Genomic DNA, 107,562 nt, shown 5'->3' with positions numbered 1-107,562 from the left:
TATTTTGTTCCCCGGGGGGGCGCCCCCCCCCCGTGGCCCGTCTGTCCACCCCCCCCCCCCCCCCCCCCCCCCCCCCCCCCCCCCCCCCCCCCAGGAGACCCCCGTGACGCGCGGATTCGATGTCGTGGAGACCTGTATCGCCGACCTGCGCGCGGCGCTGGAGAAGGGCGAGACGACTGCGGTCGGACTGCTCGACGCCTACCTCGCGCGGATCGAGGCGTACGACCGGCCCGGCACGGCCACCGCCCTGAACGCGGTGGTCGTGATGAACCCGCGCGCCCGGGCGGAGGCCGCGGCCTCCGACGCCCGCCGCGCGCGCGGCGAGACGCTGGGGCCGCTGGACGGCATCCCGTACACCGCCAAGGACAGCTACCTCGCCGAGGGGCTCACGGCCGCGTCCGGCTCCCCCGCCTTCGAGCACCTCGTGGCCCGGCGCGACGCCTTCGCCGTCGAGCGGCTGCGCGCGGGCGGCGCGGTCCTCATCGGCCTGACCAACATGCCGCCGATGGCGAACGGCGGGATGCAGCGCGGCGTGTACGGCCGCGCGGAGAGCCCGTACAGCGCCGACTGGCTCACCAGCGCCTACGGTTCCGGCTCCTCCAACGGCTCCGGCACGGCGACGGCGGCGTCCTTCGGCGCGTTCGGCCTCGGCGAGGAGACCTGGTCCTCGGGCCGCGCCCCCGCCTCGAACAACGCGCTGTGCGCCTACACCCCCAGCCGCGGCGTGATCTCGGTCCGCGGCAACTGGCCGCTCGTGCCGACCATGGACGTCGTGGTCCCGCACACCCGCACCATGGCCGACCTGCTCGAACTGCTCGACGTCATCGTCGCCGACGACCCGGAGACCCGCGGGGACCTGTGGCGCGCGCAGCCGTGGGTGGCGCTGCCCCCGGCGTCGCGGGTGCGCCCCGCCTCCTACCCGGCCCTCGCGCCCGCCGACGCCGGGGCCGCGTCCGCCGTGCTCGCCGGCAAGCGCGTCGGCGTGCCCCGGATGTACGTCAACGCCGACCCGGACGCCGGGACGAACCCCGACGGAGGCATCGGTGGCCAGACGGGGCAGCGCGTCGACACCCGCCCCTCGGTGATCGCCCTGTGGGAAGCGGCCCGCCGCGACCTGGAGGCCGCCGGGGCCGAGGTGGTCGAGGTCGACTTCCCCGTGGTCACCAACTACGAATCCGACCGCCCCGGAGCGCCCTCGCTGCTCACCCGCGGCCTCGTCGGCCGCGCGTACCTGACCTTCGAGATCGAGGACCTGTCCGCCTGGGCCTGGGACGACTTCCTGCGGGCCAACGGCGACCCGGCGCTGTCCAGCCTGGCCGACGTCGACGGGGACCGCATCTGGCCCCGGCGGGAGGGCGAACTGCCCGACCGGTACGAGGGCTTCGACGACACGATCGGCGAGTACCCCCGCTTCGTGCGCGAGCGCCCGTACGCCTCCCTCGCCGACATGCCGCTCCTGGAGGAGGGGCTGCGCGGCCTGGAGGAGACGCGCCGCGTCGACCTGGAGCTGTGGATGGACGGGCTGGGCCTGGACGCGGTGGTCTTCCCCGCGGTCGCCGACGTCGGCCCCGCCGACATGGACGTCAACGCGGCGTCCGCCGACCTCGGCTGGCGCAACGGCGTCTGGGTCGCCAACGGCAACCTGGTCCCCCGCCACCTCGGCATCCCGACCGTGACCGTGCCCATGGGCACCATGACGGACACGGACATGCCCGTCGGACTGACCTTCGCGGGCCGCGCCTACGACGACAACGCCCTGCTGTCCCTCGCGGCGGCCTTCGAGAAGACCGGCAACCGCCGCACGGCACCGCCGCGCACGCCGCGCCTGCCGGCGGAGTGATCCGACCCACCGCCGGGCGCGGCATCCGGCCGCGCCCGCTCCGAGCCGGACCGGGTGGCCGGCCTCAGTGGTCCCGTCGCTCGGCGGTCCTGCGGGGGTCGTCCGCCAGGATCCGGGCGGCGAGCCGGCGGGCCTGTTCCTCGGGCGGGTGGTCGGGGGTGGTGAGGAGTGCGTACGTGTACGCCTCCGGGGGCTCGCCGGGGCCCCGGGTCCGGTGGAAGTCGACGTCGACGCCCTCCGGGTACGCGAGCTCCTCGGGGACGCCGGGCTCCGCGCGGCGGGGCGAGACGTCCGTGAGGACGCAGCCCCAGCGCGCGAACCAGCCGCTGTCCGCGAGGATCCCGCCGAGGAGACGGGCGACGGTGTCCACCGGCTCCTCCCAGCCGCGGTCCGCCGCCGCCCGGGCGAGTTCGGCCTCGTACCGGGCGGCGTCGAAGCGGTGGGGCGGCGGTACGGCGAGGGTGCCGCCGGTGTTCTCCCAGGAGTCCCAGATCACCAGGTCGCCCTCGCGGCGCACGGTGACGTACAGGGCCCCGCAGCAGCCGGCCGTGCAGGTCGGCTCGGCGATCGCGACCCTGCGGGGCTCCTCCGTGGCCGTCAGCGGCCAGGTCCCGGCCGGCCCCGTCCAGTACCGGCGGCTGGGCGCCCTGCCGTCCGGGCAGGCCTCCCCCAGGACGTCCGCGCCGTCGATCAGGGGCCGCACCTCGGCCCACGGGTCCGCCGTCCAGTCGTCCGGGATCCGGTGCCGCAGGGTCAGGGTGTGGAGCACCACCGGGTCGTCGTCGGTCATGCGTACATGATCGGCCAGTTCGGTACGGGCGCCCAAGCCGTTTCCGGGCGGGAGAGCCCCCGCGTGCGCGGACCCCCGTACCGCGCACGCGGGGCGTATCGGGAGTGGTCAGCAGTGGGGCACGTAGTTCTGGATGCGGCCCGTGGTCAGGTAGTAGTCGCTGACGTAGCGGTAGCCGGAGGCCGTGTAGAGGCCGGCCCAGATGTTGTAGTTGTTGACGGAGGTCCCGGTGGTCCAGCAGTCGACCTCGACCTTGGTGCCGTTGGCCAGGGTCCACAGGGTGGTGGAGGTCGTGCTCGGCCGGCTGTGGACCTTCAGGCCGCTGGGCGCCTTCTGCACGTAGGCGCACCAGGCCCTGGGGTCGCTGCCGGAGGAGCCGCAGCGGAAGGCGTCGGCGGAGGCGCCCGGCGCGAGGGCGAGGCCCGCGGCGAAGAGCGCGGCGGTGGCGGCCGCGACGACGGACGCGGGCTTCCTGTGCTGACGGAACATGTGATCCCCCTCGGACATGTGCTCTCTCGGACACGTGCTTTCTCGGACCGCACCGGTTCCGGCCGCGTGCGGCCCGGTCCCGGTGCCTCGCGAGTCGGTCGTGGACAGGGAAGACGTTAGGGTCCGGCCGCCTCCGCGCGCGTCCCACGGTGAGTTGATCCCGGGTAAACCTGTGCGGTACTCCGCCGGGAGCCCGGACACGGGCCGCTCCGGCCGCTCCGGCCGCTCGGCTCCGGGTGATCCGCGTCACAGGGCGCCGGAGGTGTCACAGGAACCGGTCGGGCGGTGTCTTGAGGACGAGCCCCCCGGAAGGGGCGGCCCCCTTGAACGGAGGAGACACCATGACCGGGAACACCGAAGTGGTCGTGATCGGCGGCGGGTACGCCGGTGTCATGGCGGCCAATCGTCTGACGCGGCGCGACGACGTGGCGGTGACGCTGGTCAACCCGCGCCCGTCGTTCGTCCACCGGGTCCGGCTGCACCAGCTGGCGGGCGGGACCGGCGAGGCGGTCGTCGGCTACCCGGAGGTGCTGGGCGCACGCGTCCGGCTGGTGGTCGGCAGCGCCGTGCGGATCGACACGGCCGGGCGCCGCGTGGAGCTGGCCGGCGGCGGCACGGTCGGCTACGACCGCCTGGTCTACGCGGTGGGCAGCGGAAGCGCCGACCCGGACGTGCCCGGAGCCGCGCGGTTCGCCCTGCCGCTCGCCTCCCTGGAGGAGGCCGAGCGGCTGCGGCCGGCGCTCGGCGCCGCGCCCGCGACGGCCCCGGTGACGGTCGTCGGGGCCGGTCCGACCGGCATCGAGACCGCCGCCGAGCTGGCGGAGACCGGGCGTGCCGTGACCCTGGTCTGCGGCGGCGTGCTCGGCCCGTACCTGCACCCCCGGGGCCGGCGTGCGGTCGCCCGGCGGCTGGACCGGCTCGGGGTGACCGTGCTCGACGGCTCCGGCACGCGGGTGGCGGAGGTGACCCGCGAGGCCGTACGGCTCGCCGACGGGCGCGGGCTGCCGAGCGCGGTGACGATCTGGACGGCCGGGTTCGGCGTGCCGGACCTGGCCGCGCGCAGCGGGCTGAGCACCGACGCGCTGGGCCGGCTGCTCACGGACGAGACGCTGACCAGCGTGGACGACGAGCGGATCGTCGCGGCCGGGGACTCGGCGGCGCCCTCGGGCCTGCCGCTGCGGATGAGCTGCCAGGCCGCGATCCCGCTGGGCGCGCGGGCCGCCGACACGGTGCTCGCCCGGATCGCGGGGGAACGGCCCGAGCCCCTGCGCGAGTCCTTCGCGGGCCAGTGCGTCAGCCTCGGGCGGCGGGAGGGCATCTTCCAGTTCGCCCGCCGCGACGTCGCCGTCCCGTTCCACGTCGACGGGCGCGCCGGCGCGAAGCTCAAGGAGAAGGTGTGCGCGGGCATCGTCGGGCATCTGGCGGGCGAGGCCGGCGCCCCCGGTTCGTACCGTCTGCACCGCGTCCCCGGGGACACGCGGCGCCGGCGGCTGGCGGAGGCGCGTCGTACGGGAGAGGCTCTTGCCCCGGACCCCACCGGCGCCGCCGACGCCACGAGCACCGCGAGCGCCACGAGCACCCCGACCGCCGACCGCCCGCCCCGGTCCTGAGGGAGCCGACGTGAAGCAGCCCGAGACGGGAGAACCCCGCGTGAACGAGCCCGGAGCCGACCGGAGCGGCACCGACCTGAGCGGCACCGATCGAACCAGTACCGGTACCGGTACCGGCCGGCACGGTGGCGGCCCCGCCACCGACGTCTTCGTCGCCCACCGCAACCTGCTCTTCACCGTCGCCTACGAGATGCTCGGCTCGGCGGCCGACGCCGAGGACGTCCTCCAGGAGACCTGGCTGCGCTGGATCGAGGTCGACCTGGAGGAGGTGCGCGACCGGCGCGCCTACCTGGTCCGGATCACGACCCGGCAGGCGCTCAACCGGCTGCGCGCGGCGAGCCGCCGCCGGGAGGCGTACGTCGGCCCGTGGCTGCCCGAGCCGCTGCTGACCGCGCCGGACGTGGCCGAGGACGTCGAGCTCGCCGAGAGCGTGTCGATGGCGATGATGCTCGTCCTCGAAACGCTGTCGCCGACCGAACGCGCCGTCTTCGTGCTGCGCGAGGCCTTCGGCGTCGGGTACGACGAGATCGCGGCCGCCGTCGGCAAGAGCCCCGCCGCCGTCCGCCAGATCGCGCACCGCGCCCGCCGGCACGTCGACGCCCGCCGCCCCCGCCGGGTGGTCCCCCCGTCCGAGGCGAGGGCGGCCCTGGAGTCGTTCCGGAACGCCGTCGAGGGCAGGGACCTCCAGGGGCTCCTCGACGTGCTCGCCCCCGACGTCGTCCTGGTGAGCGACGGCGGCGGTGTGAAGCGGGCCGCGGTGCGGCCGGTCGTCGGGGCCGGGAAGGTGGCCCGCTTCTACCTCGGCGGCTCCGCGAAGGCCGGGTTCGCGATCACCTGCGAGCCCACGGCCGTCAACGGCGGCCCGGCGCTCGCCGTGTACCTGGACGGCGCGTTCGACGGCGTCATGGCGCTCCGGGTCGTGGACGGCCGCGTCACCGGCCTCTATTACGTCCGCAACCCCGAGAAGCTGACCCGCGTCACGGCGGAGACCCCCCTCACCCTGCGGTGAGCCCGTCCCCCGGCAGGGGACCTCAGCGGACGGGACGGTTCAGCCGCACCTTGACGAGGGTGGTCTCCACGCCGCTGTCGACCAGCCGGCCGTTCGCGTCGAAGGCGCCGGGGCCGTCCGTCATGCCGAAGTCGTTGTCGTTGAGCAGGACGAGGGTGGAGGAGCCCTCGACGGCGACGCCCTCGATCTTGCCGGGGACGCCCTTCACCGTGTTGAGGTCGATGACGAGGTCCTTCCGGAGGACCGGCACGCGCGCCGACGCCGGGTCGTCGAGCTGCTCCAGGGCGGGCCGGGTGGCGGGGTCGTCCCAGGCCGAGCCCAGGATGTCGGCGGAGCGGCGGAGGCGGACCTCGTAGAGGCGGGCGGCCTTGTCGGTGCGCTCCTGGACCAGGAGGCGGTCGCCGCCGAGCGCGACGAGCGCGGACAGCTTCAGCTCGGAGGTCTTGGTCTGGCCGGGCTCGACGGTGCCGACCGGGTCGAAGCGGTAGGCGTACTCGGCGGTGACGCGGTTCTGGCGCGGGGAGAAGCGCAGCAGCCGGGTGGTGCGGGACTCCTTGCCCGCGGCCTCGTCGGGGTTGAGCAGCGGGCTCTGGAGGCCGAGGACGAGGTCGCCGCCGGGGAGCAGTGCGAGGCCCTCGAAGCCGCGGTTGATCTTGCGCTTGAGGAAGATCGCGGGCAGTGACTCGACCACCGGGTAGTCGGCGCCGGTCAGGTTCAGGCCCTTCGGCACGTGGCGGGCGAGGACCCGGCCCTTCGCGGAGACGTGGACGAGGGACGGCCCGTACTCGTCCACCAGCCAGAAGCCGCCGTCCCGGTCCCGCACGATGCCCTCGGTGTCCAGGCCGTTCGGGTCGTACGGGAGGGGGGTGGAGGCGTCGTACGTGTAGGGGGCCTCGTCGCGGCCGGGCTGGTTGGACAGGCCGGTCACGGGGGCGCCGCGGGAGGTGGTGACCGGGAGCGTCTCCAGGACCTGGATGCGGCCGCCGACGACGCGGATCTTCACGATGGCCGGGTCGAAGCCGGGCACGGGGAAGGTGCGGCGCTTGTCCTTGCCGATCTCGATCTGGCCGTTGGGGCCGCGGTCGGTGACGGTCCAGTACTCGCCGCGCCGCTCCGCCGGGAACAGGTCGCTGCCGATGCCGCCCAGGTCGATGTCCCGGTCGTCCGCGACGCTGCCCGGGATCACGGCGTTGCTGAAGGCGGCCAGCGGGAGGTCGGGCAGGGTCGCGGTGGAGACGACGCGGCCGGCGGGGCCGCCGTGGCCGCGGTGCGCCGACGCCCCGTCCGCCGTCCCCCCGACCACCGTGAGGGCGAGCGCGGCGGACAACGGCAGGACCACGGCGGCGGGCCGGCGGCGCAGGAGGCGCGGAATCATCTGGGTGAACTCCCTTGGAGCACGTGGGCCTTCGGACGCGCGAAGGACGGAGGGGCGGGGGACGGCGGCCCCATGGTCTGTTTCCGGCCACAACGCGGAGCGACGCGTACGCGGCGCCGGGGCGATCCCTGGGTGAACGCGCGGCACCGCCCCGCACACCGAAGCGAAAGCGTGTTCGAAATCCCTCTCCGTGCGAGAGGATCCCCCCATGCCGATCACTCCCCGCGCCCTCAACCGCTCCACCCTCGCCCGGCAGTTGCTCCTCGCCCGCGAGCCCGTCGGCGTCGAGGACGCCGTGCGGCGGGTGGTGGCCCTCCAGGCGCAGCGGCCGGGTTCGCCGTACGTGGCGCTGTGGAACCGGATCGCGGGCTTCGACCCCGCGCGGTTCGACGAGGCCCTGAACGGGTTCCGGGTGGTCCGGTCGACGCTGATGCGGCTCACCCTCCATCAGGTGCACGCCGACGACTACCGGGCCTTCCGGGAGGCCATGGAGCCGACGCTGCGCGGCGGGCGGCTCCACGACCCCCGGTTCAGGGCCGCCGGGTTCACGGCCGCCGACGCCGACGCGCTCCTGCCCGGCCTGCTCGCCCACGCCTCGGAGCCCCGCACCGGGGCCGAGCTGCGGGAGCTGGTCGAGCGGGGCCGGGAAGGGCCGGTGGCGCCCGTGGTCTGGCGGATGGTCCGGCAGTACGCGCCGCTGTGGCACGCGCCGGAGGGCCCGCCGTGGGCGTTCGGGAGCGCGCAGTCCTTCGTCACCGCGTCCGAACGGCCCGCGCTCGCCGACCCGGAGGCGTCCGCCACCGGTCTGGCCGTACTGCTCCGGCGTTATCTGGAGGGGTTCGGTCCGGCCTCCGACGCGGACATGGCCCAGTTCACGACGGCGCCCCGCCGCCTGGTCCGCGAGGCCGTACGCGTACTGCTGGAGGAGGGAACCGAGCGGCTGGAGGGGGCCGACGGGACGGTGCTGTACGACGTCCCGGGCGCGCCGCTCCCCGACGGGGAGGCCCCGGCCCCGCCGCGCCTCCTCGGCATGTGGGACAGCGTCCTCCTCGCGTATGCGGACCGCTCCCGGATCATCCCGCCCGCGTACCGCAAGCTGGTGATCCGGGTGAACGGCGACACGCTGCCGACGCTCCTCGTCGACGGGTACGTCGCCGGGGTCTGGCGGCCCGTCGACGGCGGGATCGAGGCCACGGCCTTCCACCCGCTGCCCGCCGGGGCCTGGGAGGGGCTGGCCGCCGAGGCCGCGGCGCTCGGCGGCCTCCTCGCCGCCCGGGATCCGCTGGTCTACCGCCGCTACGACCACTGGTGGGCCAAGGGCTTCCCGGCGGCCGGGACGCGGGTGCTGCCCGCGGGGTGACGGGCGGTCCGGTCAGCCCTTCGCCGCCACCAGCTCCCGCAGCGCCACGTTGAGCGCGAGGACGTTGACGCGCGGCTCGCCCAGGAAGCCGAGGGCGCGGGGCTCGGTGCGGGCGGCGACGAGCTCCGCGACGGCGGCGACGGGCAGGCCGTTGCGCCGCGCGACCCGGTGGACCTGGAGCCGGGCGTACTCCGGGGAGATGTGCGGGTCCAGGCCGGAGCCGGAGGAGGTGACGGCGTCGGGAGGCACGTCCGCGGGCCGCACCTCGTACGAGGGGGTGGAGTTGTCCGCGACCACGGCCGCCTTCGCCTCCCGCACCCAGCGGATCAGGTCCTCGTTGTCGCCCGAGCGGTTCGTCGCGCCGGACAGGACCAGGGAGTAGCGGGTGTTGACGGAGTTGACGCCCAGGCCGTTCGAGGGGCGGGGCTGGAACCAGCGCAGGTCGGGGGCCGGGGCCCGCCCGCCGTCCTCCGCCGGCAGGTCGTAGCGCTGTCCGACGAGCGAGGAGCCGACGACCCGGCCGCTGCCGTCCCGCACCTCGGAGCCGTTCGCCCGCCCGGGGAAGGCCAGTTGGGCGACGGCGGTGACGGCGAGCGGGTAGAGGACGCCGCACACCAGGGTGAGGACGAGGAGGGCGCGCAGGCCCGCCCGGAACAGGCGTCCGGTCCTCCTGACGGAGTTGTTCATGATCAGTACGCCTTCCGCGTCAACGCAGGCCGGGGAGGAGGGACAGGAGCAGGTCGATGAGCTTGATGCCGGCGAACGGGGCGACCAGGCCGCCGAGTCCGTAGACCGCGAGGTTGCGCCGGAGCATCGCGTCGGCGCCGGCCGGCCGGTAGCGCACGCCCCGCAGGGCGAGCGGGACCAGGGCGACGATGACCAGGGCGTTGAAGATCACGGCGGAGAGGATCGCGGACTCGGGCGAGGCCAGGCCCATGACGTTGAGCCGGTCCAGGCCCGGGTAGGCCGCCGCGAACAGCGCGGGGATGATCGCGAAGTACTTCGCCACGTCGTTGGCGATCGAGAAGGTCGTCAGGGCGCCCCGGGTGATCAGGAGCTGCTTGCCGATCGCGACGATCTCGATGAGCTTGGTGGGGTCGGAGTCGAGGTCGACCATGTTGCCGGCCTCCTTCGCGGCCGACGTGCCGGTGTTCATGGCGACGCCGACGTCCGCCTGGGCGAGGGCCGGGGCGTCGTTCGTCCCGTCGCCGGTCATCGCGACCAGTTTCCCGCCCGCCTGCTCCCGCCGGATGAGGGCGAGCTTGTCCTCGGGGGTGGCCTCGGCGAGGAAGTCGTCGATCCCGGCCTCCTCCGCGACGGCCTCCGCGGTCAGCGGGTTGTCGCCGGTGACCATGACCGTACGGATGCCCATGCGGCGCAGTTCGGCGAACCGTTCCCGCATCCCCTCCTTGACGACGTCCTTCAGGTGGACGACGCCCAGGACGCGGGCGCCCCCGCCGTCCTCCACGGCCACGAGCAGCGGGGTGCCGCCGGCCCGGGCGATCCCGTCCGCGAGCTCCCGCGCGTCCCCGGCGACCCGGCCGCCGCGCTCCTCCACCCAGGCCGCGACCGCGCCGCTCGCGCCCTTGCGGATCCTGCGGCCGCCGGCGTCCACGCCGGACATGCGGCTCCGGGCGGTGAAGGCGACCCACTCGGCGTCGGCCGGGGCGTCCGGGAAGGGGGCGGCGCCCGCCTCCGCGAGGTCCACGATCGAGCGCCCCTCGGGCGTCTCGTCGGCGAGCGAGGAGAGCCGGGCGGCCCCGGCGAGCTCGGCCTCGGTGACGCCCGCCACCGGCACGAACGCGCCGGCCCGCCGGTTGCCGAGGGTGATCGTGCCCGTCTTGTCCAGGAGCAGGGTGCCGACGTCGCCCGCGGCCTCGACGGCGCGGCCGGACATCGCGAGGACGTTCCGCCGGACCAGCCGGTCCATGCCCGCGATGCCGATCGCGGAGAGCAGCGCGCCGATCGTCGTCGGGATCAGGCAGACGAGCAGGGCCGTCAGGACGATCAGGGAGGTCTGCCCGTCGGCGCCCGCGTAGACCGCGAAGGGCTTGAGGGTGACGACGGCGAGCAGGAAGACGACCGTGAGGGAGGCGAGCAGGACGTTCAGGGCGACCTCGTTGGGGGTCTTCCTGCGGTCGGCCCCCTCGACCAGGCCGATCATCCGGTCGATGAAGGTGTCGCCGGGCTTCGCGGTGATCCTGACGACGATCCGGTCGGAGAGCACCTTCGTGCCGCCGGTCACGGCGCAGCGGTCGCCGCCCGACTCGCGGACGACCGGCGCGGACTCGCCCGTGATCGCGGACTCGTCCACGGAGGCGACCCCCTCGACGACGTCGCCGTCGCCGGGTATGACGTCGCCGGCCTCGCAGACCACCAGGTCGCCGACGCGCAGTGCGGTGCCGGGCACCGGCTCCTCCCCGATCCCGGCGGACCCGCCGGTCCCTGCGGACCCGCCGGTCCCGGTGACCCGGCGGGCGACCGTGCCGGTCCTGGCCCTGCGCAGGGTGTCCGCCTGGGCCTTGCCCCGGCCCTCCGCGACCGCCTCCGCCAGGTTGGCGAAGAGCGTGGTGAGCCACAGCCAGGCGCTGATCGCCCAGCCGAACAGGTCGCCGGGGTCGGTGAGCGCGAGCCCGGTGGTGAGCACGGAGCCGACCCACACCACGAACATGACGGGGGACTTGACCATGGCCCGGGGGTCGAGCTTCCGGAGCGCGTCCGGGAGGGCGGCGGCCAGCTGCCCCGGGTCGAAGAGGCCTCCGCCGGCGCGGCCGGACCGGGTGTCCGGGCGCTGGTCCCCGGGGGCGCCGGCCCGTGGGGGCCGGGCGGGTGCGGTGGTGCTCATGCGGCGAGCCCTTCGGCGAGCGGTCCCAGCGCGAGGGCCGGGAAGTGGGTGAGTCCGGCGACGATCGCGACCGTGCCGAGGAGGAGGCCGCCGAACAGCGGCTTGTCGGTGCGCAGGGTGCCCGCGGTGCGGGGCACGGGCGTCTGCCCGGCGAGCGAGCCGGCCAGGGCGAGGACGAACACCATCGGCAGGAAGCGGCCGAGGAGCATCACGACGCCGAGCGTGGTGTTGAACCACGGGGTGTCGGCGTTCAGGCCGGCGAACGCGGAGCCGTTGTTGTTGGCGGCCGAGGTGTACGCGTAGAGGACCTCGGAGAAGCCGTGCGCGCCGGAGTGGGTCATCGAATCGGCCGTGGCGGGCAGGGCCAGCGCGACGGCGGTGAACCCCAGGGCGAGCGCCGGGGTGACCAGGAGGTAGCAGGCGGCGTGCGTGATCTCGCGGACGCCGATCCGCCGGCCCAGGTACTCGGGGGTGCGGCCGACCATCAGGCCGGCGACGAACACCGCGATCACGGCCATGATCAGCATTCCGTACAGGCCGGAGCCGACGCCGCCGGGCGCGAGTTCGCCCAGTTGCATCCCGAGCAGGGTGATCCCGCCGCCGAAGCCGGTGTACGAGGAGTGGAAGGAGTTCACGGCGCCGGTCGAGGTCAGCGTGGTCGCCACCGCGAAGAGCGCCGAGCCGCCGATCCCGAAGCGGATCTCCTTGCCCTCGGTGGCGCCTCCGGCGAGGTCGAAGGCGGGGCCGTGGGGGGCGTGTTCGGTCCACAGCATCAGGGCGGTGAAGCCGGCCCAGATCGCGGCCATCGCGCCGAGGATCGCGTACCCCTGCCGGAGGGAGCCGGCCATCCGGCCGAAGGTCCGGGTCAGGGAGAAGGGGACGAGCAGGATCAGATAGACCTGGAAGAGGTTGGAGAAGGCGTTCGGGTTCTCGAAGGGGTGGGCGGAGTTGGCGTTGAAGTAGCCGCCGCCGTTGGTGCCGAGGACCTTGACGGCCTCCTGGGAGGCGACCGCGCCGCCGTTCCACTGCTGGGTGCCGCCCGTGAACCGCCCCACCTCGTGGATGCCGGAGAGGTTCTGGATCGTGCCGCACGCGACCAGGACGACGGCGGCGACGACGGAGAGCGGCAGCAGGATCCGGACCGTGCCCCGGACCAGGTCGGCCCAGAAGTTGCCCAGTTCACCGGTACGGGATCCGGTGCGGGATCCGGTGAAGCCGCGGACGAGGGCGACCGCCACCGCCATGCCGACCGCCGCCGACACGAAGTTCTGCACGGCGAGGCCGCCGGTCTGCACGACGTGGCCCATGGCCTGTTCGCCGTAGTACGACTGCCAGTTGGTGTTGGTCACGAACGAGACGGCGGTGTTGAACGCCTGGTCCGGGTCGATCGACGCGAAGCCGAGCGAGCCCGGGAGGACGCCCTGCGCCCGCTGGAGCAGATAGAGGAGGAGGACGCCGGCGGCGGAGAAGGCGAGGACGCAGCGCAGGTAGGCGGGCCACCGCATCCGCGTGTCGGGGTCGGCGCCGATCGCCCGGTAGATCCACCGCTCGGGGGCGAGGTGCCGCTCCGAGGAGTAGACGCGGGCCATGTGGTCGCCCAGCGGGCGGTGGGAGAGGCCGAGGGCGACGGCCAGGGCCAGGAACTGGAGGGATGCCGCGAGGACGGGGCTCATTCTTCTCTCGCCTCAGAACCGGTCGGGCTTGACGAGGGCGAGGACGAGATAGCCCAGGAGGCCGGCGGCCACCAGGAGCCCGACGACGTTCTCGGTGCTCACTGCTTGGCCACCCCCCTGGCGACGAGGGCCACCAGCGCGAAGAGCGCGATCGTGGTGGCGACGAAGGCCGCGTCGGCCATCGTGGACTCCCGGATGGAGAGGGTCCCGGCTGCGGGAGCGGGACGGAGCTTTTCGGACGAGACGAGGAAACCCCCTCCCGGACCGCCCGCCGCCTTCCGTTGACGCTCCCCTGACGTCGCGGACGTCCTTCTTGACGCTTCCCGTACGTCTCCTGACGCGCTCCTGACGCCCGGGCCCCCGCCGTCACGGACCCATTGCCAGGCGCCCGGACGTGCGCATATCTTCGAGGCCACACCTACGGACCGGGATGCTCGTCAGTCCCGGGGCGGTCCGCCGTTCACGGGCCGGACGGCGGGGAGCGGACCCTCGGGACGACGGGGACGCTGGACGCCGGGCGTACGGGATATCCGTATCCACGTACCCGCGGGAGCTGAGCAGCACATGAGCAAGCACGTCCTGGCACAGAACCAGTACGGCAAGGCCGAGAACCGGATCGTCACCGTGACCCGCAAGGGCGACGACGGGGCCTGGCACGAGATCCGCGACCTGAACGTGTCGGTGGCGCTGCGCGGCGAGTACCGCGACGTGCACCTGACCGGCGACAACGCCAACTGCCTGCCGACCGACACCACCAAGAACACGGTCTACGCCTTCGCCAAGGAGCACGGCGTCGCCTCCCCCGAGGCCTTCGCGATCCGCCTCGCCCGGCACTTCGTGACCTCGCAGCCGGTCGTCCACGAGGCGCAGATCCGGGTCGAGGAGTTCGCCTGGGAGCGGATTCCGGTCCCGACGCGCAAGGAGCAGCACTCCTTCGTCCGCAAGGGCCAGGAGGTCCGCACCGCGCAGGTCACGTACTCGGAGGCCACCGGCCTCCAGGTCCAGTCGGGCCTGAAGGAGCTGACCGTGATGAACTCGACCAACTCCGAGTTCCACGGCTTCATCAAGGACGAGTACACGACGCTCCAGGAGGCGTACGACCGGATCCTGGCCACCAAGGTCACCGCCCGCTGGGCGCACTCGGCCACGGCGGCGGCGGACCCGGAGCACGACTGGGACCGCTCGTACGGAAAGGTGCGCCGGCACCTCCTTGAGGCCTTCGCGGAGACGTACAGCTACTCCCTCCAGCAGACCCTGCACGCGATGGCGGACCGGGTCCTGGACCACGTCCCCACGGTCAACGAGGTGCGGCTCAACCTGCCGAACAAGCACCACTTCCTGGTGGACCTGGAGCCGTTCGGCCTGAAGAACGAGAACGAGGTGTACTTCGCGGCCGACCGGATGTACGGCCTCATCGAGGGCACCGTCCACCGGCAGGGCGTCCGGCCGGTGATCGCGACGAGCGACTGGATCACCGCCTAGGGCCGGAGCGGGACCGTCCGAGGCGAGGCGCACGGGCCCGGTTCCCGGCCTGGGGCATTAACCGGCCCGGCCCGTGCCGCCTCGCTCTGCGATGGTCCGGCCACGCAGGGCGACGGGTCAAAGCACGGACGGTGAGTCTGTCAGATCCCCGCGGGGCGTTCCGGAGGGCCGCGCGGGGGTCCGCCGGGGGTCGTGGAGAGGGCCGTGACCTGCGCGGAAGCGGGGGGAGGTGGTCCGGCCACCATCAGGCGGCCGATTCGGGTGCCGGGTACACCTCGTCCCCGGGGGCGGTCACGGGCGACGGTGGTGGTGCAGCGGGAAGGAGCTGCGCACCCCTTCGGGCAGGAGTCTCGTGAGTACATCCGTCGCAACCAAGCGCAGGGCCACCACCGGGGCCGTCGCCCCGGCCGTCCCCCTGGGCGCCGCCAGGTCCGCCGGCGCGGCCGGTACGCGCGAGAACGTCTACGCCGAGCTGTGTGCCGCGCTCTTCTCCGGCTTCGCCCGCCGCGACCAGCGCCTGAAGGCCGAGCAGTACCTGCACGGCCTGCTCACCGCGCAGGGCCGCAAGTCGATCCGCAACATCGCCGCGCAGATCGGCGGCCCGGCGGCCGAGCAGAGCCTGCACCACTTCGTCTCCAGCTCCACCTGGGACTGGCAGCCCATGCGGGCGGCGCTCGGCCGCCACCTGGAGCGGAACGGCTGCCCGCAGGCCTGGGTGGTGCGGCCCATGCCGATCCCGAAGGCCGGGGAGCACTCCGTGGGCGTGGACCGGCGCTTCGACCCGGAGCGCGGTCAGGTCTTCCACGGCCAGCAGGCCTTCGGCGTGTGGTTCGCGGGCGAGGACCTGAGCGTCCCGGTCAACTGGCGTCTCTTCCTGCCGGACCCCTGGGTGAACGACCGCACGCGGCGCGACCGCGCGGAGGTCCCCGACGAGGCCGGCGAGGAGACCCTGGAGGAGTGCGCGGTCGCGGCCGCGCTCGACACCGCCCGCTGGTCCGACGTCACCCGCAAGCCGGTCCTCATCGACATCCGGGGCGGCGCGGGCCGCGCGGCCCTCACCCGGCTCGCCGCGGCCGGGGTGCCGGTCGTGGCCCGGATCGGTCCGGGCTCCCGGCTCGCGATCGCGGACCGCTCGCTGCCCGGCTTCGGGGCGGGCCCGCTGTCCGCCGTGCAGATACTGGAGTCCCTCAAGGGGCTGCGCAGGCCGGTGAGCTGGGTGGACACGGTGGGGGGCGTGCGGACCTCGCGGACCTCGCTCGCCACGGCCGTCCGGGTGGCGCTGCCGACGCCGGGCGGGGAGCGGATGCGTCCGCTGGTGCTGCTCGGCGAGTGGGACGACCCCCGGCGGGCCCCGTCCCGGGTGTGGATCAGCGACCTGACCGGTTCCCAGGTGGGCACCCTGCTGCGGCTGACGAAGCTGGCGCGCCGGGTGGAGCGGGACTTCACCGAGGTCGGGGAGGGGGCGGGGCTCCGGGACTTCGTGGGCCGCTCGTTCCGCGGCTGGCACCGGCACATCACCCTGGCCTCGGCGGCCCACGCGGCGACGCTCCTGTCCGCCCAGTGGGAGTCGGGCTACGGCTCGGCGCGGGGTTACGGCTCGGGGCAGGGGTACGGCTCCGGCTACGGTTCGCGGCGCTCGGCGAGCTGAGGCCCGAGGGCCCGCCGGGCGGCGATCGGCCCCCGGCCGGGCTCAGCGCTCCGGCCAGGTGCCACGCTCCGGTCAGGCTCCGCGCTCCGGCGGGCGGAGCGGCTCGGGGACGACGCGGCCCCGGGCCAGGGCCTCCCGGGTGCGCTGGAGCCGGAGCGCCAGCTGCACCTCCAGGACCTGGCCGGGCTTCTGCCACTCGGGGCCGAGGAGTTCGCCGATCCGCTCCAGTCGGCGGGAGACCGTGTTGGGGTGGACGTGCAGCGCCTCGGCCGCGTTCGTCGGGCTGCCGCCGGAGGCGAAGTACGCCTCCAGGGTGTGGGTGAGGTCGGTGAACCGCTCGGCGTCGTAGTCGAGCACGGGCCCGATCGCCGACTCCACGAAGCCGTCCACGTCGTTGTCGTCGGAGAGCAGCAGCCCCAGGAAGCCCAGGTCCCGCACGGAGGCCGCCGAGCCGGCGCCGCCGAGGGCGCTCATCGCGTCGAGGCAGCGCCAGGCCTCCCGGTGCATCCGCCCCACGGCGTCCGGGCTCCAGCCGGGTCCGGCGGAGGCGACGGAGACGGGGTGCCCGAGCAGCGGGGACAGTTCGGCGGCGACGGCCCGGGCGGCGGCCGAGGCGTCGTCCCCCGGCAGCAGCAGCACGATGCAGCCGCCCTGCACGGTCTTCAGACCGGAGAGGCGGTACGCGTACGAGGACGCCCAGACGACCGCCCGGCCCTGCTCGCCGCCCTCGGGCCGGGCGAGCACGAGGACGTGCGGCCGGCGCAGGTCGACGCCGAGGCGGCCGGCCCGCTGGGCGATCTGCTGCGGGGCGTGCGGCGGGTCCGCGATGAGGTCGTCGAGGAGTTCGTCGCGGACGGGGCCCTCGGCGACGGCCGTGGAGCGCCGCATGAGGAGGAGGAAGGCGACGGACTGGGCGGCGAGTTCGAGGAGCCGTTCGTCCTCGCCGGTGAGTCCTCCGGCGGCGTGGACGACGAGGCCGCCGAGGTTCTCGGAGCCCGCGATGACGGGCGCGACCCAGGTGTCGTCGGCGGCGAGGACCGGGCGGCGGCGGGCGTGGGCGTCGAGCGAGGCCTTCTCCACGGCCTCTTCGACGGCCTCCTCGTCGAAGCCGGGGACGTCCCCGATCATGGCGAGGACCCGGCCGCCGGGGTCGCGGATCAGGACGCTCGCGTCGAGGGCGTCGGCGGCGGCCTTGGCGACGTTGCGCAGGTCGCCGCCCGCGAGGACGAGGTTCATGATGCGGCCGTGGGCCTCGCTGACGTGCCGCATCCGGGTGAGCCGGGTCCGCACCCGGGAGCTGTCCCGCTCCAGTTCGGAGACCTCGGCGCGGGTCCGGTCGAGGAGGCCGGCCTTCTCGACGGCGAGGGCGGCCAGGTCGGCGAGGGCGGCGAGGAGTCCGATCTCCTCGGCGGTGTGGTGGCGGACGCGCCGGTCCGCGCCGAACAGGGTGCCGATGACGGTGTCGCCGCTGCGCAGCGGCGCGGCCACGATCGCGTGCAGGCCCTCGGTGCGCAGGGCGGTTTCGGCGGCCTCGTCGAAGGCGGGGGCGTGGACGCCCGCGTCGAGGGAGCCGGAGGGGGCGAACCGCTCGTCGGCGAGGTAGTCGGGGGTCCAGACGGGTTCGCCGTGGAGCTGGACGGCGCCGCCGAGTCCGTACCCCTCGGTGATCCTGAGGCCGGGGGCGAGGCGCGGTCCCTCGGCGTGGCCGGGCCGGGTGCCCTCGGCGGTGTGGACGTAGCAGGCGCCGTGCGGGCCGCGCAGGGTGACGTAGGCCAGGTCGAGGCCGAGGAGCCGGCGGGCGCGGCGGGTGATGACGTGCAGCAGGCCGTCGAGGTCGTAGGAGAGGGTGAGGTCGCGGGCGGTGTCGGTGAGGGCGTCGAGTCCGGCCTCGCGGCGCGCGTCGTGGGCGCGTTCGGCGTGGACCTGGCCGGCGAGGACGACGGCCCGCTCCAGGCGGTCGAGGTCCGCGCGGCCGAGGCCGTCGCGGCGGGCCTCGTCGAGGAGGGCGTCGAAGCGGGTGGGCGGGGCCTGCCGGGCGAGCAGTTCGAGGACCGTGAGCAGCGCGTCGGCACCACCGGCTCCGTCCGCGCCGTGCGTCGTCATGGTCCGAGCCCCCGTATGTCGAGCGAAATCGGGCACCTCGGAGGAAACCCGTCCTGCCCGCCGAAACTAATTCGGCTTCGGAAGCCGGTCAACGGTGAGCTGCGGCACTTCATTCCCTCCGGGGAGCCGGAAGGGGCCGGTCGGCGGCCCGGGAGCGGCCGTTCGGGGGCCGACGGGCCGTCAGACGGGGGAGCCCGCCGGGACGAGCCGGGGGCGGGGCGGGGTGTACTGGGCGGGGACGCGGAGGCCGAGGGCGGGGCGTCCTCCGGTGTGCCGCACGGCCAGGACCGAGCGCTGGAGGCGGCGCAGCCGCGCCGAGGGCTCCATGCCGCTCTCCGCCTTGAGGGCGAGGCGCAGCCGCTCGTACACGGTGAGGGCCTCGTCGTGCTGGCCGCAGCGCAGCAGGGCGACCATGAGGTGGGCGTGCAGGGGCTCGTTGGTGCGGTAGCGGGCGACGAGTCCGGTGAGCTCCGGGACGAGTTCGGCGTGCCGGCCGAGGCCGAGCTGTGCTTCGAGCCACTGGTCGAGGACGCTGAGCCGGGAGGTTTCGAGGCGCTCGATCTCCCTGCGGAGCCGGGGTCCGGCGGCGACGCCCGCGTACGGGTCGCCGCGCCAGAGGGCCAGGGCCTCGCCGAGGCGGAGGGCGGCGCGCGGGAGGTCGCCGGCCTCCATGGCGCGGTAGCCGGCGCCGGCCGCGCGCTCGAACTGCCAGACGTCGTGGGCGCCGCCGCCGGTGTCGAGCCGGTAGCCGCCGGGCTGGGAGACGAGGACCGCGTCGGCGGTGCGCCGGCCGGACCAGTCGGCCCCCCGGCCGGCCGGGCCGGTGCCGCGCAGGGCGTCCTCGACGAGGGCGCGCAGCCCGGCTATGTGGGCCTGGAGCTCCGCGCGGGCGCCGCGCGGCGCGCCGGACGGCCACAGCTCCTCGGTCAGGACCGTCACGGGGACGACCTGGTCGGCGCTGGCCGTGAGCAGGGCGAGCAGCTGCCGGGGCGCGGCCGCCGTCGGGGTGATCGACGCCCCGTTCTCACGTACCGACAGTCCCCCCAGGATCCTGACGTCCACCTTGCCCCCTCAGTGCCTGCGCGGCGTCTGCGCGCGGGATGACTCTCGATGATTAGAAAAGACCCCCGTAGGCATGTCAATAAGAAACCGGAGGGTACGGAATCACCTCCCGGGATATCGGGGTGATTCACCCCCTTTGTCGTGCTATTGGTGCGTCAAGTTTTCGTCACTGGCCGATAACGCACCCGTGGCGAAAGACTGTTTCCGGACTCGGGGGTACGCTTTCGGGGGTCCTTCGCGGAGTGCGGGGTGACCGGGACCCTCGACTTCGCGCCACAAACAGACGGCTCGGTACGGTTCCGGGCGGGGGGGCGCGGGCGGTTCCTAGAGCACCGCGGCGGCGGTGAGCAGGCCGAAGGCGATGGTGACCAGGACCGTGCGGGCGCGGTGGAAGCCGTTCCAGCGGTCCTCGAAGGCGGCCCGGACCGCCGCCGGGTCCCCGGCGGGGGCGCTCGCCAGGGCGTTGTTGAGGGGGATGTTGCCGCCGAGGGTGACCGCGTGGTTGAGGACCGCGCACACGAGCCCCGCGAGGAGGAGCCACTTCTGCATGTCCGTGCGCCCGTCGACGGGGACGAGGAGCGCGGCGGCGGGGAAGGCGACCGCGCCGAGGAAGACCGTGAGGAACACGGCCCTCGGCACGTACTCGTTGATCCGGCGCATCGTCGTGACGAACTCGGCGTCCGTCAGGCGGGCGAGCGCGGGCATGACCCCGGTCAGGAAGACCAGCATGAAACCGGCGTAGAGGCCGGTGCAGACGACGGCGAGGGCGAGCAGCAGGGTGGCCATGGGCCATTCTGTCCCGCTGCCCGCCCCGTACGTCAGGCGTCGCGCATCGCGCGAGGGGGGCGGTCAGGCGTGCGCGTCGCGCGAGGGGGGTCCGTCAGCTGTACGGGTCGCCCGACCGCAGTTCGCCCTCCCCCGGCCGGCCCGGCTCCGACGGTTCCTCCGCCGGGCCGCGCAGGCGCTCCGCCCGCCGCACCGCGTCGGCGAGTTCCCGCACCACCGCCGAGCCGGAGCGCCCGGCGATCGCGTCGGCGTGTCCCGCGAGCGTCCCGAGCGCCGGCGTCCCCGGCAGCGCGCCGCCGCGCAGGGTGTCCGCGAAGTAGGCGGCGATCGCGGTCAGTTGCAGGCTGTCGTGGCCGGAGCCCCAGATGTCGGCGGTCAGGGCGCCGGTCGCGACGGTGCCGGAGCGCTCGCGCGGGGCGCGGGTGGCGGGGTCGAGCCAGCGGACGGTGGCGGTGGCGACGGTCCCGGTCGCCCCGGGCCTGGTCCGCACCGCGTACAGCGCGGTGACCGTGTGCCCGGCCCCGATCTCGCCGCCGTCCACCCGGTCGTCGCGGAAGTCCTCGTCCGCGACCTCCCGGTTCTCATAGCCGATCAGCCGGAACTTCTCGACGGTCCGCCGGTCGAAGGCGACCTGTGCCTTGGCGTCGCGGGCGCGCAGCTCGACGTGGGCGGGCAGCTGGTCGACGAAGACCTTGCGGGCCTGCGCCGGGGTGGAGACGTACGTCGTCTGGCCGTCCCCCTTGTCCGCGAGCTTCTCCATGAACGCGTCGCCGTACTCGCTGCCGACCCCGACGCCGAAGAGGGTGATCCCGTACGCCCTGCGCTCCTCGTCGATGCGGGCGAGGATCGTCTCCGCCTCGGTGGAGCCGGTGTTGGCGAGGGCGTCGGAGAGCAGCACGACCCGGTTGGTGGCGCCCTTGCGGTGGCCGGCGACGGCGACGTCGTAGCCGGTGCGGACGCCGGCCTCGACGTTGGTGGACGCGCCGGTCGCCAGGGAGTCCACCACCTCGCGGATCCGGCCCCCGGCCTCCCCGACGCGGGTCATGGGCAGCCGGGTCTCGGCCTCGGAGCTGAAGGTGACGAGGGCGATCGAGTCGTCGTCGCGGAGCTGGTCCACGAGCAGCCCGAGGGACTCCTTGACGAGGTCGAGGCGTCCGGGCTCGTCCATGGAGCCGGAGACGTCGACGACGAAGGTGAGCGCGGCGGGCGGGCGTTCGCCGCTCCGGTCCGCGCCCCGGGTGGCGAGCCCGACCCGGACCAGGGACCAGCCGTCCCGTCCGGCGCGGGCGCCGTCGAGGGTGACGCTGAAGCCGTCGTCGGCGGGGCGTTCGTAGTTCGGGCGGAAGCTGTTGACGAACTCCTCGGGGCGCACGGTCGCCGGATCGGGCAGCCGCCCCTCGGCGAGGGCGCGGCGGGCGTAGCCGTACGAGGCGGTGTCGACGTCCAGGGCGAAGGTGGACAGGTAGTCGGGGGCGGGCGACGGGGACCGCTGCTCGCCCTCCCGGGGCGCGGCCGTCCCGGTGCGGCCCGCGTCGGGGGCGCCCGTTCCGGCGCGGCCGCCGTCGGGGACGGCCGGGGCGGTGCGGCCGTTCTCCTTCGCGCCCCGGTCGACGGCGGTCCCGTCGCCGGACGCGCCGCAGCCCGTGAGGGCGATTCCGGCGGCGAGCAACCCCGCGATCACGGCCGGGACCCGGGCCCGGCGGGGCCGGGACCCGCTCGTCTCGTTGCGTTCCATTCCATGTCCCCCTCTTCGTAAGGCACTTGTGAATGTGACGAACGACGGCTCCGAAAAGAGCAGTCGAAGGGGTTGCGGATGGATCTCGATGCGGCAACGGCGACACGGGTGAACCCCGGTGGCATGGATTCGCCATCCTTCTCAACAGGGGTTGTCACCGTGTGCAGTCACATGCGTACATGGAGTGGACATCGATCGGCGGGGGTGGTCAGCGGTGGCAGAGAGCGCGGGCTCCGTGATGCTCGCCCGTTCGGCGATGAACCGGGCCGCGACCGAGGGACAGCGGCCCGCGGGGCGTCCGGTCCGGGGAGCGCGGCGCATCAGTGCCGCGCTCGCCGGGCTGGCCGCCTCCACCCGGCACGAGTTGCTGACCTTCGACGACCCGGTCGCGTCCACGGGCTACGCGATCCCCGAGCCGTTCCTGGAGCTGGCGGGGGCGTGCATGAGGGCCGCGGCGGAGCGGGCCGACGAGGTGCGGCGGATCCTCCCCCGGCACGCGCTGCCCCACATCGAGGGCGGGCCGGGGATCCCGGGCCGGGCCCGTCTGGTGGAGTCGATCCCGTTCAAGATGATCCTCGTGGACCGGACGGTGGCGGCGGTCCCGCTCGATCTGGAGCTGTTCTACAACGGGCTGCTGCTGATCCGCGATCCGGTGGTGGTGCAGGCCCTCGGCCGGGCCCACCACGTCTGCTGGGCGATGGCCGAGGACCCGGTGGCGTACACGGTGCCGTCCCCCTCGCCCCCGCCGGACGACCTGCCGCCGCAGCTGCGCCCGGTGCTCGACGCGCTCCTCGCGGGGCTCACGGACGAGACGGCGGCGGCCCGGCTCGGCATGTCCGCCCGGACCTACAGCCGGCGGGTCGGGGAACTGATGGCGGCCCTCGGCACGACGAGCCGCTTCCGCGCGGGCGCGGAAGCGGCTCGGAGGGGGTGGTTGTGAGGGCCGTTCACCCGGTCAGGACACGATGTCCTTGCGGGCGAAGCCCCGGAAGGCGAGGGCGAAGAGGACCAGGGCGTACGTCAGGGAGATCGCCGTGCCCTTCACCATGCCGCCCCACTCCAGCTGGGGCTGGAGCGCGTCGATCCAGGCGAACTGCCAGTGCGCGGGCAGGAAGTCGCGCCAGTCGCCGAGCGCGGTGACGGCGTCCAGGACGTTGCCGACGATGGTCAGGCCGACGGCGCCGCCCACCGCGCCGAGCGGGGCGTCGGTGCGGGTGGAGAGCCAGAAGGCGAGTCCGGCGGTGACCAGTTGGGAGGCGAAGACGAAGGCGACCGCGATCGCGATCCTGACCAGGGCGTCCCCGGCCGGCACCGAGCCGCCGGTCGGCAGCTGGAGCGGGCCCCAGCCGTAGGCGACCGTGCCCGCCACCAGGGCCACCAGCGGGAGGAGGACCATCGCGGCCGCGCTGTAGGCGAGCGCGACCACCAGCTTGGAGGCGAGGAGCCGGGAGCGGGGCACGGGCGCGGCGAGCAGGTAGCGCAGCGAGGACCAGCCGGCCTCGGAGGCGACGGTGTCCCCGCAGAACAGCGCCACGGGGATGACGAGGAGGAAGCCGGCCGAGACGAAGAGGCAGGTGGCCGCGAAGTTGGCGCCCGAGGTCGTCGCCGTGTCCAGGAGGGTGACGCGGCCGTCGCGGTCGCCGTCCCCGGTGCCGCCGATCGCGAAGGCCGCGATCAGGACGAACGGCAGGGCGGCCAGGACGGCGCCCATCACCAGGGTGCGGCGGCGCTTCCACTGGCGCAGGGCCTCGACGCGCAGCGGCAGGGTGCGTCCGGGCCGGTAGCCGGGGGCGGACTCGGCCGGGCGTTCGGCCGTGAGGGTGCCGGGGGTACGGGGAGTGCCGGGGGTATGGGGGGTGCCGGGGGCGCTGCTCATGCGGCTCCTCCTCCGATCAGGGTCAGGAACGCGTCCTCCAGGCGCCGGTGCGGCCCGACCCCGGTCAGCGGCACGTCCAGGCGGACGAGTTCGCCGATGAGGGCGGTCGCGTCGGCGCCGTCGAGCCGGACCAGGAGTCCGGCGTCGGTGCGGGCGGCCGAGCCGACGCCCGGCAGGGCGCCGATCTTCTCGACGAGGGCGTCCGGGAGGACGGGCAGGGGCGCGCCGTCGGGGGTCCGTTCGGCGAGGGTGACGAGGAGGGTGTCGCCGGAGCCGGTGATCTCCGCGACCGGCCCGGCCTGCACGAGCCGTCCCCGGTCCATGACGACGAGGTGGGTGCAGGACTGCTCGACCTCCGCCAGGAGGTGGCTGGAGACGATGACGGTGCGGCCCCCGGCCGCGTACCGGATCATCACCTCCCGCATCTCGCGGATCTGCGGCGGGTCGAGTCCGTTGGTCGGCTCGTCCAGGATCAGCAGGTCCGGCAGGCCGAGCATGGCCTGGGCGAGGGCGAGGCGCTGGCGCATCCCCTGCGAGTAGGTGCGCACGGCGCGCTCCAGGGCGCCGCCCAGGTTGGCGATCCGCAGGGCCTCGTCGACGTGGGCGTCCCCGGCGGGGCGGCCGGTGGCCTTCCAGTACAGGTCGAGGTTCTCCCGGCCCGACAGGTGCGGCAGGAAGCCGGCGCCCTCGACGAAGGCGCCGACCCGGGAGAGGACCGGGGCGCCGGGCCGGATGGCCTGACCGAAGACCCGGATCTCGCCCTCGTCGGGGGCGATGAGGCCCATCAACATGCGCAGGGTGGTGGTCTTGCCCGCGCCGTTGGGCCCGAGGAGGCCGAGGACCTGGCCCTGCTCGACGCGGAAGGACAGGTCCTTGACGCTGTACCGCTCGCCGCCCTTGTACTTCTTGGACAGGCCGGTGATCAGGAGCGGTACGGCGGCGAGTTCCGGGTCGGGGGCGGGCGCGGCGGTCCTGCGGCGGGCCGTCAGGAGCAGGACGGCGGCGGCGGCGAGACCGATCAGCGGCAGGCCCCACACCCACCAGGGCAGAGCGGCGGCCCGGGTGGTGAGGCCGGGCGCGGTGGGGACGGTCAGCGGGCCCTGGACGGCGACGGTGTAGGCGGCGGGGGCGGCCGGGGAGGCGTAGCCGAGGTCGGTGGCGGCGACGACGAGCCGCAGCCGGTGCCCGGCCTCCACCTCGTGGTCGATCGCGGGCAGCGTCAGGGTGACGTCCCGGCCCGCCCGGGCGTCCTCGACGCGGACGGGGGCGACGAGCTGGGCGGGCAGCACCTGCCGGCGGCCGTCGGGGCCGACGTCGTACACCTTGGCGAAGAGGACGGCGGAGCCGTCGGCGGCGGTCGAGGTGACCTTGACGCGGACGGTCGGCGCACCGGTGATCCGCAGCGCCCCGGTCTGCGGCTTCGCGTCGAAGCGGGCGTGCTGGCCGGGGAAGTCGAGGGAGAGGCCGACGCCGAGGGAGGAGAGGCCGGAGAGTCCGCCGCCGAGGCCGGGGACGGCCGAGACGGCGGGCGGGGCGCCGCCCGGCGGGTTGGCGAAGGTCTGCGGGGCGCCGCCGAGGGGGACGTCCGCGGTGCCGGAGGCGAGGCCCGGGTAGCGGTCGGCGGTCGCGGCGCGGGTGGTGGCCCGGCCGTTGGTGGAGTCGACGCCGCCGGTGCGGCTGACGCGGAAGGCGGGTCCGGTGTCGGCGGAGGCGTCCTTCTTCAGCCAGCGGTCGAACCAGGCGCCGACGCGCCGCTCGACGCGCTCGGTCTCCTGGTCGCCGCCGTCGTGGCCGCCGGCGGTCCAGTCGACGGCGACGGGGGCGCCGTTGGCGGCGAGGGTCCGGGCCATGGCGTCGGACTGGGCCAGGGTGAAGAGCGAGTCGGACTGGCCCTGCACGAGGAGCGCGGGCACCTTGATCCTGCTCCCGACGGCGGAGGGGCTGCGGGCTTCGAGCAGCGCGCGGGCGGCGGCGTCGGGCTTCCCGGAGACGGCGACGCGCTGGTAGAGCGAGCAGAGCTCGGCGGTGAAACGCCCGCAGGCGGGGGGCTTGGCGGCGGCCTTCCCGGCTCCGGCGGCGGTGGCCCCGCCGGGAGCAGGGGCCGTGGCCGGGGTCTCCCCGGTGGCGGGCCCCTCCCCCGCGCCCGGCCGGACCCCGGCGCCCGCCCCGTTCCCCGCGGAGAAGAAGATCCCGGCCCAGAGCTTCTTGAAGACGCCGTCCGGGAAGAGGGCGTCGGCGAGGTTCCAGTACGTGATCCGGGGGGCGATCGCGTCGACGCGCGGGTCGTGCCCGGCGGCGAGCAGGGAGATCGCGCCGCCGTAGGAGGCGCCGCTGACGCCGACGCGCGGGTCGCCCGCCTTGTCGAGGAGGACCTCGGGCCGGTCCGCGAGCCAGTCGATCAGCCGGCTGACGTCCCTGACCTCGTGCTCGGGGTCGTTGAGGCCGATCTCCCCGGTGGAGGCGCCGAAGCCGCGGGCGGACCAGGTGAGGACGGCGTAGCCCTCGCGGGCCAGCCCCTCGGCCTGGGCGCGGACGTCGTCCTTGGAGCCGCCGAAACCGTGGCCGAGCAGGACGGCGGGCCTGCGCCCGTCGCCGTCGCCGGTGAAGTACGAGGTGTCGAGCCGTACGCCGTCGACGTCGAGCGTCCGGTCCGCGCGGTGCACGGGCGGTGGATCGTCCGAGGCGACGGCGGTCCAGGTGCCGGCACCCGCGAGGACGGTGAGCGCGGCGGTGACCGCGGCCCACCGGGGAAGTCGGAGTCGCATGGTCCCGAGCCTAAGCGGCGCCCCTGTGGACCGCGGCGCCCCGAAGGCGGAGGTCCCGCACCTCCTGGGGTCGTACGGAGTACGGTCCGCGTACCGCAGGCGCGGTACGAGGGCGCGAGGAGGACACGTGGTCGAGATCCGGCGGGCGACGACGGTGGCCGAACTGGTCGCGGCGGAGCACCTCTACGACGGCCCGGCCCGGGAGGAGTGGGCGGCCCGCTTCCTGGCGGCGCCGGGGCACCTGATGCTGATCGCCTACACGGAGGACGGCTTCCCCGCCGGCTTCGTGTCCGGCGTCGAGATGACCCACCCGGACAAGGGCACGGAGATGTGCCTCTACGAACTCTCCGTGGACGAGGCCCACCGACGGCGCGGAACGGGCCGCGCCCTGACGCAGGCCCTGCTCACGGCGGCCCGCGACCGCGGCTGCCACGGCGCCTGGGTGGGCGTGGACACGGACAACGCCCCCGCCCTGGCGACCTACCGCGCGGCGGGGGCGGCGGACGAGGGGGTGTTCGCGATGCTGGGGTGGACCGTCCCGGAATGAGGACGCCCGGTTCCCGGAGTGCGCGGCCGCGCTCCGGGAACCGGGCGTCCGTCCGTCGTCAGTGGTTGCGCGGGAAGCCCAGGTCGACGCCGGACGGGGCGTCGGAGGGGTCGGGCCAGCGGGTGGTGACGACCTTGCCGCGGGTGTAGAAGTGCACGCCGTCGTTGCCGTAGATGTGGTGGTCGCCGAAGAGCGAGTCCTTCCAGCCGCCGAAGGAGTGGTAGCCGACCGGGACCGGGATCGGGACGTTGACGCCGACCATGCCGGCCTCGACCTCCAGCTGGAAGCGGCGGGCCGCGCCGCCGTCGCGGGTGAAGATCGCGGTGCCGTTGCCGAACGGCGAGGCGTTGATGAGGGCGAGGCCCTCCTCGTACGTGTCGGTGCGCAGCACGCACAGGACCGGGCCGAAGATCTCGTCCCGGTAGGCCTTGGCCGTGGTGGGGACGCGGTCGAGGAGGGAGAGGCCGATCCAGTGGCCGTCCTCGTGGCCCTCGACGGTGTGGCCGGTGCCGTCGAGGACGACCTCGCAGCCCTCGTCCGCCGCGCCGTGGACGTAGGAGGCGACCTTGTCGCGGTGGGCGGCCGTGATGAGCGGGCCCATCTCGGAGGTGGGGTCGGTGCCGGGGCCGATCTTGATCTTCTCGGCGCGCTCGCGGATCTTGTCCACCAGCTCGTCCGCGATCGAACCGACCGCCACGACCGCCGAGATCGCCATGCAGCGCTCGCCGGCGGAGCCGTACGCCGCCGAGACGGCCGCGTCGGCCGCCGCGTCGAGGTCGGCGTCCGGGAGGACCAGCATGTGGTTCTTGGCGCCGCCGAGCGCCTGGACGCGCTTGCCGTGGGCGGAGGCGGTGGTGTGGATGTGGCGGGCGATCGGGGTGGAGCCGACGAAGGAGACCGCCGAGACGTCCGGGTGCTCCAGGAGCCGGTCCACGGCCACCTTGTCGCCGTGCAGGACGTTGAAGACGCCGTCCGGGAGGCCCGCCTCGGCGAGCAGCTCGGCGATCTTCAGGGACGGGGAGGGGTCCTTCTCGCTCGGCTTGAGGACGAAGGTGTTGCCGGTCGCGATGGCGATCGGGAACATCCACATCGGCACCATGGCCGGGAAGTTGAAGGGCGTGATGCCCGCGACGACGCCCACCGGCTGGCGGATCGAGGCCACGTCCACCCGGTTGGAGACCTGGGTGGAGAGCTCGCCCTTGAGCTGGGTGGTGATGCCGCAGGCCAGGTCGACGATCTCCAGGCCGCGCGCGACCTCGCCGAGCGCGTCCGAGTGCACCTTGCCGTGCTCGGCGACGATCAGCTCGGCGATCGCGTCGCGGTGCGCGTCGAGCAGCGCGCGGAACTTGAAGAGGATCGTGGTCCGCTGGGCCAGCGAGGAGGTGCCCCAGGTGGCGAAGGCGGCCTTGGCGGCGGCCACCGCCGCGTCGACCTCCTCGACGGAGGCGAGCGCGACCCGGGTGGTCACGGCGCCGGTGGCCGGGTCGGTGACCGGCCCCCAGTTGCCCGACGTGCCCTCGACGGTCTTGCCACCGATCCAGTGGTCGACGGTCTTGACGGTGTTCGTCATGACGAAATGCTCCTTCAGAGATGGCGGCGTCGGGCGGTGACGTGCCGGTCGTACTCCTCCCGGGCCTTGACCGCCGACGGGCGGGTCGAGGTCTCGGCCACGGGCACATCCCACCACGCCGCGGCCGGGGGCGGGCCCGACACTGTGTCGGGCGTTTCGGTCTCGACGTAGACACATGTGGGAACCGTCGCGGCCCGCGCCTCCTTGAGGGCTTCCCGCAGGTCACGCACGGTGCGGGGGCGCAGCACCCGCATCCCGAGGGAGGCGGCGTTGGCCCCGAGGTCCACGGGGAGCGGCGGCCCGGTGAAGCCGCCGTCCGCGTCCCGGTACCGGTAGTCGGTGCCGTACCGCTCGGCGCCGACGGCCTCCGAGAGGCCGCCGATCGAGGCGTACCCGTGGTTCTGGAGGACGACGAGCCGCAGCGGCAGGCGCTCCTGCACGGCGGTGACGATCTCGGTGGGATTCATCAGGTACGTCCCGTCCCCGACGAGCGCCCAGACGGGCCGGCCGGGGGCGGCGAGCAGGACGCCGATCGCGGCGGGGATCTCGTAGCCCATGCAGGAGTAGCCGTACTCGATGTGGTACTGGTCGGCGGAGCGGGGCCGCCACAGCCGGTGGAGGTCGCCCGGGAGCGATCCGGCGGCGTTGATCAGGATGTCGCTCGCGTCGACCAGGGTGTCGAGTGCGCCGAGGACCTGGGTCTGGGTGGGGCGGGCGTCCTCGGCGGGGACGGCGTACGCGGTGTCGACCCGGCGCTGCCAGTCCCGCTTGGCGGCGGCCCACTCCTCCGGGTCCCGCGACCGGTGGCCGTCCAGGGCGTCGGTGAGGGCGGTCAGGCCCTCGCGGGCGTCGGCGACGAGCGGCAGCGCGGCCTGCTTGTGGGCGTCGAAGCCGGTGACGTTGAGGTTGAGGAAGCGGGCGTCCCCGGGGAAGAGGGTGCCGGAGGCGGTGGTGAAGTCGGTGTAGCGGGTGCCGACGCCGATGACCAGGTCGGCGGTGCGGGCCAGGGCGGCGGCGGTCTCCGTACCGGTGTGGCCGACGCCGCCCACGTCGCAGGGGTGGTCGTACGGCAGGACGCCCTTGCCCGCCTGGGTGGTGGCGACGGGCAGCCCGGCCCGCTCGGCGAAGGCCCGCAGGGCCTCCTCGGCGCCGCTGTACTTCACCCCGCCGCCCGCGACGACCAGGGGGCGTTCGGCGGCCCGCACGGCCCGTACGGCCGCGTCGAGTTCGGCCGCGTCGGGACGGGGGCGGCGGACCCGCCAGGTCCGCTCCGCGAAGAACTCCTCCGGCCAGTCGTACGCCTCCGCCTGCACGTCCTGGGGCAGGGCGAGGGTCACAGCGCCGGTCGCGGCCGGGTCGGCGAGGGTCCGTACGGCTTCGAGGGCGGCCGGGACCAGGGCCTCGGGGCGGGCGACCCGGTCGAAGTACACCGAGACGGGCCGCAGGCAGTCGTTGACGGAGACGTCGCCCGCGGAGGGGAGTTGGAGCTGCTGGAGGACGGGGTCGGCGGGGCGGGTCGCGAAGGTGTCGCCGGGGAGGAGCAGGACCGGGAGGCGGTTGATCGTGGCGAGGGCGGCGCCGGTGACGAGGTTGGTGGCGCCGGGGCCGATGGAGGTGGTGACGGCGTGCGCGGAGAGGCGGCGGGACTGGCGGGCGTAGCCGACGGCGGCGTGCACCATGGCCTGTTCGTTGCGGCCCTGGTGGAAGGGCATGGCGCCGGGGTCCTCGACGAGCGCCTGGCCGATCCCGGCGACGTTGCCGTGGCCGAAGATGCCCCAGGTGGCGGCGATCAGGCGGTGGCGCTCGCCGTCGCGCTCGGCGTACTGGGCGGCGAGGAAGCGGACGAGGGCCTGGGCGGTGGTGAGCCGGACGGTGCTCATGCGTGCCTTCCCGTGGTGTCTTCCGGGACCGGCCGGACGCCGCTCACGCGTATCCCTCCGCGTGTTCCGGGTGGAAGCTGATCCTCCACTCCCGTTCGGGTCCGGGACCCGCCATGGCGTTGAGGTAGTAGAGGTCGTGGCCCGGCTGGGCGATCGAGGGGCCGTGCCAGCCGTCGGGGACCAGGACCGCGTCGCCGTCGCGGACCTCGGCGAGCAGGTCGGCGCCGCCGGGCCGGGAGGGCGAGATCCGCTGGTAGGCGAGGCCGTGCGGGCCCGCGACCTCGTAGTAGTAGATCTCCTCCAGGACGGATTCGGCGCCGGGGCGGTGCTCGTCGTGCTTGTGCGGCGGATAGGAGGACCAGTGGCCGCCGGGCGTGACGACCTCGACGGCGATGAGCCGGTCGCAGGGGAAGGCGTCGGCGGAGGCGAAGTTCCGCACCTCGCGGGCGCGGTCGCCGCTGCCCCGGGTCTCGACGGGAACCTCCGGCGCGGGGCCGTAGCGGGCGGGGAGTCGTCGCTCGCACTTCGCTCCTGCCAAAGCGAAGCGGCCCCCCGCGCCGGAGGCGATCTGGGCGTGGGCGTCGCGCGGTACGTAGGCGAAGTCGGTCACTCCGTCGAACACGCTCGCGCGGCCCCGGAGTTCGAAGATCTCGCCGTCGACGCGCACGCTACAGGCACCGGCGAGGGGAAGCACGGTCCATTCGGAATCCCCGCTCGCGAAGGAGTGGGTCTCCCCCGGCCCGAGGGTGAGGACGCGGAGCGAGGAGTACGTCCATCCGGCCCGCCCGGGGTCGATGTCGACGGCGTACGGGCCGCGGGCGGCGGCTCCGGCGGGGAGGTGGAGGGACGCGGGGCGGGGGGTGTGGCGGGCGTCGGGGCTCGGGCTCATGACGGTCATCCCTACCCCCTTTCCGGAAGCGTTCCCGTACGGATCGGGTACGTACTCCCCGTCGCTCCCGTACCGATCGTTCCCGTGCCACTCGCTCCCGTACCGACCGTCCCCGTCCCCCCGGCCAGGGCCTCCGCGATCTCCGCCGGGTCCGGCATCGCGGAGGAGCAGGCGAGCCGGCCCGCGACGATCGCCCCGGCGGCGTTGGCGCGGCGCAGGGTCTCTTCGAGGTCCCGGCCCGCGAGGAGGCCGTCGACCAGCGCCCCGCCGAACGCGTCGCCCGCGCCCAGCCCGTTGACCACCTCCACCGGCAGCGGCGGCACCTCGGCGCGGGTCCCGTCGGCGGCGAGCGCCAGGACGCCCTTCGGGCCCTGTTTGACGACGGCGAGCCGGACGGCGCCGCCGTCGGAGGCGAGCAGGGCGCGGGCGGCGGCCTCCGGGTCCCGCTCCCCCGTCGCGACCTCGCACTCGTCGAGGTTGCCGACGGCGACGGTGGCGTGGCGCAGGGCCTCGGCGTAGTACGGGCGGGCCTCGGCCGGGTCCGTCCAGAACATCGGCCGCCAGTCCAGGTCGAACACGGTGGTCCCGCCGCCGCCCGCCCCGGCCCGCAGCGCCTCCAGGGTCGCGGTGCGGCTCGGCTCGGCGCACAGGCCGGTGCCGGTGGCCCAGAAGACCCGGGCGGCGCGGATCGCGCCGAGGTCCAGCTCGTGCGGGTGGATCTCCAGGTCGGGGGCCTTGGGCAGCCGGTAGAAGTAGAGGGGGAAGTCGTCGGGCGGGAAGACCTCGCAGAAGGTGACCGGGGTGGGGTACGCGGCGGCCTCCGTCACCCAGCGGTCGTCCACGCCGAAGCCCTCGAGCTCCCGGTGCAGGAAGGTCCCGAAGGGGTCGGCGCCGGTGCGGGAGACGAGCGCGGTGCGGCGGCCGAGCCGGGCAGCGGCGACGGCCACGTTGGCCGGGGAGCCGCCGAGGAACTTGCCGAAGCTCTCGACCCGGTCGAGCCCGACGCCGGTCTGGAGCGGGTAGAGGTCCACGCCGAGGCGCCCCATGGTGATCAGGTCGTACGGCTCCGTCTCCTCCGTCTGCACGCGCCACCTTTCGTCCTCGGCCCCGTCCTCAGGTCTAACTCCCTACCCGGGGGGTGTCAACGACATGTCCGGACATGCGGACCGCCGGCGCGCTTGACGGTGCTCCCGGCCCCGGTCAGGGTGGCTGTCATGACGAAGCCGTCCCCGCAGCCGTCACCGAACGCCCCGTCCCGGCCGTGCGCGCCGCCGTCGTCCCGGATCCGGGTCGGGTCCGCTCCCGACTCGTGGGGGGTGTGGTTCGCCGACGACCCCCGGCAGGTGCCCTGGCAGCGCTTCCTCGACGAGGTGGCGGGCGCGGGCTACGAGTGGATCGAGCTCGGCCCGTACGGCTATCTGCCCACCGATCCGGCGGTCCTCGCGGAGGAGACCGCCCGGCGCGGGCTGCGGGTCTCGGCGGGGACGGTCTTCACCGGCCTGCACCACGGGCCGGACGCCTGGGACCGGACCTGGGCGCACGTCGCCGAGAACGCGGCCCTGGCGCAGGCGATGGGGGCGGGCCACCTGGTCGTCATCCCGTCGTTCTGGCGGGACGACCGCACGGGCGAGGTCCTGGAGGATCCCGTCCTCACCGCCGGGCAGTGGCGGGACCTGACCCGGCTGACGGAGCGTCTGGGCCGGGAGGTGCGCGAGCGGTACGGGCTGCGGATCGTCGTCCATCCGCACGCGGACACGCACCTGGACGGCGAGGAGAGCGTGACGCGCTTCCTCGACGCCACCGACCCGGAGGCCGTCTCGCTCTGTCTGGACACCGGGCACTACGCGTACGCCGGCGGGGACAGCGTCAAACTGATCGAGCGGTACGGGGAGCGGATCGGCTATCTGCACCTGAAGCAGGTCGACCCGGCGGTCCTGGCGGAGGTGGTCGCCGAGGGGACGCCGTTCGGTCCGGCGGTGGCGCGGGGCGTGATGTGCGAGCCGCCGTCCGGGGTGCCCGCCCTGGAGCCGGTGCTCGCCGCCGCCCGCGCCCTGGACGTGGACCTCTTCGCGATCGTCGAGCAGGACATGTACCCGTGCGACCCGGACGTCCCGTACCCGGTCGCGCTGCGGACCCGGCGCTTCCTCCGCTCCTGCGGGGTGTGACCCGCGCCCCCTTACCGTCCCGGCCCGGGGCCGCGCACGCGGACACACCGGTGGCCCGATGCGTCACTTCCGTCACACAGGTCCCTCCTTCGTCACGCTTTTCTCCGTTACGCGGGTTTCCCGTCACAGGCGCGTGACAGCCGTTCTCCTCCTGTCTGAGGGGGTCGTTGCAGGGGGCACAGGCTCAGTGATCGCCAACGCCCACCCGCAGCGCCCCCGAACGGCACCCCCGCCGCCGCTGCGCGGTGCGCAGGGAGGTACCAGGCATGACGGACAAGAGGCTCTGGTCGTACAAGGACATCGCGGCGCACATCCGGGTGCAGCCGGACACCGTCCGCTCCTACCGGAAGCACGGGTTGCTCCCGCCGCCCGACCACGTCGAGTCGGGCAAGCCGTTCTGGTACGCGGACACGATCCGCGCCTGGGTCGCGAGCCGCCCCGGCAACCGGACCCGCCGCGACTGATCCCGTCCCCGTCCCCCGTACGCGCCCGGCGCCGGGTCCCGGAACGTTCCGGGGCCCGGCGCCGGGCCGTGCGGCGGATCAGACGATCAGGTCGTAGATGTTCCAGCTCCAGCCGGCCGGGCGGGGGGCGTACGGCTCGCTGCCGCCGTTCACGCGGCGGGTGCCGTAGACCAGCAGGTCGCCGTTCTTGGTGCGGGCCGCGAGGGAGGGCTCCTGGTCGCCGATCAGGCCCGCTCCGGCCAGGGCGTCGTAGCGGTTCCAGCCGCCGCCGACCGGGCGGCGGGGCTTGAAGGGCACGGCCGGCCGGGCGCCGTCCGCCTTCTCGTAGCGCCACAGCTTTCCGTCGGCGGTCCGGGCGACCAGGCCGTCGCCGAAGGCGGTGAGGGCGGTGTAGACGTTCCAGCCGCCACCCACCCGGACCGGGGGTGCGAAGACCGGCGTGGTTCCTCCGGAGCGGTGATAGCGCCAGAGCACGCCGTTCCGGTCGCGGGCCACCAGGTCGCCGCCGGGCAGGCCGACGAGGGCGGTGTAGACGTTCCAGCCGCCGCCGACCCGGAACCGGGGCTCGAACGGCGCGTTCGGCCGGCGGCCGTCCTCGTAGTACCAGAGGACGCCGTCCCGGTCGCGCGCCACCATGTCCCCCAGGCCCGAGGCGTCCTTGGGGCCCAGCTTGGCGAGCGCCGTGTAGACGTTCCAGCCGCCGCCGACCCGCTTGCGCGGCTTGAGCAGCGTGTTCGTGCGTCCCGTGGCGTCGTACTGCCACAGGACGCCGTCGCGGTCGCGGGCGTGCAGCGTGGACCGCCGCCACGCCTCGGGGGTGCCGGGCACGAACCGGAAGGCCAGCTCGCCGCGCGCGACCACCCCGCGCTGGTCGCGGAGTTCGACGGAGGTCGAGAGGAGTCCGAGCCACTCCATTCCCGAGCCCGTGTCGACGGTGACGTCGTAGGTGACGGTCGAGGAGCCGGCGGGCACCTCGGCCCGGGGGAGGTCGAAGCCGAGCCAGATGCCTTCGACCGTCTCGGGGTCCGGGGAGTGCCACGGGCAGGGCGCGAACGCTCCGCCGTTCACCGCGCAGGTGGAGGTGACCAGTTGGCCGGGGCGGCTGCCCGGCCGGCCGTTCTCCACCTCGAAGCCGAGCCGCTCCTCCCGCAGCGGTCCGGTGGTCCCGGGCGGCAGGGTGACGGTGAGCCGGGTGGTGACCGGCCCCTCCTCGCCCGCGGGGACGGTCAGCGGGCCGCCCTCCTGCACGATCGTGCCCGGGGCGGCGGCGGTGGCGCCGGGGGCGGCAGGGGCGGGGGCCCCTGCCGCGGGCAGCGCCGGGGCCACCACGGCGAGGGTGACGACCGTCGTGGCCAGGGCCACGCGCACACGTCTCATGTCGATCACTCCGGTTCCGTCTTGCGTCGGAGGAGCCGCCCGCGCACGCACCGGCACGACCGGCTCAGGGGGATGAGGAGACGGTCTCCCGGCGCTCCTCGGACACCTCTGTGACCTCCGGAGTACGGGGAGGGTTGTACGGGTCCGACTCGCTGACGCCGAAGCGGTCGTGGAAGCGGCGCAGCGGTCCCGGGGCCCACCAGGTGAGGCGGCCGGTCAGCTTCATGACGGAGGGGACGAGGAGGCTGCGGACCACCATCGCGTCCATGAGGACGGCAAGGGCGACCCCGAGGCCGAGCATCTTGGTGTTGGTGACGCGGGAGGTGCCGATGGCGACCATGACGACGGCGAGGATGACGGCGGCGGCGGTGATCAGGCCGCCGGTGCGGCTCAGGCCGAAGCGGACGGAGTGCTCGTGGTCGCCGGTGGCGTCGTACTCCTCCTTGACGCGGGAGAGCAGGAACACCCCGTAGTCCATGGAGAGTCCGAAGGCCACGCAGAACATGAGCACGGGCAGGGTGGTCTCGATGTCGCCGGTGGGGGTGAAGCCGAGGAACCCGGAGAGGTGTCCGTCCTGGAAGACCCAGACGACGGCGCCGAACATGGCCGTGAGGCTCAGGGCGTTGAGGACGACGGCCTGGAGCGGGATGAGGACGCTTCCGGTGAGCAGGAAGACCAGGAGCAGGGTGACGAGGGCGACGATCCCCGCCGCCCAGGGCAGCCGCTCGCCTATGGCGTCCTTGGAGTCGACCAGGACGGCGGCCGGGCCGGTGACGGAGACGTCGAACGGCGCCTCGGCGGCGCGCAGTTCGCCGACGGCCCGCTGGGCTCCGGCGCCGACGGACTCGCCGTCGGGCACGACGGTGAAGTAGGCGCGGGCGGAGTCGCCGCCGCCCGTGGTGACCGGTCCGTCGGCCCGGCCGACGCCGTCGAGGGCCTCGATGCGCTCGCGGTAGGCCTCGTACTGGGCGGGGGTGGCCGGTCCCTCGGCGAGGACGGTGATCCCGCCGCCGGGGCTGCCGGGGAAGCCGTCCCGCAGCTCGTCCTGGACGATCCGGGAGGAGGCGGTGACGGGGAGCTGGCGGTCGTCGGCCGTGCCGAACTTCACGCCGAGGAAGGGCAGTCCGAGGAGGACGAGGCCGGCGGTGGTGAGGACGGCGAAGACGGGCGCCCTGCGCATCACCAGACCGGCGGCGCGCGCCCAGCCCGCGCCCGGGGCGTCCCCGCCGGGCTCGCGGCCGCGCCGGAACAGGCGCCGCAGGTCGAGGGCGTTGACCCGGTGGCCGAGCAGCACGAGGGCGGCCGGGAGCAGGGTGAGCGCGGCGGTGGCGGCGAGGAGGACGACCGCGATCCCGGCGTACGCGAAGGAGCGCAGGAAGTACTGCGGGAAGACCAGCATCGCGGCGAGCGAGACGGCGACGGTCAGGGCGGAGAAGAGCACGGTCCGTCCGGCCGTGCGCAGGGTGGTGCGGACGGCGGTGCGGGTGTCGGCGCCGGCGGCGAGCTCCTCGCGGTAGCGGCGGACGACGAACAGGGCGTAGTCGATGGCGAGTCCGAGGCCGAGCGCGGTGGTCAGGTTCTGCGCGAAGACGGAGACGTCGGTGAACTCGGTGAGGCCGCGCAGGATGGCGTTGGTGCCGAGGATGGCGACGATGCCGACGCCGAGGGGCAGCAGGGCGGCGACGGCGCTGCCGAAGACCATGACGAGCAGGACGAGGGTGAGGGGCAGGGCGATGAGCTCGGCCCGCAGCAGGTCCTCCTCGATGAGCGTCTGCATCTCGTGGCGGACGGCGAGCTCGCCGCCGAGCGAGACCTCCACGGGGCCGTGGGCGCCCCGGTAGGCGGGGGCGATCCGGTCGAGGACGGCCGCGGCCTCCTTCTCCTCGCCGGTGATCCGGGCGGCGATCACGGCCTTGCGGCCGTCCTCGGAGCGGAGGGCGGGCGAGCCGGTGGACCAGTAGGAGCCGACGCCCTCGACGCCCGGCTCGGCGTCGAGCCGCCCGGCGAGCCGGCGGGCCTCGGCGGCGACGGCCGGGGCGTCGGTCCCGGCCGTGCCGGAGTCGACGAGGAGCAGCAGGTTCGGCCGGGAGCCGGGGAAGTGCCGCTCCAGCTCCTCGGCCGCGTACGTGGACTCGGCGGCCGGGTCCTCCCAGCCGCCGCTCCCCATCCGGTCCGCGACCCCGCCCCCGGCGAAGACGGCGAGGGCGGTGAGCACGAGGGCCACGAGCAACGTGACCCGGGGCCGCGCGGTCACGAACCGCGTCCATCCCCCACCGGGGGATCCGGCACGGGACCCCTTGCCGCCCCCGGCGAGAACTCCGGAGCCGGACGCCCCACCACCCCCACCCCGGGTCCCGGGACCGGACGCCTTGCCGCTCACACCCCGGCCTCCGGGACCTGACGTCCCGCCGCCCCCACCGGGGGATCCGGCACCGGACGCCTTGCCGTTCCCGGTCCTGGGCCCGGAACCGGGTCCGGACGCCCCGTCGGTCCCGGTCGGGGATCCCGGCGCGGCTCCGGCGCCCGGGCCGGGGCCGTGCGCGGCGCCCGCCCCGGTCCCGGGGCCCGGCGCGCCCCCGGCACCCCCCGCCCCGGCCCCACCTGCGGTTTCTCCCCCGCCGCCGGTTCCGTCGGGGGCTGTTTTCTTGACTTCGGCCATGACGAGGTGTCCCCTTCACCTGACCCGTGCGCACACGCTTCCCGGCAGGACGCGCGGGTCACCCATTGCCATAGACTGGCAAACACGAGCGATCACTCGCGTTTCACAAGAATGCGAGCGACCTCTCGCGTTTGTCAAACGGGTCGAGAAGAGCTGGGGACAGTCATGTCCGAGGACACGTCCGAAGAACCGAAGCCGCGCCGCCGTCAGGCGCGGGGCGAGCGCCGCATCGCGCAGTTGCTCCAGGCCGCCGCGAACGTCTTCTGCGCGAACGGCTACACGGCGACCAGCACCAACGCGATCGCCCGCGAGGCGCACGTCTCGCCCGGCACGCTCTACCAGTACTTCCCGAACAAGGAGGCCATCGCGATCGAGCTGGGCGAGCGCCTCCTGCACGACATGCGGGAGGCCCACGGCCAGGCGTTCACGGCGGAGAACCTCGGCCTGCCGCTGCCCGACCTGCTGGACGCGGTCGTGGACCCGCTGATCGAGTTCAACTGCGCCAACCCGGCCTTCCTCGCCCTGATGCACGGCTCCGACGTCCCCGGCCGGATCGCCGAGGAGCACGACGAGCTGCACGCCACCCTGCTCACCCGGGTGGAGGAGGTGATCGGCCATTACGCGCCCGCGCTCTCCGCCGCCGACCGGGGCCGGATCGCCGGGATGACCTTCGCCGCTTTCAAGGGCGGCCTGGACCTCGTCCTCGCCGCGCCCGAGGGCCCCGAGCGGGACGCCACGGTCGCCGAGCTGAAGACCCTCCTGCTGCGCTACCTCGCCCCCCTGGTCGAGGAGCCGGCCACCGCGACACGGCCCGGCGCGACACGGTCCGGCACGAGTGGAATTCATACCCCCTAGGGGTATAAGCTCGGTCCCGTAAGGCTCCGAACCCTACGAGGAGAACGCCATGACCGCAGAGGCGCAGACCGAACTCACCACCGTCTACCAGGTCAAGGGCATGACCTGCGGGCACTGCGAGGGCGCCGTCTCCGGCGAGATCTCCGAGCTCCCCGGCGTCACCTCCGTCACGGCCGTCGCCAAGACCGGCGAGGTCACCGTCGTCTCCGGGAGCCCGCTCGACCGCGAGGCCGTGCGCGCCGCCGTCGACGAGGCCGGTTACGAGCTGGTCTGACCGCCGGCCCGCCGGCACCCCGTGGGGTCGTACCGTTACCGGGTACGGCCCCGCTCCCGTTTGGAACCGCTGATGACGTCCACGATCACCGAGCTGACGATCGGTGGCATGACCTGCGCCTCCTGCGCCGCCCGCGTCGAGAAGAAGCTCAACCGGATGGACGGGGTGACCGCGACGGTCAACTACGCCACCGAGAAGGCACGGGTCGAACACCCCCCGGAGCTCCCGGTCGACGCGCTGATCGCCACCGTCGTCAGGACCGGCTACACCGCCGAGGAGCCCCCGCCGCCGGAGCCCGAGCCCGACCCCGTACGGGAAGCGGAGGCTCCGGAGGACCCCGAGACGGCCTCGCTCCGGCAGCGGCTGACCGTCTCCGCCGTCCTCTCCGCGCCCGTCGTCCTGCTCGCGATGGTCCCCTCCCTCCAGTTCGACCACTGGCAGTGGCTCTCGCTCACGCTCGCCTCCCCCGTCGTCGTCTGGGGCGGGCTGCCCTTCCACCGGGCCGCCTGGACCAACCTCCGGCACGGCGCCGCCACCATGGACACCCTGGTCTCGATCGGCACCCTCGCCGCCTTCGGCTGGTCCCTGTGGGCCCTCTTCCTCGGCGACGCGGGCACGACCGGCATGAGGCACGGCTTCGACCTCACCGCGGACCGCTCGGACGGCTCCTCCGCGATCTACCTGGAGGTCGCGGCCGGGGTCGTCACCTTCCTCCTCCTCGGGCGGTATCTGGAGGCCCGTGCCAAGCGGAAGGCGGGCGCCGCGCTGCGGGCCCTGATGGAGCTCGGCGCCAAGGACGTGGCCGTCCTCAGGGGCGGCGCGGAGACCCGGATCCCGGTCTCCGGGCTGCGGGCCGGCGACCTCTTCGTCGTACGCCCCGGGGAGAAGATCGCCACCGACGGCACCGTGACCGAGGGCGCGTCGGCGGTCGACGCCTCCCTGCTCACCGGCGAGTCGCTGCCCCTCGACGTCCTCCCCGGCTCGGCCGTGACCGGCGGCTGCGTCAACGTCTCGGGCCGGCTGGTCGTGGAGGCCGTCCGGGTCGGCGCCGACACGCGGCTCGCCCGGATGGCGAAGCTGGTCGAGGAGGCCCAGAGCGGCAAGGCCGCCGTGCAGCGGCTCGCCGACCGGGTCTCGGCCGTCTTCGTGCCGGTCGTCCTGCTGATCGCGCTCGGCACCCTCGTCGTCCGGCTGCTCGTCACGGACGACCCGACGGCCGCCTTCACGGCCGCCGTCGCCGTCCTGATCATCGCCTGCCCCTGCGCCCTGGGCCTCGCGACCCCGACCGCGCTCCTGGTCGGCACCGGCCGGGGCGCCCAGCTCGGCATCCTGATCAAGGGCCCGGAGGTCCTGGAGTCCACCCGCCGGATCGACACGGTCGTCCTCGACAAGACGGGCACGGTCACCACCGGCCGGATGCGCCTCGCCGGAGTCCGGGTGTACGGGGGGACGTACGGCACCGAGGGCGCCGACGAGGACGAGCTGCTGCGGCTCGCGGGCGCCCTGGAGCACTCCTCCGAGCACCCGGTGGCCCGCGCGGTCGCGGAGGCCGCCGCCGGGCGGTGCGGCCCGCTCCCGGTGCCGAAGACCTTCGAGAACGTCCCCGGGCTCGGGGTGCGCGGCTCGGTCGAGGGGCGGCTCGTCGTCGTCGGGCGCGCCGCCCTGCTCGCGGCGGAGGGGATCGAGGTGCCCGCGGCCTCCGAACCCGGCGCCGTCCACGTCGCCTGGGACGGGGTGGCCCGGGGCACCCTGACCGTCGCCGACACCGTCAAGGACACCAGCGCCGAGGCGGTCGCCCGGCTGCGCGCCCTGGGGCTGCGCCCGGTGCTGCTCACCGGGGACCACCGGGCGGTGGCGGAGGCCGTGGCGGACGAGGTGGGCATCGACGAGGTGATCGCCGAGGTGCTGCCCGAGGGGAAGGCGGAGGTGATCCGGCGGCTCCAGGAGGAGGGGCGGACGGTCGCCATGGTCGGGGACGGGGTGAACGACGCCGCCGCGCTCGCCACCGCCGATCTGGGCCTGGCGATGGGCACGGGCACGGACGCGGCCATCGAGGCGAGCGACCTGACCCTGGTCCGGGGCGACCTGCGGGTCGCGGCGGACGCCGTCCGGCTCTCCCGGCGGACCCTCGCCACGATCAGGGGGAACCTCTGCTGGGCCTTCGGCTACAACGTGGCCGCGCTGCCGCTCGCGGCGGCCGGACTGCTCAATCCGATGATCGCGGGGCTCGCGATGGCCCTTTCGTCCGTGTTCGTCGTATCCAACAGCCTGCGACTCCGGCGGTTCACGTGAGTTCACCTACACGTGATGCACAGGACCTTCACATCGAGACCTAGATCACAGATATTGTGGGGTAACCATCTGGGCTGTTCGTGAGTCTAAGTGGGCGATGCCGAGAACGTCTTGGGGGACGTTCATGGGATGTCTTGGGGGACGTCCCAGGCAAGCGTTGGCCGGGGGACGTGCACCGGGGAGCTTTGAGCGGCCCTCCCGTACGGACCCCGGCAGACCGCGTCGCACCCGATCCGCACAGCCACCGGCTGTCGCCGGCAGACGCCCGGCCCGGATCCCGTGGGGGGAATCCGCACCGGGGATATGGGAAGCGCCCCGCTCGCCGACCCGTGGGGGGATCGGGGAGCGGGGCGCTTCTCGCTTTCCGGTGTCCGCTTTTCCGGTGTCCGGTTCTCCGGTGTCCGGCGTGTCGCCGCGAAGGGCTAGCGGGCCTCGACCGGGACGAAGTCGCGCAGGACCTCGCCCGTGTAGATCTGGCGCGGGCGGCCGATGCGGGAACCCGGCTCCTTGATCATCTCGTGCCACTGGGCGATCCAGCCGGGAAGGCGGCCGAGCGCGAAGAGCACGGTGAACATCTCGGTCGGGAAGCCCATGGCGCGGTAGATCAGACCCGTGTAGAAGTCCACGTTCGGGTAGAGGTTGCGCGAGACGAAGTAGTCGTCGGAGAGCGCGTGCTCCTCCAGCTTGAGCGCGATGTCCAGCAGCTCGTCGGACTTGCCGAGCGCGGAGAGGACGTCGTGCGCGGCCGCCTTGATGATCTTGGCGCGCGGGTCGAAGGACTTGTACACCCGGTGGCCGAAGCCCATCAGGCGGACGCCGTCCTCCTTGTTCTTCACCTTGCGGATGAAGGAGTCGACGTCGCCGCCGTTGGCCTTGATGCCCTCCAGCATCTCCAGGACCGACTGGTTGGCGCCGCCGTGCAGCGGGCCCCAGAGGGCGGAGATGCCGGCGGAGATCGAGGCGAACATGTTCGCCTGCGAGGAGCCGACCAGACGCACGGTGGAGGTCGAACAGTTCTGCTCGTGGTCCGCGTGGAGGATGAGCAGCTTGTCGAGCGCCGAGACGACGACCGGGTCGAGCTCGTACTCCTGCGCCGGGACCGAGAAGGTCATGCGCAGGAAGTTCTCGACGTACCCGAGGTCGTTGCGCGGGTAGACGAACGGGTGGCCGATCGACTTCTTGTACGCGTACGCCGCGATCGTCGGCAGCTTGGCGAGCAGCCGGATCGTGGAGAGGTGCCGCTGCTCCTCGTCGAACGGGTTGTGGCTGTCCTGGTAGAAGGTGGACAGCGCGGAGACCACCGAGGACAGCATCGCCATCGGGTGGGCGTCCCGCGGGAAGCCGCGGAAGAAGTTCTTGACGTCCTCGTGGACCAGCGTGTGCTGCGTGATCTCGTTCTTGAAGGTCGCGAGCTCGTCGACCTTGGGCAGCTCACCGTTGATCAGCAGGTACGCCACCTCAAGGAAGGTGGAGCGCTCGGCCAGCTGCTCGATGGGGTAGCCGCGGTACCGCAGAATGCCCTGCTCACCGTCGAGGTAGGTGATCGCGGATTTGTAGGCGGCGGTGTTGCCGTATCCGCTGTCCAGGGTGACCAGACCGGTCTGGGCTCGGAGTTTACCGATGTCGAAGCCCTTGTCACCGACGGTGCTCTCGACCACCGGGTAGGTGTATTCACCGTCCGCGTACCGCAGTACTACAGAGTTGTCGCTCACGTCATCCCTCACCGACGTAGTGCCTCTTCTTCGAGGTGCCCTGACTGTCTCTACCATCCCCCATTTGGCTCAGGAGAGTGCACTCGGGGTCGACCATTGGGCCAATTGGAGGCACTCAGTGCCGCCAACCTTCATATCCTGTCCCCTTCGCCCCGGTTCCGGTACCCCTCCGTGATCTTTCACACGAGGGCGGGCCCTGTGAGCCGGTGGGCGAGTGCGGTAAAGCGGCGGCCGGCCGAGACCGTGCGCACCGCCTGGGCGATGGCGCGGCGGGAGCCGACCAGGACGACCAGCTTCCGGGCCCGGGTCACGGCCGTGTAGAGCAGGTTGCGCTGGAGCATCATCCAGGCACTCATGGTCACCGGGATGACCACCGCCGGGTACTCGCTGCCCTGCGAGCGGTGGATGGTGACCGCGTACGCGTGGGCGAGTTCGTCCAGCTCGTCGAAGTCGTACGGCACCTCCTCGTCCTCGTCCGTCCGCACGGTGAGGCGCTGCTCGACGGGGTCCAGGGCGGTGACGACGCCGACGGTGCCGTTGAAGACGCCGTTGGCCCCCTTGTCGTAGTTGTTGCGGATCTGGGTGACCTTGTCGCCGACGCGGAAGACCCGGCCGCCGAACCGCTTCTCCGGGAGGTCGGGGCGGGCCGGGGTGATGGCCTGCTGGAGCAGTCCGTTGAGCGCGCCCGCACCGGCCGGGCCGCGGTGCATCGGGGCCAGGACCTGCACGTCCCGGCGCGGGTCGAGGCCGAACTTGGCCGGAATGCGACGGGCCGCGACCTCCACGGCGACCCGGGCCGCGTCCTCGGTCTCCTCCTCGGCGAAGAGGAAGAAGTCCGGGAGGCCGTCGGTGCGCGGGGGCGTGCCGGCGTTGATCCGGTGCGCGTTGGTGACGACGCCGGACTGCTGGGCCTGCCGGAAGATCCGGGTCAGCCGGACCGCCGGCACGGGGCTGCCGGGGGCGAGCAGGTCGCCGAGGACCTCGCCCGCGCCGACCGAGGGGAGCTGGTCCACGTCCCCCACGAGCAGCAGGTGGGCGCCCGGGGCCACCGCCTTCACCAGCTTGTTCGCCAGGAGCAGGTCCAGCATGGAGGCCTCGTCGACGACGACCAGGTCCGCGTCGAGCGGCCGGTCCCGGTCGTAGGCGGCGTCCCCGCCGGGCTTGAGCTCCAGGAGCCGGTGGACGGTGGAGGCCTCGGCGCCGGTCAGCTCCGCGAGCCGCTTGGCGGCCCGGCCGGTGGGGGCGGCGAGCACCACCCTGGCCTTCTTGGCGCGGGCCAGCTCCACGATGGAGCGGACGGTGAAGGACTTGCCGCAGCCGGGGCCGCCGGTGAGGACCGCGACCTTGCGGGTGAGGGCGAGCCGCACGGCCTCCTCCTGCTCGGGGGCGAGGGTGGCCCCGGTGCGGGTGGCGAGCCAGGCCAGGGCCTTGTCCCAGGGCACGTCCCGGAAGGCCGGCATCCGGTCCTCCTCGGCCCGCAGCAGCCGCCGGAGCTGCCCGGCGAGGGACAGCTCGGCCCGGTGGAACGGGATGAGGTACACGGCGGTGACGGGTGTCCCCTCGGGCCCCGGCACGGTCTCCCGGACGACCCCCTCGGGGTCCTCGGCCAGCTCGCCCAGGCACTCGATGACGAGCCCGGTGTCGACCTGGAGGAGCTTCACCGAGTCCGCGATCAGCCGCTCCTCGGGCAGGAAGCAGTGCCCCTGGTCGCTGGACTGCGACAGGGCGTACTGGAGGCCGGCCTTCACCCGGTCGGGGCTGTCGTGCGGGATGCCGACGGACTGCGCGATCCGGTCGGCGGTGAGGAAGCCGATGCCCCACACGTCGGCGGCGAGCCGGTAGGGCTGGTTCCGCACGACGGAGATGGAGGCGTCCCCGTACTGCTTGTAGATCCGGACCGCGATGGAGGTGGAGACGCCGACCTCCTGGAGGAAGACCATCACCTCCTTGATCGCCTTCTGCTCCTCCCAGGCGGCGGTGATGTTCTTGGTCCGCTTGGGCCCGAGCCCCGGGACCTCGATCAGGCGGCCCGGGGACTCTTCGAGGATGTCGAGGGTGTCGAGCCCGAAGTGCTGGGTGATGCGGTCGGCGAAGACCGGCCCGATGCCCTTGACCAGACCGGAGCCGAGGTAGCGGCGGATGCCCTGGATGGTGGCGGGCAGGACGGTCGTGTAGTTCTCGACGGTGAACTGCTTCCCGTACTGCGGATGGGACCCCCAGCGGCCCTCCATGCGCAGCGACTCCCCCGGCTGGGCACCGAGCAGCGCGCCGACGACCGTGAGCAGGTCACCGGCCCCGCGCCCGGTGTCGACCCGGGCGACGGTGTATCCCGTCTCCTCGTTGGCGTAGGTGATCCGCTCCAGGACCCCTTCGACCACTGCCGGACCGCGACCCTCGTTGGACATGTGTCGACCGTAGCGAAGGGGTCGGACAGGAAGCCGGCGAGCCCGTGGAGGACCGGGGGTTCCGGATGCCGGAGGGGCGGACGAACCGTAGCGTTTCCGGCATGAGTGAACCTTCCTTCCAGGACGACGTGCTGAACGAGCTGGGTGCCGACCGGCTTCACGAGATCGCGGGGCTGCTCGGTACGGACGCGGACGGGGCGCAGGAGGTCGTGGGCAGTTCGGTGGCGGAGCTGTCGGGCGGGCTGCGGCAGGCGGCCGCCGAGCCGGGCAGCGCGGACGAGGTGCGCGCCGCCGTCGACGAGGTCGCCTCCCCCGAACCGCCGCTCCAGGGGGTCGCCGCCCTCGGCGGCCTGGTGAGCGGCGGTCTGATGGCCGGGGTGCTCGCCAAGCTGGCGAAGCCGGCGGCGAACGCCGTCGCGAAGCGCACCGGCATCCCGCCGGCCACGGCGAACCGCGCGGTCGAGCTCCTCGTCCCGGTCGTCGTCGCGGTCCTCACCAAGCGCGCCGCGAAGAAGGGCGGCGCGGGAGGCGGCCTCGGGGACCTGCTGGGCGGCCCGAAGAAGTAGCGGCCGGGAAGCGGGGCCTCAGATCGCCAGGAAGCGTTCCAGCGTCTCCTCCAGGACCTCGGCCCCGTCCCTCGCCCACAGGGCGGCGTTGAAGAGCTCCACCTCCACCGGGCCCGTGTGGCCGGTCCGCTCCAGGAGGGCCGTCCAGGCCCGGAGGTCGATCGCGCCCGTGCCCAGCTGGCCCCGGCCGTCGAGGACCCCGGCCGGGAGGGGCGTGGTCCAGTCGGCGAGCTGGAAGGCGTGGACGCGGCCGGCCGCGGCCGCGCGCTCCACCGCCGCCGGGGCCCGGTCGTCCCACCAGAGGTGGTACGTGTCGACGACCACGCCCACCTGGGAGGACGGGAAGCGTTCGGCGATCTCCAGGGCCTGGTCCAGGGTGGAGACGGCGCACCGGTCGGAGGCGTACATCGGGTGGAGCGGTTCGACGGCCAGGCGGACGCCGCGCTCCTCCGCGTACGGGGCCAGTTCGCCGATCGCCTCGGTGATGCGGGCCCGGGCGGCGGGGAGGTCCGGGAAGGCGGGGGTCAGGCCGCCGGAGACCAGGACCAGGGTGTCGGTGCCGAGGGCCGCCGCCTCGTCGACCGCCGCGCGGTTGGGGGCGAGCCAGTCGTCCGAGGTGAAGAAGCCGCCCCGGCAGAGGCTGGTGACCGCCAGGCCCGCCTCCCGTACGAGCCGGGCCGCCGCCTCCACCCCGTACTCCCGGACGGGTTCGCGCCACAGGCCCACGCCCCGGATGCCCAGGCGGACGCAGTGGGAGACGAGGTCGGGGAGGGAGAGCTGCCGGACCGTCATCTGGTTGATCGAGAAGCGCTCGGGGTTCATCGCGGGACTCCGTGGACCGTGAGGAGGGACGCCATGCGGGACTCCGCCAGGGCCGGGTCGGGGAACAGGCCGAGCCCGTCGGCCAGTTCGTACGCGCGGGCGAGGTGCGGGAGGGAGCGGGCGGACTGGAGGCCGCCGACCATCGTGAAGTGGTCCTGGTGTCCGGCCAGCCAGGCCAGGAGGACGACGCCCGTCTTGTAGTAGCGGGTGGGCGGGCGGAACAGGTGGCGGGAGAGCTCCACCGTGGGGTCCAGGAGCGCGCGGAAGCCCTTCGCGTCGCCCGTGTCGAGGGTGCGGACCGCCCGCGCGGCCAGCGGGCCCAGCGGGTCGAAGATCCCGAGCAGGGCGTGGCTGAAGCCCTGTTCGTCGCCCTCGATCAGCTCCGGGTAGTGGAAGTCGTCGCCCGTGTAGCAGCGCACCCCGTCGGGGAGGCGGCGACGCAGCCCGACCTCGCGCCGGGCGTCCAGGAGGGAGACCTTGACGCCGTCGACCTTGTCCGGGTGGGCGGCGATGACGTCGAGGAAGGTCTCCGTCGCCGCGTCGAGGTCGGCCGAGCCCCAGTAGCCGTCGAGCGCCGGGTCGAACACCGGGCCGAGCCAGTGGAGGATCACCGGCTCGCGCGCCTGGCGCAGGAGGTGGCCGTAGACGTCGAGGTAGTCCTCGGGCCCCGTGGCGGCGGCCGCGAGGGCGCGGGAGGCCATCAGGATCGCCCGCGCGCCCGACTCCTCGACGACCGCGAGCTGTTCCTCGTACGCGGCGCGGACCTCCGCGAGGGTGCCGTGCGCGAGCTGGTCGGTGCCCGCGCCGCAGGCGATCCGGCCGCCGACGGCCTTCGCCTCGGCCGCCGAGCGCCGGATCAGCTCGGCCGCGCCCGCCCAGTCGAGGCCCATGCCGCGCTGGGCGGTGTCCATGGCCTCGGCGACCCCAAGGCCGTGGGCCCAGAGGTGGCGGCGGAAGGCGAGGGTGGCGTCCCAGTCGACGGCGGCGGGGCCGTCGGGGGTGGTGTCGGCGTACGGGTCGGCGACGACGTGCGCGGCGGAGAAGACGGTACGGAAGGCCGGGGGCCCGGCCGGGGCGAGCGCCAGCGGGTCGGTGCGGGGTTCGTACGCCCGGAGGCCGCCGCCGGGGGAGGGCAGGAGGATCGTCACGGGGTCACTTCCCTGGTGTCGGTGCGGTGGTCGTCCGGCCGGGGCGTCCTCGTCACAGCGTCACCTCGGGGACGTCGAGGCGGCGGCCCTCGGCCGCGGACCGCAGGCCCAGTTCCGCGAGTTGGACGCCCCGGGCGCCCGCCAGGAGGTCCCAGTGGTAGGGCTCGTCGAGGACGACATGGCGCAGGAACAGCTCCCACTGGGCCTTGAAGCCGTTGTCGAAGACGGCGTTGTCCGGGACCTCCTGCCACTGGTCGCGGAAGGACTCGGCGGCCGGGAGGTCGGGGTTCCAGACCGGCTTCGGGGTGGCCGAGCGGTGCTGGACGCGGCAGCCGCGCAGTCCGGCGACGGCGGAGCCGTGGGTGCCGTCGACCTGGAACTCGACCAGTTCGTCGCGGTGGACGCGGACCGCCCAGGAGGAGTTGATCTGGGCGACGGCCCCGCCCTCGAGGCCGAAGATCCCGTACGCGGCGTCGTCGGCGGTGGCCTCGTAGGGCTTGCCGTGCTCGTCCCAGCGGCGCGGGACGTGGGTGGCGACGTGGGCGGTGACGGAGGTGACCCGGCCGAAGAGCTCGTGGAGCACGTACTCCCAGTGCGGGAACATGTCGACGACGATCCCGCCGCCGTCCTCGGCGCGGTAGTTCCAGCTGGGGCGCTGGGCCTCCTGCCAGTCGCCCTCGAAGACCCAGTAGCCGAACTCGCCCCGTACGGACAGGATCTCGCCGAAGAAGCCGCCGTCGATCAGGCGCTTGAGCTTGCGCAGGCCCGGCAGGAACAGCTTGTCCTGGACGACGCCGTGCTTGACGCCCCTCTCGGTGGCGAGCCGGGCGAGGTCGAGGGCTTCGGCGAGGTCCCCGGCCGTCGGCTTCTCGGTGTAGACGTGCTTCCCGGCGGCGACGGCCCTCCGGATCGCGTCGGCGCGGGCCGGGGTGACCTGCGCGTCGAAGTAGACGTCGACGCTCCCGTCCGCGAGGACCGCGTCGAGGTCGGTGGACCACTCGGTGAGGCCGTGGCGCCCGGCGAGGGCGCGCAGGGCGGCCTCGCGGCGGCCGACGAGGACGGGCTCGGGCCAGAGGACCTCGCCGTTCCCGAGGTCGAGGCCGCCCTGCTCGCGCAGGGCGAGGATCGAGCGGACGAGGTGCTGGCGGTGGCCCATGCGGCCGGTGACGCCGTTCATGGCGATGCGGACGGTCCTGCGCGTCACGGAAGGTTCCTCTCCTCGGATGCCCCGCGCACGATCGCCGGGGTGCCCCGCGCTTGATAGAAAGCGCTTTCTACGGGCAGGAACGCTAGCCTGCCGACAACACCCCCCACAAGGCCCCGGAGGTACGCACGCGATGACCGTCACCCTGGCGGACGTGGCCGCCCGCGCTCGGGTCTCCCCCGCCACCGTCTCCCGCGTCCTCAACGGCAACTACCCGGTGGCCGAGTCCACCAGGGAGCGGGTGCTGCGGGCCGTGGCCGACCTCGACTACGTCCTCAACGGCCCCGCCAGCTCCCTCGCCGCCGCCACGTCCGACCTGGTCGGCGTGCTGGTCAACGACATCGCGGACCCCTTCTTCGGGATCATGGCGAGCGCGGCGCAGACCGCGATCGGCGCGGGCGCCTCCGGGCGCGGCGGGGGCGAGAAGCTCGCCGTCGTCTGCAACACCGGCGGCTCCCCCGAGCGCGAACTCACCTACCTCACGCTGCTCCAGCGGCAGCGGGCCGCCGCCGTGGTCCTCATGGGCGGCTCCCTGGAGGACCCCCGGCGGCTGGCGGCGACGGCCGCCAAACTGTCCCGGCTGGCCGACGCGGGGACCCGGGTCGTGCTGTGCGGACGCCCGCCGGTGGAGGGGGACGCGCACGCGGCGGCCCTCGTCTTCGACCACCGGACCGGCGCGCGCCTCCTCACCGAGCACCTGCTCGGCCTCGGCCACCGGCGCATCGGATACGTGGCGGGACCGGCCGGCCGGACCACGACCCGGCACCGCCTGGAGGGACACCGGGAGGCGCTCGAAGCGGCGGGCGTCGCGGAGGGGCCGACCGTCCACGGCTCGTACGAGCGGGGCGCCGGGCACGCGGCGGTGGCCGGGCTCCTGGCCCGCGACCCGGAGCTGACCGCGATCGTCGCCTGCAACGACACGGTGGCCCTCGGCGTCTGCGCGGCCCTCAGGGAGCGCGGCCTGGACGTTCCCGGCGACGTGTCCGTGGCGGGCTTCGACGACCTGCCGTCCGCCCTCGACGCATTCCCGGCCCTGACGACCGTACGGCTTCCGCTGCACGAGACGGGGGCCCGGGCGGGCCGCCTGGCGACGGACTCGGAGGAGCCCCCGCCGGGCGGCCGCGAGACGGTCCCGGCGGAGCTGGTGGTACGGGGGTCGACGGGGGCGGTACGGGGGTAGGGCCTCCGGCTCCGGCTCCGGCACCGCCACCGACTCCGGCACCGCCACCGGCTCCGGCTCCGGCTCCGGCTCCGGCTCCGGCTCCGGCTCCGGCACGGTCCTCGCGGGACGCTGGCCCCCGCCCCCGCCCCGTACCCCTGTCATACCCGAGAGCCACAAGGCGAGTCGGCTCTCCGGCGGGACGCCGACCACAGCGGCGGCTCCCTACCTTCCGTAACGGAACGCACCCCCGTACGGAAGGACCCCCATGGCGCCCCTCCCCCGACTCCGTCGCGCCCTGCTCACCGCGGTCGTCACCGTCGCCGTCGCCCTGCCGGTCGCCGGGGCCGCGCGCCCCGCCGACGTACCGGCCCCCGTGCCCCCCGCCGTCGCGCCGCTGCGGGCGGACGGCGGGCCGGACGCGCTCGCCGCGGCGCTCGAAGGGCGCTACACGGCGGAGCGGACGGCGCTGGGGGAGGCCGCGCGGACGGCGGAGGAGCACGGGGCGCGGCTGAGGGCCGCGTCGCTGCGGGCGATGGCCGGGGCGGACCGGCGGTTCCTGGAGTTCGACGGGCGGGACGGCGGGCGGAGCGCGGAGGTGGTCGGGGACCTCGCGCGGGCCGGGCGGATCGCGGTCCTCGTGCCCGGCGCCGACACCGGCCTCGACTCCTACGCGCGCTTCCGGGCCGGCGCCGTCGCCCTCCAGCACACCCTCCGGCGGGAGTTCGGCGCCCGGGCCGCCGTCGTCGCCTGGCTCGGCTACCGCACCCCCGCCACCGGCAGCACCGCCTCCCTCACCCCCGGCCGCGCCGACCGGGCGGCGCCCGCGCTCCGCGCGTTCGTCGAGGAGCTGGCGCGGCTGCGGCCCGGCGCCCGGATCACCCTCCTCGGGCACTCGTACGGCTCCGTGGTGTGCGCCCGCGCCGCCGCCGGGCTGCCCGTCGCCGCCCTCGTCCTCTACGGGAGCCCGGGGGCCGGCGCCGACCGCGCCGCCGACCTGCGCACGGACGCCGCCGTCTGGGCCGGGCGGGCGGCCGGCGACTGGATCGCCGACGTGCCCCATCTGCGCGTCCCCCTCCCCGCGGGCGGCGAACTCGGCTTCGGGGCCGACCCCGTGGAGCCGGGGTTCGGGGCCCGCCGGTTCGCCGCGGGCGACGGCGGCCACGGCGACTACCTGGCCCCCGGCTCCGTGCCCCTGCGCAACCTCGCCCGGATCGTCGACGGAAGGGAGCCCGACCGTGCGTGAGACCGCCCCCGTGACCGCTCCGGCCACCGGACCGAGGGGGGCCGTGCGCGCGCTCGTCCGCCGGACGGCCGCCGCGACCCCGCCGGAGCGCGACCGCGCCCTCGACGCGCTGCGCGCCCTCGCCGTCCTCGGCGTGGTCCTCGGCCACTGGCTCGTCACCGCCCTCGTCGCCGACAGCGGCACCCTGCGCGTCGAGAGCCCCCTGGGCCACCTGCCCGAATTCACCCCGGTCTCCTGGGCGTTCCAGACCCTCGCCGTGTTCTTCCTGGTCGGCGGGTACGTCGCCGCCCGCGCCCGCGGCGAGGGCGGCGGCCACCGGACCGCCGCCCGGCTGCGCCGGCTGTTCCGGCCCGTCGTCCCGCTGCTCGCGGTCTGGCTCGTCGCCGCGGCCGGGATGCTCGCCTGCGGCGTCCCCTGGCGGACGGTCCAGACGCTCGGGAAGCTCGTGCTCTCCCCGCTGTGGTTCCTGCTCGTCCTGGCCGCCCTCACCGCCGCCACCCCGCTGGTCGCGCGCGTCCACCCGCTGTGGCCGTTCGCCGTCGTCCTCCACGTCGACCTGGTCCGCTTCGGCCTCGACGGCCCCGGCGCGGCCGGCTGGCTCAACCTGCCCGCGGGCTGGCTCGTCCCGTACTGCCTCGGCGCGCTCCTCGCCCGCCGCGGCCCGCTCGCCCCGGCCACCGCCTGGACGCTGCTCCTCGGCGGTGGGGCCGCGACCGGCCTGCTCGTCGTCCTCGCCGGCTACCCGGCCTCCATGGTGGGCGTCCCCGGCGCGCCGGTCTCCAACCTCGCCCCGCCCACGCTCGCCGCCGTCACCTTCGGCCTCGCCCAGTGCGGCGGCGTGCTCCTGCTCCTCGGGCCCCTCCGGCGCGCCCTGCGCCGGCCCGCCGCCCGGACGGCCGTGGCCCTGCTCAACCTCGGCGCCATGACGGTCTTCCTCTGGCACCAGACCGCCATGATCGCCGTCACCGCCGGCGGCCTTCTCGCCGCGGACCTGCTCGGCCACGGGCCGCTCGCCGGACTGCACACCGTTCCCGACGGCCACGCCTGGGTCCTCGCCCGGCTCGGCTGGCTCCCGCTCTTCGCGGGCGCGCTGCTGGTCTGCGGCGCCGCCTTCCACGCGTACGAACGCACCGCCCCGGCCCCCGTGCGGCGGCCCGGCACCACGACGGAGGCACCCCGTGCATAGGCTGGGGCGGAGAAACGAACACACGGGCGGGGGAAGCGCGTTGGGGGACGGGTCACGGTGGGAGGGCGCGCTGCGCGCGGTCCCGGGCGTCCTGCGCGCCGACCTGCGGCCGGGGCGCCGCGACCCGCTGCCCCGCCACCGCCACCTCGGCCGGCTCGCCCACGGGCACGTCGTGCTGTTCTGCGTGCTCATGGGCGTCTGGAACGCGAACCTCCACGAGCGCCTCATGGAGCCCGTCACCGGCGCCGTCCCGCTGCTCGTCGTCCTGCAGAGCGCCGCGCCCGTCCTGGCCCTCTTCCGGCCCGCTGCCGCCCTGTGGGTCTCCGTCGCCGCGCTCGCCCTCCTCGCCACCCTGACCTCGGGGGTCTTCGGCGCCGCGTGGCCCTGGAGCGCGCCGGACATCGCGCTGCACACCCTCGTGCTGCTCCTGCTCGCGCTCCGCGTGCGCCCCGCCGCCTCCGCCGCCGCCCTCGGGGCCTCCCTGCTCACCGGGATCGGCGCCGCGGTCCCGCACCACGTCCCGGGGCCCCACACCCTCGTCCAGGGCGCCGTCGCCTTCGCCCTCGCCGTCGTCCTCGGGACCTCGCTGCGCGCGACCCGCGTCTCCCGCGGCCGCCTCGTCGAGCAGGAGGAGCTGACCGCCGGGGAACGGGCCCGGCGCGCCCTCCTGGAGGAGCGCGGGCGCATCGCCCGCGAGCTCCACGACGTCGTCGCCCACCACATGTCCGTCATCTCGATCCAGGCCCAGGTCGCCCCGCACCTGGTGGCCGACCCGTCCCCCGAGCTCCGCGAGAACCTGGCGGGCATCCGGCAGAACGCCGTGGACGCCCTCACCGAACTCCGGCGCGTCCTCGGCGTCCTGCGCGGCGACGGCGACCCGGGCGACGCCGCCGCCGGGGTGCGGCACGCCCCGCAGCCCACGCTCGACCGGCTGGACGACCTCCTCGCCAACGTCCGGAGCGCCGGACTGGACGTCACCGCCGGGACCCGGGGCACGCCCCGGCCGCTTTCCCCGGGCACCGAGCTGTCCGCGTACCGCATCGTCCAGGAGGCGCTGAGCAACGCCGTGCGGCACGCGCCCGGTTCCCGGGTCTCGGTGTCGGTCCACCACCATCCGGCCGGGCTGACCGTCCGGGTCACCAACACCGCCGGCCGCCCGGCCGGCCGTGCTCCCGCCGGTCCCGCCCGGGAGCCCGGTCACGGACTGCTCGGTATGCGGGAGCGCACCGCCATGCTGGGCGGCGAACTCGCCGTGGGTCCCACCTCCGACGGCGGCTGGGAGGTCACGGCCGTCCTGCCCGCCGACGCCCCGGGGCCGGGACCCGCCTCCACGAAGGACGGTTCATGAACCACGTCATCAGGGTCCTCATAGCGGACGACCAGGTCATGGTGCGGCAGGGCTTCACGGTCCTGCTGAACGCCGAGCCCGGCATCGAGGTGGTCGGCCAGGCCGTCGACGGCGCCGACGCCGTCGCCCGGGCCGCGGCGCTCGCCCCCGACGTCGTCCTCATGGACGTCCGGATGCCCGGCACCGGCGGCATCGAGGCCACCCGGCTGCTCACCGCCCCCGCCGACGCCACCGTCAAGGTGCTCGTGCTGACCACCTTCGACCTGGACGAGTACGTGTACGAGGCGCTGCGCGCCGGCGCGTCCGGCTTCCTCCTCAAGGACGCGTCGGCCGAGGAACTCGCCGAGGCGGTACGGGTCGTGGCGCGCGGCGAGGCCCTGCTCGCGCCCCGGCTGACCAAGCGGCTGATCGCGGAGTTCGCCCGGCTCAGCCCCGCCCCGCACGTGCGGCCCGCGGGGCGCCTGGGCGGTCTGTCGGAGCGCGAGACCGAGGTCCTGGCGCTCATCGCGCAGGGCCTTTCCAACGCCGAGATCGCGGCCCGGCTCGTCGTCGCCGAGCAGACGGTGAAGACCTATGTGAGCCGCATCCTGACCAAGCTGTCCCTGCGCGACCGGACCCAGGCCGCCGTCCACGCGTACGAGAGCGGTCTGGTCCGCCCCGGCGGGCGGTGACCGGGCCGGGCCCCGGGCCGCGCCCGGAGTCCGGCCCCGCGTCAGATCGCCGCGCGGTAGAAGTACGTCCTCCGGTACGCGATCTTGCCGTCCCGGACCAGGTACGTGTCGGCGAAGCCCTCGTCCAGGGCGGTGCCGTCGCGGCTCGCGCCGCGGAAGCGGCCCCAGCAGGCCGCCGCGGCGAGGCCGCCGGTGACCTGGTCGACCTCGTGGGCGCCGGAGGCGATGATCCGCTCGTGCTCGTAGAAGTGGCGGATCCGCTCCAGGCCCTCCAGGGCCGGATAGCCGGGGCGCTCGTAGACCGCGTCGTCGGCGAAGACCTCGCCGAGGTCGTCCCACGAGCGGGAGTCGACCACCTGGAACAGCCGGGCCACCAGCGAGTCGGCGGTCACCGGGGGGTGTGTGCGTGCCGTCATGACCGTGCTCCTTCGTTGCGTGTCGTCGTCGGAAGGGCGGGGGCGGTGCGCGCCGGGAGGGTGGTTCGGCGCGCACCGGTGGAGCGTGTGCGGCGGGATGGTTCAGTACGCGTCGGCGCGGGCCTTGTCGAAGGCCGTCGCCAGGCGGGAGACGCCCTCCCGTCGCTGCTCCTCGTCGAGGGTCGCGAAGGAGAGCCGCAGCAGCCGGGAGCCGTCCTGCTCGATGCAGAACGGCGCGCCGGGCACGAGCGCGAGCCCCTGCGCCAGGGCGTGTTCGTACAGCAGGTCCGAGGTGACCCGGGGGTCGTCCACGGCGCACCAGAAGAACAGGCCGCCGCGCGGGTCGTCGAAGGCGAGCCACGGCAGCCGCTCGCGCAGCAGCGCCGCCGTCGCCCGCGCCTTGCCCCCGTACAGGGTGCGCAGCCGGGCGAGGTGGGCGGGGAGGAACGCCGGGTCGCCGAGGAGTTCGGCGAGGACGTACTGGCCGAAGGTGTTCGTCTGGAGGTCGCTGCTCTGCTTGGCCGCGACCAGTTCGCCGATCAGGCCCGCCGGGGCGGTCAGCCCGGCCACCCGGAAGCCGGGACAGAGCGTCTTCGACAGGCTCATCAGCCGGATCACCCGGTCGCCGTGCACGTCCGTGGACGGCAGCCGCTCCCCGTCGAACGCCAGGTCGCCGTACGGGTCGTCCTCGACGATCAGGAAGCCGTAGCGGTCGGCCAGGGCCGCCAGGTCCCGGCGGCGCTCCTCCGTGAGCACGCCGCCGGTGGGGTTGTGGAAGTGCGGGACGACGTAGACCAGTTTGGGCCGGGCCCCGGCGGCGAGCCGCTCCGCCAGGACGTCCGTCCTCATGCCGTCGCGGTCCGTGGGCAGCGGCAGGAGCCGGGCCCCGGCGCCCCGGAAGGACTGGACGGCGCCCAGGTAGCTGGGGTCGTCCAGGGCCACCAGGTCGCCCTCGTCGAGGAGGGTCCTGGCGACCAGGTCCAGGCCCTGCTGGCTGCCGCCGGTGACCATCGCCCGCTCGGGGCCGACCGGTGCGCCGGTCTCGCCCGCGCGCCGGGCCACGGCCTCGCGCATCGCCGGGACGCCGGCCGTGGAGGCGTACTGGAGGGCGGCGGCGGCCGATCGGGAGAGGATCCGGTCGGTGATCGCGGCGAGGCGGTCCACGGGGAAGCTGTCGGGGGCCGGGATGCCCCCGGCCATCGACAGGACGCCGGGCGCGTTCGCGGCCGACAGGATGCGGTCGATGGCGTCGGAGCGGCCCCAGGAGGTGCGCCGGGCGAGGAGGCGCGTGAAGTCCCCGGGCGCCGCGCCCTCGCCGCCGTCGCGCGTGACGGTCCCGCGAGCGTCGCGCGTCACGGCCCCGTCGCCGCCGTCGTCCGTCACGGTCCCGTGGTCGTCGCCCGTCATGACCCCACCGCCGTCTTCTCCGTCGCCCCCGGCTCCGCGCCGATCTGCGGCGGGAAGTCCTTCAGGCGCCAGACCGGGGAGAGGAGCACCACGAGGACCGCCGAGAGGAAGGCCCCGGCGGTCACGAAGAGCGTCTCGCGCAGGCCGATCAGGTCGCCCAGCCAGCCGCCGAGGAGCGCGCCGAGCGGGAGCATCCCCCAGGACACGAAGCGGTAGCCGGCGTTCATCCGGCCGAGCAGTTCGTCCGGGGTGATCGACTGGCGCAGGCTGATGATGTGGATGTTGGCCATCGTGCCGCCCGCGCCGATCAGCGCGAACGCGGCGACGAACAGGACCAGGGTGAGGATCCCGTCGTTCGCCGGGGCCAGCGGGATGATCACGGGGGCCGCGCAGCACAGCACGAGCGCCGCCAGGATCGCGGGGCCGAGCCCCATGGTCCGCTTGAGGCTCCGGGCAACCAGGGAGCCGCCGAGCGAGCCGACCGCGCCGGTGCCGAGCAGCAGGCCGATGGTCCCCGGGGAGAGGTCCAGGCGCCGGGCCGCGTACAGCACGAAGACGGTCTGGAGCGACATCCAGCAGAAGTTGTAGAGCCCGGACTGCAGGGCGCAGGCCCGCAGGTGGGCGCTGTGCCAGATGATCCGGATGCCGTCGCCGACGCTCTTCCACAGGCCTGTGGGGCGCTCGGGGACGACCGGCGGCGGCTCGGGCCTGCGGATCGTGAGCAGCGTGACCACGGAGACCAGGTACGAGGCGCCGTTGATGAGCAGCGCGTACGGCGCCGTGACCCAGCCGATGAGCAGACCGGCGAGGCCGGGGCCGCCGATCTGCGCGAGGGAACTGGTGCCCTGGAGCTTGCTGTTGCCCTCCACCAGGTGTTCCTTGCCGATGAGGGTCGGCAGGTACGACTGGTAGGCGACGTCGAAGACGACGGTGAGCGCCCCGATGAGCAGGGCCGCCACGTACACGAACTCGATGCGCAGCAGGTCCGTCACGGCGAGCAGGGGGACCGCCGTGACGAGCAGCGCGCGTCCCACGTTCGCCGTGATCATCAGCGGGCGGCGGCGGACGCGGTCGACCCAGACCCCGACGAGCAGGGTGACGAGCAGGAACGGGGCGTAGGAGGCGGCGTTCACCAGGCCGACCTGGGAGGAGGACGCGTCCAGGGTGAGCACCGCCGTCAGGGGCAGCGCCAGGGTGGTGACCTGGGCGCCGATCTGGGAGATGCCCTCGCCCGTCCAGAACTTCATGAACTCGGCGTCGCGCCACAGCGCTCCGCGCTCGCGGCCCCCGGCGGCGGCGGGTGCGCCGTCGCCGGGGGCCGCCGGAGCCGCCGGCCCGGTGGGGCCGGCGGGTTCCGTCGAGCCGTTCGAGTCGGTGGACTCGGTCACCTTTCGCCCTCGCCGTCCGCCGGGTCGGCCACGTGGAAGGCGCAGCCGATCTGGGCCCCGCGCAACATGCTGACGATGCCGACGGCCGGGTCGGTGACGCCCCGGGCCAGGGTTCCGGCGTACGTTCCGTCGACCATGAGGGTCCCGTAGGCGACGGCCATGTCCTCGGTGGTGACGCCGTCCTCGGAGAGGAACCGCTCGGTGGTGGGGAGCAGGCGGCGCTGGAGGACGAAGGGGCCGCCGACGGCCTGGTGGAGCTTCTCCACCCACTCCTTCTGGTCGGTGGTCCAGCCGGGGGTGACGCCGACGCCGCCGTAGAGCAGCGTCGGCTTGAGGACCAGGAGGTCCTTGTTGGCGACGGCGTACGGCAGGAGGTCGATCTTCTCGCCCTCGAAGGTGACCTTCTCGTCGCGCACGAAGCGGGTCCAGGGCAGGATCCGGTCGACGAGGGCCCGCTCCTCCTCGGTGAGGGCGGCCCGGTTGCGCTCGTCGCTGAGCATCGCGAGGCTGCCCTTGTTGCCGTACAGCTCGCAGTCGAGCGAGGCGAACAGCTCGACCTGCCCGGCCTCGGCGGCGTCCAGGAGCGGGTTGACGAGGTCGTACGTGCGGGGCTCGTCCGGCATCTCGCCGGGCAGGAACAGGCGGTAGACGACGTCGACGCGCCGCCCGTCGTACACGACCTTGCCGTCCTCGTAGGTGAAGTCCCCGAGGTGGCAGACGACCGGTTCGAAGCCGAGGTCCTTGAAGGCGGGGACGACGAACTCCATCCAGCACTTGGACTTCTCGAAGCCGTCGGGCCAGTCGGTGATGGCGAGCAGCGGGCGCTCGATCCCGGCGAGGGACGGGGCCTGGCGGCGCAGCACGTCGGTGATGCGGGCCAGCGGGTCGGGGTAGACCAGGTTCTCGGCGGCGGCGAAGGCCGCGAACTCCTCGTCCTTGATCAGGGCGCGGGCGAACTCGCCCATCTGCCAGCCGCCGAGCGAGGTGCCGGTGTTCAGCTCCATGAGGCGGAAGCCGTCGGTCTCGCGGTAGAGGTCGGCGCGGGAGAGCGGCGGGATCTCGTCGACCGCGCCGCGCAGCACCAGGTCGGCCTGGGTGTCGCTCATGCCGACGGCCTTGGCGAAGGCGTGCAGGTCGCCGCCGAAGAGGCGGCCGGGGACGGACTTGAGGAGCTCGAAGAGGCCGTTGAGGTCGCGTTCGAGGCCGGCGACGTCGTCGGCGCTGAGGAAGACGGGGCGGTTGAGGCCCTCGCCGCCGCCGGCGCCGTAGCGGAACCACTCGACGCCCCGGACGCCGGAGACCGTCATGCGGGCGGCGGTGCGCTCGTGGTCGAAGAAGCGGCGGGTGACGGCGTTCTCGACGCGGGCGCCCAGCTTGTGGGTGCCGACGCCGGTCACCTCGGTGCGGGAGAGGCCCTCGGCCCGGTCCAGGGCGCGGCGGGTCTCGACCGGGTTCTCGCCGACGGCGATGAGGGCGGCGGAGCGCGGGGTGAGGCCGCGCGGCGGGAGCTGGAGCTCGTCGCCGGGCTCGGCGAGGGCCACGGCCTCGACCAGGCCGTCGACCTCGGAGGGGTCGGGCAGGACGACCCGGTCGACGGTGCCGTCGTACGAGGGGTAGAGGAAGCGGATCTCGCCGCTGAGCGCGCGGGTGGGGGTGAGGTCGGGGACGCGCTCGAAGGCGATCTCGGCGGCGGCGACGGCCAGGTCGATGCCGGTGGCGAGCTGGTGGACGTGCGGGATGAGGTCGCCGCCCAGGCGTCCGTTCAGCTCGATCAGGCGCGGCCCGTCGGCGCTGACGCGCAGCTCGGTGTGGGTGACGCCGTAGTCGACGCCGACGGCCCGGTGGGAGTCCTCGACCAGCCGCACGACGGCCTCGGCCCAGGGCTCGTCCTTCCAGCCGGTGACCAGGTGGCCGACCTCCTCGAAGTACGGCTGGGGGCCGAGGCGCTTGCGGGCGACGCAGACGGGGGTGACGACGCCGTCCACGACGGTGCTGTCCACGCTGAGTTCGGGGCCCTCGACGTACTCCTCGACGAGGACGGTGTCGGCGGTGCCCGCGCCCTGGAGGCGGCTGGCGGCGGCGAGCCGGTAGGCCTGGCGCAGGCCGTCGGCGTCGCGGGCCACCATGACGCCGAAGCTGCCGCCGAGGGTGCGGGGCTTGACGACGACGGGGAAGCCGATGGTCTCGGCGGCGGCGACGGCCTCGTCCTCACTGGCGGCCGGGGCGTGGCGGACGGCCGCCATCCCGGCGGCCTCCAGGGCCTGCCGGGTGGCGTACTTGTCGCGGCAGATCTTGGCGGCGGCCGGGTCCATGGCCCGCAGGCCGAGGCGCGCGGCGACCGAGGAGACGGCGGCGAGCGACCACTCGTCCCAGGTGACGATGGCGGCCTCGGCGACCTCGCCGCGCAGGTCGGCGACGGAGGGGAAGAGCTTGTGCGCGTCCGTCGTGTCGGCGATCCGGTGGGTGTCGACGTACTTCGCCTGCCAGCTGGGCGCCTCGGGGGCGATCAGGGTGACCTCGTACCGCGCGGCGAGGGAGGCGAGCGCGTACTCCCGGTACTGACGGATGCGGCTGCCGACCAGGATGACGCGCGGGCGTTCAGTGGTCATGACGGACACGGTGTGTGTTCCTTTCCGATGCGGTGCGGGGTGGGGCAGGCGGTGCGGGTGGTGCGGGTGTGATCCGATTACGCGTCCAGGGGCGTGCAGGTGAGCCGGAAGCCGTTCGCGGAGGTCTCGATGGCCTCCTCCACGGCGGCGGTGGAGGGGCCGCGGAAGCGGAAGCGGGTGCCGACGTGCTCGTATCCGCTGATCGGCGGGACCCGCTGGCCGACGGGCACGTGCAGCACCGCGTACGGCTTGCGGTCCTCGGCGGGCGGCGCGGTCCAGTCGGCGCGCTCGACCAGGCAGGGCGCGGGGACGGGCAGCGGCAGGAGCAGGTAGCCGCCGACCTCGCCGGTCTTGAGGGTCGGCAGGACCGGCACCCGGCCGAGCTGGAGGTCGGCCGCGGCGGCCATCAGGTCGGCGTCGTGGACGTCCCGCCAGGTGAAGGGGATCTCTCCGCCGCCGACCCGGGCCCCGCACTCCAGGAAGACCAGGGCGGGGCCGCCGTCCGCGTCCCGGGTGACGAACGCCTCCAGGTGGAAGACCCACGGCCGGCCCCCGCCGAGGGCGGCCCCGACGGCGGCGGCGAACGGCTCCACGGCGGCGAGCAGCACCGGGTCGTCCTCCTCGACCGAGCCCAGCCAGTTGCCCTGGGTGAAGTCGGCGCAGGTGCCGCCGACGTAGCGGGAGGCGGTCCAGCTGCCGAGCCGGTCGCCCTCCCACAGGCCGTCGATGTGCAGGATCGGGGCGTCGACGTACGCCTGGGCGAGAAAGGGCTCGGCCGCGAGGTCGGCGGCCAGTTCCGGGTGCGCGTCCAGGTCGGCCGGGGAGTCGAGCCGGACCACTCCCCTGCTGGCGGTGCCCCGGTGCGGCTTGCAGACCAGCGGCCAGCCGTGGGCGCGCCCGAACTCCCGTACGGCGTCGGGGTCGGGGACGTGGGCGAGCGGCGGCACCGGGATGCCGGCGGCGGCCACCGTCGTGCACATCAGGAGCTTGTCGCGGAAGACGGCGAGCTCCTCCGGGGTCTGCCCGGCGATCCCGAACTCCTCGCGGACCAGGGCCGCCGTGTCGAGGTCTCCCTCGTTGAGCGCGAGCAGCGCCTCCGGCGGGCCGTACCGCTCGACGAGCGAGGCGAGGGCTTCGCGGACGGCGGGCAGGTCGTCGGTGAGGCCGACGGTGACGACGGCCTCGGCGCCCCCGGGGACGGAGGACCGGCCGAGCTCGGTGCTGATGTAGGTGACCCGGTGGGTGCCGTGGTCGACGTAGTCGGCGTACAGCGCGTGGGTGTCCCGCCAGCGGTGCAGGACCGTCACGTGCGGGCGGGGCCTGGTCATGCGGTCGCCTCCTCCGCGTCCGCCGGGGCGTCGGCCAGCCAGGACAGGGCGGCGGCCACCATGGAGCGGACGCCGACGAGCAGGGCCGGGCCCGACTGCGGGGCGAAGGTGGGGGCGTGGTTCTGCGGGATGTCCTCGTCGAGGCGGCCGGCGGCGAACGCGGCCGTGAACACCTCCGGGTCGAGGCCGCCCCAGAACCAGTACACGGACGGCACCTGGGCCGCCGTCGCCAGGATGCCGAAGTCCTCGCTGGCCGTGGTCGGGCCCATCGTCATCACGGCCCCGTCGCCGAAGGCCTTCCGGTGCGCGTCGGCGACCCGCTCGGCGGCGGCCGTGTCGTTGACCGTCATCGGCAGGTGGTAGACGGAGGTGATCTCCGGCTCGGCGGTCGCTCCGGCCGCGTCCGACTCGGCCTTGGCCAGGCGCTCGATGGCGGCGAGGACCTTGTCGCGGACGGGGGCCGAGCTGGTGCGGACGTTGATGCCGAGTTCGGCCGTGTCCGGGATGACGGCGGCCGTGGTGCCCGCGTGCAGCTTGCCGACGGTGACCACCACCGGCTCCTGGGCGGGGGTCTCGCGGGAGACGATGGTCTGGAGCCGCAGGACCAGCGAGGCGGCCATGAGGACCGGGTCCACGGCCGACTCCGGCTTGGAGCCGTGGCCGCCGCGCCCGAAGAGCTTCACCGTGATGGAGTCCGTGGCGCCCATGACGGTGCCGGGGCAGGTGGCGATGAGGCCGACGGGGCCGGGGCCGACGTGCTGGCCGAGGATGACGTCCGGCTTCGGGAAGCGCTCGAACAGGCCGTCGTCGACCATCGACCGGGCGCCGTAGCCGCTCTCCTCGCCGGGCTGGAAGACGGCGACGACCGTGCCGTTCCAGTGGTCCGTGCGGGAGGAGAGCAGCGCGCACGCCCCGATCAGGGCGGCGACGTGCAGATCGTGGCCGCAGGCGTGCATCACCGGGACCTCGGCGCCGGAGTCGTCGGTGGCGGTCGCGGTGCTCGCGTACGGCAGGCCCGTGGCCTCCTTCACGGGCAGCGCGTCCATGTCGGCGCGCAGCATGACCACGGGTCCCTCGCCGTTGCGCAGGACGGCGACCACGCCGGTGCGGCCCACGCCGGTGGTGATCTCCCAGCCGCCCTGCGCCGCGAGCCGCTCCGCGACGAGCGCCGCCGTCCGCTTCTCCTGGAAGGCGAGCTCGGGGTGGGCGTGCAGGTCCTTGTAGTCGGCCTCCAGGGCGGGGAACAGCGGTTCCAGCGCGTCGAGCACTGCGGTCAGGGAGTCCATGGCGTCCTCACTCGGAGACGGAGGTGTCGGGAAGGGGGTGCTCGCGCACGCCCCAGGAGGCGAGCAGCGCCGCCGCGCAGGTGATCGCCGGCCACCACGGCACCCAGCCGCCGTGGCCGGCGGAGCGCAGCCATTCGGCGAGGGCCGGGAAGGTGCCGCCGAAGAGGCTGATCGCGAGGGCGGCCGGCAGGCCGACGGCGACGGCCCGGACGGCGGGCGGGAAGAGCTGCCCCGCGAAGACGTTGCTGACGGCGAGGGGCAGGGCGAGCAGGAACAGCAGCACCACCGTGACGACCGGGACGGGCACGCGGCCCGCGACCATCCCGGCGAGCAGCGGTACGGAGCCGAGCGCGAGTCCGGCGAAGCCGGTCCGGAGGACGGGCAGGGCCCCGAACCGGTCGGCCGCCCTGCCCGCCGCGAGCATTCCGGCGAGGAGGGCCACCATGCCGAGGAGCAGGGCCCCGGAGGCCTCCTCCTTGGTGGCGGCGCCCGCGGCGGCGGCGTAGGACGGGAAGTCGACCGTGAGGAAGTAGAAGACGGTGGTGGCGCCGGAGGTGATGGCGAACACGACGGAGAGCGGGCCGAGGTGGGCCCGCAGCACGGGCCAGGGGCTCGCGGCGCCGCGCGTGCGCTTCCGTTCGCGGGCGTCCTCGGCGAAGACCTCGCTCTCGGCCGCGCCGCGCCGGATCCACAGGGCCGTCAGGCCGAGCAGCGCGCCGAAGACGAAGGCGAGGCGCCAGGCGCCGTCCTCGACGCCCGTCTCCCCGAACACGCCGAGGAGGACGCTGAGCACGATGAACGACAGGGCGCTGCCGAGGACCACGCCGCCGTAGGAGACGGCGCTGTAGAAGTACCGGTGGCGGCCGGGTGCCGTCTCGGTGACGTACGCGGCGGCGGTCGGGTTCTCGGCCCCGACGGACAGGCCCTGCACGAGCCGGGCGGCGACCACGAGGAGCGGGGCCGCGATCCCGATCGAGGCGTGGCCGGGAACGATCGCGAGGAGCAGCGAACCGGCCGCGATCAGACCGACGGTGAGGGACAGTCCGAAGCGGCGGCCCCGGGTGTCGGTGAGCCGCCCGATGACGACGCTGCCGAGCGGCCGCACCAGGAAGCCGAGCGCGAAGCCGAGGTACGCGGCGATCAGCCGGGCGGTGGGCGAGGACCCGGGGAACAGCTGCTCGGCGAAGTACGGCGCGAGCACCCCGTAGATCGTCCAGTCGTACGCCTCCACGACGGACCCGACGCTGGCGGCGAGCAGCTCGCGACGGGACTTGCGGGCGGGGGCGGGTGCGGAGGCCTTGCCGGCCGGGGCGGCGGAGTCGGGGGCGGGTGCCTTGCCGGCCGGAGCCGTGGGGGCCGGGACCTCCGGGGGCGTCGTTCCGGCCGGAGGCACCGCCCCCGTGCCTATCTCCGAGGTGCTCATTCGGCCACCCCGTACACCCGTGCGCCGTCCCCGTCCCCGTCGCCGTGTCCGGCCGGGTGCGGGACCGCGTGCAGGCGGACGCCGACGGCCGGGAGGTCCGTCAGGCAGGTCAGGCCGGTGAGGACGGGGATCCCGGCCTCGGCGAGGGCCTTGGACGCCGGGCCGTCGCGCTCGACGCTGTCGGTGGCGACCAGGGCGGCGCCGCGCCCGGCGAGGAGCGCGACGGCGTCCGGGGTGAGGAAGGGGCCGTCCGGGCGGCCGGTGTGGACGACGACGGCGTGCCCGGCCGGCTCGAAGGGCGCGAGCGCGAGCCGGTCGGCGACCGGCTCGTCCGTGCCCGCGAGCCGGACCAGGACGACGGGCAGGTCGACCAGACCCTCGATGCCCTCCGGTGCCCCGGCGGGCCGGTCCAGGCGGGTGCCGGGGCCGGTCAGGTCGACCGTGCGGCGGACGGGGGCGCCGTCCGCCGCCCCGGTGTTGCGCGAGCCCTTGTGCGGCTCCCGGATCAGCTCCTTGCGGCTGATGGTCGTACCGCCGACCATCAGCAGCCCCAGGTGCCGCACGAGGAGTTCGCCCAGCTCGGCGTCGTCGATGTCGTCGCCGGGGATGTCGAGGCGGAAGCCCTCGGTCCGCAGCGAGCCGCCGTTGCTGAAGACCACCTCGGCGTCGAAGTCGACCCGCCACTGCCCGGCACCGGTTGCCGTCGTCATGTGCTTCGTTCCTTCACGTCGTCGCGTTGTTCGCGTGGTGCCCGGCTCCCGGGAGCGGGCCCCCGGCGCCCCCTCAGGCGCAGTCGATGAGGGCCTTCTCCAGGGCGCCGACCACTGCGTGGATCTCTTCCTCCGTGATGGTGAGGGGCGGAAGGAGCCGGAGCACGGCGCCGTGCCGACCGCCGCTCTCCAGAAGGAGTCCGTGTTCCAGGCAGGCCTTCTTGACGCGACGGGCGCGGTCGCCGTCGGCGGGCCGGGCGCCCAGGGCGTCGGCCTCGCCGTCCGGGTCGACGAGCTCGACGCCCCACATCAGGCCCCTGCCGCGGACGTCGCCGATCTCCGGACGGGTCCGGGCGAGGCGCCGCAGCAGGCCGCCGAGCAACTCTCCCTTGACGGCGGCCTTCTCCACGAGTCCTTCTTCGGCCAAGACCTCCAGGGCGGCCGCGCCCGCCACCAGGGCGATCTGGTTGCCCCGGAAGGTGCCCGCGTGGGCGCCGGGCAGCCAGGCGTCGTACTTGCCGTGGTAGAGCATCAGGGCGAGCGGGAAGCCGCCGCCGATCGCCTTGGAGACGAGGACGGCGTCGGGCTCGATGCCGGACTCCTCGAAGGCCCACATGGTGCCGGTGCGGCCCCAGCCGGCCTGGATCTCGTCCAGGACGAGCGGGATGTCGAGCCGGGCGGTGATCTCGCGCAGTCCGCGCAGCCACTCGGGGGGCGCGGGGATCACGCCGCCCTCGCCCTGCACGGCCTCCACGAAGACGGCGGCGGGCTTGGTGATGCCGCTCTCGGGGTCGGTGAGCAGCCGTTCGATGTAGGTGAGGCCGACCCGGATCCCCTGGTCGCCGCCGAGGCCGAAGGGGCAGCGGTAGTCGTAGGGGTAGGGCAGGTGGTGCACGTCCGGCATGAGCGAGGGCACCGGTTCCTTGGCGCCCAGGTTGCCGGTGAGGGCCAGCGAGCCGGCCGTCATGCCGTGGTAGGCGCCGTGGAAGGAGAGGACGGTGCGGCGGCCGGTGGCGGTCTTGAAGAGCTTGATCGCGGCCTCGGTGGCGTCGGCCCCGGCGGGCCCGCAGAACTGGGTGCGGAAGGTGTCCGCCATCGTGCCGGGCAGGTTCTCGTAGAGCGCCGACAGGAAGGCGTACTTGGCGGGGGTGGTCAGGTCGAGGGCCTGCTGCACCTGGCCGGATTCCAGGTACTCGTGGACCCGGCGGAGCACCTCGGGGTGGTTGTGGCCGAGGGCGAGGGTGCCGGCGGCGGCCAGGCAGTCGATGTACTCGGTGCCGTGGCCGTCGCGGACGCGGGCGCCGAGCCCGTCCTGGAGGACCTGGCCGAAAGCGGTGGCATAGGTGCGGGCGCCGGATTCGCGGGCCCGGACGTACGCGTAGATCTCGTCCGGTGTGGGGGCTGTCGTGCGGGTGGTCACGTCATCACTTCCCAGGGGATGTTCGGGCGTCCGCGACCATGACCTGGCCGAGGGCGATGCCGCCGTCGTTGGTCGGGACCTGTCGGTGGACGTAGGTGTCGAAACCGTCGGCGGTCAGCCCGGTCAGACAGTTGAGCAGCAGGAACTCGTTGAGGAACACGCCGCCGGAGAGCACGACCTGCCGCACGCCGGTCTCCTCGCGGAAGGCCCGGCAGCGGTCGCGGACCATCTCCACGACGGCGGTGTGGAAGCGGCGGCTGATCCGGTCGGCGGGCAGTCCGGCCGCGAGGTCGTCGGCCATGGCCCGGATCACGGGCCGGGGGTCGACCTCGACGGGACCGTCCTCGTCGGGGGTGCCGGCGCCGAAGCGGTAGGCGGCCTCCGGGGCGGAGTCGCGGGCGAGCAGGCCCTCCAGCTCGATCGGCCCCTGGGCCTCGTACTCGGCCCGGGAGCAGACCCCGGCGAGCGCGGCGGCGCCGTCGAAGAGGCGGCCCATGCTGGAGGTGGCCGGGGAGTTGATCCCCCGGGCGGCCATGGTGGCGTACACGTGCCGCTGCTGCTCGTCGAGTTCGGCGAGGGCGGGGAAGGCGGCGACGGCCTTCTCCCGGTCGCCGTCGAAGGCGTCGAGGGCGAGGGCGTAGCCGGTGCGGACGGGTTCGCGGACGGCCTGGTCGCCGCCGATCAGGGGCAGTCGGCGCAGGCGCCCGACGCGCCGGTAGGCGGCGTAGTCGCCGAGCAGGAACTCGCCGCCCCAGACGGTGCCGTCCTCGCCGTAGCCGAAGCCGTCGAAGATGACGCCGAGGGTGGTGCCGGTGACGTGGTTCTCGGCCATGCAGGAGGCCATGTGGGCGTGGTGGTGCTGGACCTCGACCACGGTCCGGCCGGCGCCGTCCCCTTCTCCGTCCCCGTCGAGCGCGGCCCGGGTGGAGCGGAACTGCGGGTGCAGGTCGTGCGCGGTCAGGCGCGGCTCCAGGGCGTAGAGCCGGGCGAGGTGGCGGGCGGTGCGCCGGTGGGAGGCGAAGGTCTCGTCGTTCTTGAGGTCCCCGATGTGCTGGCTGAGGAAGACCTTGCTGCCGTGCGACAGGGCGACCGTGGTCTTCAGCTCGGCGCCGAGGGCGACGGCGGGCGCCACCTCCCGGCCGACGTCCACGGGGTACGGGGCGTAGCCGCGGGCCCGCCGGACGAACTGGAGCAGCGGGGCGTCCAGTTCGTCGTGGACGGAGAGCCGGACGACGGAGTCGTCCACCCGGATCTCGATGTCGCGGTCGTGGTAGAGGATGACGTCCGCGATCTCGAAGAGCTGCTCCAGGGCTTCTTCGTTGCGGTACGCGATGGGGTAGCCGGAGATGTTGCCGCTGGTCATCACCAGTGCTTCCAGGCCGGGTTCGTCCAGGAGCAGGTGGTGGTGGGGCGCCGAGGGCAGCATGATCCCGAGGTTGGGGTTGCGGGGCGCGACCGACTCGGGCAGGGCGTCGGGCTGTTTGCGGGCGAGCAGGATGGGCCGGGCCGGGGAGCGCAGGACGTCGATCTCGTCCTCGGAGAGGACGGCGAGGCGCTGGGCGGTGGCCAGGTCGCGGACCATCACCGCGAAGGGCTTGGAGTCGCGGCGCTTGCGGCGGCGCAGCAGGGCCACGGCCCCGGGCTGGGTGGCGTCCACGGCGAGGTGGAAGCCGCCGACGCTCTTGACGGCGACGATCCCGCCGTCGGCGAGGACCTCGGCGGCGCCGCGCAGGGCGGTGTCGCCCTCGGTGGTGCGCCCCTCCCGGTCGGTGAGCAGGAGCCGGGGCCCGCAGTCGGGGCAGGCGTTGGGCTGGGCGTGGTAGCGCCGGTCGAGCGGGTCCTCGTACTCGGCCTTGCAGGCCGCGCACATGGTGAAGGACGCCATGGTGGTGGCCGGCCGGTCGTAGGGCAGGTCCTGGATGATGGAGTAACGGGGCCCGCAGTTGGTGCAGTTGATGAACGGGTAGCGGTGGCGCCGGTCGTTCGGGTCCCGCAGCTCGCCCTGGCAGTCGCCGCAGACGTGGGTGTCGGCGGGGAGCAGGGCGGTGCGGGCGCCGGAGTGTTCGCTGTGGACGATGGTGAAGGGGCCCGCGGGCACGCTGCCCGCGGGGAGCCCCCGGGTCACCACGACACCGTCGACGCGGGCGAGTTCGGGCGCGCGGTCCTTCAGACCGGCGGCGAACTCGGCCAGGGCGGCGTCCGGTCCGGACGCCTCCACGAGGACGCCCTCGGGGTCGTTGCGGACCCAGCCGGAGAGGCCCAGTTCCCGGGCCAGCTTGTAGACGAACGGCCGGTAGCCGACGCCCTGCACCACCCCGGTGACCCGCAGCCGCCACTCCTCGGTGGCCGGCGGGGAGGTCGCGGTGTCCGGCGGAGACGTCACGGTGCTCATGGTGATCCCCCTCGTTTCCTGGGTCGGGTCCTCAGCAGAGCCGGGGCAGTTCGGCCCCGAGGAGTTCTTCCAGCTGCGTCTCCCGGCCGTCGGCGTCCCGCAGCAGCACCAGGGCCTCGGTGTCCTCGGAGATCTCGCCGATGGTGACGGCGTGCTCGCCGTACTGGAGCGAGCGCAGCGCCGCCAGGACGTCCGCCTCGGCGGCGGGGTCGACGAAGACGGCGAGGCAGCCCTCGTTGGCGCAGTGCAGCGGGTTGATGCCGAGCATGTCGGCCGCCATGGCGGTCTCGTGCTGGATCGGCAGGCTGGGGGTGTCGACCCGCACGGTGCGGCCGAGCTTTCCGGCGTACTCGTGGAGGACGGCGGTCAGGCCGCCGCGGGTGACGTCGCGCATCGAGCGGACGGCGCCGGCCGGCACCCGGCTGAGGACCCCGTCGATGAGGTTGTTCAGCGGGGCGCAGTCGCTGTCGACGCGCTGCTCGAAGCCGAGGCCCTCGCGGATGGAGAGCAGGTGGACGGTGTGGTTGCCGATGGGGCCGCTGAGGATGACCTTGTCGCCGGGGCGCACGTCGGTCATGGAGAGCGGCTCGCGCTCGAAGACGCCGACGCCCGCGGTGTTGAGGTAGAGCTGGTCGGCCTCGCCCTTGCGGACCACCTTGGTGTCGCCGCCGACGATCTGCACGCCGGCCTCGCGGGCCGTCTCGCGGATCGACACGAGGACCTGGGTGAGGCGCTCGATCGGCAGGCCCGTCTCCAGGATCAGGCCGAGGGTGAGGTACTTGGGGCGGGATCCGGCCACGGCGAGGTCGTTGACCGTGCCGCAGACGGCGATCTTGCCGATGTCGCCGTTGCCGAAGAACGGCGGGTCGACGACGAAGGAGTCCGTCGTCATGGCGATGCGCCCGGTCTCGACCGGGAGGATCGCGCTGTCCTCCATGATGCCGACGTAGACGTCGCCGAGGGTCTCGGCGATCAGCTGGACCAGTTCCTGGCTCAGCTTCGCCCCGGTGCCGTGGTCGAGGAGGATCTCGTCACTGCTGCCGGCCGTGCTCGCGGTCATGGCTGCTCCTGGGTCGGGGAGGGGCGCGGTCACGGGGTCTTGATGTTCTTGCGGGGCAGGGTGCCCTCGGCGTCGAGGACGCTGATGACCTCGGCGGAGTCGGAGACGGTGGCGCAGTAGCCGGCCAGCCACTCCAGGGCGCGGTCCTTGTCCTCCTGGCGGGCGGAGACGACGCAGTCGGAGGGGACCCAGATGTTGTAGCCGCGGAAGAAGGCGTCGGCGGCGGTGGTCTGGACGCAGATCTGGGTCTGCATCCCGGTGATGAGGACGGTGTCGACGCCGAGGGCCTGGAGGCGCTCGTGCAGGTCCGTCTCGTAGAAGCCGGAGTCCTTGCTCTTCTCCATGACGACGTCCTCGGGGGCGAGGAACTCCTCCAGGACCTCGGCGCCGCGGGTGCCGCGCTGGACCGGGAGGTGGCCGTCGTAGCGCTCGGCGTTCGGGTCGTCGGGGTCGTTGACGAGCTGGAGGTGGAAGACGTGGTGGCCGCGGCGGCGGATCTCGTCGAGGAAGCCGGTGAAGTGCGGGGTGGCGGCGGCGACGGCCGCGACGCGCTCGGGGTTCTTCTCCACGAGCTCGTACTGGAGGTCGTTGGTGAGGACGGCGATCTTGGACATGGGTGTGCCCTTCGGTGAGGCCGTGCGGGTGTGGGCGCCGGGCGCGCGGAGGGCGCCGGCGGGATGCTCCGGGACGTGCGGCGGTGTGCCGGCCCGGGTGCGGGCACGACGGGGCCGTCCCGCGGGACGCGGGCGGGTCCGGGAGGAGGTGAAGCCGTACGCGCCCGGCGGTGCGGGGCGGATACGGGGTCCGTACGGGGACGTGCGGTCGTACGGGATCGTGCGGGCCTTGCGGTGGTACGGAGCCGTGCGGGCTGTGCAGGCCGTGCGGGTCTGACGAGTCGTGCGGGATCGTGCGGGTCGTGCGGGTCCTGCGGATCGTGCGGGGAGAGGGGTCAGCCCGCGAGGGCGGCGCTCTCCTGCGGCTCGTGCAGCCAGGTGCCGGTGGCCTCGAAGTGGGCCAGGACGTCGGCGATCCGCGCGTACAGGTAGTGGCCGGTGACGGCCTCGCGCCCGTCGAGGCGGGCGTAGTCGGGCAGCCGCCCGTACTCGCGGAAGCCGAGCCGCTCCCAGAGGCCGACGGGGCCGTCGCTGCGGACTTCGAGGGTGATGACCTCACAGCCCATGTCGCGCGCCTTGTGCAGGGCCTCGGACCAGCCCTCCAGGAGGAACTGGCCCCGGCGGTCGGGGGCGATGACGCACCGCCGCATGTCGACGATGTGGCGGCGGGCCGGCAGCGGGGCCCGGGCGAGGGTCACCATGCCGACGATCCGGTCGTCCTCCTCGTCGCGGACCGCGAGGACGTCGATCGCGCCCTTGCGCAGGTCGGCGTCGAAGGCCCGCATCAGCGCCAGGCCCTTCTCGGGGCCGACGGGCTCGTAGAAGCCGAGGGTCTGCTCCTTGACCGCGACGGCGTCCATCAGCTCGATCATTTCGCGCATGTCCTTCTCGGACAGTTCGCGCGGCCATTCGTATCGCATGGGTCTTCCCGTGGGTTTGCCGGACGGTGGGCAGCCCGCAGGGACACCGGACACCGCCGCCCGCACCGCCCGGCGCCGCGGCGGGCGGCGTGGGGCGGGGTCGTGGGTGCGCGGTGTCCGGTGTCGCCAGGGGGGTGTTCGGGTGCCGGTCGGGTCCGCGGCGCGCTCCGGGGCGGCGACGCCCCGGAGCCCCGGACCCGGAGCGTCAGACCGCGGCGACCCGAGCCTGCAGGTTGGTCTGCACCGCGGCGCCGGGCGAGACCTGCGTCAGCTGCGACGGGTCGGACCCGAGGCCCAGGACCGTGGCGGCGTAGACCTCGACGAAGTACGAGACGAAGAGGGAGTTGATCTTCGTGAGGTGCTCGACGAAGCGCTCCTCGTCGTCCTCGTCCTTGATCACGCGCATGATCATGTTCCAGACCATGTCGACGTGGTCGTCGTCCTCGTCGAGCGCGAGGTGGGCACGGGCGCCCTTGGTGTTGTTGGCGCCGACGTGCTGCTCCATGATGTCGAGCCAGTCGGGCTGGGTCTTGCCCGCGATGTACTCGAGGTAGAAGCCGCTGATCATCGAGGCGAGCGGGCCCTCGGTGGCGAGCGTGTAGTAGAAGTAGCCGTTGAGCAGCTCGGTGGCGAAGGTCGGACGGATCGCGTAGATCTCCTCGTCCGTCATCCCGACCTTGTGCAGGTCGCCGGCGAACATGCGGTCGTGCCGGCCCTCCTCGGCGCCGTACAGGCCCCACTCCTTGGAGAGCTGCGGGTCGCGGGTGGCCCAGTAGTTGGCGACCAGCGGGTCCACGGCGCGCTTGAGACCGATCCGGATCATGGTCTCCACGTTGTGGCGCTTGTAGAGGTCCATGTCGAACTTGTTCGCGTCGAGCATCCCCTCCGCGCCCTTGCTCTTCTCGTAGAAGTCACGCTCGAACTTCAGGAGGAGCTCGTCCACGCGCTTGCGGAACTCGGGGCGCTGGAGGCTGGAGTACGTGTTGTACGACTTGCTACGAGGCATGGTCATCCCCACCCGAGGTCGTTGATCACTTTGCTCTGGCCGGATCCGGCGAGGAATGCGCGCTCTTCCTGAGTGCCGGTTCCCTGGACGAGAAGGAAGGACAGAGCCGCGGAAGCCGTGATGGCGAGAATGTTTCTCGCTGCACGTGCCATGGAAAACCCCTACCTTTCGGACGAGCGTTGAGGTCGTCAGCGCTTCGCTCATCCTCCGGCGGAAAGCCGTTTCTAGACCAGTCCCCTCTGGGATCATGTTGCTCCTGGCGGAAACATGACAGGAGGATACATTGAATGAAACCGGCAGAAGCCGTGCGATTACCCCGCCGCCGCTCCACGAATCGGCGGACCGTTTGTACCGCTTCGTATCGGAATCGCCCAGGTGCACCGTCGAAACCGCGGCGGAGGCCCTCGGGATGGACCGGGGGGAGACCGACGAGGCGGTCCGGGACCTGCGCGAGCTGGGGCTGCTGAGCACCGGGGGCGCGGGCGGCGACAGCGGACCGGAGCCGCTGGTCCCGCATCCCGTGGACTTCGCGCGCGTGAAGGTCCTCAATCCGCTCCAGCGGGAGCTGAACCGCACCCAGGCGCTCGTCGACGAGCTCCGGAGCGGCCTGGACCAGCTCGAACTGCACACTCCGCGTGCCCAGCACGCCCACTGCTCGCTGGAGGTCGTCCACGAGCTGTCCGACGTGCGCCGGCTGATCACCGGCTTCGCGGACGAGTGCTGCGAGGAGGCGCTCTCCTCGCAGCCCGGTGGCGCCCGCGTGGAGGAGGTCCTCGCCGACAGTATGGACCGCACGACCAGACTGCTGGACCGGGGAGTCAGGATGCGGACCCTCTACCAGCACACGGCGCGCTTCAGTCCCGCGACCCTCTCGTACGTCGACCTGGTGACCCCCCTCGGCGCCCAGGTGCGTACCCTCGCGGGCGGCTTTCCGCGCTGCATCATATTCGACCGAAAGATCGGAATCCTGCCACTCCTCGACGACTCGAAAGGCGCCGTGATCGTACGGGATCCGCAGGTCGTAGCTTTCGTGGCGGAGGCCTTCGACCGGGCCTGGACCACGGCTTCCGACCTCTCGCCCGAAGAACGCAGGGCGGATCGGGCGGCGGCCACGTCCGAGATTCAGCACGCCATTATCTCGCTGCTCACCCAGGGGGAATCGGACAAACGAATAGCCCAGGTCGTCGGAATTTCCCTGCGGAATTGCCAGCGACACATCTCCCACATCATGAAAAGCATCGGCGCCCGCAACCGGCTCCACGCCGGTTACCTGCTGAGCAAGGAGCCGTTCAGCGGCCACTAGGGGGTGACTCGTCGATCGGGCCGGATCAGGGAGCGGGGTCCGGTGCCGTGCATCGCAAGGCGGAGGAGGGAGGCAGGGCGGAGCCCTGGCGAGTGACGACAACGCCGCGAGGTGCGGTGCCGGACCCCGCGAGCCCGGCACGATCGGCGAGTCACCCCCTGGGGAGACCGCCGCCGGACAGCTGGTCGTGGGGAGCCGTTTCCCGTTCCGCGGGCGTCACCGCCGGCGGAACGGGGGGCGGCGTTCCCCGCCACAGCGACGTCAGCGCCACGCCGCCGACGAGCAGCGCCGCCGCGCACCAGCGCAGTCCACTGATGCCCTCCCCCAGGAACAGCGCGGCCGACGACATCCCGAAGACCGGTACGAGGAGCGAGAAGGGGGCCACGGAGGAGGCCGGGTAGCGGCGCAGCAGCCAGCCCCAGGCGCCGAAGCCGAAGATGGTGGTGATCCAGGCGACGTAGACGATGACGCCGACGCCCGTCCAGTCGAGGCCGCGCAGCGCGGCGAGGTCCCGCTCGGGGCCCTCCACGAGGAGCGAGAGGGCGAGCAGCGGCAGGACCGGCACGGTGCTGACCCAGACCATGAAGTTGAGCGCGTCGGGCGGGGAGGCCTTGCGGGTCAGGACGTTGGAGACGCCCCAGCAGACCGCCGCGCCGATCACCAGGAGGAAGCCGATCAGGGGGCCCGAGGTGCCCTCGTCGACCGCCGCGACCGCGATGCCCGCGAGGGCGATCGCCATGCCGGCCACCTTGACGCGGCCCGGCCGCTCCCCGAGGGCCACGAAGGCGAACAGCGCCGTGAAGACCGCCTGGATCTGGAGGATCAGCGAGGAGAGCCCGGCCGGGGCCCCCAGGTCCATGCCGATGAAGAGCAGGCTGAACTTGGCCACGCCGAGGACCAGGCCGACGGCCAGGATCCACTTCCAGGCCACCTTCGGGCGGCCGACGAGGAAGACGGCGGGCAGGGCGGCGGCGAGGAACCGGAGGGCCGAGAAGAGCAGCGGCGGGAAGTGGCCGAGGCCGATCTCGATGACGACGAAGTTGACTCCCCAGACAGCGGCGACCAGCGCTGCCAGGGCGATGTGTGCGGGGCGCATGGTCCGAGGATCCCCTCGGCGACCGTGTAGCACCAGCACGGATCGCTACATGATTGGATGTAGTGACGCTACATTCCGCGCTCCTCCGCAGTCTCCGAGGTGGTCACCGTGCTGGACATCGGCCGTCTTCGCGCCCTGCACGCCGTCTCCGTCCACAAGACGGTGGGCGCCGCCGCCGAGGCCCTGGGCTACACCCCGTCGGCGGTCTCCCAGCAGATCACCAAGCTGGAGCGGGAGACCGGCACCACCCTGCTCGAACGGCAGGGCCGGGGCATCCGGCTCACCGACGAGGCCCATCAGCTGGCGGCCACCACGAGCCGGCTGCTCGCCCTGATGGAGGAGGCGGAGGTGCGCCTGGAGGAGCGGCGCGGCAAGCCCTCCGGGCGGCTCGCGATCGGCTGCTTCCCGAGCGCGGCGCGCGGTCTGATGCCCCGGGCGCTCGCGGAGCTGACCCGGCTCCACCCCGATCTGGACCTCCGGCTCTCGGAGGTGGACACGCACCTGTCGGTCGACCTGGTGGCGCGGGGCGTGATCGACCTGGCCGTGGCGCACGACTGGGACATCGCGCCGCTGCCGGCCCCGCCGGGGGTCGAGCAGGCGGTGGTCGGCGACGACCTGTGCGACATCCTCGTCCCCGGGGACCATCCGCTGGCGGCCCGGGAGTCGGTGCGCCGGGAGGAGCTGGCGGGCGAGCGGTGGATCTCGCAGCCGCCGGGGTCGGTCTGCCACGACTGGCTCGTACGGACGCTGCGGGCGACGGGGTACGAGCCGCTGATCGTCCATCAGGCGGGCGAGAACCACACGCAGGTGGCGCTCGTGGCGGCCGGCCTGGGCATCGCCCTGGTGCCCCGCCTGGGGCGCGGGGCGCTGCCGCCGGGGGTGACGCCGATCCGCCTGGACCCGATGCCGAAGCGCCGCCTGCACGCCATGTGGCGCACGGGCGCGGCCCGCCGCCCGGCCATCCGCGAAACGGTCCGCACCCTCCAGGACCTCTGGCCGGCCATAGCGTCCTCGGTCTGACGGCCCACCACCGGCTCCCGCGCGGCCCCCTCCACGAGGCAACCCGCAACGCCCCCGGACCGGCCACCCCAGGCCCCCCACGAACAGCCCGCCGCCCGGCGATCCGCACCCCCACTCAGGCCCGCCGCCAGGCGATTCCCGCGCGGGTCCTTGACCTGGCAGTTACTTTCCGGCTATCCGTGACTCCTTGGAAGTTTCCTTCAACCCCGCACGGCCGGAAGGAGCACCAGTGCACCACCGCGCCCCCGCCTCCGCTCCCACTCCCTCCCCCTCCCGCCGCACCCTCCTCGCGGTGACCGCCGCCGCCGCGGCCGCCGCCGTCACCGGGGCGAGCGCCCCCGCGCTGGCCGCGCCCGAGCGGCACGACGACCGGCGGCTCCGGCGGATCGTCGACCGGATGTCCCTGGAGGAGAAGGTCGGCCAGCTCTTCGTGATGCGGGTGTACGGGCACTCCGCGACCGCCCCGGACCAGGCCGACGTCGACGCCAACCTCGCCGAGATCGGGGTCCGCACCGCCGCCGAGCTGGTCGCGCGCTACCACGTCGGCGGGATCATCTACTTCTCCTGGGCCCACAACACCCGCGACCCGTACCAGATCGCCGACCTCTCCAACGGCATCCAGCAGGCGGCCCTCGCCCGGCCCACCCCGGTCCCGGTGCTCATCTCCACCGACCAGGAGCACGGCATCGTCTGCCGGGTGGGCGAGCCCGCGACCCTGCTGCCCGGTGCGATGGCCCTCGGCGCCGGCCGCTCGCACGCCGACGCCCGCCGGGCCGCGCGGATCGCGGGCGAGGAACTCGCCGCGATCGGCATCCGGCAGAACTACGCCCCGGTCGCCGACGTGAACGTCAACCCGGCCAACCCGGTCATCGGCGTCCGTTCCTTCGGCTCCGACCCGCACGCGGTCGCCGGTCTCGTCGCCGCCCAGGTCCAGGGCTACCAGCGGGCCGGGGTGGCGGCCACCGCCAAGCACTTCCCCGGCCACGGCGACACCGCCGTCGACAGCCACTACGGCCTGCCGACGATCACCCACACCCGGGAGCAGTGGGAGGAGCTGGACGCCCCGCCGTTCCGGGCCGCGATCGAGACCGGCATCGACTCGATCATGACCGCCCACATCGTGGTTCCCGCGCTCGACCCGAGCGGGGACCCGGCGACCCTCTCCCGGCCCATTCTCACCGGCATCCTGCGCGAACGGCTCGGCTACGACGGCGTGGTGGTCACCGACGCGCTCGGCATGGAGGGCGTGCGCACCAAGTACGGCGACGAGCGCGTCCCGGTCCTCGCCCTCCGGGCGGGGGTGGACCAGCTGCTCAACCCGCCGAAGCTCGACGTCGCCTGGAACGCGGTCCTGAAGGCCGTCCGCGACGGCGAGCTGACCGAGGCCCGGCTCGACGAATCGATCCTGCGCATCCTGCGCCTCAAGGCGAAGCTGGGCCTGTTCCGGCAGGCGTACGTGACCCGGGCGGGCGTCGAGCGGGTGGTCGGCTCCGGGGCCCACCTCGCGCAGGCCGACCGGATCGCCGAGACGACCACCACCCTGCTCCTCAACGAGGGCGGCCTCCTGCCGCTGCGCCCCGCGCGCCACCGCTCGGTCCTGGTCGTCGGCGCCGACCCGGCCTCCCCGTCCGGCACCACCGGGCCGCCCACCGCCACCCTGGCGGAGGCCCTGCGGGAGCTGGGGTTCACCGCGACGGCGCTCTCCACCGGGACCGCCCCGACCACCGCGAAGATCGACGAGGCGGTGGCGGCCGCGGCCGGCCGGGACGTGGTGGTCGTGGGCACGTACAACGTCACCGCGACCAGCACCCAGCGCACGCTGGTGGCGCGGCTCGCGGCGACCGGGGTGCCCGTCGTGACGGTCGCGATCCGCAACCCGTACGACATCGCGCACCTGACGGGCCAGCGGGCGACCCTCGCCGCGTACTCCTGGACCGACGTCGAACTCCGGGCCGCCGTCCGGGTCCTGGCCGGGCGGGCGAAGCCCCGGGGCCGGCTTCCGGTGCCGGTGCAGAGCGCCGACGACCCGGGCCGGGTGCTGTACCCGGTCGGGTACGGCCTCTCGTACCGCTAGCGGATGAAAGAAGGGGGGCGCGCCCGGACGGGCGCGCCCCCCCTTCCCACGTCACCGGTGACTACGGCCGCAGGCCGTGCTCCCGGGTCGCCTCCTCGTCGACCGCCTTGTCGAGGCGGGCGTCGAAGCGGGCGAGCGGCTGCGCCGCCTGCGCGGCCGGGGCGGGGACGCCGGCCCAGGCGAGGATGCGGGCGGTGGCCTTCTTGCGCTCGGCCTCGACCAGGCCCTCCACGTTCGCGCCGTGGTTGGCGCCCGGGGCCACGTACACGTAGCTGTCGCGCGCGCCCTTGCCCAGGCGGAACTTCTCGGAGCCCCACGGGTCGTTGCCGCCGTAGACGAACAGCATCTGGCGCGCGTTGTTGCGGACCCAGGAGTCCACGTCCTTCATGGCGCGCGGGTCGAACTTCATCGGGATCTCGCGCGGCACGAAGTTGCGCGCGGGCTGGTAGCCGTAGCGGCTCAGACCCTTGAGGTGCGGCTGCTTGATGAAGGGCGCGCCGAGCTGGGTGGCCGCCTGGTAGTAGTACGGCGTGTACGGCTCCAGGCCCTGGTCGGTGTAGGCGGACCAGCCGGAGTAGGCGTCGATCGTGTCGTACACCTCGTCGTCGGTCGCGGTCTTCGCGACCGGGATCTGGTCGCAGACGTCCTGGCCGTAGTACTGCCAGAAGCCCCACACGAAGTCGAGGACGACGGCCTCGTAGGCCTTGTCCAGCGTGCCGACGGTGTTGAAGGTGGCGCCCTGCGCCTCGGCCCAGGCCTTGTACTTGGCCTGGAGGGGCGCGCGCCGGACGAGGGCCTCGCGCTGGAGGCCGTTCAGGCGGTCGCGGCACTCCTTGGTGCCGACGGTCGCGAAGAAGCGGTCGTAGGCCGAGTCCTCGTCGTTCACCACGTCGTTCGGGGCGACGTAGGCGACGACGCCGTCCATGTCGCGCGGGTAGAAGCGCTCGTAGTACGTGGCGGTCATGCCGCCCTTGGAGGCGCCGGTGGAGAGCCACTTCTTGCCGTAGATCTTCTTGAGGGCGGTGAAGATCCGGTGCTGGTCGCTGGCGGCCTGCCAGATGTTCAGCTTCGACCAGTCGGCCGGCTGCGGCCGGGACGGGGTGAAGAAGCGGTACTCCATGGAGATCTGGTTGCCGTCGACGATCCGGGTCGGCTCGGCCCGGCTCGGCGTGGTGCTCAGGCCGTAGCCGCTGGTGCGGAAGACGGTGGGGCGGTCCGCATCCTTGTGGAGGACCGAGATCCGCTGCTGGAACGTGCCCTTCCACGGGCGCGCGTGGTCGATCGGCTGTTCGTAGTTCAGGACGAAGAAGCGGTAGCCGGCGTACGGCTTCTCCTCGATCAGGGTCATCCCGGGGATCGCCAGGATGCGGTCCTTGATGTCCTTGGCCGCGGCCTGGTCGGCGGCCGCGTTCCGCGCGTCGATGACGGCCGCGCTGCCGGTGTCCGTGTCCGCGGCGGTAGCCACGCCGGTCGAGCCCACGGTGCCTATGAGCACCGAGAGCGACAGCAGCAGCCTGAGCGACTTGCGCATACACCCTCCCCATGATTCACAACGGTGTCGCGAACCTAGCGGGGGCAACGTGTGGACCGCCAGACCCAGTTGGTCCTTACTCGTGAACTTTCCTGTGCTTCAGCACAGGATCCACCCCGTGGACGTTCCCCTTCCGGCCACCGAACCCGCCGCCCGGACGCAGCGGTTGAGGGCGTGGACGGTGAGGGGGCCGGTCTGGCGGTCGAACCGGCCGGACCTGACGGCGGGCCGGCCGCCGCGCGGCTGGAGCGAGACGGACATGGCCCGGCGGGGGCCGGCGGTCCGGCCGACGGTGATCGCGCAGACGTACTGCCGGGTCCGGTAGAGGCGCAGCTCCCCGGTGGGGAAGGCGATCGTCCGGGTGGGCCGCCCCTGGCAGACGGAGACGGCGTCGGCGGTGCCGGCGCCCGGGCCGCCGGGGAAGGGCAGCAGGAGCAGCGCGAGGGCGGTGAGGCACGGCACGAGGACACGGGCGAGCGCCCGCCGCCCGCGCCGTGCGGCCGGCGTGTCGTCCGTGGCCATGCGGCCCCCCTCCCGGGTGAAGCTCCGTACGGGCGTACGGGTCTACGACGCGCCGGGGGTCCGAACGGTTGCCTCCGCTCCGGCTCAGGCCTCGACCCGCGCCGGCTCCGCCTCCCCCACGAAGGTGCTCCAGAGCTTCGCGTACCGCCCGCCCAGGGCGAGCAGCTCGTCGTGGGTGCCGTCCTCCGCGACCCGCCCGTGGTCCATGACGACCACCCGGTCGGCGCGCGCGGCCGTGGTCAGGCGGTGGGCGACGACGAGGGTGGTGCGGCGGCCCGCGACGCGGTCGGTGGCCTGGTTGACCTGGGCCTCGGTCGCCAGGTCCAGGGCCGCCGTGGCCTCGTCCAGGAGCAGGACGTCCGGGTCGACCAGCTCCGCGCGGGCGAGTGCGATCAGCTGGCGCTGCCCGGCGGAGAGGTTCCGGCCGCGCTCGGCCACCTCGTGGAGGTAGCCGCCGTCGAGCGTGGCGATCATGTCGTGCGCGCCGACCGCGCGGGCCGCCGCCTCCACCTCGGCGTCGGTCGCCTCGGGCCGCCCGTAGGCGATGGCGTCCCGGACCGTCCCGGCGAAGAGGTACGCCTCCTGGGGGACGACCCCGAGCCGGTGCCGGTACGCGGTGAGGTCGAGGTCCCGCAGGTCGGTGCCGTCGGCGGTGACCCGGCCGCCCGTGGGGTCGTAGAACCGCGCGACCAGCTTGACCAGGGTGGACTTCCCGGCCCCGGTCTCGCCGACGAAGGCGACGGTCTGCCCGGCGGGGATCCGCAGGTCGACCCCGGTCAGCGCCGCCTCTCCCCCGTCGCCGACGTCGTTGCCGTATTCGAAGGAGACGTCCTCGAAGGCGATCTCGCCGCGCAGCGAGAGCACGTCCAGGGGCGCGTCGGCGGCGGCCGTCGACGTCGGTTCCTGGAGGAGTTCCTGCATCCGCTTCAGGGAGACGGCGGCCTGCTGGTAGCCGTCGAAGACCTGCGAGAGCTGCTGCACGGGCGCGAAGAACAGGTCGATGTAGAGGAGGTAGGCGACGAGGGCGCCGGTGGTGAGCGTGCCGGCCTCGATGCGGTTCGCGCCGACGACCATGACGGCCGCGGCGGCGGCCGAGGACAGCAGGGTGACGAACGGGAAGTAGATCGAGATGAGCCACTGGCCCCGGACGCGGGCCTCGCGGTAGGAGTCGCTGCGCTCCGCGAACCGCTCGGTGCCGGAGCGCTCGCGGCGGAAGGCCTGCACGATCCGCAGCCCGGCGACCGACTCCTGGAGGTCGGCGTTGACGACACTGATCCGCTCGCGCGCCAGCTCGTACGCCTTCACGCTGGAGCGCCGGAAGAAGTACGTGGCGACGACGAGGACCGGCAGGGTCGCGAAGACCACCAGGGCGAGCTGGAGGTCGAGCACGAGCAGCGCGACCATGATCCCGAAGAAGGTCACGACGGAGACGAAGGCGGTGACCAGGCCCGTCTGGAGGAAGGTGGACAGGGCGTCCACGTCCGTGGTCATCCGGGTCATGATCCGGCCGGTCAGCTCGCGCTCGTAGTAGTCCAGGCCGAGCCGCTGGAGCTGGGAGAAGATCTTCAGGCGCAGGGCGTAGAGGACCCGCTCGCCGGTGCGGCCGGTCATCCGGGTCTCGGCGGTCTGCGCGACCCACTGGACGAGCACGGTGAGCAGGGCGAGGGCGGAGGCCGCCCAGACGGCGCCGATCGCGAGCCGGTTCACGCCCTCGTCGATGCCGTGCCGGATCAGGACGGGCAGCAGGAGCCCGGTGCCGGCGTCGAGGGCGACCAGGCCGAGGCTGATGAGCAGCGGGACGCCGAAGCCGCGGAGCAGCCGGCGCAGGCCGTACGCGTCCTCGGGGGCCACGGCCCGGGCCTCGTCGACGTCCGGGACGTCGGTGGCGGGCGGCAGGGCCGCGACGGCGGCGAGCAGCTCGGGGGTGGCGCCGGGCGCGGCGCTCTCCCGGCCGGCGTCCCCGTCCCGTACCCACAGGGTGGGGGTGATGCCCCGCTCGGCGTCGAACTCGGCGTCCAGCTCGTCCCGCAGCGTGCGGTCCTCGGCCGGTCCGGACGGGGCGACGCGGCCGGGCGAGACGGCGCCCAGCTCCTCGGGGTCGGTGAGCAGCCGCCGGAAGAGCGGGGAGCGCTCCTCCAGCTCCTCCTGGGTGCCGATGTCGGCGAGGCGCCCGCCGTCGAGGACGGCGATGCGGTCGGCGAGGTTGAGGGTGGAGCGGCGGTGGGCGATGAGCAGGGTCGTACGGCCCGCCATCACCGACTTCAGGGCCTCGTGGATCTCGTGCTCGACCCGGGCGTCCACGGCGGAGGTGGCGTCGTCGAGGAGGAGCAGCCGGGGGTCGGCCAGGATCGCGCGGGCGAGCGCGACGCGCTGGCGCTGGCCGCCGGAGAGGGTCAGTCCGTGCTCGCCGACCTTCGTGTCGTACCCCTCGGGCAGCTCGGCGATGAACCGGTCGGCCCGGGCGGCGCGGGCGGCCGTCTCGATCTGCTCGTCGGTGGCGTCGGGGGCGCCGTACGCGATGTTGGCGCGGACCGTGTCGGAGAAGAGGAAGGAGTCCTCGGGGACCAGGCCGACGGCGGCGCGCAGCGAGTCGAGGGTGAGCTCGCGGACGTCGTGGCCGCCGACGAGGACGGCGCCGCGGGAGACGTCGTAGAAGCGGGGGAGCAGGAGGGAGACGGTCGACTTGCCGGAGCCGGAGGCGCCGACGACGGCGACGGTCTCGCCGGGCCGGATCTCCAGGGAGAACCCGTCGAGGACCGGACGCCCGTCCTCGTACGCGAAGCTCACGTCGTCGAACTCGACGGCGGCGGGCGCGTCGGCGGGCAGTTCCTTGGTGCCGTCCTTGACGACCGGCTCGGTGTCGACGAGGTCGAGGACGCGCTCGACGCCGGCGCGGGCCTGCTGGGCGACGGTGAGGACCATGGCGAGCATCCGGACCGGGCCGACGAGCGAGGCCAGGTAGGAGGAGAAGGCGACGAAGGTGCCGAGGGTGATCCGGCCCTCGTAGGCGAGCCAGCCGCCGAGGGCGAGGACGGCGACCTGGCCGAGGGCGGGCACGGCCTGGAGGGCGGGGGTGTACCGGGAGTTCAGCCGGACCGTCCGCAGCCGGCCGGCGAAGAGCCTCCGCCCGGCCTCGCGGATCTTGCCGGTCTCCTGGTCCTCCTGGCCGAAGCCCTTGACGACCCGGACGCCGGACACGGCCCCGTCGACCACCCCGGCGACGAGGGCGGCCTGCTGCTGGGCGTGCCAGGTGGCGGGGTGCAGACGGGTGCGGCTGCGCCGGGCGATGTACCAGAGGGCGGGGGCGACGGCGAGGGCGACGAGGGTGAGCGGCGGGGAGAGCCAGGCCATGATGCCCAGCGAGATCAGGAAGAGCAGGACGTTCCCGATGGTCATCGGGAGCATGAAGAGGAGGCTCTGGATCAGCTGGAGGTCGGTGGTGGCCCGCCCGACGACCTGCCCGGTGGACAGCTCGTCCTGCCGCCGCCCGTCGAGCCGGGTGATGGTGCCGTACATGTCGGTGCGCAGGTCGTGCTGCACGTCGAGGGCGAGGCGCCCGCCGTAGTAGCGGCGGACGTAGGTGAGGGCGTAGACGAGGACGGCGGCCCCGATCAGGAGCCCGGTCCAGGTCGCGAGGTCCCGGGTCTTCGTCCCGATGACGTCGTCGATGATCACCTTGGTGAAGAGCGGCACGAGGGCGAGGACGCCCATGCCGACGAGCGACGACCCGAGCGCCAGGAGCGTGTTCGCCCGGTACCGCCAGGCGTACCCGGCCAGCCTGCGCGCCCAGCCCCGCTGTTTCTCCCCGACCGCCGCCACGTGTGGCCCTCCCGTCCGTCCTGCTCTACCGGAAGCCCCAACGCGGCCGACGTGGGATTTCATCCCGCCGCAACAAAGATCGGACCGTGGTCCTAGGCCCTCCGGGTGAACGGGTCGCGGAGCCGCGGGATGGGTAGGGAAGTCCGGAGCCGCCGTGCCGGCGGTGTCGCGGACGGGCCGGAGGGGGACGCATGGGGCGGGTCGAGGACGGCAGGCCGTACGGGTGGGGGCGGCTGCACGCGGCGTTCCAGGTCCTGGAGGGGCTGGCGGAGGGGCGGACGACCCTCGGGGCGTCCTCGGAGGTGAAGGAGACGACGGACACCCCCCGGAACAACTTCAAGCGGCTCCTGGCACGGGCCGGAATCCATCTGCTCCACGCCCGGGAGAGGGGCGGCGCCCACGCCGAGGCCGCCGCGGTGGTCTTCGGGGACATAGCCGGGCTGGTGGCCCCGGAGCGGATGAGCGGCAGCAACCTGACCCCCCGGGAGATCGGCGAGTTCCGGCAGGGGTACGCGCACCAGATCGGGCACTACCGCGAGAAGTGGGGCGCGCTGGTGCCCTGAGGCGGGGGCGGGGTGCCGGGGGGCGTCAGCAGGAGCAGCCGCTCGCGAAGTACGCGAAGACGGCGACGACGCCGGCGGTCACGACGGCGGCGCTCGCCAGGCGCCCCCTGCGGTGCCGTGCGGAGCCCCGGAACGCCTCCCAGGCGCCGTAGCCCGTGAAGAGGGCGAAGAGCCCGCCGCCCGCGCCGGTCAGGACGGGGCTCACGCTCCAGCCCCGGACTACGAGGGCCACCAGGCCGACGAAGAGCGCGCAGGCCAGGAGCTGCAACAGCAGCTCGCCCACGGCCTCGGCGACCTCCTCCACCGTGCCCTTCAGGAACCCCTTGACCCATCCCGCCACGACTCCCCCTCGCGCACGCACACGGACCGTCGGTGGGGAGGACCCGCGCGGGGCCGGAAGGGTTGCTCCCCGGGGCCGCCCTACAGGTGCGTCGGCTCGAACATCCTCAGCAGGGCCGGGAGGACGACCACCGAGGGGCCCGGGGTCGTGAGGGACTTGGCGAGGTCGGTGGCCAGGGTGTCGGGGGTGGTGAGGACGGCCGGGACGCCGAAGGACTCGGCGAGGGCGACGAAGTCCGGGCGGGTCAGCTCGGTGCCGGTGGCCTCGCCGTACGCGTCGGTCATGTACTCCCGCAGGATGCCGTAGCCCCCGTCGTCCACGATCAGCCACGTCACGTCGAGCCCGTACTGCCTCGCCGTCGCCAGCTCCGCGAGCGAGTACATCGCGCCCCCGTCGCCGGAGACCGCCAGGACCGGCCGGGAGGGATCCGCGACGGCCGCGCCGAGGGCGGCGGGGAAGGCGTAGCCGAGGCCGCCGGCGCCCTGCGCGGAGTGCATGGTGTTCGGGTGCCGGGCGTCGAAGGCCGACCACGCCCAGTACCCGAGGATCGTCATGTCCCAGAAGCTCGGCGCCCGGGCCGGAAGCGCCTCGCGGACGGCGGCGACGACCCGCTGCTCCAGGTCGAGGTCCTGGGCGGCGATCCGGTCCCGGACCCGGCCGAGGACGGCCGCGACCCGCTCGGCGGCGGCCGGGTCGGTGCGCTCCCCGACCGTCTCCAGGATCGCCTGGAGCGCGAGCCGGGCGTCGGCGTGGATGCCGAGTGCCGGGTGGTTGGACTCCAGCTTCCCCGCGTCCGCCTCGATCTGGATCACCCGGCCGCGCGGCGCGAAGGTGTGGTAGTTCGAGGACAGCTCGCCGAGCCCGGAGCCGACGACGAGGAGGACGTCGGCGTCCTCCAGGAAGTCGGTGGTGTGCCGGTCCTCCAGCCAGGACTGGAGGGACAGCGGGTGCGTCCAGGGAAAGGCGCCCTTGCCGCCGAAGGTGGTGACCACGGGCGCGTCGATCCGCTCGGCCAGGGCCCGCAGTTTCCCCGACGCGTCGGAGCGGACGACCCCGCCGCCCGCGATGATCACGGGCCGCTCGGCGTGCGCGAGCAGGTGCGCCGCCACCGCCGTCAGCTCGGGGCGCGGCACGATGTCCTCGGGGGTCGCGTCCATCGCGGTGACCACCGGCAGCGTCGTCTCCGCCGTGAGCACGTCCTGCGGGATCTCCACCCAGACGGGCCCGTGCGGGGCGGTGAGCGCCGACTCCCAGGCGGCGGCGATCGCGGAGGGGATCTGGGACAGCGTGCGGACCGTGTGGACGGACTTCACGACGTCCCGGAAGGAGGCCTGCTGGTCGCGCAGCTCGTGCAGGTGGCCGCGCCGCCCGCCGCCGAGCCCGGCCACCGGGACCTGGCTGGCGATCGCGACGACCGGCGCCGAGGCGGCGGCCGCCTCCTGGAGCGCGGCGAGCGACAGGAGCGCGCCGGGCCCGGTGGAGAGCAGCAGCGGGGCCGCCTCGCCGGTGATCCGGCCGTACGCGTCGGCGGCGAAGCCCGCGTTGTTCTCGACGCGCAGGCCCACGTACCGCAGCGGGGAGCGGCGCAGCGCGTCGAACACGCCGAGCGCGTGCTGCCCCGGGATCCCGAAGACGGTGGTCGCGCCGAGCCCGGAGAGGGTCTCGACGACGAGGTCCCCGCCGGTCCGCCCCGGGGGCGGGTTCAGGGCCGCCTCGATCTGGGCGGGCGTGGGGCGCAGGACCAGGTCGTGGTCGTGGGTCATGGCGGGTCCCTCGGGGCGGTGGCGGGGTGGGGCGGGTGCGGCCGGGGGCGGCCGCACCCGGCGCTCACCAGTGTCGCGCGGAGCGGGAGGTCCCCGCTCCGGCGGCTACTTCGCCGCGCGGCCCGCCGCGATCTGGCGGGACATGATCGTCGTCAGCTCGTACGCCGTGTGGGAGGCGGCGACGGCGGTGATCTCGGCGTGGTCGTAGGCCGGGGCGACCTCGACGACGTCGGCGGAGACCAGGTTGCAGGAGGAGAGGCCGCGCAGGATCTCCAGGAGCTCGCGGGAGGTCATGCCGCCCGCCTCGGGGGTGCCGGTGCCGGGCGCGTGGGCCGGGTCGAGGCAGTCGATGTCGATGGAGATGTACAGCGGGCGGTTCCCGATGCGCTGGCGCAGCTGGTCGGCGACCTCGTCGGCGCCGCGCCGGTAGACGTCGGCGGAGGTGACGATGCCGAAGCCCATCTTCTCGTCGTCGGTCAGGTCCTGCTTGCCGTACAGCGGGCCGCGGGTGCCGACGTGCGACAGCGCCTCGGTGTCGAGGATGCCCTCCTCGACGGCCCGGCGGAACGGGGTGCCGTGGGTGTACTCGGCGCCGAAGTACGTGTCCCAGGTGTCGAGGTGCGCGTCGAAGTGGAGCAGGGCGACCGGGCCGTGCTTCTTGGCGACCGAGCGGAGCAGCGGGAGCGCGATGGTGTGGTCGCCGCCGAGGGTCATCATGCGGGCGCCGGTGCCGAGGAGTTCGTCGGCGGCGGCCTCGACGGTCTCGACGGCCTCGTTGATGTTGAACGGGTTGGCGGCGATGTCACCGGCGTCCGCGACCTGCGCGAGGGCGAACGGGGAGGCGTCCTGCGCCGGGTTGTACGGGCGGAGCAGGCGGGAGGCCTCGCGGATGGCGTTGCCGCCGAAGCGCGCGCCGGGCCGGTAGGAGACGCCGCTGTCGAAGGGGACGCCGACCACGGCGACGTCGGCGGTGCCGACCTCGTCGAGCCGCGGCAGCCGGGCGAACGTCGCGGGACCGGCGTACCGCGGGACGCGGGACGAGTCGATCGGGCCGCGGAAGGCGTTCTGGTCGCTGCTCATGGTCGGGTCCTCCTGCAAGGTCGGGTGGGGCTCCGGCGCGCCGGACACCACGACGGTAGGCGCCGGAAAAGCACCACAGAAGTGTACGTTCCCTCCACTTCATGAGCCGATGATGTACGAAGGGTCCATGACGACGAGCCCCGCGCCCCCCGCCTCCACTCCCCCGGCCCCGCCGGTCCCGCTGGCCGCGCTGCTCGCCCGCCGGGACCTGGGCCTGCGGCTGCTCGCCGGGCCCGGGGAGGCCTCCCTGCACTGGGTGCACACCTCGGAGATGGCCGACCCGTACCCGTACCTGCTCGGCGGGGAGCTCCTGATGACGGCGGGCGTGCAGCTCGCCGATCCGGCGCGGTACGTGGAGCGGGTGGTGGAGGCGGGGGCGGCGGCGCTCGCGTTCGGGGTGACGCCGGTGTACGACACGGTCCCGGCGGAGCTGGTCGAGGCCTGCGCACGCCGGGGCCTGCCGCTCCTGGAGGTGCCGCCCCGGACCCCGTTCACGGCGGTGGCGCGGGCGGTGTGGCGGCTGATGGCGGAGGCCCGGCTGCACGAGCTGCGCCGGGTGACGGAGGCCCAGCGGTCCCTGGCGACGGCGGCGGCCCGGCCGGCCCCGGTCCCGGCGGTGCTCGGCGCGCTCGCCGCCCGGCTCGGCGGCCGCGCGGTCCTCTTCGCCCCGGACGGCACGGAGTCGGCGGCGGCCGGCCGGGAGGTCCCGGCGGAGGCGTCCCGGGCGCTGCGGGAGCTGGCGGGGGTCCTGGGCCGGCGCCCCGGCGGCCCGGCCTCGGCGGGCGGGGAGGGCGGCGGCCTGCGCCTGGCGGCGTACGCGCTCGGGGGCGGCGACGGGGCGGCCCTGGGGGTGGCGGCGGAGCGGCGGGACCCCGGCGACCACACGATCACGGGCGTCGCGGTGGTCCTGCTCTCCCTCCTGACGGCCCCGCACCGGGGCGCGGACGCGGCGGTGCGGGACGCGGCCCTGGTCCGGCTGCTCCTGGGCGCCTCCCCGGCGGAGGCGGCGGCCGCCCTGGACCCGGGCCCGTGGACGGTGGTCCACGCGCGGGGCGGCGACGGCACCCCGTTCGCGGCGGCGGACCTGGCGGCGTCGCTGGGCACGACGCTGATGGCCTCCGGCACCGGGGCGGAGCCCCTTGGGGAGGCAGGAGCGGCCCGTGTCTCCGGGGCGGCCCCCGCCTCCGTACGACTCCTTCTGCCCGCTTCCGCCCCCGTCACCGCCCGGCCCGGCTGGTTCCTCGGCGTCTCCGCCCCGGCCGGGGCGGCGGACCTCCCCGCCGCCGACAAGCAGGCGGCGCGGGCCCTGCGCCGCGCGGAGGCCACCCGGTCGGCGCTCGTACGGCACCGCCCGGGCGGCCTCGCGTCCCTCGTGGACCCCGACGAGGCCGCCTCCCACGCCCGGACCCTCCTGGCCCCCCTGAGCGAACCCCTCAGGGAGACCCTGCGCGCCTGGCTCTCCCTCCACGGCGGCTGGGACCGGACGGCGGTGGCCCTGGACGTCCACCGCAACACCGTCCGCCAGCGGATCACCCGCTGCGCGACGCTCCTCGACCGGGACCTGGACGACCCGGACGTACGGATGGAGCTGTGGTTCGCGCTGCGTGCCCCGTGACCCGACCCGGTGCACGGTCTCCGGTCACGCGATGTCGCCCATCCACATGCGCCGCCCGAGTTCGTCCAGCTCGGCCCGCCTCTCCTCGTACTCGGGCAGGGCCCGTCCGAGGAGTCGCCAGAAGTCCGGCCCGTGTCCGGCCACCCGCACGTGGGCGAGCTCGTGGGCGATCACGTAGTCGACGAGGTGCATGGGCAGCTGGAACAGCGGCCACCCCAGACGCATGCGACCGACTCCGTCCTCGCTTACCGGCGGAAGATAGCTGCCCCAGCGGCCACCGAGGTCCGCCACGTCCAGCATCGGTTCGTCGACCCCCATCCGCGCCGCCCACGGCTGGATGCGACCACCGGCCCACTCGCGGCCAACGCGGCAGTACCAGCCGACGAGCGCCGACCGGCCTCGGGCCGGGTCGCCAGCCTGTGCGGCACTGAGGATCAGGCGGCCGGCGACGAGCCGCACGGTGCCGTCGTCCAGTCGGTCGGCGTCTATGGTCAGCCGATAGGTGCGTCCCAGGTACCGGAACACCTCTCCTTCGACGAGCCGCTTAGACGGGGTCAACGGGCGTGTGCGCTCGCGCAGCGCCTGCTTGCCCACCAGCCAGGACCGGTGCGCCCGGACGAAGTCCGCCGCGTCGGCCGCGGGACGCCCTTGCGGTGCGTGCAGGGTGACCTCGGCGTCCAGTTCCACGGTGAGCGCGAACCGCTTGCGCCGGGGGCTGACGCGTACGGTCAGCACCAGACCGTCGACGGCGAGCCGGTCGCCCTCGGTGAGGGCGACCGGTGAGGCGGAGTCGACGGTGGAGGCGGTCACTCCGCCTATTCTCCCCTCAGCCTCGCCCGGAACGAGTCCTGGTTGGCGTTGGCGTGCGCCGCGAGTCCCTGGGCGAGCGCGCTGAACGGGTCCCATCCCGAACCGCCCGGCAGCATCCCGTGGTCGAGAAGCGTGGTCTCGATCTCACCGGCGAGAAGAGTGATGTCCTGGTCCTGCCCCTGGTAGGACTTCTTGCCCATGGTCCGGGCCGCCGTCTCGCACACCGCCGCAGCCACGGCCCGCAGGTCCGCCCCGCTCGTGTTGATGTCGGGGTTCTCCACCGCATCCCTGTTCAGAAGGCGGTACACCGCTTGTTCCAGCGGGGTGAGTCCCGCCAGCCTCGGATCCTCCTCGGTCTCCCGGCGCACCTGCTCGAAGAGCGGCCCGAACTCCTGGATCTGGTCTTCGAACCGGCCGGGCATCTCGCGCAGGATCTCCTCCAGCCGCTGCGAGAGCCTGACGTACTTCTCCGGGTCCTCTCGCTTCACCCGCTCCTCCAGGTGGAAGCGCAGGGCATGGCCCATCTCGGCCGCCGCCTCGCGCGCGGGCATGGCCCGCACCCTCTCGTCGAACAGCGGCGACGCCAGCGACACGGGGGCGATCACCTGGTCGATCTCCGGGCCTTCCAGGTGCTCGGCGACCAGCGCGCGCACCTTGCGCCCGTACATGCGCATCGTGAAGGCGCCGCCCGCCGCGTCGCGGTGGAGGGTACGGATCCGCTTCTGCAGCAGCCCCCAGCGGCGGGCCTCGCCCACATAGTCCAGGCCGCGCTCGTGCGGGAGGACCCGCTCCAGCGTGGCGAGGAACTCGTGCAGGACCTGGTCGAAGTCCTGGCGGACGGTCTCGTCGTCGAAGGCCAGGGCGGCGGACCGCACGGCGGCGAAGTCGACGAGGTCGGCGTCGATGACATTGGCATGGTCGCGGAGGTAGCGGCGCACCTTCTCCGCCGCCGGTTTCAGGGCTTTGACCTCCACGGACATGCTGCGCATCGTGTCGGCGACGTCAGCCGCCTTGTAGTCGGCGAGCGCGTCGGCCAGGTGCTCGAAGACCCCGTAGTAGTCGACGACGTACCCGATCTCCTTGCCCGGCATGGGCCGGTTCACGCGGGCCACGGCCTGGAGCAGTTCGGCGTCCCGGATCGGCCGGTCCAGGTAGAGCGCCTGCTCGCGCGGGGCGTCGAAGCCCGTGAGGAGCATGGACTTGACGATCAGGAAGGCGATGGGGCTCTCGGGGTGCACGGGGTCGGGCTCGGCGGCCGGCTTCCCGGCCTTGTCCGTGTCCTCCTGCGACCAAGGGTTGCCGCCGGTCTCCGCCGGGGCCTGGCTCTCGTTCGCCGGGGCGTGGAAGGGCGTGGTGACGACCCAGTCGGGTTCCGGCTTTACATCAGGGAGCGCCTTGTGGAACCGCTCGATGTACGCGGCCTGCCGCGCCGAGTCCGTCCAGTGCAGCCACTCGCGCCGCTTGCGCTCGTCGCCGGGCGAGACGACCGGAACGAAGTCGATCCGCCGCAGCAGCGAACGGAACGGATACGCCTGGAAGAGGTACCGGGTCCGCCGGTCCATCTGCTCGATTGGCGTTCCGGCGAACGATTCCGGACGGAACTCGGCCAGCTCGGCCAGCAGGGCGTCCCGCGCCGCCCGCAGCGCGTGGTGGTACTCGACGGCCGCCTTCCGGCTCACCGCCGCGACCTGCGCCTTGAAGCCGCCGCCCGAGAGCACCGTGGTCACCCAGTGCTCCAGCATGTCCTCGGCCTTGGCACGGATCATCGGCGTCGACTCGGCGACGTCCCTCTCCGTGGGCCACCGGTGGAGCAGCTCGCGCCGCTCCTCCTCGCTGCGGTCCTTGATGAGGTCCTCGAAGCGCCGGTCCAGGCCGTCCTGGTCGAGAACCGTGCCCTCGCCGGTGCGACCCTCGTAGCGGATGCGGACGACCACGCCGTCGTGCTCGGCGTCCGCCATGCGGTACTCGTCCAGGAACCCCCGGTCGGGGCCGCCGCTGAAGATCCGGCGGGTGTCCTCGACCTTGCCGGTCATGATGGGGGTGCCGGTGAAACCGATCTTCGCCGCGTTGGGGATCGCCTTGCGCAGGGCGGCGTGGAGCAGGCTGGTGTGGGACCGGTGCGCCTCGTCGACGAGGACGAGGATGTCGGGCGAGGTGTTGCACTCGGGGAAGTTCGGCACCGGCGGCAGCTTCGCCGCGCGCCGCTCCCGCCGGGCCTTCTCCGCCTCGGCATACTCGGCGGCGAAGTTCCGTTCGTCGCCGTCCTCCTCCGCCTCGGCGGCGAAGGTGAAGCCGCCGGCCCCGTACTTCTGGATCATCGCGAACACGACCCGTCGGCCGCCGTCCCGCAGCAGCCCCTCCATCTGGGCCGCGTTCCGGGCGGTCTCCACCTCGGACTCGCTCAGCCGCAGCGTGGCGGCGAGCTGTTCCTGCAACTGCGTCCGGTCGGTGACGACGACCACCATGAACTCGCTGAGCCGATGGTGCAGGTGCATCCGGCGCACGAGGAACGTCATGGTGAGGCTCTTGCCGGAGCCCTGGGTGTGCCAGATGACACCCCCGCGCTCGTCGTCGAGTACCGGTCCGCCGCGCGCCTTGCCCGTGAGCAGCTTGCGGACCGCCTTCTCGGCGGCCCGGTACTGCTGGTGCCGCGCGACGGCCTTGACCGTCCGGGCGCCACCCGACTCGGTCGGGACGGTCATCGGGATGACGTAGTGCCGGACGATCCTGAGCAGCGCCGCCGGGCGCAGGACGACGCCCACCAGCTTGTGGCGCTCGTTGAGCGTGCCGATCCCTTCGGGGAGCTCGGCGGCGAGCGCGGCCGGGGTCTCCGGCTCGACGCTCCGCCACGGGTGGAAGTGCTCCGGGGTGGAGGTGATCGTGCCGAGGTAGGCGGTCTCCGCCGTCGCGGCCACGAGCAGCTGCACCGTACGGAAGAGTTCCGGGACTCCCGCGGGCAGCAGCCCGGCGGGGTCCCGCTCGTCGTCGGGGAGGGGCGATCCGGCGTAGTGGCGCAGATCGAGGACCGCGCTGCGGATCGGGTCGGCGAGGTCGGGGCTCTTGCACTCGACGGCGACGAGCGGAATGCCGTTCACGAAGAGGACGATGTCGAGGACCGACACGTCACCGGACCGGTTCCGTACCCGGAGCTGGTCGACGACGGTGAACTCGTTCCGGTCGGCGCGCTCCTCGTGCCACTCGACGTACTGGACGGTGGCGGACGGCCCGCCGTGCGCGGAGGACGGGTTGAAGAGCGTCAGTCCGCTGAGGAGGAGGTTGGTGGCGGCGAAGTTGGCCGTGTCGACGCCTTGACCGAGGGAGACTGAGGCGAGTTCGGAGATCGACCGCCTGATATCTGTCAGGTCCATCCACGGCCGACCGTCGTCGGCCCGAACGTTAATGCGGTGCAGTGCCTTGGTGAGCTGGTCGTCGAGGAACGGCGTGCCGACGTCGAGCGTGCCGACGTCCTTGCCGGGGATGTGCGTCCAGCCCATCTCCTGCAGCTGCGCGACGGTCGGCCGCTCCACCTCGTCCCGCTCGAACTGCATCGCCGCCATTCCCCGACACCTCTCGCCCGCCCACTACACCCGTGCAGGCGATCCATTCTGCGTGATGGCTGAGGGCGGGTGAGAGTTCAGGCCGTCGGACGGTTCCGACTATTCGGGATGATCGGCACGAAAAGCGTCTCCGACCAAGCGGGCATCCCGGCTCCATGCGACGCGGTGCACCTCGCGCAGAGACTCCGGCAGACGGGCGACGACGTAGCGCAGCTACTCAGGCGTCGCCGACCGCTCGCTCAGCAGGCCCTCGACGTGCCCGAGGAGATCGGCGGCCATACCGAGCTGCACGCTCTCGATGTTGTCGGCGACGCGGGAGACGTAGCCCTCCCCGTCACCGAGGAGATAACAGGGCTTCCCTCCGTCGCCGGTCCAGGGGAGCAGCCGGGCGGCCTGCGCGGTGTGCCGGATCATGCCGCGACCTCCCTTCCGTGGATGACGCGGGGGCCGAGGTCGACGCCGTGCACGGCGAACCAGAGCGCCCGGCGGCCTCGCTGCCGCCGGGCCTCGGCCTCGGCCTGGCGGCGCTCGTGGGCGAGGAAGTAGGGCCGGACGAGGGGACTGTCCTCTCCCCGGAGATACGGCTCGGGAATGGGAACGAGCCTGGGTCCGGGTTCAGGCAGGGGGCGTACGGGGAGGGTGTGGGCGCGCGGCGGACGGCGGCGTCCGGGTGGCGGAGGCCACAGGAGCCGCAGCAGCGGGTCGAGCATCCGGGCGATAGCGTGCAACACGTCGTCAACTCCGATGTAGTTGAGGGCCACGCCCCCGGACCGTTCGCGTCGGTCGCGGGGGTCTCGCGTGTGCGGCTCCGCCGGACTCGTCCGCCCGCCGGAACTGCACTCTGTAGCGATTCCCTCACAGCGTGAGACCGGCATGGCTACCCTGAACAGGGGGTTCGGCGTGACGCCGTGTTTGTCACAAGGGAGTTGACGATGACCAACGTGTACGGCGAGTGGCTGAAGGCGCAGCGGGGGGCGGCCGGCCTCACGCAGCAGGAGCTGGCCGACATCGCGATCATGACGCGCTCGCACATCGCCCACATCGAGGCGGGCCGCCGGATCCCGTCGATGGAGGACGCGCGGCGGCTGGATAGGGCGCTGGGCACGGGGGATGTGCTGCAGAGCTTCCTGCCGAAGGATGACGACACGATCGCCGACTACTTCGAGCCCGCGCGTCAACTCGAACAGCAAGCAACGATGATCAGGGAGTTCGCCTCCGCCTTCGTGCCTGGCATCCTCCAGACGAAGAGGTACGCGCGTGCGGTTCTGGGCACGACCTTTCCTCCCAGGAGTGACGAAGAACGTGACAGGCACGTTGTCACACGGATGGAACGGTCCAAGGTCCTGGCAGATCCGGTGACGCCCGTAGTGTGGGCGCTGCTGGACGAAACGGTCCTACGACGTCCGGTCGGTGGCCGAGAGGTAATGGCTGAACAGATCGGGCACATCATCCAGTTGGTGGAGAGCAGGCGTGTACGCGTACACATCCTCCCCGTGAGCCTCGGAGCCCATCCGCTCATGCAGGGCATGCTGACGCTGATGTGGTTCGAGGACCAGCCACCGACTGCGTACAGCGAAGGCGTCTCAGTCGGCAAGCTGCACGACTCCCCGTCCGTGGTCCAGCGCCTACAAGGCGTCTACGATCTTGCACTGGGCGACGCACTGCCCTCTCAAGAGTCACTGACCCTGATGCGGGCGATCGCGAAGGAACACGAAGACCATGAGTGAGCTCACCATCTCAGACGCCTCTGCATTGAGCGGCTGGCGCAAGTCGTCGTACAGCGGGAATGAGTCTGGAAGTTGCGTCGAGATCCTGGACGGATACCTGTCGGGCGTCCCGGTCCGCGACTCAAAGAACCCCCACGGCCCCGCCCTTGTCTTCACTGCGGCCAGCTGGTCCTCGTTTATCACCACATTCAGGACTGGACGGTAACCCCGTCCGCCACGAGCATCTTGTCCACCAGCGCCTGCTTCATCCGTCCCGTCTTGACCAACTCGGCTGCCTCGCGAGCGATCACGACGTCAAACCCGTCGAGCACTCGGCAGATCTCACGCTGGACCTCCAAGCCCGGAGAGGGTACGGGGAGAGTTCTCAGCTCAGACTTCGGCAGCTGGAACTGCCCGCTGGTACCCCGAAAACGGCCTACGATCCGTCGTCGGACCAACGGAGCCGTCAGCACCTCCCTCAGGTAACGTCCGGTGAAAACGTCCGCCTTCGGCGTCAGCCGAAAAACGAGATCCGACAACATGAGCCGGGGAGGGACGTTCTCGGCCACACATACCGAGCCGACGAGGTCCACGGAGCCGTTGACGCGGACCATCAGGATGTCTTCGTTTCGAATCTCATACTCCGGGCGCGGCTTAATCCCGTCAGGCAGTCTTTTCGTCTGCGTCGAATCGAATTTCCCACTGGTCACTGCCCCAAGCCTGATAACACCCCATTCACCAGCAGCCGGAATGGCCTCTGGCCCCACTGAAGCAACTCCGACCTCCAGTGAGACTAGGGCCTTCTCCAATAGGATCTCCCGCCCAACAGCACCGAGGTATTGCTGAGCCGCGGCTTCCCGAGCCACCTGATGCTTCGCGATCGAGGCCTCGATCGCACGCTCCTGCGCCGCAACCGCGTCGATCACCTCAATGATCCGCCGCTGCTCGGAAAGGGACCTCAGTGGGAAATACAGAGACCCGAACCGGTTCCCGCCAAGGTGCGAGATGCTCGTCTTCTCTGCGATGCTGGCGAAAACCCCCTGCGCCCTCCATCGCACAAACACCGCTTGCGCATACTCCGGAAGCACCTCACTACCCGGGCGGAACCTGATGAGCGTGTTCTGAAAGCAGAACACGCCCGGCTCGCCCGCATAGATGGCACTCCTTCCCACCATCCGAAGGTTTTCCTGGCCTTCGTTAAGAAGAATGTCCCCCGGACGTAGCCCGTATACCTCACGCTCCGCCGAAGAAAAGCCCATCGTCTTGACGTCGGACAGGTCGATCCGTCCCTCGTAGACGTTCGCGACTCGCAAGTACGGATGCTGCCCCGCCGCCTCTCGGCTACTCGGCGAGAGCTGCTTTCCCATGCGGACCTCACCGACTTCCCGCACCGGAACCCACCGGATCTCGGCATCAGTCGACATAGCCCAGCTCCTTCAGGAACCCGTCCAGCGTCGTCGCCGCGCGCTCGCGCTCCACGCGGATCTCGGTCAGTGAGACCGTGTACTTGTCCGTCCACACCCCGTACGCGTCGACCAACTCCCGCCGACGCCGCACCACATGCCCCTCCAGCTTCCCCGCCAGATCATCCCGCAGCAGCTCAAGCACCACCCGGCGCTCCCCCTCCGGGTCCTCCGCCAACCGCTGCCGCGCCGCAGTCAGCCTCGGCGGGTCTTCCGCCAGCTTGGTGGGGTCCGGCCACGGAGTGAACCAGAACTCCGCCTCCAGCTTCTTGACCCGCGCCGCCGCCTTCGTGCGCTCCTTCTTCACATGCGCCAGCTCCGCCAGCTGCTCCACGCTCAGTTCGACCCGCTCCCGTGTGACAGCGTCCTCGTCGCCCTCAGTCTCGCCGTCCTCTCCCGGCTCCGACGGCTCCGCGTTGAGTTCCTTCCAGCGCGCGTCCAGCTCCGCCTTGCGGGCGTCCGCCTCCGCCAGTTCAGTCAGGAACTCGGGGACGATCGCCGCGACCACCTTGTGGTCGTACGCCTGGCGGCGCTCCGCCGCCGTGCGCTTGCGCAGCTTCCGCGTCTTCGGGTCCTGTTCGGGTGCGAGCATCGTCTCGACGTTCTCGACCCAGCCGTCGAGGACCCCCGCGAACCCGTTCTCCGAGAGGGCCAGCAGGTCGTACTTGGCCTCGTACCACCAGCCGGCCACCGCGCCCGCGAGCGCGTACCGGTCGAGGAGGCCGATGCCGCCGAGCCGCTTCACGAAGGACTCGATCAGCGAACCCCGTACGGCCATGAGCGCCGCCTTGCGCTCCGAGGCCGTCAGGTCGGCCAGGCGCTCGTCCGTGGCGGCGACGGCCTCCAGGTGGCGGGCCTCCTCGTCCCACCACTTGGCGAACGTCATCCGCAACGCCTCTTCACGGGGGCGTGCCAGCTCCGCCAGCCGGGCCGCGTCCGGACGCTCGTCCTCCGGGAGGAAGTCGACGTACGCCGGGTCCACCGGGTCCCGCTCCGCGAACAGGTCCTCAAGGCGGATACCGTACGCGTCGAGCAGCTCCTGCTTCGCTTCGACCTCGGCGCGCGGCATCCCGCCCGTCAGGTGGGCCCGCACGTCCTGCGGCTCCGGCGGGGGCGTGTTGTCGACGTACCGACGGATGTTGAGGTTGTAGTCGTTCTCCCGCAGCTCCTCGCGGTCGACCCACCGGGCGAAGCCGGGCACGTCCTCCCGAGCACGGAACGTGGTGACGATCTTCTCCGCGTGCTCGGGGAGGAGGACGTTCTGCGCCCGCTCCGCGTGGTACTCGCGGTCCGCGTTGATGAAGAGGACCCGGCCCTCCCGGTCGCGGTCCTTCTTGCCCGGAGGGCGGAGGACCAGGATGCAGGCGGGGATGCCCGTGCCGTAGAAGAGGTTCGGGGCGAGACCGATCACCGCCTCGATCGCGTCCTTCTCGATCAGCTCGGCGCGGATGTCCCGCTCTCCGCCGCCCCGGAAGAGCACGCCGTGCGGCATGACCGTGATGACCATGCCGCCGTGCCCCTCCTGCTTGGTCATCCAGAGCATGTGCTGGAGGAACATCAGGTCGGCCTTGCCGCGCTCGCTCGTCGCGCCGTACTTCGCCCGCTCCGCCTTGTGCGGGTAGCTCTCGTACGAGTAGTCCATGGAGAACGGCGGATTGCTCAGTACGCCGTCGTAACGCTGGTCGTCCGACGTCGGGACGTGCGCCGGTTCCGACAGGGTGTCGCCGGTCCGCAGGTCGAAGCGGGTGTCGACCCCGTGCAGCACCATGTTCATCGTGGACATGATCCAGGAGCCGCTGTTGGCGTCCTGGCCCGCGAAGAACATGTCCGTGGTGTCGCCGCCGTGCTCCTCCACGTATTCCTTGGCGTGGATGAGCATTCCGCCCGAGCCGACGCAGGGGTCGTAGATCCGCGTGCCGTCCTTGGGATCGAGCAGCTCGACCATCATCCGGACCACGGCACGCGGGGTGTAGAACTCGCCGCCCTTCCGGCCGGCGGAGTCGGCGAACTCCTTGATCAGGTACTCGTACGCGGCACCGATCAGGTCCGGGAACTCGAAGTCGTCCGTCCTCAGGCGCACCCGCCCGAAATGGGCGATCAGCAGCCTCAGCCGCTGGTCGGCAAGCTTCGCCGCGCCGGCCGTGGCACCCGAGCCGCCGATGCGGTTGAAGTCGAGCTGGTCGAAGAGGCCCTTGAGCTTGGCGTTCTGTCCTTCGAGGGCCTGAAGCGCGGGCCGCAGGTATTCCTCGTTGATGTTGTGGGTGGCCGACGAGATAAGGGCCCAGCGGGCCTTCTCCGGGACGAAGAGGACTCCGTCGGTGCTGTAGGGGGTCGGCTTCTCCAGCCAGCCTTCCAGATGTTCCCCGGTCAGGCCCTTCGGAGCGTTCTCCTTGATCCGCTCGCGTGCCGCCTCGAACTCGTCGTTGGCCCGTTTCAGGAACAGCAGGCCGAAGATGTAGTCCTTGTACTCGGAGGCGTCCATCGTGCCGCGGAGGATGTCCGCGGCGGCGAAGAGATGCCGCTCCAACTGCGCGAGCGTGAGCTTGGCCACGTCACCGTCTTCCCTACGAGCCGATACGACCAGGGAACCCTACGGCGATTCGGGGCTGGGGTGATAACCCGGGCCCGAGCTGTCACCCTCCGTCAGTACGCGGTGATGCCGAGACCCTCCTCGACGAACTCGTACACGTCCGTGTACGGGTCCCGCAGGTCCTTGGCCTTGTGGGCGGGGTGCTGGGCGTTGATCTCCTGGGCCCGCTTCTTCGCGAGGGCGAAACTGCCCTTCGGGATCTGCCCGGGGAGGACGCTCTTGATGTTCTCGGCGTCGTTCGCGAAGGGGAGGAGCTTCACCGCCTCCCCGCAGACACCGCCGAAGGTGCTCTGGACCGGCTTGTGGTGGAGCAGCCGCCAGAGCTCGAAGCAGGGGTGCGAGAAGGCGATCCGCACGCCCGCCTCCTTCGCCAGCTTGAAGGCGTCCGGGATCTGCTCGTGCTGGTCCCTGTCGAAGAGGCACCAGACCTCGGGCCAGAACTTCTCCGCCAGCTTCGCCTTCTTCGCGGCCCGTGTCTCCTCGCGCATCAGCCGCGCCGCCGCGTCGACCAGGGTGATGGGCTTGCGCTGCGACCCGGGCGCGGTCGCGTTGGCGATCCGGACCTCGATGCCGTTCGCACCGGCCCGGTCTCGCACGATCTCGATGTACTGGGGCTCGGTCACCCGGCCCTCGGTGAAGACGTGGACGATCTTGTTCCGCCGCTGCCCCTTGCTCGCGGGCCCCAGCGAGTCCTTCCCCCTCGTACGCGCCATCAGCTGCCGCTCCGCTCCGCCTCGTACTCACGTTCCCGCTCGTTCGCCGCCAGCAGCCGCCGCGCGATCTGCCCCTCCAGCAAAGCGGGAACGGCTCCGAACGCCCCGGCCAGATAGGACTTCATCAGGTCCTCTTCCTCCCCAGGGGAGGCTGCGGTCAGCGGGTACAGCTGGGTCGCCCCGTCCTCGTCTTTCTCTGTGAGCCACACTTGCGCCGGCTCAAGCAGACGGCCCCCGCTCGGTGTGGTGAGGACGGACGGGTCGTGCGAGGTGAAGACGAGCTGTGCGCCCTTGGGATTGGCCTGGGGGTCGTGGAAGAGCCTGACGACCTCGGCCGCGAAGCGCGGGTGCAGGCTGGCGTCGAGCTCGTCGACGAGCAGTACAGCGCCTTCGTCCAGGGCCAGCAGCAGCGGGCCGAGCAGGGCGAACCACGAGCGGGTGCCGTACGACTCGTGGCGCCAGTCGAGGGAGACGTCCCCCACGGCGGACCGGTGCGTGAGGCGCACCTCCGGACGTCCCTTGCCTCCCTCCACCGTTTCCGCTCCGGTGATGCCGAGGTCCGCGACCCGCAGCAGTTCGTTGATGCGGCGCGCCCGGGCGCCCGACAGCTGGCGCGTCGTGAACGTCTCCCGTTCCTGGCGCTCGACCTCGGGGTCGATCAGCCAGAGGTTCCGGCGGAACCAGTGAAACAAGGGGGTGAGCTGCGGGTGGTTGTCCGTGCCCGCCGTGGAGAGCACCAGGGCGTTCGGCCGGGTGCGCCGCTCCAGGCCGGCGCGGTCTTTCACCCGGGTGCCTGGCCAGTCGTAGACCTTGGTACGCGAGGCGTCACGGTCCAGCCACACCTGCCGGTGACCCCGGGGGTAGCTGTGCAGCCACTCGGCCTCGACCCGCTCGGAGCCCAGCTCGAAGCCGTACGTCCAGCGGATCCCGTCGAGGACGAGGTCCACCTCGTAGAAACTCGACTCCTCGGTCCCCTTGGCGTCCAGGGCGAAGGGGACGCGGTCCGTGCCGTCGTAGGAGGCCCAGCGCGCGTAGGAGTTCTGCACCGCGCTACTCATGTCCGTCATCGCGGCGAGGACGTTCGACTTGCCCGAGGCGTTGGCGCCGAAGACGCCGATCAGAGGGAGCACGCCCACCACGCCGCCGGGCAGGTCGACGCGCCGGGCGGCGGCGCTCGGCGCGTCCTCGGGCACGACGAAGGTCAATTCCTGTTCGTCGCGCAGTGACCGCACATTGGCCGTGCGGAATCTCAGCAGCATGCCGGCCCCTCTCCGCCGCCAGCGTAGTAGGTGGGCACGACAGCGGCGCGCCCAGGTTCGGGTCGCGCCGCTGCGGAGTTGTGGTGAGCCCCCCGGGAGGGTCCCAGTATCAGTAGAGCTTGTTCACTGCGGTCGTGGTGGTCTTCCGGAAGGCCGTCAGCGGGGCGTCCTTCAGGTCGCCCATCTGGCCCCAGCGGACGAGGGTGACGGTGCGGCCGTCGCGGCCGACGGAGAAGAGGTGGATGTCGGTGCTGCCGATCTGCGGGTCGGCGGTGTCCAGGCTGTAGACCCAGGCGCCCTCCTCGACGGCGATCTTGCCGTGGGCGGCACTGACGGCCTTCAGGCCCGGGTTCTGCTTCTCCAGGAGGGGGCCGCAGCCGGCGAGGGACTTACGGAGGGTGTCGACCAGCTTCACGGCGGCGGCCTCGGTGCGGGCGACGGTGGTGACCTGGACGCCGTTGGTGTCGAGCTCGGTGGCGAACTCGCGGTAGCGGGTGTTCTGCGCCGGGATCTTGTACGGGGCGCAGAGGACGCCGCCGTTCTCCGGGACGCCGTCGAAGACCCGGGTGGCGGTCCACGGGGTCGCGGACGGCGGCATCTGCGCCGCCGTCAGGAAGGTGGAGCCGTGCGGGCTCTGGAAGGCCTGGCCGGCCCGGGCCCGCTGGGCCGCCGCCGTGTCCGCCTGGGAGGGGACGGCGGCGAGGGCCACGAGGCCCGCGGCGGCGGTGAGGGCGGCGAGTGCGGTGCGGAGCTTGTTCATGGTGGTGGTTCCCCCGTCGGGTCGTTCGGTCAGTGCTCCACCAGCGTCGGGCCCCCGCCCGCCCCGGGCAACGGTGCCGCGCCCTCCCCCCGTCCCGGAACCATTCCACCCCCGCTGACGTGCAAGGACGTGAAGGGTGGGACGCAGGGCCGAGGGGGATGGAATGCCGAAGGACGCCGCCGTCGAGGAGTTCGCGCGGCTCGTGCGCGCGCTGAAGGCGCGGGACGGGCGGAGTTACGAGGCGCTGGGCCGGCGCCTGAGCGTCAGCGCGTCCACCCTCCACCGCTACTGCTCCGGCGCGACCGTCCCGGAGGAGTTCGCCGTGGTCGACCGCCTCGCCCTGTTGTGCGGGGCGGACGAGGAGGAGCGGCGGGCCCTGGAGGCGGCCTGGGCCCGCGCGGACGGGGCCCGCCGCCCGCCGGTCCCGGAGCCCGGGCCGGTCCTGGAGCCGGTGCCGGTGGCGGTGTCCGTACCCGAGCCGGAACCCGAGCCCGATCCCCAGCCCGACCCCGCACCCGTGCACGCGCGCGTGCCTGACCTCCCGCCCCGGCGGCGGGGGCGGCGGTGGGGGTGGCTGGGCGTGGTCTGCGGGGCGCCGGCGGTCGTGGGGACGATGGCGCTCGGAGCCGTACTCCTGCCCGGGAAGACCCCGGAGCGGGCCGCCGGGCCGGTGGCGCCGCTGACGTGGACGGTCGCCTCGGACCTCTGGAAGAACGGGTGCGGGCACACCTACCTGGTGGAGCGGACGCCCCCGCCCCCGCCGGAGCCGGCCGACGCGCGGAGCTGGGCGGCGGCGCAGGGGGCCGTGGACGGCGGGGAGACGCTGGTGCGGGTGTCGGTGCAGGGGAAGAGCACGGCGGCGGTGGTACTCCAGGCCCTGCACGTGCGGGTGGTCGAGCGGGGCGCGCCGCTGCCGTGGGCGGCGTACCGGACGGACGACGGGTGCGGCGGGGCGGTGACGCCGCGCCGCTTCGAGGTGGACCTGGACCGGCCGCGGCCGGTGGCGCGGGCGCTGGACGGGTACGACGCCTCCGGGCAGGAGGGCCGGACGCTCCCGGCGGTCTCCTTCCCGTACGCGGTCAGCGCCGCCGAGCCGGAGGAGCTGCTGGTCTCGGCGGGGGCGGTGGGGTGCGACTGCCGCTGGTACCTGGAGCTGGAGTGGAGCTCGGGGGGGCGCCGGGGCACGGTCCGGATCGGGGACGAGGACGGCGCGCCCTTCCGGACGAGCGGGGCGAAGGGACGGCCCACGCACGCGTACGACACCGCCGGAGGGCGCTGGATCACAGGCGCGGAGTCTGGACAGACCGGGTGACCGATGGGTAACTTCGATCGACAAAGGCTGAGCAAGCGCTTAGACAAACGTCGGAGCGTCGGAGCGACCGGCCGGACCAGGACAGGAACCGAAGGAGGCGGCTCGTGCGCCGTACCGTATTCAACGAGGACCACGAGGCGTTCCGGGAGACCATCCGGGCCTTCATCGAGGCCGAGGTCGTCCCGGTCTACGACGAGTGGTTCGCGGCCGGCCAGGCGCCCCGCGACTTCTACTACAAGCTCGGCGAGCTGGGCATCTTCGGCATCAACGTGCCCGAGGAGTTCGGCGGCGCGGGCCTGGACACCCACAAGTTCGAGGCCGTCCTCTACGAGGAGACCTCGCGCGCGGGCGTCCAGTTCGGCGGCTCCGGCGTCCACGTGCTCCTGGCCCTGCCGTACATCAAGATGCTGGCCACCGGGGACCAGAAGAAGCGCTTCCTGCCGAAGTTCGTCTCCGGCGAGGAGATGTGGGCGCTCGCCATGACCGAGCCGGGCACCGGCTCCGACGTCGCGGGCATGAAGACCACCGCCAAGCTCTCCGAGGACGGCACCCACTACGTCCTCAACGGCGCCAAGACCTTCATCACCGGCGGCGTCCACGCCGACCGCGTGATCGTCTGCGCCCGCACCTCCGCCCCGAGCGCCGAGGACCGCCGCTTCGGCATCTCCCTCTTCGCCGTGGACACGAAGTCCGAGGGCTACTCGATCGGCCGCAAGCTCGACAAGCTCGGCCTGCGCACCTCCGACACCGCCGAGCTGGCGTTCGTCGACGTGAAGGTCCCGGTCGAGGACCTGCTCGGCGAGGAGGGCAAGGGCTTCTCCTACCTCGGCCACAACCTGGCCTCCGAGCGCTGGGGCATCGCCTTCGGCGCCTACGCGCAGGCCAAGGCCGCCGTCCGCTTCGCCCAGCAGTACGTCACGGACCGCACGGTCTTCGGCAAGCCGGTCGCCTCCTTCCAGAACACCAAGTTCGAGCTGGCCGCCTGCCAGGCCGAGGTCGACGCCGCCGAGGCCGTCGCGGACCGCGCCCTGGAGGCCCTGGACGCGGGCGAGCTGACCCCGGCCGAGGCCGCGAGCGCCAAGCTCTTCTGCACCGAGGTCGCCCACCGCGTCATCGACCGCTGCCTCCAGCTGCACGGCGGCTACGGCTACATGAACGAGTACCCGATCGCCCGCCTGTACGCCGACAACCGCGTCAACCGCATCTACGGCGGCACCAGCGAGATCATGAAGTCGATCATCGCGAAGTCGATGGGCCTGTAAGTGCCCGAGGCGCACTCCTCCGGCGCCCTGGACGTCCTGCTCGATCTGCTCGACCTGGAGCCGATCGAGCGGGACATCTTCCGGGGCCGGTCCCGGTCCTCGCTCGTCCCCCGCGTCTTCGGCGGCCAGGTGGCCGCCCAGGCCCTGGTGGCGGCGGGCCGGACCGTGCCCGGAGACCGCCTCGCCCACTCCCTGCACGCGTACTTCCTGCGCCCCGGCGACCCCGGCGCGCCGATCGTCTACTCGGTCGACCGCATCCGGGACGGCCGCTCCTTCACCACCCGCCGGGTCGTCGCCGTCCAGCACGGCCAGCCGATCTTCCACCTCTCCGCCTCCTTCCAGGCGTACGAGGAGGGGCTCGACCACCAGGCGGACATGCCGGCCGCGCCCGACCCGGAGACGCTGCCGACGGCCGAGGAGACCCTGCCCCGGCACCTGCCGGAGGACGTGGCCCGGCGGCTGATCGAGGCCCGCGCGGCCGTCGACCTGCGGTACGCGGACACCCCGCCCTGGGGCTCGGTCGGGGAGCCGCGCGAGCCGCGCTCGCAGGTCTGGTTCCGCACCAACGGCAAGCTGGCCGACGACCCGCTGCTGCACGTCTGCCTGGCGACGTACGTCTCCGACATGACGCTGCTCGACTCCGTCCTGCTCGCGCACGGGCGGGGCGGCTGGGCCGTCGGGGACGTGGTGGGGGCCTCCCTCGACCACGCGATGTGGTTCCACCGGCCCTTCCGGGCCGACGAGTGGCTCCTGTACGACCAGGAGTCCCCCTCCTCCGCCGGCGGGCGCGGCCTGGGCCAGGCCAGGATCTGGACGCGGGACGGGAAGCTGGCCATCTCGGTCATCCAGGAGGGTGTCGTTCGCGTGCCGCGCCCGTGACCGGGCATACGTTCCGACCATGGGTCGAAAGCCGAAGGACGGGAACGGCGAGAGCACCTTCACCGTGCTCGTGGCGGCGGGGGCGAACCTCGGCATCGCCGTCGCCAAGGCCGTGGCGGGTCTGATCAGCGGGTCGAGCGCGATGATGTCGGAGGCGGCCCACTCGGTCGCCGACACCGTCACCGAGCTCATGCTGCTCACCGCGCTCCGGCGGAGCGGGAAGCCGGCCGACGAGGACCACCCGGTCGGGTACGCGGGCGAGCGGTACGTCTGGGCGATGCTGGCGGCCGTCGCCACCTTCGTCGGCGGCGCGGTCTTCTCCGTCTACGACGGGATCCACACCCTCACCCACGGCGAGGAGCTGGGCGACCCGCTCGTCTCGTACGTCGTGCTCGCCGTCGCCTTCCTCCTGGAGGGCTTCTCGCTGCGGACCGGCCTGCGGCAGGTCCGGGGCGAGGCCAGGCAGCGGAAGTCGCCCTTCCTCGCCTATCTGCGGCGCACCCCCGACACCACCGTCAAGGCGGTCGTCATGGAGGACTCGGCCGCCCTCGCCGGACTGCTGCTCGCGGCGGGCGGCCTGCTCGGCGGCCAGCTGACCGGCTCCGGCGTCTGGGACGGGATCGCCTCGATCCTCATCGGCGCCCTGCTCGTGTACGTGGCCTGGGTGCTCGGCCGCTCCAACGCCGAGCTGCTCGTCGGCCGCCCGCTGCCGAAGGAGGCGCGGGACGCCGTGCGCGCGGAGCTGCTGTCCGTCCCGCAGGTCGCGGACGTGCTCGACCTGACGACCCTCATCCAGGGGCCGGGCGAGGCGCTGGTCGCCGCGAAGATCGACTTCCGGGACGGCGTTCCGGCCGAGGAGATCGAGTGGGCCTGCGAGGAGGCCGAGGACCGGCTCCGCGCGCGCGTGCCGGCGGTCCGCCGGGTGTACCTGGACCCGACGCCGGGCCGGGGGCGGCGCGGGCCGGAGTGAGCCCGGGGAGCCGTGGGCCCGTGGGCCCGTGGATCGGCCCGGTCAGCCCAGACCGGCCGCGTCGAGCAGGTACGCGGTCATCGGCTCGTAGTAACGGGGGTCCAGGACGTGGTCGTCGAGCGGGATCGTGACCTGCATGGTGCCCTCGGCCTCGCCCAGGAAGAGGGCGGGGTCGTTGCAGTCCGCGTAGCCGACGGAGTCGATGCCGCGCTGGGCCGCGCGCCCGGCCCAGCCGTGGTCCGCGACCACCAGGTCGGGCGCGGGCTCGCCCAGGACCTCCAGGCCGTCCAGGATCGCGTTCATCGGCTCCGGGGAGTGGGTGTGCCAGAGGCTGGCGCCCCGCTCGAAGACGGCGACGTCCGCGAACTGCACGACGTACCCCTCGTCCGCGATCAGGCCGCCGGGGATGCGGACGACGTCGCAGCCCCGGGCGCGCAGCGCGGCCGCGACCCGGCTGTGGACGTCGATGAGGGAGCCGGGGTGGCCGGTCGCGAAGAGGACCCGCTCCCGGCCCTCGGCGGCCTTGCGCAGCCGGGCGGCCGCCCGGTCGAGGGCGTCCACGGTCAGCTCGGGGTCGATGGTGTCCTGGCCGGACCGGTGGGCCGGGTCGTCGACGACGCCGCACCGCTCGGCCATCACGGCGAGCACGTCCTGCTCGTCGGTCCAGCGGTCGCCGAGCTCCAGGCCGA

At 73.5% G+C, this 107,562-nt stretch carries 85 protein-coding genes (1 of these 85 only partly in view); 30 read left to right on the top strand and 55 right to left on the bottom strand.

Translation table 11 applies throughout. The features are described from left to right. Nucleotides 1-103: 103 nt before the first annotated feature. Complete coding sequence (locus ACIQVI_RS08630; protein ID WP_403592885.1) at nucleotides 104-1,840, top strand: amidase; 1,737 nt, start codon at nucleotides 104-106, stop codon at nucleotides 1,838-1,840. A 64-nt stretch (nucleotides 1,841-1,904) separates the two neighbouring features. On the opposite strand, the gene ACIQVI_RS08625 is transcribed toward ACIQVI_RS08630, so the two are convergent. After that, on the bottom strand, nucleotides 1,905-2,630 hold the full coding sequence (locus ACIQVI_RS08625) for a hypothetical protein (RefSeq protein ID WP_403592882.1): 726 nt from the start codon (nucleotides 2,628-2,630) through the stop codon (nucleotides 1,905-1,907). Nucleotides 2,631-2,738: 108 nt separating this feature from the next. After that, nucleotides 2,739-3,119, bottom strand: a complete 381-nt coding sequence (locus ACIQVI_RS08620; RefSeq protein ID WP_351968687.1) for an SH3 domain-containing protein — start codon at nucleotides 3,117-3,119, stop codon at nucleotides 2,739-2,741. Between the two features lie 341 nt (nucleotides 3,120-3,460). Here ACIQVI_RS08620 and ACIQVI_RS08615 point away from each other — a divergent pair, with 341 nt between their 5' ends. Both ACIQVI_RS08615 and ACIQVI_RS08610 read left to right on the top strand, forming a co-directional pair. After that, on the top strand, nucleotides 3,461-4,729 hold the full coding sequence (locus ACIQVI_RS08615; protein ID WP_403592879.1) for an NAD(P)/FAD-dependent oxidoreductase: 1,269 nt from the start codon (nucleotides 3,461-3,463) through the stop codon (nucleotides 4,727-4,729). Nucleotides 4,730-4,805: 76 nt separating this feature from the next. After that, nucleotides 4,806-5,738, top strand: coding sequence for an RNA polymerase sigma-70 factor (locus ACIQVI_RS08610; protein ID WP_403594485.1), 933 nt, complete (start codon nucleotides 4,806-4,808; stop codon nucleotides 5,736-5,738). A gap of 22 nt (nucleotides 5,739-5,760) precedes the next feature. Here the strand turns inward: ACIQVI_RS08610 and ACIQVI_RS08605 are convergent, their stop codons facing one another. Then, a complete protein-coding gene (locus tag ACIQVI_RS08605; protein WP_403592876.1) occupies nucleotides 5,761-7,113 on the bottom strand; it encodes an esterase-like activity of phytase family protein in 1,353 nt (450 codons plus the stop codon). 208 nt (nucleotides 7,114-7,321) lie between these two features. Between ACIQVI_RS08605 and ACIQVI_RS08600 the strand changes: the two genes are divergently transcribed. Continuing rightward, complete coding sequence (locus tag ACIQVI_RS08600) at nucleotides 7,322-8,473, top strand: winged helix DNA-binding domain-containing protein (protein WP_403592873.1); 1,152 nt, start codon at nucleotides 7,322-7,324, stop codon at nucleotides 8,471-8,473. 12 nt (nucleotides 8,474-8,485) lie between these two features. Here ACIQVI_RS08600 and ACIQVI_RS08595 read toward each other — a convergent pair whose 3' ends face one another. From ACIQVI_RS08595 to kdpF, 4 genes are read right to left on the bottom strand one after another with little or no spacing between them, the layout of a single operon-like run. Continuing rightward, nucleotides 8,486-9,160: a potassium-transporting ATPase subunit C gene (locus tag ACIQVI_RS08595; RefSeq protein ID WP_403592869.1), complete on the bottom strand. Its 675-nt coding sequence runs from the start codon at nucleotides 9,158-9,160 to the stop codon at nucleotides 8,486-8,488. Between the two features lie 19 nt (nucleotides 9,161-9,179). Then, complete coding sequence (gene kdpB, locus ACIQVI_RS08590; RefSeq protein WP_403592866.1) at nucleotides 9,180-11,318, bottom strand: potassium-transporting ATPase subunit KdpB; 2,139 nt, start codon at nucleotides 11,316-11,318, stop codon at nucleotides 9,180-9,182. Next, nucleotides 11,315-12,991 (bottom strand): potassium-transporting ATPase subunit KdpA, encoded by a 1,677-nt coding sequence (gene kdpA, locus ACIQVI_RS08585; protein WP_403592863.1) that lies wholly within the window; start codon nucleotides 12,989-12,991, stop codon nucleotides 11,315-11,317. Before kdpA ends, kdpB begins: the two co-directional genes overlap by 4 nt. 12 nt (nucleotides 12,992-13,003) lie before the next feature. After that, nucleotides 13,004-13,093, bottom strand: coding sequence for a K(+)-transporting ATPase subunit F (kdpF, locus tag ACIQVI_RS08580; protein ID WP_351968694.1), 90 nt, complete (start codon nucleotides 13,091-13,093; stop codon nucleotides 13,004-13,006). Nucleotides 13,094-13,555: 462 nt separating this feature from the next. On the opposite strand from kdpF, the gene pucL reads away from it, so the two are divergent. Both pucL and ACIQVI_RS08570 read left to right on the top strand, forming a co-directional pair. Next, on the top strand, nucleotides 13,556-14,473 hold the full coding sequence (gene pucL, locus ACIQVI_RS08575; RefSeq protein ID WP_403592860.1) for a factor-independent urate hydroxylase: 918 nt from the start codon (nucleotides 13,556-13,558) through the stop codon (nucleotides 14,471-14,473). A 352-nt stretch (nucleotides 14,474-14,825) separates the two neighbouring features. Next, on the top strand, nucleotides 14,826-16,121 hold the full coding sequence (locus ACIQVI_RS08570) for a transposase (protein ID WP_351968696.1): 1,296 nt from the start codon (nucleotides 14,826-14,828) through the stop codon (nucleotides 16,119-16,121). Nucleotides 16,122-16,193: 72 nt separating this feature from the next. Here the strand turns inward: ACIQVI_RS08570 and ACIQVI_RS08565 are convergent, their stop codons facing one another. The 4 genes from ACIQVI_RS08565 to ACIQVI_RS08550 all read right to left on the bottom strand — a co-directional run bounded on the left by ACIQVI_RS08565 (nucleotide 16,194) and on the right by ACIQVI_RS08550 (nucleotide 21,807). Continuing rightward, a complete protein-coding gene (locus ACIQVI_RS08565) occupies nucleotides 16,194-18,224 on the bottom strand; it encodes a helix-turn-helix domain-containing protein (protein ID WP_403592857.1) in 2,031 nt (676 codons plus the stop codon). Between the two features lie 180 nt (nucleotides 18,225-18,404). After that, nucleotides 18,405-19,286: a BTAD domain-containing putative transcriptional regulator gene (locus ACIQVI_RS08560; protein ID WP_403592854.1), complete on the bottom strand. Its 882-nt coding sequence runs from the start codon at nucleotides 19,284-19,286 to the stop codon at nucleotides 18,405-18,407. Nucleotides 19,287-19,610: 324 nt separating this feature from the next. Further along, on the bottom strand, nucleotides 19,611-20,072 hold the full coding sequence (locus ACIQVI_RS08555; protein WP_403592851.1) for a DUF1772 domain-containing protein: 462 nt from the start codon (nucleotides 20,070-20,072) through the stop codon (nucleotides 19,611-19,613). A 94-nt stretch (nucleotides 20,073-20,166) separates the two neighbouring features. Further along, nucleotides 20,167-21,807 carry a von Willebrand factor type A domain-containing protein gene (locus ACIQVI_RS08550; protein WP_403592848.1) on the bottom strand — a complete coding sequence of 547 codons (1,641 nt, stop codon included), beginning with the start codon at nucleotides 21,805-21,807 and terminating at the stop codon, nucleotides 20,167-20,169. 214 nt (nucleotides 21,808-22,021) lie between these two features. On the opposite strand from ACIQVI_RS08550, the gene ACIQVI_RS08545 reads away from it, so the two are divergent. Then, nucleotides 22,022-22,747, top strand: a complete 726-nt coding sequence (locus ACIQVI_RS08545; RefSeq protein ID WP_403592845.1) for a DNA-binding response regulator — start codon at nucleotides 22,022-22,024, stop codon at nucleotides 22,745-22,747. Nucleotides 22,748-22,762: 15 nt separating this feature from the next. Here ACIQVI_RS08545 and ACIQVI_RS08540 read toward each other — a convergent pair whose 3' ends face one another. Further along, nucleotides 22,763-23,683, bottom strand: a complete 921-nt coding sequence (locus ACIQVI_RS08540; RefSeq protein WP_403592842.1) for an ABC transporter permease — start codon at nucleotides 23,681-23,683, stop codon at nucleotides 22,763-22,765. Next, nucleotides 23,680-26,448, bottom strand: coding sequence for a CocE/NonD family hydrolase (locus ACIQVI_RS08535; RefSeq protein ID WP_403592839.1), 2,769 nt, complete (start codon nucleotides 26,446-26,448; stop codon nucleotides 23,680-23,682). The genes ACIQVI_RS08540 and ACIQVI_RS08535 overlap by 4 nt, the downstream gene beginning before the upstream one ends. Nucleotides 26,449-26,575: 127 nt before the next feature. On the opposite strand from ACIQVI_RS08535, the gene ACIQVI_RS08530 reads away from it, so the two are divergent. Next, complete coding sequence (locus ACIQVI_RS08530) at nucleotides 26,576-26,995, top strand: GNAT family N-acetyltransferase (protein WP_351969235.1); 420 nt, start codon at nucleotides 26,576-26,578, stop codon at nucleotides 26,993-26,995. 58 nt (nucleotides 26,996-27,053) lie between these two features. Here ACIQVI_RS08530 and mmsA read toward each other — a convergent pair whose 3' ends face one another. The 4 genes from mmsA to iolC are packed head-to-tail and all read right to left on the bottom strand — an operon-like array spanning nucleotide 27,054 to nucleotide 32,380. Further along, nucleotides 27,054-28,565 (bottom strand): CoA-acylating methylmalonate-semialdehyde dehydrogenase, encoded by a 1,512-nt coding sequence (gene mmsA / locus ACIQVI_RS08525; RefSeq protein ID WP_403592835.1) that lies wholly within the window; start codon nucleotides 28,563-28,565, stop codon nucleotides 27,054-27,056. Between the two features lie 14 nt (nucleotides 28,566-28,579). Beyond that, a complete protein-coding gene (gene iolD / locus ACIQVI_RS08520; RefSeq protein WP_403592832.1) occupies nucleotides 28,580-30,445 on the bottom strand; it encodes a 3D-(3,5/4)-trihydroxycyclohexane-1,2-dione acylhydrolase (decyclizing) in 1,866 nt (621 codons plus the stop codon). A 43-nt stretch (nucleotides 30,446-30,488) separates the two neighbouring features. After that, on the bottom strand, nucleotides 30,489-31,343 hold the full coding sequence (iolB, locus tag ACIQVI_RS08515; RefSeq protein ID WP_351969232.1) for a 5-deoxy-glucuronate isomerase: 855 nt from the start codon (nucleotides 31,341-31,343) through the stop codon (nucleotides 30,489-30,491). 2 nt (nucleotides 31,344-31,345) lie between these two features. Then, entirely contained in the window at nucleotides 31,346-32,380 is a 1,035-nt protein-coding gene (gene iolC, locus ACIQVI_RS08510) for a 5-dehydro-2-deoxygluconokinase (RefSeq protein ID WP_403594482.1), read from the bottom strand. A 168-nt stretch (nucleotides 32,381-32,548) separates the two neighbouring features. Here iolC and ACIQVI_RS08505 point away from each other — a divergent pair, with 168 nt between their 5' ends. Together ACIQVI_RS08505 and ACIQVI_RS08500 are read left to right on the top strand one after the other, a co-directional pair. Continuing rightward, on the top strand, nucleotides 32,549-33,499 hold the full coding sequence (locus tag ACIQVI_RS08505; protein WP_403592827.1) for a sugar phosphate isomerase/epimerase family protein: 951 nt from the start codon (nucleotides 32,549-32,551) through the stop codon (nucleotides 33,497-33,499). Nucleotides 33,500-33,765: 266 nt separating this feature from the next. After that, nucleotides 33,766-33,963 carry a MerR family transcriptional regulator gene (locus ACIQVI_RS08500; protein ID WP_351969230.1) on the top strand — a complete coding sequence of 66 codons (198 nt, stop codon included), beginning with the start codon at nucleotides 33,766-33,768 and terminating at the stop codon, nucleotides 33,961-33,963. Nucleotides 33,964-34,041: 78 nt separating this feature from the next. On the opposite strand, the gene ACIQVI_RS08495 is transcribed toward ACIQVI_RS08500, so the two are convergent. Both ACIQVI_RS08495 and ACIQVI_RS08490 read right to left on the bottom strand, forming a co-directional pair. Beyond that, on the bottom strand, nucleotides 34,042-35,340 hold the full coding sequence (locus ACIQVI_RS08495) for a hypothetical protein (RefSeq protein ID WP_403592823.1): 1,299 nt from the start codon (nucleotides 35,338-35,340) through the stop codon (nucleotides 34,042-34,044). A 64-nt stretch (nucleotides 35,341-35,404) separates the two neighbouring features. Next, nucleotides 35,405-37,594 carry an MMPL family transporter gene (locus ACIQVI_RS08490; RefSeq protein ID WP_403592820.1) on the bottom strand — a complete coding sequence of 730 codons (2,190 nt, stop codon included), beginning with the start codon at nucleotides 37,592-37,594 and terminating at the stop codon, nucleotides 35,405-35,407. A 570-nt stretch (nucleotides 37,595-38,164) separates the two neighbouring features. On the opposite strand from ACIQVI_RS08490, the gene ACIQVI_RS08485 reads away from it, so the two are divergent. The 3 genes from ACIQVI_RS08485 to ACIQVI_RS08475 all read left to right on the top strand — a co-directional run bounded on the left by ACIQVI_RS08485 (nucleotide 38,165) and on the right by ACIQVI_RS08475 (nucleotide 41,420). After that, nucleotides 38,165-38,854, top strand: a complete 690-nt coding sequence (locus ACIQVI_RS08485) for a TetR family transcriptional regulator (RefSeq protein ID WP_403592817.1) — start codon at nucleotides 38,165-38,167, stop codon at nucleotides 38,852-38,854. A 49-nt stretch (nucleotides 38,855-38,903) separates the two neighbouring features. Then, the gene (locus ACIQVI_RS08480; protein WP_351969226.1) at nucleotides 38,904-39,128 is read left to right on the top strand and encodes a cation transporter; all 225 of its coding nucleotides are present in this window, start codon (nucleotides 38,904-38,906) and stop codon (nucleotides 39,126-39,128) included. A 72-nt stretch (nucleotides 39,129-39,200) separates the two neighbouring features. Continuing rightward, nucleotides 39,201-41,420 (top strand): heavy metal translocating P-type ATPase, encoded by a 2,220-nt coding sequence (locus ACIQVI_RS08475; RefSeq protein ID WP_403592814.1) that lies wholly within the window; start codon nucleotides 39,201-39,203, stop codon nucleotides 41,418-41,420. A 422-nt stretch (nucleotides 41,421-41,842) separates the two neighbouring features. Here the strand turns inward: ACIQVI_RS08475 and ACIQVI_RS08470 are convergent, their stop codons facing one another. Continuing rightward, complete coding sequence (locus ACIQVI_RS08470) at nucleotides 41,843-43,132, bottom strand: citrate synthase (RefSeq protein ID WP_121828160.1); 1,290 nt, start codon at nucleotides 43,130-43,132, stop codon at nucleotides 41,843-41,845. 179 nt (nucleotides 43,133-43,311) lie between these two features. Further along, nucleotides 43,312-45,537 carry an ATP-dependent RecD-like DNA helicase gene (locus ACIQVI_RS08465; RefSeq protein ID WP_403592810.1) on the bottom strand — a complete coding sequence of 742 codons (2,226 nt, stop codon included), beginning with the start codon at nucleotides 45,535-45,537 and terminating at the stop codon, nucleotides 43,312-43,314. Nucleotides 45,538-45,638: 101 nt separating this feature from the next. On the opposite strand from ACIQVI_RS08465, the gene ACIQVI_RS08460 reads away from it, so the two are divergent. Further along, on the top strand, nucleotides 45,639-46,103 hold the full coding sequence (locus ACIQVI_RS08460) for a DUF937 domain-containing protein (RefSeq protein ID WP_121828158.1): 465 nt from the start codon (nucleotides 45,639-45,641) through the stop codon (nucleotides 46,101-46,103). Between the two features lie 18 nt (nucleotides 46,104-46,121). On the opposite strand, the gene ACIQVI_RS08455 is transcribed toward ACIQVI_RS08460, so the two are convergent. Genes ACIQVI_RS08455 through ACIQVI_RS08445 form a run of 3 tightly spaced genes read right to left on the bottom strand, consistent with a single transcriptional unit; the run spans nucleotide 46,122 to nucleotide 49,277 of the window. Then, entirely contained in the window at nucleotides 46,122-46,925 is an 804-nt protein-coding gene (locus tag ACIQVI_RS08455; RefSeq protein WP_403592807.1) for a sugar phosphate isomerase/epimerase family protein, read from the bottom strand. Beyond that, complete coding sequence (locus ACIQVI_RS08450; protein ID WP_403592804.1) at nucleotides 46,922-48,073, bottom strand: dihydrodipicolinate synthase family protein; 1,152 nt, start codon at nucleotides 48,071-48,073, stop codon at nucleotides 46,922-46,924. The genes ACIQVI_RS08455 and ACIQVI_RS08450 overlap by 4 nt, the downstream gene beginning before the upstream one ends. 52 nt (nucleotides 48,074-48,125) lie before the next feature. Then, entirely contained in the window at nucleotides 48,126-49,277 is a 1,152-nt protein-coding gene (locus tag ACIQVI_RS08445; protein WP_351969221.1) for a Gfo/Idh/MocA family oxidoreductase, read from the bottom strand. Nucleotides 49,278-49,410: 133 nt separating this feature from the next. Between ACIQVI_RS08445 and ACIQVI_RS08440 the strand changes: the two genes are divergently transcribed. From ACIQVI_RS08440 to ACIQVI_RS08420, 5 genes are all read left to right on the top strand, one after another. Next, a complete protein-coding gene (locus ACIQVI_RS08440) occupies nucleotides 49,411-50,457 on the top strand; it encodes a LacI family DNA-binding transcriptional regulator (RefSeq protein WP_403592800.1) in 1,047 nt (348 codons plus the stop codon). 247 nt (nucleotides 50,458-50,704) lie between these two features. Further along, on the top strand, nucleotides 50,705-51,682 hold the full coding sequence (locus tag ACIQVI_RS08435) for an alpha/beta hydrolase (RefSeq protein ID WP_403592797.1): 978 nt from the start codon (nucleotides 50,705-50,707) through the stop codon (nucleotides 51,680-51,682). Nucleotides 51,683-51,725: 43 nt separating this feature from the next. Further along, nucleotides 51,726-52,868: an acyltransferase gene (locus ACIQVI_RS08430; RefSeq protein ID WP_403594479.1), complete on the top strand. Its 1,143-nt coding sequence runs from the start codon at nucleotides 51,726-51,728 to the stop codon at nucleotides 52,866-52,868. A gap of 40 nt (nucleotides 52,869-52,908) precedes the next feature. Beyond that, nucleotides 52,909-54,216 (top strand): sensor histidine kinase, encoded by a 1,308-nt coding sequence (locus ACIQVI_RS08425; RefSeq protein WP_403592794.1) that lies wholly within the window; start codon nucleotides 52,909-52,911, stop codon nucleotides 54,214-54,216. Continuing rightward, nucleotides 54,213-54,887: a response regulator gene (locus tag ACIQVI_RS08420; RefSeq protein ID WP_403592791.1), complete on the top strand. Its 675-nt coding sequence runs from the start codon at nucleotides 54,213-54,215 to the stop codon at nucleotides 54,885-54,887. The genes ACIQVI_RS08425 and ACIQVI_RS08420 overlap by 4 nt, the downstream gene beginning before the upstream one ends. Before the next feature lie 41 nt (nucleotides 54,888-54,928). Here the strand turns inward: ACIQVI_RS08420 and ACIQVI_RS08415 are convergent, their stop codons facing one another. From ACIQVI_RS08415 to ACIQVI_RS08350, 14 genes are all read right to left on the bottom strand, one after another. Next, entirely contained in the window at nucleotides 54,929-55,303 is a 375-nt protein-coding gene (locus ACIQVI_RS08415) for a nuclear transport factor 2 family protein (protein ID WP_053640853.1), read from the bottom strand. A 102-nt stretch (nucleotides 55,304-55,405) separates the two neighbouring features. Then, a complete protein-coding gene (locus ACIQVI_RS08410) occupies nucleotides 55,406-56,710 on the bottom strand; it encodes a PLP-dependent aminotransferase family protein (RefSeq protein ID WP_403592788.1) in 1,305 nt (434 codons plus the stop codon). After that, nucleotides 56,707-58,098 (bottom strand): MFS transporter, encoded by a 1,392-nt coding sequence (locus tag ACIQVI_RS08405; RefSeq protein ID WP_403592785.1) that lies wholly within the window; start codon nucleotides 58,096-58,098, stop codon nucleotides 56,707-56,709. Before ACIQVI_RS08405 ends, ACIQVI_RS08410 begins: the two co-directional genes overlap by 4 nt. Then, entirely contained in the window at nucleotides 58,095-60,707 is a 2,613-nt protein-coding gene (locus ACIQVI_RS08400; RefSeq protein WP_403592782.1) for an ATP-grasp domain-containing protein, read from the bottom strand. Before ACIQVI_RS08400 ends, ACIQVI_RS08405 begins: the two co-directional genes overlap by 4 nt. Before the next feature lie 77 nt (nucleotides 60,708-60,784). Beyond that, complete coding sequence (locus ACIQVI_RS08395) at nucleotides 60,785-62,035, bottom strand: biotin carboxylase (RefSeq protein WP_351971642.1); 1,251 nt, start codon at nucleotides 62,033-62,035, stop codon at nucleotides 60,785-60,787. Continuing rightward, the gene (locus tag ACIQVI_RS08390; protein ID WP_403592778.1) at nucleotides 62,032-63,321 is read right to left on the bottom strand and encodes an amidohydrolase; all 1,290 of its coding nucleotides are present in this window, start codon (nucleotides 63,319-63,321) and stop codon (nucleotides 62,032-62,034) included. Before ACIQVI_RS08390 ends, ACIQVI_RS08395 begins: the two co-directional genes overlap by 4 nt. A gap of 7 nt (nucleotides 63,322-63,328) precedes the next feature. Then, a complete protein-coding gene (locus ACIQVI_RS08385; RefSeq protein WP_403592775.1) occupies nucleotides 63,329-64,744 on the bottom strand; it encodes an MFS transporter in 1,416 nt (471 codons plus the stop codon). Then, nucleotides 64,741-65,454, bottom strand: a complete 714-nt coding sequence (locus ACIQVI_RS08380; RefSeq protein ID WP_403592773.1) for a hypothetical protein — start codon at nucleotides 65,452-65,454, stop codon at nucleotides 64,741-64,743. Before ACIQVI_RS08380 ends, ACIQVI_RS08385 begins: the two co-directional genes overlap by 4 nt. A gap of 73 nt (nucleotides 65,455-65,527) precedes the next feature. Continuing rightward, entirely contained in the window at nucleotides 65,528-66,874 is a 1,347-nt protein-coding gene (locus ACIQVI_RS08375) for a diaminobutyrate--2-oxoglutarate transaminase family protein (RefSeq protein ID WP_351971638.1), read from the bottom strand. Between the two features lie 4 nt (nucleotides 66,875-66,878). Continuing rightward, nucleotides 66,879-69,266 (bottom strand): carbamoyltransferase HypF, encoded by a 2,388-nt coding sequence (hypF, locus tag ACIQVI_RS08370; RefSeq protein WP_403592769.1) that lies wholly within the window; start codon nucleotides 69,264-69,266, stop codon nucleotides 66,879-66,881. Between the two features lie 31 nt (nucleotides 69,267-69,297). Continuing rightward, entirely contained in the window at nucleotides 69,298-70,326 is a 1,029-nt protein-coding gene (gene hypE / locus ACIQVI_RS08365) for a hydrogenase expression/formation protein HypE (protein WP_351971636.1), read from the bottom strand. A 29-nt stretch (nucleotides 70,327-70,355) separates the two neighbouring features. Continuing rightward, on the bottom strand, nucleotides 70,356-70,940 hold the full coding sequence (locus ACIQVI_RS08360) for an isochorismatase family cysteine hydrolase (protein ID WP_351971635.1): 585 nt from the start codon (nucleotides 70,938-70,940) through the stop codon (nucleotides 70,356-70,358). Between the two features lie 335 nt (nucleotides 70,941-71,275). Further along, entirely contained in the window at nucleotides 71,276-71,860 is a 585-nt protein-coding gene (locus ACIQVI_RS08355) for a GNAT family N-acetyltransferase (RefSeq protein ID WP_351971634.1), read from the bottom strand. Between the two features lie 205 nt (nucleotides 71,861-72,065). Then, on the bottom strand, nucleotides 72,066-72,866 hold the full coding sequence (locus ACIQVI_RS08350; protein ID WP_351971633.1) for a hypothetical protein: 801 nt from the start codon (nucleotides 72,864-72,866) through the stop codon (nucleotides 72,066-72,068). A gap of 409 nt (nucleotides 72,867-73,275) precedes the next feature. On the opposite strand from ACIQVI_RS08350, the gene ACIQVI_RS08345 reads away from it, so the two are divergent. After that, nucleotides 73,276-74,169 carry a LuxR C-terminal-related transcriptional regulator gene (locus ACIQVI_RS08345; RefSeq protein WP_351971632.1) on the top strand — a complete coding sequence of 298 codons (894 nt, stop codon included), beginning with the start codon at nucleotides 73,276-73,278 and terminating at the stop codon, nucleotides 74,167-74,169. A 151-nt stretch (nucleotides 74,170-74,320) separates the two neighbouring features. Here ACIQVI_RS08345 and ACIQVI_RS08340 read toward each other — a convergent pair whose 3' ends face one another. Beyond that, nucleotides 74,321-75,265, bottom strand: coding sequence for an EamA family transporter (locus ACIQVI_RS08340; protein WP_403592764.1), 945 nt, complete (start codon nucleotides 75,263-75,265; stop codon nucleotides 74,321-74,323). Between the two features lie 108 nt (nucleotides 75,266-75,373). Here ACIQVI_RS08340 and ACIQVI_RS08335 point away from each other — a divergent pair, with 108 nt between their 5' ends. Next, complete coding sequence (locus ACIQVI_RS08335) at nucleotides 75,374-76,285, top strand: LysR substrate-binding domain-containing protein (protein ID WP_351971630.1); 912 nt, start codon at nucleotides 75,374-75,376, stop codon at nucleotides 76,283-76,285. 229 nt (nucleotides 76,286-76,514) lie between these two features. After that, nucleotides 76,515-78,359, top strand: a complete 1,845-nt coding sequence (locus ACIQVI_RS08330; RefSeq protein WP_403592760.1) for a glycoside hydrolase family 3 protein — start codon at nucleotides 76,515-76,517, stop codon at nucleotides 78,357-78,359. A gap of 61 nt (nucleotides 78,360-78,420) precedes the next feature. Here ACIQVI_RS08330 and ACIQVI_RS08325 read toward each other — a convergent pair whose 3' ends face one another. The 3 genes from ACIQVI_RS08325 to ACIQVI_RS08315 all read right to left on the bottom strand — a co-directional run bounded on the left by ACIQVI_RS08325 (nucleotide 78,421) and on the right by ACIQVI_RS08315 (nucleotide 84,231). Further along, complete coding sequence (locus ACIQVI_RS08325; protein ID WP_403592757.1) at nucleotides 78,421-79,890, bottom strand: aminopeptidase; 1,470 nt, start codon at nucleotides 79,888-79,890, stop codon at nucleotides 78,421-78,423. Between the two features lie 99 nt (nucleotides 79,891-79,989). Further along, complete coding sequence (locus tag ACIQVI_RS08320; protein ID WP_351971194.1) at nucleotides 79,990-80,412, bottom strand: hypothetical protein; 423 nt, start codon at nucleotides 80,410-80,412, stop codon at nucleotides 79,990-79,992. Between the two features lie 84 nt (nucleotides 80,413-80,496). Beyond that, entirely contained in the window at nucleotides 80,497-84,231 is a 3,735-nt protein-coding gene (locus ACIQVI_RS08315) for an ABC transporter ATP-binding protein (RefSeq protein ID WP_403592753.1), read from the bottom strand. Between the two features lie 191 nt (nucleotides 84,232-84,422). Between ACIQVI_RS08315 and ACIQVI_RS08310 the strand changes: the two genes are divergently transcribed. After that, nucleotides 84,423-84,794: a hypothetical protein gene (locus tag ACIQVI_RS08310; RefSeq protein WP_403592750.1), complete on the top strand. Its 372-nt coding sequence runs from the start codon at nucleotides 84,423-84,425 to the stop codon at nucleotides 84,792-84,794. 25 nt (nucleotides 84,795-84,819) lie between these two features. Here the strand turns inward: ACIQVI_RS08310 and ACIQVI_RS08305 are convergent, their stop codons facing one another. From ACIQVI_RS08305 to speB, 3 genes are all read right to left on the bottom strand, one after another. Further along, nucleotides 84,820-85,134 (bottom strand): lysine transporter LysE, encoded by a 315-nt coding sequence (locus ACIQVI_RS08305; protein ID WP_351971191.1) that lies wholly within the window; start codon nucleotides 85,132-85,134, stop codon nucleotides 84,820-84,822. An 80-nt stretch (nucleotides 85,135-85,214) separates the two neighbouring features. After that, entirely contained in the window at nucleotides 85,215-86,897 is a 1,683-nt protein-coding gene (locus ACIQVI_RS08300; RefSeq protein WP_403592747.1) for a thiamine pyrophosphate-binding protein, read from the bottom strand. Nucleotides 86,898-87,002: 105 nt separating this feature from the next. Then, entirely contained in the window at nucleotides 87,003-87,977 is a 975-nt protein-coding gene (gene speB, locus ACIQVI_RS08295; RefSeq protein WP_030210386.1) for an agmatinase, read from the bottom strand. 112 nt (nucleotides 87,978-88,089) lie between these two features. Between speB and ACIQVI_RS08290 the strand changes: the two genes are divergently transcribed. Then, nucleotides 88,090-89,592, top strand: a complete 1,503-nt coding sequence (locus tag ACIQVI_RS08290; RefSeq protein ID WP_403594476.1) for a PucR family transcriptional regulator ligand-binding domain-containing protein — start codon at nucleotides 88,090-88,092, stop codon at nucleotides 89,590-89,592. A gap of 24 nt (nucleotides 89,593-89,616) precedes the next feature. Here the strand turns inward: ACIQVI_RS08290 and ACIQVI_RS08285 are convergent, their stop codons facing one another. The 4 genes from ACIQVI_RS08285 to ACIQVI_RS08270 form a co-directional block, all read right to left on the bottom strand. Beyond that, nucleotides 89,617-90,402, bottom strand: a complete 786-nt coding sequence (locus ACIQVI_RS08285) for a M48 family metallopeptidase (RefSeq protein ID WP_403592744.1) — start codon at nucleotides 90,400-90,402, stop codon at nucleotides 89,617-89,619. A gap of 5 nt (nucleotides 90,403-90,407) precedes the next feature. Continuing rightward, on the bottom strand, nucleotides 90,408-93,959 hold the full coding sequence (locus tag ACIQVI_RS08280) for a type I restriction endonuclease subunit R (RefSeq protein ID WP_403592741.1): 3,552 nt from the start codon (nucleotides 93,957-93,959) through the stop codon (nucleotides 90,408-90,410). Nucleotides 93,960-94,172: 213 nt separating this feature from the next. Then, complete coding sequence (locus tag ACIQVI_RS08275; RefSeq protein WP_403592738.1) at nucleotides 94,173-94,373, bottom strand: hypothetical protein; 201 nt, start codon at nucleotides 94,371-94,373, stop codon at nucleotides 94,173-94,175. Beyond that, complete coding sequence (locus tag ACIQVI_RS08270) at nucleotides 94,370-94,690, bottom strand: hypothetical protein (RefSeq protein WP_403592735.1); 321 nt, start codon at nucleotides 94,688-94,690, stop codon at nucleotides 94,370-94,372. Before ACIQVI_RS08270 ends, ACIQVI_RS08275 begins: the two co-directional genes overlap by 4 nt. A gap of 201 nt (nucleotides 94,691-94,891) precedes the next feature. Between ACIQVI_RS08270 and ACIQVI_RS08265 the strand changes: the two genes are divergently transcribed. Both ACIQVI_RS08265 and ACIQVI_RS08260 read left to right on the top strand, forming a co-directional pair. Next, nucleotides 94,892-95,686, top strand: a complete 795-nt coding sequence (locus ACIQVI_RS08265; protein WP_403592732.1) for a Scr1 family TA system antitoxin-like transcriptional regulator — start codon at nucleotides 94,892-94,894, stop codon at nucleotides 95,684-95,686. Further along, entirely contained in the window at nucleotides 95,679-95,891 is a 213-nt protein-coding gene (locus ACIQVI_RS08260; RefSeq protein ID WP_403592729.1) for a DUF397 domain-containing protein, read from the top strand. Before ACIQVI_RS08265 ends, ACIQVI_RS08260 begins: the two co-directional genes overlap by 8 nt. On the opposite strand, the gene ACIQVI_RS08255 is transcribed toward ACIQVI_RS08260, so the two are convergent. From ACIQVI_RS08255 to ACIQVI_RS08235, 5 genes are all read right to left on the bottom strand, one after another. Continuing rightward, nucleotides 95,875-97,089: a restriction endonuclease subunit S gene (locus ACIQVI_RS08255; protein WP_403592726.1), complete on the bottom strand. Its 1,215-nt coding sequence runs from the start codon at nucleotides 97,087-97,089 to the stop codon at nucleotides 95,875-95,877. The genes ACIQVI_RS08260 and ACIQVI_RS08255 overlap by 17 nt on opposite strands. Continuing rightward, complete coding sequence (locus tag ACIQVI_RS08250; RefSeq protein WP_403592723.1) at nucleotides 97,079-99,679, bottom strand: N-6 DNA methylase; 2,601 nt, start codon at nucleotides 99,677-99,679, stop codon at nucleotides 97,079-97,081. The genes ACIQVI_RS08255 and ACIQVI_RS08250 overlap by 11 nt, the downstream gene beginning before the upstream one ends. Nucleotides 99,680-99,771: 92 nt before the next feature. Further along, the gene (locus ACIQVI_RS08245; RefSeq protein ID WP_403592720.1) at nucleotides 99,772-100,431 is read right to left on the bottom strand and encodes an RloB family protein; all 660 of its coding nucleotides are present in this window, start codon (nucleotides 100,429-100,431) and stop codon (nucleotides 99,772-99,774) included. Continuing rightward, nucleotides 100,431-101,690 (bottom strand): ATP/GTP-binding protein, encoded by a 1,260-nt coding sequence (locus tag ACIQVI_RS08240; RefSeq protein WP_403592716.1) that lies wholly within the window; start codon nucleotides 101,688-101,690, stop codon nucleotides 100,431-100,433. Before ACIQVI_RS08240 ends, ACIQVI_RS08245 begins: the two co-directional genes overlap by 1 nt. Before the next feature lie 109 nt (nucleotides 101,691-101,799). Continuing rightward, nucleotides 101,800-102,450, bottom strand: a complete 651-nt coding sequence (locus ACIQVI_RS08235) for a hypothetical protein (protein ID WP_403592713.1) — start codon at nucleotides 102,448-102,450, stop codon at nucleotides 101,800-101,802. 163 nt (nucleotides 102,451-102,613) lie between these two features. Between ACIQVI_RS08235 and ACIQVI_RS08230 the strand changes: the two genes are divergently transcribed. The 4 genes from ACIQVI_RS08230 (at nucleotide 102,614) to ACIQVI_RS08215 (ending at nucleotide 106,873) form a co-directional block, all read left to right on the top strand. Further along, nucleotides 102,614-103,762, top strand: coding sequence for a helix-turn-helix domain-containing protein (locus ACIQVI_RS08230; protein ID WP_403592710.1), 1,149 nt, complete (start codon nucleotides 102,614-102,616; stop codon nucleotides 103,760-103,762). Nucleotides 103,763-103,866: 104 nt separating this feature from the next. Next, complete coding sequence (locus tag ACIQVI_RS08225) at nucleotides 103,867-105,024, top strand: acyl-CoA dehydrogenase family protein (RefSeq protein WP_351971187.1); 1,158 nt, start codon at nucleotides 103,867-103,869, stop codon at nucleotides 105,022-105,024. Next, on the top strand, nucleotides 105,025-105,903 hold the full coding sequence (locus ACIQVI_RS08220; RefSeq protein ID WP_351971186.1) for an acyl-CoA thioesterase II: 879 nt from the start codon (nucleotides 105,025-105,027) through the stop codon (nucleotides 105,901-105,903). Between the two features lie 19 nt (nucleotides 105,904-105,922). Further along, entirely contained in the window at nucleotides 105,923-106,873 is a 951-nt protein-coding gene (locus ACIQVI_RS08215) for a cation diffusion facilitator family transporter (RefSeq protein WP_403592706.1), read from the top strand. Between the two features lie 42 nt (nucleotides 106,874-106,915). Here ACIQVI_RS08215 and ACIQVI_RS08210 read toward each other — a convergent pair whose 3' ends face one another. Next, nucleotides 106,916-107,562, bottom strand: partial view of a phosphatase gene (locus ACIQVI_RS08210; RefSeq protein WP_351971184.1) — the 3' portion only. Its footprint extends 133 nt past the window's final position; 647 of the gene's 780 nt are visible here — the last part of the coding sequence; the start codon falls outside the window, past its right edge; its stop codon occupies nucleotides 106,916-106,918.

Origin of the sequence: Streptomyces sp. NPDC098101, from assembly GCF_044760185.1 — a bacterium.
Taxonomy (GTDB): Bacteria; Actinomycetota; Actinomycetes; order Streptomycetales; family Streptomycetaceae; genus Streptomyces.
The sequence above is the reverse complement of the archived record's forward strand: the minus strand, read 5'-3'. Positions and strand labels throughout refer to the sequence as shown.

Excerpts from the sequence above, each read along its gene's own strand:
- ACIQVI_RS08625 (WP_403592882.1), bottom strand. The coding sequence starts at position 2,630 with ATGACCGACGACGACCCGGTGGTGCTCCACACCCTGACCCTGCGGCAC.
- ACIQVI_RS08620 (WP_351968687.1), bottom strand. The coding sequence starts at position 3,119 with ATGTTCCGTCAGCACAGGAAGCCCGCGTCCGTCGTCGCGGCCGCCACC.
- ACIQVI_RS08615 (WP_403592879.1), top strand. The coding sequence starts at position 3,461 with ATGACCGGGAACACCGAAGTGGTCGTGATCGGCGGCGGGTACGCCGGT.
- ACIQVI_RS08605 (WP_403592876.1), bottom strand. The coding sequence starts at position 7,113 with ATGATTCCGCGCCTCCTGCGCCGCCGGCCCGCCGCCGTGGTCCTGCCG.
- ACIQVI_RS08600 (WP_403592873.1), top strand. The coding sequence starts at position 7,322 with ATGCCGATCACTCCCCGCGCCCTCAACCGCTCCACCCTCGCCCGGCAG.
- ACIQVI_RS08595 (WP_403592869.1), bottom strand. The coding sequence starts at position 9,160 with ATGAACAACTCCGTCAGGAGGACCGGACGCCTGTTCCGGGCGGGCCTG.
- kdpB (WP_403592866.1), bottom strand. The coding sequence starts at position 11,318 with ATGAGCACCACCGCACCCGCCCGGCCCCCACGGGCCGGCGCCCCCGGG.
- kdpA (WP_403592863.1), bottom strand. The coding sequence starts at position 12,991 with ATGAGCCCCGTCCTCGCGGCATCCCTCCAGTTCCTGGCCCTGGCCGTC.
- pucL (WP_403592860.1), top strand. The coding sequence starts at position 13,556 with ATGAGCAAGCACGTCCTGGCACAGAACCAGTACGGCAAGGCCGAGAAC.
- ACIQVI_RS08565 (WP_403592857.1), bottom strand. The coding sequence starts at position 18,224 with ATGACGACGCACGGCGCGGACGGAGCCGGTGGTGCCGACGCGCTGCTC.
- ACIQVI_RS08555 (WP_403592851.1), bottom strand. The coding sequence starts at position 20,072 with ATGGCCACCCTGCTGCTCGCCCTCGCCGTCGTCTGCACCGGCCTCTAC.
- ACIQVI_RS08550 (WP_403592848.1), bottom strand. The coding sequence starts at position 21,807 with ATGGAACGCAACGAGACGAGCGGGTCCCGGCCCCGCCGGGCCCGGGTC.
- ACIQVI_RS08540 (WP_403592842.1), bottom strand. The coding sequence starts at position 23,683 with ATGAGCAGCGCCCCCGGCACCCCCCATACCCCCGGCACTCCCCGTACC.
- ACIQVI_RS08535 (WP_403592839.1), bottom strand. The coding sequence starts at position 26,448 with ATGCGACTCCGACTTCCCCGGTGGGCCGCGGTCACCGCCGCGCTCACC.
- mmsA (WP_403592835.1), bottom strand. The coding sequence starts at position 28,565 with ATGACGAACACCGTCAAGACCGTCGACCACTGGATCGGTGGCAAGACC.
- iolD (WP_403592832.1), bottom strand. The coding sequence starts at position 30,445 with ATGAGCACCGTCCGGCTCACCACCGCCCAGGCCCTCGTCCGCTTCCTC.
- iolB (WP_351969232.1), bottom strand. The coding sequence starts at position 31,343 with ATGACCGTCATGAGCCCGAGCCCCGACGCCCGCCACACCCCCCGCCCC.
- iolC (WP_403594482.1), bottom strand. The coding sequence starts at position 32,380 with ATGGGGCGCCTCGGCGTGGACCTCTACCCGCTCCAGACCGGCGTCGGG.
- ACIQVI_RS08505 (WP_403592827.1), top strand. The coding sequence starts at position 32,549 with ATGACGAAGCCGTCCCCGCAGCCGTCACCGAACGCCCCGTCCCGGCCG.
- ACIQVI_RS08500 (WP_351969230.1), top strand. The coding sequence starts at position 33,766 with ATGACGGACAAGAGGCTCTGGTCGTACAAGGACATCGCGGCGCACATC.
- ACIQVI_RS08495 (WP_403592823.1), bottom strand. The coding sequence starts at position 35,340 with ATGAGACGTGTGCGCGTGGCCCTGGCCACGACGGTCGTCACCCTCGCC.
- ACIQVI_RS08485 (WP_403592817.1), top strand. The coding sequence starts at position 38,165 with ATGTCCGAGGACACGTCCGAAGAACCGAAGCCGCGCCGCCGTCAGGCG.
- ACIQVI_RS08480 (WP_351969226.1), top strand. The coding sequence starts at position 38,904 with ATGACCGCAGAGGCGCAGACCGAACTCACCACCGTCTACCAGGTCAAG.
- ACIQVI_RS08475 (WP_403592814.1), top strand. The coding sequence starts at position 39,201 with ATGACGTCCACGATCACCGAGCTGACGATCGGTGGCATGACCTGCGCC.
- ACIQVI_RS08465 (WP_403592810.1), bottom strand. The coding sequence starts at position 45,537 with ATGTCCAACGAGGGTCGCGGTCCGGCAGTGGTCGAAGGGGTCCTGGAG.
- ACIQVI_RS08460 (WP_121828158.1), top strand. The coding sequence starts at position 45,639 with ATGAGTGAACCTTCCTTCCAGGACGACGTGCTGAACGAGCTGGGTGCC.
- ACIQVI_RS08455 (WP_403592807.1), bottom strand. The coding sequence starts at position 46,925 with ATGAACCCCGAGCGCTTCTCGATCAACCAGATGACGGTCCGGCAGCTC.
- ACIQVI_RS08440 (WP_403592800.1), top strand. The coding sequence starts at position 49,411 with ATGACCGTCACCCTGGCGGACGTGGCCGCCCGCGCTCGGGTCTCCCCC.
- ACIQVI_RS08435 (WP_403592797.1), top strand. The coding sequence starts at position 50,705 with ATGGCGCCCCTCCCCCGACTCCGTCGCGCCCTGCTCACCGCGGTCGTC.
- ACIQVI_RS08420 (WP_403592791.1), top strand. The coding sequence starts at position 54,213 with ATGAACCACGTCATCAGGGTCCTCATAGCGGACGACCAGGTCATGGTG.
- ACIQVI_RS08415 (WP_053640853.1), bottom strand. The coding sequence starts at position 55,303 with ATGACGGCACGCACACACCCCCCGGTGACCGCCGACTCGCTGGTGGCC.
- ACIQVI_RS08410 (WP_403592788.1), bottom strand. The coding sequence starts at position 56,710 with ATGACGGGCGACGACCACGGGACCGTGACGGACGACGGCGGCGACGGG.
- ACIQVI_RS08400 (WP_403592782.1), bottom strand. The coding sequence starts at position 60,707 with ATGACCACTGAACGCCCGCGCGTCATCCTGGTCGGCAGCCGCATCCGT.
- ACIQVI_RS08395 (WP_351971642.1), bottom strand. The coding sequence starts at position 62,035 with ATGACCAGGCCCCGCCCGCACGTGACGGTCCTGCACCGCTGGCGGGAC.
- ACIQVI_RS08390 (WP_403592778.1), bottom strand. The coding sequence starts at position 63,321 with ATGGACTCCCTGACCGCAGTGCTCGACGCGCTGGAACCGCTGTTCCCC.
- ACIQVI_RS08385 (WP_403592775.1), bottom strand. The coding sequence starts at position 64,744 with ATGAGCACCTCGGAGATAGGCACGGGGGCGGTGCCTCCGGCCGGAACG.
- ACIQVI_RS08380 (WP_403592773.1), bottom strand. The coding sequence starts at position 65,454 with ATGACGACGGCAACCGGTGCCGGGCAGTGGCGGGTCGACTTCGACGCC.
- hypF (WP_403592769.1), bottom strand. The coding sequence starts at position 69,266 with ATGAGCACCGTGACGTCTCCGCCGGACACCGCGACCTCCCCGCCGGCC.
- hypE (WP_351971636.1), bottom strand. The coding sequence starts at position 70,326 with ATGACCGCGAGCACGGCCGGCAGCAGTGACGAGATCCTCCTCGACCAC.
- ACIQVI_RS08360 (WP_351971635.1), bottom strand. The coding sequence starts at position 70,940 with ATGTCCAAGATCGCCGTCCTCACCAACGACCTCCAGTACGAGCTCGTG.
- ACIQVI_RS08355 (WP_351971634.1), bottom strand. The coding sequence starts at position 71,860 with ATGCGATACGAATGGCCGCGCGAACTGTCCGAGAAGGACATGCGCGAA.
- ACIQVI_RS08350 (WP_351971633.1), bottom strand. The coding sequence starts at position 72,866 with ATGCCTCGTAGCAAGTCGTACAACACGTACTCCAGCCTCCAGCGCCCC.
- ACIQVI_RS08345 (WP_351971632.1), top strand. The coding sequence starts at position 73,276 with ATGGACCGGGGGGAGACCGACGAGGCGGTCCGGGACCTGCGCGAGCTG.
- ACIQVI_RS08340 (WP_403592764.1), bottom strand. The coding sequence starts at position 75,265 with ATGCGCCCCGCACACATCGCCCTGGCAGCGCTGGTCGCCGCTGTCTGG.
- ACIQVI_RS08325 (WP_403592757.1), bottom strand. The coding sequence starts at position 79,890 with ATGCGCAAGTCGCTCAGGCTGCTGCTGTCGCTCTCGGTGCTCATAGGC.
- ACIQVI_RS08320 (WP_351971194.1), bottom strand. The coding sequence starts at position 80,412 with ATGGCCACGGACGACACGCCGGCCGCACGGCGCGGGCGGCGGGCGCTC.
- ACIQVI_RS08310 (WP_403592750.1), top strand. The coding sequence starts at position 84,423 with ATGGGGCGGGTCGAGGACGGCAGGCCGTACGGGTGGGGGCGGCTGCAC.
- ACIQVI_RS08300 (WP_403592747.1), bottom strand. The coding sequence starts at position 86,897 with ATGACCCACGACCACGACCTGGTCCTGCGCCCCACGCCCGCCCAGATC.
- speB (WP_030210386.1), bottom strand. The coding sequence starts at position 87,977 with ATGAGCAGCGACCAGAACGCCTTCCGCGGCCCGATCGACTCGTCCCGC.
- ACIQVI_RS08290 (WP_403594476.1), top strand. The coding sequence starts at position 88,090 with ATGTACGAAGGGTCCATGACGACGAGCCCCGCGCCCCCCGCCTCCACT.
- ACIQVI_RS08280 (WP_403592741.1), bottom strand. The coding sequence starts at position 93,959 with ATGGCGGCGATGCAGTTCGAGCGGGACGAGGTGGAGCGGCCGACCGTC.
- ACIQVI_RS08275 (WP_403592738.1), bottom strand. The coding sequence starts at position 94,373 with ATGATCCGGCACACCGCGCAGGCCGCCCGGCTGCTCCCCTGGACCGGC.
- ACIQVI_RS08265 (WP_403592732.1), top strand. The coding sequence starts at position 94,892 with ATGACCAACGTGTACGGCGAGTGGCTGAAGGCGCAGCGGGGGGCGGCC.
- ACIQVI_RS08260 (WP_403592729.1), top strand. The coding sequence starts at position 95,679 with ATGAGTGAGCTCACCATCTCAGACGCCTCTGCATTGAGCGGCTGGCGC.
- ACIQVI_RS08255 (WP_403592726.1), bottom strand. The coding sequence starts at position 97,089 with ATGTCGACTGATGCCGAGATCCGGTGGGTTCCGGTGCGGGAAGTCGGT.
- ACIQVI_RS08245 (WP_403592720.1), bottom strand. The coding sequence starts at position 100,431 with ATGGCGCGTACGAGGGGGAAGGACTCGCTGGGGCCCGCGAGCAAGGGG.
- ACIQVI_RS08240 (WP_403592716.1), bottom strand. The coding sequence starts at position 101,690 with ATGCTGCTGAGATTCCGCACGGCCAATGTGCGGTCACTGCGCGACGAA.
- ACIQVI_RS08235 (WP_403592713.1), bottom strand. The coding sequence starts at position 102,450 with ATGAACAAGCTCCGCACCGCACTCGCCGCCCTCACCGCCGCCGCGGGC.
- ACIQVI_RS08230 (WP_403592710.1), top strand. The coding sequence starts at position 102,614 with ATGCCGAAGGACGCCGCCGTCGAGGAGTTCGCGCGGCTCGTGCGCGCG.
- ACIQVI_RS08215 (WP_403592706.1), top strand. The coding sequence starts at position 105,923 with ATGGGTCGAAAGCCGAAGGACGGGAACGGCGAGAGCACCTTCACCGTG.